Below are 112285 nucleotides of genomic sequence, written 5' to 3' on the forward strand. Positions count from 1 at the left end.
AGCATCATCTTCTCACGCATCGGTGAACTCCTGGGTTGGCAACAAAGAGAAATGTGTTTAACGCGTCAGGCGGCGCGCATCATCATCGTCGGGCCGTCGTTGACGGCGTCGAGCCGGTGGATCACCCGCAACAGGCTGCCGCCGCCGGCATCCGCCACGATCTGCAGGGTGACGACGCTTTCGAGAAACGGCGGCAGGTCGTCGCGCAGGCGATAGCTCACTGCTTCGCCCGGCGTGGTGGCCAACGGCTCGGCCTGCGCCAGATCCCCCGGCGGCAGCCACTGCTCGCGCAGTTCGGGAATACTGAGCGCCCGCCACACTTTTTCCGGCGGCGCCTCGAGCGCATACTCCAATACCAGCCGATCGCGCGGCGGCGGCTCAACCCGTTTATTCATTGATCCATATCCTTCAGCAAGGTTTGCAGCGCGTCGATGCGCGCCGGCCAATAGGCGCGGTACTTCGCCAGCCACTGGGCGATCTGCGCCAGCCCGTCCGGGTCGACCTGGTAATTAACGCAGCGCCCCTGCTTCGCCTCACGTATCAGCCCGGCATTGCGCAGCACCGCCAGGTGTTGCGACATCGCCGACTGGCTGATGGTCAGCCCTTCGCGCAGCGCGCTGGCGTTCATGCTGCCGGCGGCAAGTTTGTCGAAGATACCGCGGCGGGTCGGATCGGCCAACGCCTTGAAGATGTCATTTTCGTTCATACAAACACATTAGTATTCACTTATGTATTATGCAAACGCCGGGGCAGGAATTTTTTCCGTGAAACGAGACTCCGCGCCGGAACGCGGAGCCGATAGAAGAGAGATTACAGCGGCTTATTGCAAGCGGGCGTGGTCAACGTGGGTTGCCCGGCCGGCGCCCCTTCCTGCGCTTCCAGCGCGAGGCGCGCCAGCGGCATGTCTTCGTGGTAGCGCGCCTCGGCGTTCAGGGTCTTCGAGTAGCGATTGTACTTCCACCAGGCGTAGCCCAGAAACACCACCAACCCGCCGACATTATAGAACACGATGGTCATGATGCTGGCGCCGGTCGGGAACGTCGAGGCGAAGAAACCGACGGTGAAGATGGCGATCAGCACGCTGACGATGGCGATGCCCTGCAGGCGCGAGCCCATTTTGAAATCGCGCGCCACCCGGTCGTACTTCAGCCGCAGATTCAGGTAGGCCAGCATGATGAACAGCGGCGGCAACATCGAGGCGGCAGCGGTCATGTTGATCAGCGTGTTCATCAAGTCCTGCACGCTGCTGGAACCCAACGTCGGGATCAGCATCAGCGGGATAACGATGAAGAACTGGATCCAGGCCGCGCGCGTCGGCACGCCGTGCCGGTTCAGGCGAATGGTTTTCTCGCCGAAAATGCCCTTCGGGATTTCGGTGAAGAAAATCTTCACCGGCGCCGCCGTCCACATCAACAGCGAACCGAACATGGCGGTGAAGGAAACAATGCCGACAAAGCGGTTCATCAGCACCGTCGGCAGGCCGAAGTGCGCCGACAGGCCTTCGAACACCTGTACCGTACCGCCGGTAAAGTGCAGGTCGGTGCGGTGCACGAACACGTTGATCAGCAGCGAAGACACCGAGTACAGCACGCCGATGAACAGCCCGGAAACGATGATCACCTTAACAAAAGCGCGGCTGCCGCCTTTCACATCGTTCACGTACACCGCCACGGATTCCGCCCCGCCCGCCGCCTGGAAGATCCAGGCGGTAATGCCGAGGAACGCCCAGTTGAAGTTCGGGGTCATCGCCTGCACGTTGATCGGGTCGGCCGGCTCGATGCCGCCCAACACCGCCGCGCCCGCCAAGATGATGTAGGAAAACGTCAGCAGCAGCATCAGCGACGAGGTCACCGAGGTCATCGGCCCCAGCAGTTTTGCGCCGCTGTTAGAGATGTAGGTCGAGAAGGCGAACAGGAAGATGCTGATGATCGCCGTGGTCAGCGGCGTAAATACGTAGTCATAGCCTAAAAACGCGTAAGAGGCGTAGGCGATGACGCGCGGCAGCAGCGCGGTGAAAAAGAACAGGTTCACGAACCAATAGGTGTAGGCGGTGATAAACGCCCAGCGCCCGCCGAGCGCGCTTTTCACCCAGGCATAGACGCCGGCCTCGGAATTGCGGTTGAGCGAGACGAATTCGGCGATGATCAGGCAAAAGGGAATGAAGTAAATGATCGTCGCCACCAGGAACACCGGCGACGAGGCGACCCCGAGCTGAATATTGTTGTTAATCACGTTGTTGAAACTGAACACTGCCGCAAACGTCATCGACAGCAAGCCAAACTTGCCGATGGTGTTTCTGTTCGACGCAGCCATAGAGATTCTCCGAATGGTGTAGGGGACTTCGGTTTGTTGTTATTGTTCGGCGGGCGCGCTATTTATTGACGAAATAGCTGTCTTCCACCGTCACTTTTAAAATGACTTTTTTTATCTTGCCGCTTTCTGTGAAGCGGTGAGCCTGGTGGTTTTCGAAAATCACCACGTTGCCTTTACCGACCCGGCGCCGCTCGCCTTCGCCGCTGAAAAACTCGCGGTCGGTTTCGTCCTGATAGGGCGCCACCGTCGTCAGCGCCCGCTTGTCGGCGACCTCGACGGTCTCTTCCCCGTCGAGGTAATAGTGCACGTCGAAGTAACGGCGGTTGCCCTCCAGCCAGCCGTGCTGCCGGCCGGCGCCGACGCTGAGCCGATACGTCAGCGAGTCGCCGATCGAATGGCATACGTTCGGACTGATGCGATCGACATTGGCAATCGCCTCCATGCAGCGCAGCCACTTCTTGCCGCTGTGATAAATGCGCTGAAATTCCGCCAGGGATTCGAGAATGATCATGCGTTTTCCTCCGCAGACTGCGGGTGGTGATGAGCGGGCGTGAAGTCATAACCAGCGAGCGTGGCGCCCTGCGTTTGCCGACCGTCGAACGGCACCAGCGTGAAACCGTAGCTGAACGGCGCCAGATAAACCCGGTGGGTATCCAGCACTTCGGAGCCCCAGGAGTTGGAGCCAAGGCCGAGGATCTGGTCGTCCAGGTTCAGCGTCAGGCAGTCGCTCGGTTCCAGCTCGTTGATGTGTTGGGCCTGGTGCAGCCTCTCGGCGCTGTAAGGCCACAGGCTGAAATTAATCGGCCGCCGCGGCTGGATGAAGATCCCCTTACCCGCCGCATCCTGCAGGCTCAGCCAGCGCACGTCCTGCCGATTGCCGTTGTCCTGCGGGAACGGATAGTGTTCGAACAGCGCGTCGGCGCGCTGCCGGTAGTGACCGATAAGGTTGGTCCGGCAGCTGTCGCGGTAGTTCTCGCCCGGTCCACGGCCGTAGTATTCCACCTGCTCGAAGCGGCGGCTGATGCCGAAATCGAGACCGATTTTCGGGATAATCTGCCGGAAATCGCCGTAAGGCTCACCGGACAGATCCAGGCTGACGTAGCCCTGCGGTGAGATGCGCCAGCGATAGGTGCAGCGCATGCCGAAGTCGAACACCGGCGGCGCGATCAGGCTGTGCACCTCGAGCAGCAGATCTTCGCCCTGCCATTGCCGGCTGAGGCGGCGGAAGTGCTGCTGCATGATGGGGAAATGATGCGGTAGCCAAATTCCCTCATATTCCTGTTTATGGTTATCGATCACCGGTTTGAAGAAGGTGATGCGCGGCGCGCGCCCCACCACGTCTTCACCGTCTACCCGCCACGAAAGCAGTTCGCCGCTCAGCAGCGAGAACGCCAGCTGGAACCGGCCGCCGCTGACGATCAGCTGATGATTCTCCTCGCGGCATTGCAGCGCCGGCGCATCGGCCAACGGTGGAGCCGGCAGCCGCGTCGCCGTCTGGCGCAGATGCTGATAATGCCCCAGCCGCTGGCCGCTCTCGCTGTAACGGGTGGCGCTGTCCTTATACACCGCCACGTCGATCAGCGTTTCCCCTTGCCCCAGCGCCAACACCGGCAGGTGCATGTCTTCGCTCTCGCCCGGTTGCAGATTCGGCAGCTTGAATTCGTAACTTGCCACCTGGCGGCCGTCGGTCTTGACGCTGACCTTCAGCGTGATGTCCGCCAGCGAGCTGAACCAATAGCGGTTTCTCACCCGCAGCACGTCACCTGCCCCCTCATCCGCCGTCACCTCCACCGGGCACAGCACCTGCTGGTATTCACGCAGGCCGGGGCCGGGGCGCTGATCCGGGTAGATCAAGCCGTCCATGCAGAAGTTGTAGTTGTTCGGGTAGTCGCCGTAATCGCCGCCGTACTGGTAGCGCTCGCGTCCCTGCTCGTCGTGGCTCAGCAGGCCATGATCGCACCATTCCCAGATGTAGTGCCCCTGCAAACTGGCGTGGCGGTTGAACACCGACTGGTATTCGAACAGCCCGCCGGGGCCATTGCCCATGGCATGGGCGTATTCGCACAGGATGCGCGGTTTGGGGTGCGGGTATTCGCCGAAGGCGTTCATCATCGCTACACGGGAATACATGGTGCTGATCACGTCGGTCACTTCGGCGTCGCGATCTTCTTCATAGTGGATCAGGCGAGTCGGATCGAGCGCCTTGCAGCGCCGGGCCATGGCGCGAATGTTGCAGCCATAGCCCGACTCGTTGCCCAGCGACCAGATGATGATCGACGGGTGGTTTTTCTGTGCCGCCACGTGGCGCTCGATGCGCTCGACGTAGGCATGCTCCCAGCGCGGATCGTCAGTGATGCGGCTGAGATCGCCGACGTTAGCGAAGCCGTGGCTCTCCAGATCGGTCTCCGCCATCACGAACAGGCCATAGAGATCGCACAGCTCGTAAAAGCGCGGATCGTTGGGGTAATGGGCGGTGCGCACCGAGTTGATGTTGTGCTGCTTCATCAGCACGATATCGCGCTCCACTCGCGCCATATCGACGGCGCGCCCTTTAAGGTGATCGTGATCGTGGCGGTTGACGCCGTGCAGTTTGAAGTAGCGCCCGTTGACGTACATCAGCCCGTCGCGCACCGCGATCTCGCGGAAGCCCACCCGCTGAGGCACCACGCCCAACAGGTTGCCGGCGCCGTCATACAGGCTGAGCAGCAGTTGATACAGGTAGGGATTTTCCGCATTCCACTGCTGCGGGCGGCTGACCGGCAGTTCGAAACGGCAGCTTAGCGCTTGCTCGATGCGTAGATCGTCGCGCCACTGCTCCGCCACGCAGCGATCGCCGTCGAACAGCTGTGCCTGGAGGCGGCAGCCCTCGGCGGCCTGCGATCCGAGATGATGCAGTTCGGCATCGATCGCCAACTGCGCGTCGCAATAGCGCTCATCAAAGGTGGTGACCAACGTCAGGTCGTGAATGTGGGTGGCGCTCTGGCCAATCAGATAGACGTCGCGGAAGATGCCGGCCATCCACCACATGTCCTGATCTTCGATGTAGGTGGAATCGGCCCACTGCATCACCCGCACCGACAGCAAGTTCTCGCCCTGCCGTACATAGGGGCTGATATCGAACTCGGCGCACAGCCGGCTGCCCTTGCTGAAGCCGACATAATGGCCGTTGACGTACACCTCGAAGTAGGTTTCCACGCCGTCGAATTTGATCAGCACTTGCTGATCTTGCCAGCCGGCATCGAGCGTAAAGTGGCGCTGATAGGCGCCGGTGGGGTTATTGGTCGGCACGTAAGGCACGTCGATCGGGAACGGGAAGCCTTCGTCGGTGTACTGCAGGTGGCCATGCCCTTCCAGTTGCCACATGCCCGGCACCGCCATATCGCCCCAGTCACTCATCGGCTCGCGGTAAAACGCCGCCGGCACCTGCGCCGGATGCTCGAAGAAGCGAAAGCGCCAGCGGCCGCTCAGCAGCTGGAAGCGTCGGCTGGCGTTGCGATCAAAGCTCAGCGCCTGCCCGGCATCCGCATAGCTGAAGAAGCTCGCGCGCGGCGGCAACCGGTGCTCCGACTGTTTTTCAATGTTTTCCCAATTATTCACGTCACGTCTCCCGACACCTGTGCAATGCGGAAACGATAGTAAATATTTAGTAAAAACTACAGTTGATATTTACCAAATGACGACAGGATCACAATAAATCTCAAATATCTTTTTTTATCATGACGTTAATTTTGGGCGCCAACGCCCCCCGCCGAGGCGGGGACCGGTCAGGCGAGGGTGGTGTCGCGCAGCTGCAACGAGCTGGGAACGAAGATCGACAGCGGGACGGCGCGCTCATCGCGCAGCCGCTCCGCCAGCAGGTTGACGGCCTGTGCGCCCATGGTTTCCGAAGGGATGCGCACCGTGGACAAGGCGGGGAAAATAAAGCGGGCAGTGGGAATGTCGTTGACGCTGATGAGCGCGATCTGCCCCGGCACCTGAATGCCGTGTTCGTGCAACGCGCGCAGCACGCCGATCGCGATCGAATCGGTCGCCACCAGCAGCGCCGGCGGATAGCCATTCTTGCTCTGCAACATCGCTTTCGCGCACTGATAGCCCGACTGGCTGCTGAAATCGCCGTGGTAGATATCCTGCGCCCGTACCACATTTTGCTGCCGGCCATACTCGACGAACGCCTGCTCGCGCTGGTCGATGCCGGCCGGAGCGTCGCGCCCGCCGATAAAGCCGATGCGCTGATAGCCGCGGCCGATGAAGTAGTCGATCACCTTGCGGCTGATCTTGTACAGGTCGACATTGACGCAGTCGAAACGCTCGTCGTCCACCACGCCGTCGATGAACACCACCGGCGTTTCCTGCTGCCTGATCTGCTCATACAGCGCGGGCTGCGGCCGGCCGATCACCAGCAGGCCGTCGGCCGCCGGCAGCGCCTTGTCGCCGTTGAAGTCGTAACCGGCGCTCAGCGCCACGCCCAGCTTTTCGCACTGCGTTTCGATGCCGTAACGCATCGCCAGGTAATAGGGATCGTTGATCTCCACGCCCTGCGTATAGGTGAACAGCGCGGCGAATTGCAGGCGTTGCCCGCTCTGCCGTTTGGAAGGCGCAATCTTGTATTCGAGGCGCTCCGCCGCTTCCAGGATCTTCTGGCGGGTTTGCGCCTTCACGCTCAGGGTGGGATCGTCATTCAACACGCGCGAAACGGTGGCGACGGACACATTAGCAGCTTCAGCAATTTCCTTCAGTGTGGCCATAGAGTCCCAATGCACAGACGAAAAACGGTAGCTTAATCGGATAGCGCCGCGGCGTACAGCGCCGCCCGCGCCCTCTCCTTCCCAAATCGGGCCAGAGCACGCTCATGCCAGCCGTTGCCGGGCGCCTGCAGCGAAAGATACCCATTTCGTCCGCTGTGATCAAGTTAACGCTTTACTGATTAAAGCGTATTTTTTACTAAATATTTTACTAATATACCTGCCGTTTACCGCTCTCTACGATCGGACTTTTTCTCTTCTCCCAGGGATCCGGGAGCGACCTCGCGTGAGCCGCCGCTCGGCTGACGTTCCGTTCCATCCAACACCAGGCCTATGCCCCATGAAATCACTAAATCATCACGCCCTGTTGCCCTGGTTGCTGCTCGTTAGCGCGCCCGTCTGGGCGGAGCAAGAACCTGTCACCCCGGCGGAGCGCAATCAGCTGCCGCCGCCGTCGTTGCCCGAAACCGCCGCGACCGCCCTGCGCTTTTACGGCGAGCTCGGCATCGGCGGCAGCGTCTATTTGAACGGCGAACATCAGCATCAATACAGCGACGGCACCTATATCGAAGGCGGCCTGGAGATCAAACAGGGCCACTGGTTCGGCCTGATTTACGGCGAAGGCTGGACCGTGCAGGCGGACAGCCAGGGCCATGCCTGGACGCCGGGCCACGGCTGGGGCGGCTTCGAGGGTGGGTTAAACCGCTTTTACGGCGGTTACCGCACCGACGACGGCACCGAGATGATGCTTAGCGTACGCAACGACTCGTCGCTCGACGATCTGCAATGGTGGGGGGACTTCACGCCGGAGTACGGCTACGTGATCCCCAACACCCGCGATCTCAGCTACGCCGCCAAGCTGCAAAATCTGACCGGACGCTTCCGCTACAGTGTGACAGCGGCGCCGGAAAGTCGTATCGACGAGAGCAAGGCGCTGTTGCACTTCGGCAAATACGATCGCTATTCCGACAAGTACACCTACCGGGCGATGATCAACGGTTACACCCAATACGATCTGCAGGACAGTCTGACGTTGCTGAACGGCCTGGAAGTGACGGACGGCCTGGGGCAGCTGTTTTTGCTGGGGCTGCGCGGCAAACACCTGGCCGGCCGCGTCTGGCACCACACCGGCAAAGGCGACAGCGGTGGCCACCCCGGCAGCGAGTCGGGCCTGATGCTCAGCGCGATGACGGAAACCGCCAAAGGGCTGTATCTCTCCACCGCCTACAGCTACGCCCGCCACCGGTTTGATAACGCAGCGGATACCGCCACCTCATACGCCCAGTTTGGCGTCTGGTACGAATACGCCGGCGGCAAACTGGCCACCGCGCTGGACAGCAAGTTCTTTATGCGCAATGACAGCACCGGCGCCAGCAACTCGGTGTTTCTGATGCAATATTTCTATTGGTAACCGTTGAGGCTCCTACGATGAACATGACTCCCCTGACCCCGCTGGCCACTGCCCTCGTGCTGATGCTGACGGGCTGCGCGCCGAAAATGCCCGACGCCCCGCTGGCCGAGCGCTACCCAAACGTGATCGATCGCCACGGTGCGCCGCATTCTATGCTCGACTACGACTTCGACGATCACCAGCGCTTCAACCCATTCTTCGATCTCGGCGCCTGGCACGGCCACCTGTTGCCGAGCGGCCCTGAAGGCATGGGTGGCTTCCCCGGCCCGGCGCTGCTGACCGAAGAGTACATCAACTTTATGGCCAACAATTTCGATCGGCTCAGCGTCTATCGGGACGGTAAACCGGTGCATTTCACCATGACGGCCTACAGCCTGCCCGGCGCCCTGGTGCAGCGGCTCAGCGCGCCGGGCGTGACCGTCAACCTGACGCTGCGCTTCGCCGCCGCGCGCACCTCGTTGCTGGAAACCCAGATCCTGACCGACGCGCCGCTGGAGCTGGTGTGGGACGGCGAATTGCTGGAGCGCTACGCCGCCAAAGAGCAAAAACCGCAGCCGCCGGCGACCCTCGAGCAGGCATTCCCGAACTACACGCGCCGCATTGTGCCGACGGCGGACGGCCTGCGCGTCACCTTCGGCAAGGTGCGCGCGCCGTCGCAGCTGATGACCTCCGGGCAGTCCGAGTATCAGATCCACAAATCGCTGCCGCAGCGCACCACGGTCGACGGCCACCGCTTCCGCGCCACGGCGCGCATCGCCGGCTCCACCACGCTGTATACCACCTACTCGCACCTGCTTACCGCCGAAGAGACGCAGCGCGAACAGCGCACTATCGCCGACATCCTCGCTCACCCGCAGCGCTATATGGCCGCGTCGGCCCAGCGTTGGGAACGCTATCTCGCCACTGGGCTCAGCAACCCACACGCCACGGCGGAACAAACCCGCGTGGCGGTCAAAGCGATAGAAACGCTGAACGGCAACTGGCGCGGCGCAGCCGGGGCGATGAAGTTCGACTCGGTCACCCCGTCGGTCACCGGACGCTGGTTCTCCGGCAACCAGACCTGGCCGTGGGACACCTGGAAGCAGGCCTACGCCATGGCGCACTTCAACCCGGACGTGGCCAAGGACAACATTCGCGCGGTGTTCGCCTACCAGATCCGGCCGGGCGACGCCCTGCGCCCGTGGGATACCGGTTTTCTGCCCGACCTTGTCGCCTACAACCCCAGCCCGGAGCGCGGCGGCGACGGCGGCAACTGGAACGAGCGCAACACCAAACCGAGCCTGGCGGCCTGGGCAGTGATGGAGGTGTATCGCGTCACCGGCGATAAGGGCTGGCTGGCGGAGATGTACCCGAAGCTGATGGCCTACCATGACTGGTGGCTGCGCAACCGTGACCACAACGGCAACGGCGTGCCGGAGTATGGCGCCACCCGCGACAAAGCGCACAATACCCCCGACGGGCGCATGTTGTTCACCGTCAAGCGCGGGCAGCGCGAGCAAACGTTGGCCGGCCTCGACAATTACGATCGCATCGTGCGCGAGGGGCGGTACGACAGCATCGAGATCCCGGCGCAGACCGCCGCCTCCTGGGAATCGGGCCGCGACGACGCGGCGGTATTCGGCTTTATCGATCCGGATCAATTGGCGCGCTATGTAGCGCAGGGCGGCAAACGCGAAGACTGGCAGGTGAAATTCGCCGAAAACCGCGCGCCGGACGGCACGCTGCTTGGTTACTCACTGCTGCAGGAATCGGTGGATCAGGCCAGCTACATGTACAGCGACAACCGCTACCTGGCGGAGATGGCCGATATTCTGGGCCGAGGCGCCGAAGCCGCCGCCTTCCGCGCCAAAGCCGACCGGCTGGCGGCCTACATCAACACCTGCATGTTCGACAAGCAAAGCGGTTTCTTCTATGACATCCGCATCGAAGGCCGGGCGTTGGCCAATGGCTGCGCCGGCAAACCGATCGTCGAGCGCGGCAAAGGGCCGGAGGGCTGGTCGCCGCTGTTCAACGGCGCCGCCAGCCAGACGCACGCCGATGCGGTGGTCAGGGTGATGAAGGATCCGCGCGAGTTCAATACCTACGTGCCGCTCGGCACCGCGGCGCTGACCAACCCGGCGTTCGGCGCGGATATCTACTGGCGCGGCCGCGTGTGGGTCGATCAGCTGTATTTCGGTCTCAAGGGCATGGAACGCTACGGCTATCGCGATGACGCGGTGGCGATGGCGCAGGCCTTCTTTCGCCACGCCGACGGTCTGATCGCCGACGGGCCGATCCGCGAGAACTACAACCCGCTCACCGGCAAGCAGCAAGGCGCGCCGAACTTTTCCTGGAGCGCGGCGCACCTGTACATGCTGTATAACGACTTCTTCACGCAATAAGCCGCAGCGGCCACCGCCATCGTTGCCCGGCGGTGGCCCGCGTTTATGAGCGGATCGGGATCACCAGCACGTCGATATTCAGCTGGTTGATGGCGTTGCGGGTGGAAGAAAACAGATTGCTCCACAGATCGTGGTGATGGCCGAACACCAGCAGATCGATGTTCTTGTCCACGACTGCCGTGCGCAGTTCGTCAACGAAGCCGCCGCGCCCGATAATCACTTCCGCGATCGGGTAGTTGACGTTTTGCGTGGTAGGTTCCAGCTCTTTGCGGATCTTCTCTTCGAACGGCACGCCGTCATAGCTGCGCTCCGAAAAGCCGATCGCCGCGTGGTAGGTGTCGTAGTGAACGTCGACATAGATCAGCGAGAGTTTGGCCTGCAGCGCCTCCGCCAGCAGCGCCCCCTTTTCGACCAACCGTTTGCCGTCATCGCTCAGATCGGTGGCGATGACAATATGGTGGTAACACATAGCGCCTCCTGTCATGGACTCGGTAGAGCCGAGGCTCCGATATCACGTCAGGGTCATATCGTTATGGTTAATTTTAGTTCAGAAATGGCGCGTACGACGGGTGGCGATGCGGTGGGAAAGCCCCGTTGCCGGGGCTGAAGGCAAAAATTACTTCTCGCGCTGCGCCTCAAACCAGACGTTGCACAACGACAGGATCAGCGTGTTGGCGTCTTTCACCAGCACGTTATCGCCGGGCACCCCATCGGTGCCCTGATCGGTGATGCCTTTGATGGTAGTATCCGCATGCTGAATGACCACGCGTTCGACCGACGGCGTGCTGATGCCCAGCATCGGGAAATCGATGTAGGAGCTGCTGCCGGAATTGTCCTCGACAAACTCCTGCGCTTCTACGGTGCTGACGGTGGCCCCTTCGCTTTTCAGCGCCGTGCCGTTCCAGCTGAACGTATCCGCTTTGTAGCTGATTTTGCCGCCGATCAGGCTCTGCGCCTGCTGTTGATCCCAACAGCCGGTGGTCTGGGTCGGCACGATCTTGCTGACGCGCCAGTTGCCCAGCAGCTGTTTAGGGATCGGTCCGGTATCGCTCTCCGCCGCCCGAACCTGAGTCGCCGAGACGCAGGCCAACACCACCAGCGGCAGCAGCGCCTTGCTCCAAGTGTTCAATCGCATTGTCTTTTCCTTCGTTTCAGTACCCAGTCTGCCCTTGCGGGCCAACGGCTATCATAATAAGCCCGTCGATTCGCCGTCAAAGCAATCCGCACCGCGCCGGGCAGTGGCCGCTCATAGCTAATCGCTATGAGTCATAGTGAATCAGTATTTTGTTTTAGCCCAGCGATTACCTACAGTCACTGCCACTATTCTGCCCGCCAAAATTAGCAGGCAATGTTGACAAGGACCCTGGGAAAATGACATTTACGCTGAAAAACCTCACCCTGGCGCTGGCCGCCGCCGGCACGCTGCTGCTAACCGCCTGCGGCCCGACCGCACAGGACGATCACCACATCAAGGTCGGCATCAGCGCCGGCATCGATCAGTCGCTGTGGGCGGTGGTGCAGAAAGTGGCCAAGCAGAAATACGATCTGGACGTGGAGGTGGTGACCTTCAACGATTACGTGCTGCCGAACGAAGCGCTGAACAACGGCGATCTGGACGTCAACGCCTTTCAACACAAACCGTATCTGGACAAACAGATGCAGGAGCGCGGCTACAAGCTGGCGGCGGTAGGCAACACCTTCGTCTACCCGATCGCCGGCTATTCGAAGAAGATAACCGCACTCAGCCAACTGCCGGACGGCGCGCAGGTGGCGGTGCCGAACGATCCGACCAACCTGGGCCGCTCGCTGCTGCTGTTGCAAAAACAGGGGCTGATTACTCTGAAAGACGGCGTCGGCCTGCTGCCGACCGCGCTGGACATCGTCAGCAACCCGAAAAAGCTAAAGATCGTCGAGATTGAAGCGCCGCAGCTGCCGCGCGCGCTGGACGACCAACAGGTGACGCTGGCGATCATCAACACCAACTATTCCAGCCAGATTGGCCTGTCGCCTGCCAAGGACGGACTGTTTGTCGAGGACAAAAACTCGCCGTACGTCAACATCTTCGCCAGCCGCATCGACAACAAAGACAGCGAGAAAGTGAAGGATCTGGTCAAGGCCTATCAGACCGATGAAGTGGCGGCCAGCGCCACCGAAATCTACAAGGGCGACGCCGTCAAAGGCTGGTAATGCCTCGCGTAGGGCCCGTGGCGCCCGGCCACGGGCCCTGCCAACCTCAGCCGCGCTGGATGGAAACGCCGCCGTCCACCAGCATCGCGGTGCCGGTGACGAATGAGGAGGCGTCAGACGCCAGATACAGCGCCGCCTGCGCGATCTCCTCCGGCATCGCCAGCCGCTTCAGCGCGTGCAGTTCGGCCACCTGCGCCAGCGCTTCCGGGGTATTGCTCATCTGCCGCCCCATCGCCGTGTCGGTGCCCCCCGGCAGCAGCGCGTTCACCCGAATGCCGCGCCCGCCGAACTCCACCGCCAGCGCCTGCGTCAGGCCGATCAGCCCCGATTTGCTGGCCGCATAGGCCGCCGTACCGGGAAACGCCGCGGTGTGGCCGACGAACGTGGAGGTGAAGATCACCGAGCCTGCGCCGCGCGCCAGCATGGCGGGGATTTGATATTTGGCGCTGTAGTAAGCGCTGGATAGATTGGTTTCCAGCACGTCGCGCCATTCTGACGCGCTGAGCGCCAGCGACGGCCCCAGCGGCCCCAACGTGCCGGCGTTGTTGAAAGCGATATCCAGCCCGCCGAACTCATCGACGGCCGTCGCCGTCAACCGTTCGGCGAAGGCTTCGTCGCGCACGTCACCGGCTACCGCCAACGCCCGGCCGCCCTCGCGCCGAATGACCTCTACCAGCTCGGCCAACAGCGGCTCGCGCCGCGCGCCCAACACCAGCGCTGCGCCCTGCCGGGCAAACAGCAGCGCCGCCGCTTTGCCGATCCCCGAACTGGCGCCGCCGATCACCGCCACCTTGCCGTTTAATGCGTTCATCGCCCATCCTCTCGCGGTTTAAAGATCCTCAGTGTGAGGCAAGATTCGGCGCCGCGCTGGCCGCAAGCGGACATGTAACTGGCGCCAATAAGAAAGGCGCTGCAAGCAGCGCCCCGGCAACGCGAACCTGGCGGTTAACTTACGGCCTGGCCGCATATTTCCCCTGATTGGCCGGCGTCACCAGCTCGAACGGGATCCAGTAATACGGCTCGAGTTTTTCACCGTTGATCATGCGCTGCGCCACATCGACCGAGGCCTTGCCCTGGCCGACCGCGTCCTGGAACACCGTGACCTGCATCTTGCCGGAGGCCAGTGCCTTGAGGCCGTCCGGCGTGGCGTCGATGCCGCCGATCAGCACTTTCTTATCCGCCTTGCCCGCCTGCTGCAGCGCCATGATCGCACCAATCGCCATCTCGTCGTTGTTAGCGGCGACGATGTCGATCGCTTCGCCGTTGGTCAGCCAGTTCATCATCAGATCCATGCCTTCACTGCGTGAATAGTTGGCGCTTTGCTTCTGCACCACCTTCATTTTCGGGTACTTGGCCACCACCTGCTCCACGTCTTTGGTGCGCTGCAGCGCGCCGGCGTCGGTCAGGTTGCCGATCATCACCGCCACGTTGCCCTGATAGTTAGCCAACCGCGCCAGCTCTTCCATCTGCAGCGTGCCGGACTCCCGCTCGTCGGAGCCGACGAACACCACGCCCTGCGGCAGTTTGGCGTCGCCCGGCGTGCGGTTCACGTACACCAGCGGCACGCCGGCGGCCTGGACCATTTTGGTCATCACCGGGGTGCTGGCCGAGTTGACCGGATCGACGATAATCGCGTCCACCCCGGCGCTGATAAAGCTCTGCACCTGATCGGTCTGGCGGCCGACGTCGCCGCGCGCGTCTTCGAACTGTACGGTAATGCCGCGCGCTTTGGCCTCCTTGTCGATCGCCTGGCGGATGATGGTGAGGAAGTTCTGGTCAAAATAGGCCATCGATACGCCGATGGTTTGCGCCCATGCCGGAGTGGACGCACACAGCGCCACCACCAGCCACAGCCCTTTCAGGTAGTTCATGATGTGTCCCCCGGTAAAAAAAACGCCGCCGGCCCACCTTGGCGCCGGCGGCAATTCACGGCAATCAGTGTTTTTTGCGGTTGCGCCGCATGTCGATCGACACGGCGGCGACGATAATCACGCCTTTGATGATGTCCTGAATGTAAGAGTCGACGCCGATAAAGGTGAAGCCGCTTTTGATCAGGCCGAGGATCACCGCGCCGATCAGCGTGCCGGTAATGCGCCCGACGCCGCCCATCAAGCTGCTGCCGCCGATCACCGCCGCGGCGATGGCGTCCAGCTCGTACGACATCCCCATGCTCGACTGGCCGCTGCTGACGCGCGCCGCCAGCACCACGCCCGCCAACCCCGCCAGGCCGCCGGCGATGGTGTAAACCGTCACCAGGTACTTATTGACGTTGATGCCGGAGACCCGCGCCGAGGTCATGTTGCCGCCGATGGCGTAGATGTATTTGCCGTAGCGGGTGTGTTTGAGTGCGATATGGAAGATCACCGCAATCACCAGGAAGATGATCACCGGCATTGCGCCCTGGCCGATTGACGTGAAGCCGTCCGACAGGAAGCTGACCGGGTTGCCCTTGGTGTAGTACTGCGCCAGGCCGCGCGCCGATACCATCATCCCCAGCGTGGCGATGAACGGCGGAATGCCGGTGCGGGTGATCAGGAAGCCGTTGATAAAGCCGCAGACGATGCCCACCCCGATCCCGGCACCGATCGGGATCGCCGCCGGCAGATCGAGCAGCCCCGGATACATCGGCGAGATGCTGTCCGAGGTCTGCGCCAGGCTGGCCGCCACCACCGCGGTCAGCGCAATCAGCGAGCCGGAGGAGAGATCGATACCGGTGGTGATGATCACCTGGGTGACGCCCACCGCGATGATGCCGATGATCGCCACCTGCAGCACGATCAGCAGCAGGCGGTTCGGGTTCAGCAGGAACGACTGATCGCGCATGTACCAGCCGAGGATTTCGAAGATCAGCGCGATGCCGATCATCACGATGAAGATGCCGGTATCCTTCGGCATTTTGCCGCTCAGCCCGGAGAACAGCGTTCCCTTGCCCGTTGAATCGGCGGAGAGCGGCTTCTCAATCTTTACGTTACTCATGATGTTCACCCTTCGTTATTCTGAGGCCAGCGCCAGGATCTTCTCCTGGTCCGCGTCGTCTTTGTCCAAAATGCCGGTGATGCGGCCGCCGTGCATCACCATCACCCGGTCGCTCATGCCGAGGATCTCCGGCAGCTCGGAAGACACCAGAATGATGGCGACGCCGCGGTTGGCCAGCTCGCTGATCAGGCGGTAGATTTCCGCTTTCGCCCCCACGTCGATGCCGCGCGTCGGTTCGTCGAGGATCAGGATTTTCGGCTGCGCCAGCAGCCAGCGCGCGATCAGCACCTTCTGCTGGTTGCCGCCGCTGAGGTTATTGATGATCTGATCCATGGTCGGCGTTTTGATGTTGAGCTTTTTAATCTGATCCATGCAGTCTTTGGCCATCTGCACGTGGCTGACGAAACCGTTCTTGCCGATGTATTCCGACAGGTTGACGATGCTCATGTTCTCGACCACCGACAGCACCAGAAACAGGCCGGATTTCTTGCGGTCTTCGGTGAGAAACGCCAGCCCGCTCTCGATCGCCTTCGCCGGAGAATCCACCTTCACCGCCTGGCCTTCGATAAAGATCTCGCCGCCGTCCGCCGGGTGCATGCCGAACAGGCTTTCCATCACTTCGCTGCGCCCGGCGCCCACCAGCCCAGCGACGCCGAGGATCTCGCCGCGCTTGACGCTGAACGACACGTCGTGGAACCAGCCGCTGCGGCGCAACCCCGCCACCCGCAGCACTTCCTCGCCGATATTGTTGTTGAATTTGGGGAACATCTGCGTCAGTTCGCGCCCCACCATCATGGTGATCAGCGACTGTTTGGTCAGGTTTTCGGTTTTGTCGCAGGCGATGAAGGTGCCGTCGCGGAAGATGCTCACTTCGTCGGTGATGGCAAAGATCTCATCCATCTTGTGGCTGATATAGATGATGCCTTTGCCCTGCTCACGCAGTTCGCGGATGATGGCGAACAGGTGCACCACTTCGCCTTCGGTCAGCGCCGAGGTCGGTTCATCCATGATCAATACGTCGGCGTTGTAGGACACCGCCTTGGCGATCTCCACCATCTGCTGGTTGGCGATGCTCAGCTCGCCCACCAGCGTATCCGGCTGCAGTTTGATGTTCAGCCGCGCCAGCAGTTCGCGGGTCTGTTCATTCAGCTGCTCGTGGTTGACGAACCCCAGCCGCGCCGGCTCGCGCCCCAACCAGATGTTTTCCGCCACCGTCATGTCAGGCACCAGGTTTAGCTCCTGGTGGATCATGGAAATGCCCGAATGCAGCGCCTGCAGCGTATCGCTGAAGGTGACCGGCCGACCTTTGATTTTGATCGAGCCTTCGTCCGGGTGGTAGATGCCTATCAGGCATTTCATCAGCGTCGATTTGCCCGCGCCGTTTTCCCCCATCAGCGCGTGCACGCTGCCGGGTTTGATTTTAATCGAGACCTTATCCAGCGCTTTGACGCCGGGGAACTGCTTGCTGATGCCTTCGGCCTCAAGAACATAAGGGTACATACCGCTTACCTCCGCACTGACCCACGTTTTCCGCCGCGCTCGCCCCACACCGGCGCCCGCGGCGGGCTTCAAGGCTTATTTCTTGTTTTTATCGGCGAATTGCTGGTAATTGGCCTGGGTGATCAGCTGGTAAGGGATCAGCACGTTGCTCTCCACTTTCTCGCCTTTCACCAGCTGAACGGCGGTTTGCACCGCGCCCTCGCCCTGGCCTTTGGCGTCCTGGAACACGCTCAACGCCAGATCGCCCTTCTTGATGAACTCCAGCGCGTCCGGCGTGCCGTCAACGCCGGCCACCAACACGCCGGATTTCTTGGCTTGCTTCAGCGCCAAAATAGCGCCGATGGCCATTTCGTCGTTGTTGGAGGCGATGGCGTCAATCTGCTGGCCGGACAAAATCCAGTCGGTGGTGACGTCCACGGCCTCTTTACGGAAGAACTTGGCGGTTTGTTTGTCGACTATTTTGATGCCGGGGTAGTTGGCCGCCACCTCTTCCACGCCGCGAGTGCGGTCGCGCGTGGCTTCGCTCGACAGCTCGCCCATCAGGATCATCACGTTGCCCTTGCCGTTCATCAGCTTGGCCAGCTCTTCCATCTGGAGCTTGCCGGCCAGCTTGGAATCGGAGCCGACGTAGGCCATGCCGGCCGGCAGCGCCACTTCCGGCTTGCGGTTGACGAACACCAGCGGGATCTTGGCCTTCTCGGCCAGCTTGATCATCGGCTTGACGCCCTGGGTATCCACTGGGTTGAGGATGATGGCGTCGACGCCCTGGCTGACGAAGTTTTCGATTTGTTGAATTTGCTGCGCGATGTCGCCCTTGGCGTCTTCGAACTGGCCGCTGACGTTGCCGTCGGCCTTCATTTTGCTTTGCATCGACTGGCGCAGAATGGTGAGGAAGTTGTCATCGAAGTAAGCCATGGAAACGCCGATCTTGATGTCTTTCGCCAACACGCTGGCCGGCAGCATACACATCAGTACCGAGGCGGCGATCAGTTTCTTCAGCTTCATGTTCGTTACCCTTTAATCGTTAGAATGAAGAGGTCTGTTGGTTGACAGCTAATGAAAAATATTTTTTACATTCAAACAACAATACGGTCGGTGTTATCCCTTTGATACGGCGAAATTACCGCGTTATCGCCGTATTAAGGCCGTGAAAAAAATGGTGATCGATATCTCAAAACAGATTAAAAACAATCAATTGAAATAAACCCCTGGCACAGCAAACGGCGTCTTTATCGCGTTTTTAAATGTTTATTTCATAATTTAGATTATTGAAACTTTTTAACCCAAACAAGCGAAACATGCATTTTGGAATGGCTTATTAACAAAAACATGACACGGATCTAACAAATGAAATGAAAGCCACCGGCGAGCGTTCCCCTTTCGTGCGCCGGCAAAAACTGCGAGCGGCTACGCAGTTTGCGGTTTCCGCGTTTCCCGACCATTCTTACTCGGCAATAATGGACATATCCCTATCTCAGGAGGACCTGACATGCAGCTCAGCAGTAAGGTGCGGATGAACCGCCTGTTCAACAACGGCAAGTGCCTGGATGTGGCGATCGATCACGGCATCGCCAACGAACCGGATTTTTTAATCGGCCTGGAAGATATCGAACGGGTGATGGGCAACCTGATCGCCGCGCGCCCCGACGCCATTCAGGTCAACTACGGCCAAGCGGAGCTGCTGCAGCGCGCGCCGCAGCGCGAAAAGCCGGCGCTGGTGATGCGCACCGACGTCGGCAACGCCTATAACGCCGCGCGCCACCGTGAGATGTGGGCGGTGTTGCACAACCCGGAAGCGCCGATCCTCGCCGCGCTGCAAATGGACGCCGCCGCGGTGGTGGTCAATCTGTATATGATCCCGGATGAACCCGGCATTTTCCGCCAATGCGTGGAGAACATCGGCCGCCTGCGCCACGCCTGCGATCGCTACGCCATGCCGCTGATGATCGAACCGCTGGTAATGGCGCCAGCCGGCCAGGGCGCCGCCTACGGATCTCTGGGTGACGTGGAGAAGATCGTGCCGCTGGTGCGGCTGGCGCGCGAGCTGGGTGCCGACATCATCAAGGCCGATCCGACCGATCGGGTGGAGGATTTTCACCGCGTGGTGGAAGCGGCGCGCTGCCCGACGCTGGTGCGTGGCGGCGGCAAGGGGGAGCTGGGGCCGGTGCTGGAAAAATCCGCCGCGCTGATGGCCCAGGGCGCTTCCGGCATGGTCTATGGCCGCAACGTTTACCAACACAGCAATCCGTCGCAGGTGGTGCGCGCCCTGATGGCGATCATCCATCAAGGTGCCAGCGGCCAACAGGCGCTGGAGCTCTACCACCAGCAATGACCCGCTTTTGTAACTAAAATAACCCCTCCGCACCCCGGCAGCATGCTATAACCTGCTGCCGGTAACTGCAGCTTGCCTCATTCCTCGCTAGAATATGCCGTGAAATCGCCATTCGGAGAACCGCCATGCCAAAACAACGGGTGCCGCTCAAGCTGAGCACCTCCATCACGCTGATGGTGTCCGCCATCATCGCTTCGGTGCTGCTGGTGGTATTCGCGCTGTTTTTCGTGCAGATGAGCCGCGAAGGGCAAGATCAGCTGCAGCAAAAAGCCATCGCCGTCGCCAACACGCTGGCGCTCTCCAACACCGTGATCGACGGCTTGCAGCGGCGCGATCAAAGCGGCGCCATTCAGCACTTCGCCGAGCAGGTGCGCCATCAAAACGAGCTACTGTTCGTGGTGGTGGTGGATATGCAGGGCATCCGCTATTCGCACCCTAAACCCTGGCTGATCGGCAAGCATTTTATCGGCGACGATCTGGCGCCCGCGTTGCAAGGCAACGTCAACAGCGCCATCAACCGCGGCACGCTGGCCCCGGCGCTGCGGGTGTTCGTGCCGGTGTATGACGATCAGAAAAAACAAATCGGCGTGGTGGCGCTCGGCATCGCGCTGGACACCGTGCAGCGGGTGGTGGCGGAGAGCCGCTGGATCATCTATTGGACCATCGCCTTCGCCGCGCTGGTCGGCAGCCTGGGCACCTTTTTCCTGGTCTCCGCGCTCAAACGCATCATGCTGGGTTTCGAGCCTTACGAAATCTCCAACCTGTTCGAACAGCGCAACGCCATGCTGCAGTCGATTAAAGAAGGCGTGATCGCGGTCGATAATGAATCCCGCATCACCATCGTCAATGACGAAGCCAAGCGCCTGCTGCGCCAGAGCGGGCCGGTGGAAAACCTGCTGCTGGAAGCCGCCAGCAAGCATTGGCCGGCGCAGCTGCATCTGGCGGAGGTGCTGGCCAGCGGCGAACCGCTGCGCGATCGGCAGATCAGCTTCAACGGCAGCGAACTGCTGACCAATACCGTGCCGGTGATCGTCAACGGCCAGGTGACCGGCGCCATCGCCACCTTCCGCGACAAAACCGAGGTCAGCCGCTTGCTGCAGCGCCTGAGCGGCATGGCACACTACGCCGACGCCCTGCGGGTGCAGTCGCACGAATTTATGAACAAGCTGCATGTGATACTCGGCATGCTGCACATGAAGGCCTATCAGCAGTTGGAAAACTACATCATCAACACCGCCAGCAACTACCAGGAAGAGATCGGCGCGTTGCTGCGCAAGATCCATTCGCCGGAAGTGGCGGGCTTCTTCATCGGCAAGATCAGCCGCGCCCATGAGGCCGGCATCGAACTGACCATCGAGGAAACCAGCCTGCTGCCAGAAACCGACGATGCGGAGACCACCCATGTGCTGATCAGCGTGCTCGGCAACCTGATCGAAAACGCCATCGACGCCATCGACGGCGTTGAGGGACACGAGATCGGCCTGAGCTTCCATCACCACGACGATCAATTACACTGTATCGTCAGCGACGACGGCCCCGGCATCGATCCGGCGATCGCCGCGCGCATCTTCGAACACGGATTTTCCACCAAGGGAACGGGACGCGGCATCGGCCTAGCGCTGATCCGCAGCCATCTGGAGAAACTGGGCGGCAGCATCGATTTCGAATCCGAACCGGGCGAGCTGACCCAATTTTTCGTGCACCTTCCCTATCAGGCCAAGAGCAGAGCCCATGATTAACGTACTGATTGTCGACGACGACCCGATGGTGGCGGAGCTGAACAAATACTACCTGAGCCAGGTCGGCGGTTTTCACTGCCAAGCGACGGTCGCCACTCTGAGCCAGGCGCGCGCCCTGCTGGCCGATGCCAGCGTCAGCATCGATCTGGTGTTGTTGGATATCTACATGCAGCAGGAGAACGGGCTGGATCTGCTGCCCGGCCTGCGCGAACTCGGCGAGAAGACCGATGTGATCATCATCTCCTCCGCCAGCGACGTGAACACGGTGCAAAAAGCGCTGCACTACGGCGTGGTGGATTACCTGATCAAGCCGTTCCAGTTCAGCCGCTTCAAGGAGGCGCTGAGCCACTACCGGCAACAGTCGCAGCTTTTGGCGCAGCGCGAGTTTTCGCAGGCCGACGTCGACAGCCTGCTACGCCGCCAGCCCGGCGGCCAGGAGAGCAAGAAGCTGCCGAAAGGGCTAACCAGCATCACCCTGAGCACGGTGTGCGAGTGGATCGAACAGCAGCACGACAGCGAATTTTCCACCGACAACCTGGCCAACGCCATCGGCATTTCGCGGGTGTCCTGCCGCAAGTACCTCATCTATCTGGCGGAGAGCGGCATTCTCGGCACCCGTATTCTGTACGGCGCCACTGGCCGACCGGTCTATCTGTATCAGTTGAAACCTGATGCGATCGCCATGCTGAAAGAGCATTGCCGCCCGGCCTAAACGACGCCGGGCGCAGCAAGCGCCCGGACGTTAAAGGCTAGAAGTTGTGCATGTAACACTTCGCCTCGGGGTGAGGATCTTTCGAGTGTCTGCGCAGGCAACGCTGCTTTTTCTCCTGCTGTTCCAGGTTCCGCTGCTGCCGCTCGGCGGCCTCTGCTGCCTCGCGCTGCTGTTCCCGTGCAATCGCCTGCTCGTTGACCAGCGTCAGGTTATCGACATTCCACACCTTGTGACGCAATGCATCACGCTTTTTCTGGTATTCCTCGGTGATCTTACTGTCCTTCGGCGCCGCCGCATGGTATTCCAGATCCACCCGCGCCTGCGCGAAGCTGGCGCAACACAAGGCCACGCCGGTCAACACTATCATTTTCATCGATAAACTCCTGACAAGTCCCTGTTCTCATCTTTAGCAATTCAGCGGCCGACCATTCAGCCAGGCCCGGCAATATGCGCCGACAAACGGCCGATGCGGCCCCATCAGGGACGTCCGGCGCAGACGCAGCGACAGGCAGCGAACAATATCGGCTCCCTGTTCGCAGGCCGATCGGGCGCTCTGGTGCCCCTGCGCAGAACGTCTCGCCGTTTTCTGTGTTTGCAACCACATTTCCAACGCTTCCCGCTCCGCACGCAGCCGCGCCAGCTGCATGCGCTCCGCCTGAATCTGTTCAGCCAACCAAATATGCTGCAACAAGCCATCCAGCCGCGCCGGGCATCCCGCCGCAGAGGGACTTTCCGTCGAGGCGCCGGGCGAGGAATGGCGATCGATGAACGCCTGACTGCAAAATGAGGCCAGCAGCGCCAGCGCCGCAGTGATTAACGAGGGTATTTTCAATACACAAGCTCCATGAATAAGCCGACTGGGGCGCGCCACGAAAAATGACGCAGAGAACCGTTCAACAGCCATTGAGTGAAGACATATGAGGCTCTGCGGGATCGGGCGCATGTTGCCCTCCCGTCGCCGGCGTTTTCGCGTTTTCGCCATCGCATTCCGCCAGACGCGCCAAGGTTTCAGCCTCGTTCTCCGTGGGTGGTGTCGGCACCGCCATCTCTTGTCGCAGGCCATGCGCCAGCTCTTTCAATTTCTTCTGAAACAGCACGGGAGAAACTCCCTCGCATTGCCGATCGTAACGGGCCGCATTTGCTTGCAGACTCAACAACGACATTATCAACATGGCGACAATACGCTTTGCCATTGAAAACTCCTGTAATGATGTCTAGGTATGTCGATATAAATTCAACAAGCAGAGATTCATCGTTTAAAGATAAATAACGCATCGGGAAAACAGAGTAGCGAATTAATAATAAACCGCTCCATAATATCTCTGAGATAACGTCTGGCGCCACGCCGAATAAAGAGTGGCGATTAGCGCCCCCCTATTTTCGACCAGTCCAGCGTACCGCCGATACCGACCCGGCCTTCATTCAGCACGGAAGCGGCGGATTCGCCGGCGATAATACGCTGTTTTTGTTCTCGCGTTGCGGGCTGCGGTGCTCCCCAATTCCCCCAGTGAGTGGAGGAGGATGAGGATGAAACAGTGGGGTAAATGGCACTGCATCCGTTTAATACCAGACACAATGCCAGAAGATAATTACGCCATGTCATACTATTCCCCTTAAAATAACGCCATTGGCAGTGACGGTAAATGAAAAATGAGTTTATTTAGTTTAATAACGCTCGCCGCATGCCATCGCCTGCGACAAAAAGAATACGCCGGTGTTAATCACCCGTTATTTTAATTAACCTGAATAAAACAAATATCGCTCAATAAGATAACGCTAATCGCAGAAATGGGCCAGCAGGTTCAGCGCACTTCCGAGTGCGCTGGGATCTTACTCTTCGCCGTCCGGCTGCCAGGCCAACAGATCGCCAGGCTGGCAGTCGAGAATGCGGCAGATCTTGTCCAGCGTTTCCAGCCTGACTCCCTTGACCTTGCCGTTTTTCAACAGAGACAGGTTTTGCTCGGTGATCCCCACCTGCTCCGCCAGCTCCTTTGAACGCATCTTCCTTTTGGCCAACATGACATCAAGACTTACGATTATTGCCACTCTATTCTCACACGAAAGAAAGCTGTTCTTCATTCAGCCGCAACGCTTCCAGAAATACCCGGCTAAATACCAGGATTGCGCAGCCTACGATCAGCGAGCGCACCGACTCGCTATTGACGCCATAATAAAGGATAAACAGCATTTTTTCATCGGCGGTCAATACCATCACCTGCAGCAGACCGGCTAACGACGGGAACAACACATCGACGATCAGCAAGATGCCGATGATCTGCAATAGCACCATATTGTTGCGATGCCACACGTTGCCGCGGAAAAATTGATAAAACAGCCCGGCGCCGCACAGCAGCGCGCTGTAATAGGGCAAATAACCGAGCATGTCGATAAGCAGCGTGGCGAACAGCGCCCAGCGTTGCTGCGGGATCGCGTAGGCAAGCAGCTCCGGGTAATATTCCCGGTAAGAGGCGACGATATCGCGATAGGCTACGCCCTGCAGCCAATCCCGCACAATGATGAACATCTCAACGCCGGTGCTGACGATCAGCATCGCCATAATGAGCAAACACAGACAACGCACGTACAGCGGCAGATGGATCCTTGGCGCAGCGCCCATAATTTTCTATCCCTTAATCAACAGCAATAAATTATCGTAAAACGATAATTTATTGCTGTCAATGATCAAGTGGACTGATGAGTCAGACGGCGGGCGCCAATGCGCGGGCAATAAAAAAGGCCGGGCTAACCCGACCTTGTTTGACTGCTCGACGCGCTTAGACCAGTTCGATCACGTCGAAGTTGGCTTCGCCGCTCAGATCGGCATCGTAATCAACGCCCTGCAGACCGAAGCCGAACAGGCGCAGGAATTCCGCCTTGTAGCCCTGGTAATCGGTCAGTTCGTTGATGTTATTGTCGTTCAGCTGCTGCCAGATTTCACGGCAGGTTTCCTGCACGGCATCGCGCAGTTCCCAGTCATCCAGGCGCAGACGGTGTTTCTCGTCGGTGTCCGGCGCCGCACCGCTGTACAGCTTGGTCGCGAACAGACGCTGGATCTGCTCGATGCAGCCTTCGTGAATGCCCTGCTCCTTCATGATTTTGAACACGATGGAGATATACAGCGGCATCACCGGAATGGCGGAGGAGGCCTGAGTTACCACCGACTTGAGCACCGCAACGTAAGCCGCGCCGCCTTTGGCCTGCAGCTTCTGGTTGATGGCCTGCGCCGCGCGATCCAGATCTTCTTTCGCCTTGCCCAGCGTACCGTGCCAGTAGATTGGCCAGGTCAGATCGGTACCAATGTAGGAGTAAGCGACAGACTGCGCGTTATCCGCCAGCACGCCCGCTTCGTCCAGCGCGTCCATCCACAGCTGCCAGTCCTGGCCGCCCATCACCTTCACGGTGTCGGCGATTTCTTGCTCGTTGGCCGGCTCGACCACGGCTTCAACCAGCACGTCTTTGTTGGTGTCCAGCGCAACGGATTTGTACGGCTCGCCGATCGGCTTCAGTGCGGAACGCACCACTTCGCCGGTTTCCGGCATTTTACGCACCGGCGAAGCCAGCGAGTAAACCACCAGGTCAACCTGACCCAGGTCTTTTTTGATCAGATCGATAACGGTCTGACGGCACTCGTTGGAGAATGCGTCGCCGTTGATGCTTTTCGCGTACAGGCCTTCTTCTTTAGCTGCCTTGTCGAAACCGGCGGAGTTGTACCAACCGGCGGAACCGGTTTTGCCTTCGCTGCCAGGCTTCTCGAAAAATACGCCGATGGTGGCCGCACCGCTGCCGAAAGCGGCATTGATGCGCGAGGCCAGACCGTAACCGGTGGATGCACCAATGACCAGCACCTTTTTAGGCCCGTTTTTCAGTTCGCCGCGCGACTTAACGTAGGCGATTTGCTCACGGACGTTGGCTTCACAGCCTGCCGGGTGAGCGGTGGTGCAGATAAAACCACGAATTTTAGGTTTGATAATCATAGTAATTTTTTCTTGGTAGCTAAAAACCGAAGGACAATATACCTGATTTTCTCGATATACTTAAGAAAGTGCGAAAACAAGCGCAGTGAACAGACCAGTCGGGGCCGCCCCCTGCGCCAGTGAAGGAGCCGTACCGGGTGAATGCCATTCCCAAAATACATGCCGATGAGGCCGAAATCTCTCTCCCCCATGTCCGAGCTATGCTCGCCGAACAGTTCCCGGCCTGGGCGGCGTTACCCATCGAACTCGTCACCACCGGCGGTACCGACAACGTGATGCTGCGGCTCGGCGACGCGCTGTTCATTCGCCTGCCGCGTACCGCCTCGGCGGCCGAAGCGCTGGCGCGCGAGAACCGCTACCCCGCGTTGCTGGCCCCTCATCTGCCGGCACCGATTTCAGCGCCGTTAGCCCAGGGTAAGCCGGATGACGCCTATCCTTTCGCCTGGAGCATCGGCCGTTGGATCAGCGGTCGCACGCCCGCCTGCGGCGAATGCAGCCCGGCGCTGGCGACGCAGTTGGGCGAATTCGTACGCACGCTCCATACCATCCCGACCGCAGACTATGAGATCACCGCCTATCGCGGCGGCCCGATCAGCGCCAGAGATGCCCTCACGCGCGAGTCTATCGCCCAGTGCGCCCCTCACCTCGATGCCGCCGTCCTGCTGCGGACGTGGGACAATGTGAGCCAGGTGCGTGAAAACACCGCCGGCGCATGCTGGCTACATACGGACATTCAACCCGGCAATTTGCTGGTCGACAACGGTGAACTGGCGGCGGTGATCGACTGGGGCGGCATCGCCATCGGCGATCCGGCGGTCGATCTGATCGTCGCCTGGAACCTGATGGGGCCGGAAGCCCGCGAACATTTCCGCCGAGCGGTGAAGGTGGACGATGAGACCTGGCGTCGCGGTCGCGCCTGGGCGCTGTCGATTGGCGTTATCGCTTACGCCTACTATGTCGATAAGGAACCTTTGCTGACGCGCACGTCACGCTACCAGCTGAAGCAGGTCGCGGCGGAGATGGGATTGACGCTATAAAACAGCAGACCGGACGCACTTCGCCCGGTCGGCAATCATTACGCCTTGTTCTTTTCCAACTGCTCAATCAGCGTATAACGCAGCGACGAGGCATCGGCCGGCACGTTCTCCACCGGGGTAACAAGCACTTTCAGCCGATACTGATAACCCGGTTCGAAGGTGAAACCCTCGATGCCGGTATAGAACAACTCCCACGGCTGCTGCGCGGAGCGACGCACCTGCATGCACTTCATCGGGCCGACGCCCACGCAGTCCACCAGCGCGCTGTTCACCAGCAACACTTCCGTTTGGCCGCCTTTCTCATTTGCGGGCTGATTCATCGAGGTTCCCTCCTGGCTGCAGCCGGCCAATGCGGCCAACGCAACAAATAACAACGCTTTGATTTTCAATGTACTGCACCAATAGTCATGTAGGTCAGACGATCCTAACAAATTGACTGGATGAATTGAACCTTGCTCCGTATCACAGAGGCGACATTATTCGCTCGCGCTTATTCTCCAAACTCATGCGTTACAGGACAGAGGTCATGACGGTACGCTGTCGTTTTTATCATCGGTATCAATGAGAAAACCGGCATCACGAATCGCCGCCCTCACCTGCCTGGCGTCCATCACCGCCGTTTTCACATAGCCAAAGAATGCCACCCGCGCGCCGGGCAAACGGACTGGCGTCGCCAGTTGGGCACTGAGTTCGCGATTGCGCTGCGCCATCTGCTCGGCACGCGCCTGCCAAAATGCAGCCGGTTCGGAGGGAGTTTCAGTGGCGGTTTCGAACCGAGACGCCAATTCGCTTAGCGCCTCCCACTCCGCCAACAGGGCGGCAACCACTTCAGGATTAGCCACCTGCCCCCAGTCAGAGGGTAAAATCCCCTCACGCCACGCCTCAAGGTAGCCGGGCAACGCCCTCTTCAACCGACTCAGCCGATCGTTCAACGCAGGTTTCATTTTACAACGCCTAATGTCTTGATATTCCCCATAATGTCACTCTCGCTTAACCGGTGATGGGAGCAATGACCGGAGCTTATCAGCGCCATAGATGACATAATGACTTTTAGTGCGGCTAAATTAGCGATATGTGCGGGTGGGGATGGAGATCGGGTTGGTGGCTGTGATTCGAAAGAGGAGCGGGGATTGTTGCTGGAGGATCAAGAGGAATTTAATTATAAATTAATCACAAACAAAAACGAATACGATACCTATATGTACAAAAGAATGAACACATCTCTATAAAAATACAAAAAACCCCGGGTTCTCCGGGGTGAATTATTAAATCAATAGTAAATTAATAGGAGGGAAGGTTATTTTATGGATTCTTTTATCCCATACATGTTCCGATCGCTATCCATCGAAATCCCACCGGGGAACTGCTGAACAGCGTTGGGCCCAGACGTTGCCACATAGTCAGTATTTGAGGGGCTCCCCTCAAAGTACCTCTGGCTAGAGTCATTAGGAAATACAACAGCATTAATCATATTATGGCCTGCGTTATTCCCCCATTTGAGTTGTGCTATTTTATTGTTATGGAGTTGAAGATTGAGGTTATTAACACCAGAATAAGACTCATCATCACCTATTTGAACACCATAAGTTCTGTTGGCATAAAATGTTCCTTGTACGATAGAATCATTAGAACGCAGCAGCAAACCTACACCTTTATTGGCCTCACTTTCAATCCCATAAGCAAGAATATTTGCCCCTGACTCAGTCCTCATGCCATTACCGTTAGCATACAGATGGGTATTAGTAAGCATTAAACCTCCGCCGCTATAAAAGCCCTCCTTATGCAGAACATCAATCCCCCACCCTCCATTGTTAGCAGCAATCATCCCAGAAACAATCGAATCATGCGGTCCTCGCATCGTCCATCCATTACCTTTATTGCTAATTAATTTTACTCGAGTAAAGTAAGACTCCATTGCATCATTTTCATCTGGATGAACAGAACCGCTTGGAATAAATTGAGTAACTAATGCATCTCCAGAGAACCGCTCGATTGATACATCTTCTAGCCAGAACCATAAACCATATATTTCAACACCATTAACGCTGGCTTTTTTTCCATCACCACCATCAATAGTAATGTCTTTAATTTTTATGTATTTAACACCTGGAAGGCTTTTTCTATCACCATCTAATGGTGATGCAATTTTCAATGCATTTTTTTCGCTCAGGCTTGATAGTTTTTCATAGTCAGCACTTTGAATAATGGGCCCAGAAGAAGCCGAGGCTAATTTCAACTGAGTTCGATAGATTCCAGAGCCGATAACTTGGGATGCATTATCAATTACAATGCAAGGTGACGCACTGCAAGTCCACACGCCTGGCGAAAACTCAATTACTTGCCCAACACCAAGCTTTATTGTAGATTTAATCTCACCCGGTTCATTGACTTTGATAGTGATTTGCTTGCCATTGGCGGCAATTATCTCTTTGTTAATAATGTCGCCAACATCTGCCGTAGAAAATGCACATGCATAATTAGCCACCATAAATGGAATAATTGATAAAAAAGACACATACCCTTTTGTCATTGTTAGATATCCTTTTAACTTAAATTTGAGATTCAATAATTGAATGATAGATAACCAAATGTCAACTTCAAAATACTTCAAGCGTCACATTTATCGAGGTGTTAGCAACACATCACCATTACTAGCATGGCCTGTCTATCCGAAATTTGCTCGTCCCCAAATACACCATTACGAGAATTATTTCCTGGTGATGTGATGCTAAGGTTTCCTGTGCATCCGTGGTTACAGTTGACCGTCCCCATTGCTGTACTAGTTCTAATGCGGGTTCCCGATAACCATTGACCCTATCCCAAAATCAGTGTAGTGCTAAATCAGAGAGGAGATCAAAAGTAGGTATTGGCGTCCGCGATGTTCTTAGCAATTTTGCGCCCCCCTCAGCGCGATCTGCATCGTCAGATACTCCCACTGCTACTACTTTCGCCTCACGACTAAACTTAAACGCGGCATCAGTCGACTGAGCTGCGCTATCTGCAGACTAGCTACTCTTTGCTTCGTCTGTTGCTTGTTGCGTACTGCGGGCTCCCAGCACAATGTTTTTGCCAACGACGCCATCCACGGGCAATCCTTCAGATGACATAGATGGCCCCCCGAAATAATTCAGATTATGAACTGGTTGTTATAATTGGGGCGCGGACAAAAAAGCCCTGAATTACCAGGGCTTACATTGAAGTTATTATTTATTGCACTGCAAATTTAACCTCTGCCTTTCTTATGGTTTTTTTTCTTAATTTCTCTGATTGCCTTTCAACGGCTAGATACATTAAGATGCCAAATCCTATCACGAAAGCAAAAGCCATAAACAACTTAACCGGGGTTAAGTCGGTTCTGTCTAGCGCCCAGAAAATATAGTTATACAAATAAATAGAAAACGAGCACTTCCCTACAAATGCTACACTGCGCACAACGTGCGGCACACGCTTTCCTGAGAACCGATTAATAAGTGATACCATTAACAATGCAAAAACCGATGAAATCAACACTTCATATAGTTTAATCTTGTTATTAAAGCCATGCCCTTTGTAGAAAAGAAGCAATACAAATAACGCGATCAATATCCATTGAGCTTTCAATTTTCTTATAAATGAACCTATTCTGTTTTGATATATGGCGCAAAGCCACCCCAAAACGAAAAGTGAAAGGTAAGATGGAATGCCCCATGTTAACAATTGATTCTCACTGTAAACATTAATCAAAATACTAACAGCAAACACACTGACCAACAAAACAACTCTTCCCAAAACAGTGGTAAATAAAACAACCAGAGCAGGGAGAATTAAATAAAACTGCATCTCAACAGCCAGCGACCAATAAACCCCACTAATTGAGAAAAATGTCTTTTCTGAAAAATTGTGAATAAATAAAGCATGGGATATTACATCAAAGACCCCTGTAGGTTTTGTTGCAATGCCAAAACCTCGAATTAGAACAAACCAAACCGCGATTGATATGTAAAATGGAATAGCTATCCGCAAGTATCTTTTTAAAAAATAGATGCCATACTTCTTTGCTGAAAAGCCACTTGAAAATGCTTTTCCACTTGACCCAGCCATACAATAGCCTGAAATTACAAAAAACATTCCAACGCCGATCCACCCGTTACCAAAAAGCCCCATCACATCGAAGCCGAATGGTAGCGGTCGGCCTAAAGAACCGGACCATAGGAAAAGGTGAAAGGCGGTAACGAGCATAACCGCTACACCTCTAAAAAAGTCAATAATATCATTGCGCTGAGACATGTCATTTCCTTTAGTTATTGACGCAATGATAAGCCACCTACCAGCAGATTACCAACCTATCGGAACATAGGAGTAACTCAATCCATCCCAACGGGCTAACGAAAAAGTTTATCGCCGCGCGGAAAGCATCAGGTTTGGAATTTCAGGCAAGCCCGCCGACGTTCCACGAGATCCGAAACCTGTCCGGCCGCCTGTACGAAAAGCAGAACGACAAGGCATTTGCCCAAAAGCTGCTGGGGCATACAACGGAAATGAAGACGCTGAAATAGCTTAAAACGAGGGGGAAGGAGTACGTGATGCTCTAAAAGAGCCGAATATCAAAATTCGAGTAAATTTCGAGTAATTCCGATTTTTTCAAAAAAAGACTTATAAATCAATCACACAAAAAAAGACCGAATACGATTCCTATATTCGGTCTAGGGAAATGGCTCTTGGGAGAGAGCCGTGCGCTAAAAGTTGGCATTTAATGCAGGGCTTGTTCAGCCGTGCACTTTAAGAATAGCCTACCGCGCCAGTTTTGCCAGCCGCCCGGCGGCCGCGTGATAGTTTCGTGACGAAATAACTATGCGGCAAATGCGCATCAATCCGCGCACGTTGGGCAAGGCGTTGGCAAACAAGCGGTTAGTCAGCGCACAGCTTCTCGGCGCGTTCAATGAACGGCGCCAGGCTCATTTTTTTCCCTGGTTCGGCAGGGTCGTCCAGCAGGAGCACCTCCAGCGGCTGCGCACGCTGATGGCCCTTCTTCACCTGCTGCTCCGCTGCATCGTTGAGCGGGTATTGCATCAAGGTGCTGTTGTTGAGCACGAACAGCGCGCCGCCGCTGCGGCACTGCAGCGTCACCTCTTCCTTGGTGAACGCCCACTGTTTGCCGTACTCCAGTTTAGTGATGTTCACCAGTTTGTCTGCCGCCAGCGCGCCGGTCGCGGTTGCCAGCAGCGTAATGCCGAGTAATACCGATTTCATGTGTTGGCCTTAAGGTTGCTATTCGCGTCGATTTTCCCGCAGCTTGCCGGCCTGCGGCAAGCTGAAATGTCATACCGGCGCATAGGTTGCAAATAAACTGACCAGCAGCAGCACCGCCATCCCCAGCCCGACTTCGAGCCAGCAGGCCAGCACCACGCCGCGCTGCGCCAGCGCCGGCACGCGGCTCATTGCCGGCACGATAGCGTAGCGATTGGCCAGCGCCACCATCACCATCAGCGCCACCAGCGCGGTTTTAATCAGCAGCAGGCGCTGATAAGGCGAGCTGAGGTTAAGCGGCCAACCACCGAGAATGATCAGGCTGTTGACGATGCCGGTGACGATCACCGCCGCCACCGCCAGGTGCCCCCAGCGCGAGAAACGGATCAGCGTGGTGATGGCGTCGCTGCGCCACTGCGGCGGCTGCAGGTAGCGCAGGCAAACCAGCAGCGGCACCAGGCTGCCGAACCAGTAACCGGCGGCCAGCAGGTGTATCGCATGGTTGGCGCGGTGCAGCGCGCCCAACGTGCCTTCGTGCATCGCCGCGTGGCCGATAAACGCCAGGCTCACCAGCAGCAGCGCCGAACACAGCGCCAACGCCTGCGCGCGCGGCCGCTCCGGCAGCAGCAGGCTCAGGATCGCCAGCAGCGACAGGCCCAGATGCCAGCGCCACACTTCTCCGAAGGTGGTGCCGAGCACCGCCCACCAAACCTCCAGCCGCCAGGCGTCTTGCCAACCGTCGCCCATCTGCCCGGCCTGAATAGCCAGCAGCGCCACGGCGGAAAGCCCGGCAGCCCAGGTGCCGGCAAGCAGCAGCGGGCGCACATCGCGGGAGAGGATCGGGGAGAGGCGCTGCGGTGACAATAAGGCGGTGAACAGACTGATGCCGAACATCAGCATCACCGCCGCAAAGTGCACCAAGCGACACAGAACGAACAGGGTCGCCAGAGTCACGATCAGTTTACGGTGAAGCTGTACTGGCCTTTGGTTTTATGCCCGTCGACCGACACCACATGCCAGCTGACGTTGTATTTGCCCGCGCTCAGCTCGCCGTCGATCGGCACGTTGACCTGGGTGTTATTGTTCGGATCGAGCTGCAGCTTGCCGGTTTTCACCACGGCGTTGTCCGGGCCGGTGATTTTCACGCCGCTGAAGTTCGGCTCGATGCCTTCGGAGAAGCTGAGAGTCAGCGCCTTCGGCGCCGGGCTGACGCTGGCGTCGGCCTTCGGCGTTTCCACTTTCAGGTGAGCGTGCGCCAAGGCTTGCTGTGAAGAAAGGCCAACGAACAGGACGAAAACGGTGGAAAGCAGGCGACAGGAGGAACGAATTTTACCGATCACAGTGGTATCCCTTAACAGTAAAAGAGGGTCATAAGGGTTAAGGCCACAGCCAAGGCGATGTATCAGCGGCCCCAACCCACCGCAAGTGATTGCGCCACGGGTAAACAGAAAAACGGGTTATATCGGCTAACCCGCTGTTTTGACTCTACCATCCCTGTAGCGTATCGCGGTAAATCATAACGACCACGCCTCAGCAAGTCGAGCGCATCACTGGCATTTTGCGATCCGGCAGCACGTATCGCCGCATAACCGCGATAAACGCAGGGTAAAAAAAACCGCGCGTCAGGCTCGCCCGCGCGCGGTTTTTCGATGTTCTGGTGCAGATTAAGCCTGGCCGTTGCCGCCCTGGCCCATCGCGCCCATTTTCTTCAGATCTTTGTCGATGAAGAACAAGCCTTTGCCGCTGGTGCCCACCAGCGCCAGCTTATCCAGCACGGATTTGAACAGTTTCTCTTCTTCATGCTGCTCCGCCACGTACCACTGCAGGAAGTTGAAGGTGGAGTAATCGTGCGCGGTCATGGCGGCGTGCGCCAGTTCGTTGATCTGACGGGTGATCAGCTGTTCGTGTTCGTAGGTCTGCTGGAACACGTCCGCCAGCGATTCGAACGCCACCGGCGGCGCGGCGATGCTGCCCAGCAGCGGTAGAGAACCGGTGTCGCTCAGGTAGTCGAACAGGCGTTGCATATGCTGCATCTCTTCCTGAGAGTGCTCTTTAAGAAATGCGGCGGCGCCTTCAAAGCCTTTATCGCTGCACCATGCGCTCATCTGCAGGTACAGGTTGGCGGAGTAGAACTCCAGATTCAGTTGCTCATTCAGCTTTTGAGTCATTTCTTGCGTCAGCATAATGATTCCTTTTATTTTGCAGGTCATGAATTTAATTTCCGCGCATTATGCCCTGCTGCCGTAAAAATAAAAACACCTTATTTACACTCAAATCACATTAATTATAAAAACCATAAATATCAATAAATTAAAATATCACCAATACATTGAGAATTAACATGATAATTATTTTCATCTTTTATTTTAATCATAAAGCGAATCATTCTTATTTAAAAGAATAAATAGATTGCATTACTGCTGGATAAATATCGCCCGCGACGGCGGCGCAACGGGCTTGCCAAGCGCCGCCGGGTGGATTACCTTCTGCGCAGATTCAATGCGGCAAAGTAAGTAAGGAGCATAGCGTGGGTTACAATCTGGCCGAGTTGTCCAAAGAAGAGATGGACAGGGTGAACGTGGATCTCGCCGCCTCAGGCGTGGCGTACAAAGAGCGCTACAACATGCCGGTGATCCCGGAAGTGGTAGAGCGCGAGCAGCCGGAGCCGCTGCGCGACTATTTTCGCGAGCGCGTGGCGCACTACCGCGCGGAATCCCACCGATTTTCGCGCCTGCCGTACGAGCCGAAGGTCAAATAACAAAACCCGCCATTACGGCGGGTTTTTGCGTCACTTGCCGGCGAACCGGTCGGTGGCGATCATCAGCTGGTGCAAAATACCCGGCTCATCATACGAATGCCCCGCCCCTTCCACGATATGCAGCTCCGCCTCCGGCCAGGCCTTGGCCAGATCCCAGGCGTTCTGCACCTGGCAGGCCATGTCATAGCGGCCGTGGACAATCACCGCCGGAATATGGCGGATCAGCGGCACGTTACGCAGCAGCTGGTCGTCGCTCTCCAGGAAGCCCAGATGCGTGAAGTAGTGGTTTTCAATACGGGCGAACGCCAGCGCGAAATCATCCTCGCCAAACGAAGCAGATTCACGGCTCGGCAACAGCGTGACCGTCTCCCCTTCCCACACGCTCCACAGCTTGGCCGCTTCAAGCTGCACCTGCGGATCGGCCGAGGTCAGCCGCTGCCGGTAGGCGGCGATCACGTCTTGACGTTCTTCATCTGACAGAATGGACAGCACGCGCTCCCATTTGTCCGGGAAGAAGCGCGAAGCGCCGTCCTGGTAATACCAATGCAGCTCTTGCTTGCGCAGGGTGAAGATGCCGCGCAGCACCATTTCACTGACGTGCTCCGGGTGGGTTTGCGCATAGGCGAGCGCCAGCGTAGACCCCCAGGAGCCGCCGAACACCAGCCACTGCTCGACGCCGGCCATTTCGCGCAACCGCTCGATATCGGCCACCAAGTGCCAGGTAGTATTGTTGTCCAGGCTGGCGTGCGGGCGGGAACGGCCGCAACCGCGCTGATCGAACAGCAGCACCTTGTAGCGTTCGGGATCGAACAGTTGACGATGATGCGGGGAGATACCGCCACCCGGTCCACCGTGAATGAAGACCGCCGGTTTACCGTTCGGGTTACCGCTCAGCTCCCAGTAGATCCGGTGGCCATCCCCAGTGTCCAGCCAACCGCTGTCGTATGCCGCTAACGGCGGGTACAAACCTCGTAATTGTTCCATGGCGCTTTCCGTCTCTCTGTGAGTCATGCTTTCATCAAAGCGGAAGCCGCCCGGCAGGTCAACGGTAAAACCCGAAAACTCGAACGCGCGCCGAGAACTCGGCGCGCGTTTGCTCAAAATCACATCGACCTGCCTGCAAAACGCCCACAGGCCCGATCAGTTAAGGTGCGCGATCGCACTGATCTCCACCAATTGCTCGGGCGAAGCCAACCCGGTGACCCCGATCAGCGAACCGGCGGGCCGGTGATCGCCGACATAGCGCTTGAACAACGCAACGCACGGTTCAAAGTGCACCAGTACATCGGTCAGGTAGATCTCCACATACGCCAGGTTCGAACGTTCGGCACCGAATCCCGCCAATACCCGATCCAGATTGTCCAACGTCTGTTGGGTTTGCCGTTCGATATCGCCCGCACCGACAAACTCCCCCTGCATATCATGGGAAAACTGCCCAGAGATGTAGAGGGTATCCTTGACGCGATAGCCTTGGGACACGCCATTCTCCTCTTCCCAAATGACCCCGTGGTGGTAGTGCGTGATGCCATTTTTCATGCTGTTTCTCCAACCGCTTATCGTTTCAATGACGACTATAATCGTTTGATTGGCGAATGGATGTCGTCACTGAAACGACGTTGACAATGCATTTAATATATTGAATATGTTAAATTTATTGTCTTTTCACCGGTTCTCGGAGGGCAGCATGCTACGGGCGAATCTCAATGACATTCAGGTTTTCATGGCCGTCGTCGACGCCGGCAGTTTTGTCGCCGGCGGACAGACGATGGGGCTATCGCGTTCGGCGGCGGGCAAGGCCATCGCGCGTCTGGAGCAGCGGCTGAGCGTGCGGCTGTTGCATCGCACCACGCGTTCGCTTGGCCTGACCGACGAGGGACGAGAGTTTTATCGACGTGGCCTGCAGATCCTCGCTTCGGTCGACGATGCCGAGGCCAGCGTGGCCGGCGACAAGGGCACCGCACGCGGAGTGCTGCGGTTGACCGCCCCTTCCGCCTTCGGCAGACGGATCCTGTTGCCGCTGGTGCCGAAATTTCTCGTCGCCTGGCCTGAGGTGCAGGTGGAGATCAGTTTTTCCGATCGCCTGGCGGATGTCGTGGAAGAAGGATTTGATTTGGCAGTACGGATCGGCGTCACGGCGCCGGATACCCGGTTGGTATCCAGAACCCTCGCCAGGTATCGCGCCCTGCTGTGCGCCTCCCCCGCCTACCTCGCCGCCCGTGGCGAACCGCATACCGTCGAGTCGCTCGCCGGGCACGAGGCTCTGCTGTTCAGCAGCCGCAACCAAAAACAGCCCTGGCGGCTGCGTGACGAGCGCGGCGAATGGGTCAAGGCCCCAGTTCGCGGCCGCCTGCGGCTGGACAGCGGAGAAGCGCTGCACGATGCGGCCTTGGCCGGGTTGGGCATCGCGTATCTGCCGGAGTTTATGATTGCGGAGGATTTGGCCGCCGGTCGTCTGCAGCAGGTGCTGCGCGCCGTGGAGGGTGAAGAAGTCAGGATTGTGGCGCTCTATCCGAATAAGCGCCTGCTGGAACCCCGCGTCAGGCGCTTTCTCGATTTCTTGGTGGATACGCTCGGCGGCTGAAACCTTACCCGCCTTTACGCATATGCGGCTCGCGCATCTCCTGTGCGGTTTTCGCCTCGATGCTCAGTTCCGCCGTCGGGCGCAGCAACAGACGCGCCAAGCCGATGGGTTCGCCGGTTTCCCGGCAGTAGCCGTACTCGCCGTTCTGCAACCGCGCCAGCGCCGCATCGATTTTCGGCAGCAGGCGGCTTTCGCGATCCAACTGGCGGAACAACAGGCGCAGCTCTTCTTCGCGCGCCGCCTTGTCGGCTTCATCGCCCGTCGCTTCGCCGCTGTCGATCGCCTTCTTCAGCTCATCGATGTGCAGCAGCAGTTTTTGCCGCTCATCCTGCAGCAGCTGGCGGAAAAAAGCCCGTTGAACCGAGTTCATGTAATCAGAATCCGGCATGGCCAGCAGTTGCTGCGCATCCGGTAATGTCATCACTGTCATTGCGTTCTCCGAACCCTAAAAGTGTAATATTATAACATAATAATTATTTTAAGCACCCGGTCATCCAAAAACAAAATTTCACGTGCAAACAGCCAGTTACATACTACTGGCACTTTGTCGCTTGCATCCTGTCGGCTTTAGGCGGTTAATGGCTGAGCAAGCCACCCAATCATAGGTAACGAGAGGCCATCATGAGTAAGGGAATGGATAGCAAAAAAAATGCGAAGAAGAAGCCGTTGAAAACCCCAGCAGAGAAACGTGCGGAGAAACGCGCCAAAAAAGCGCATCCGTCTGGTGAGTAAGCGTCCTTCCATCCGTCATTAAACCCGCCAAGGCGGGTTTTTTATTGCCTCACTGGAGAGATGGCCAATGCCCTGCTTTACCCTCGCCGCAGCCCAATACCCCGCCGCTGCGGCCAATATCGCCTGCAACCTTGAACGTCACCTTGAATTTGTCGCGCAGGCAGCCGAACAGCAGGTGCAACTGCTGGTTTTTCCCGAACTGTCGCTAAGCGGCTATGAGCTGGCCGATGCTGCCGAACTGGCGCTGACGCTGGGCGATCCGCGTCTGCAACCGCTCGCTGCGGCGGCGCAATCGCATCAGATGACGATCATCGTCGGCGCGCCCTTGCGCAGCGGCCAGGCGCTGCATATCGCCGCCTTGATCTTTCACCCCAACGGCGCGGTGGTCGCCTATACCAAGCAACATCTGCACGGCGCGGAACAACAACGGTTCTTGCCCGGTAATGGCGGCACGCTGCTGGAAATACATCGGCAACGCATCGCACTGGCTATCTGCGCCGACACCTCGCAACCCGGCCACGCAAGTGCCGCCGCGCTGGCGGGTGCGCAGATTTATGCCGCCGGCGTGCTGGTATCTGAAGCCGGTTACGCGAAAGACAGCGCCACGCTGGCAGGCTATGCCCGGCGTTATGGCATGGTCACGCTGATGGCCAACCATGCAGCGCCAACCGGTGGCTGGATCCCGGCAGGCCGCAGCGCCATCTGGGATGAAACGGGAGCGCTTTTGGTTGCCGCACCGGATGACGCCCCTGGTCTTGTCATCGCCGACAAGACCCGCGACGGTTGGCACGGCCGCCTGTGCCGGTTAAGCTGAAGCCTGACGGCAACGCGGAGGAAAGCATGACGTTACGCGTAATAGATACCGAGACCTGCGGGCTGGACGGCGGCGTGGTGGAAGTGGCCTCCCTCGATCTGCTCGACGGCCAATTGACCAACCCGATGAGCGATCTGGTCAGCCCGGACCGCCCCATCAGCCTCGACGCGATGGCGATTCATCACATCACCGAACAGATGGTGGAAGACAAACCGCGCATTGCGGTGGCGATCGGCCGCTATCAGGGCAGCCCCTACTATGTGGCGCACAACGCCGCCTTTGATCGCGGGGTGTTGCCGGAGATGAACGGCGCCTGGATCTGCACCCTCAAGCTGGCGCGCACGTTGTATCCGGACATCAAGTACGGCAACCAGTATCTGCGCTACGCGCTGAATCTGGACGTGCAGCTGCCGGCAGACGCCACGCTGTACCCGCACCGCGCGCTATATGACTGCTACGTCACCGCCGCGCTGCTGCAACGCATCATCAAGGATTCGGGCTGGACGCCGGAGCAAATGGTGCAGATCACCGAACAGCCGGTGCTGCTGAAGAAGTTCAAGTTCGGCAAGTATCGCGGGCAGGAGATTGATCGCATCGCCCAGGAAGATCCTGGCTATCTGCGCTGGATGCTGAAATCCATCGACGATCTGAGCCCGGACATGAAGCACACGCTGAAATACTATCTGATCGGCTAACACGGCGGGCGGCGCAGGCCGCCCGCCGAATGCCGTTACTCCGCCAGCGCCAGAATGAAGGCGTACTCCAGTGCAATATCCTCATAGGCCTTGAAACGGCCGGATTTTCCGCCGTGGCCGGCATCCATGTCGGTATACAACAGCAGCTGCCGATCGTCGGTTTTCAACTCGCGAAGCTTGGCCACCCACTTGGCCGGCTCCCAATACTGCACCTGCGAATCGTGCAGACCGGTGGTCACCAGCAGATGCGGGTACTCCTGCGCCTTCACCTGATCGTACGGGCTGTACTGTTTGATGTAGTCGTAATAGGCCTGCTCGTTCGGGTTGCCCCACTCGTCGTATTCGCCGGTGGTCAGTGGGATGGACTCATCCAGCATGGTGGTCACCACGTCGACGAACGGCACCTGCGCCACCACGCCGTGGAACAACTGCGGCGCTTGGTTGATCACCGCGCCCATCAGCAGACCGCCGGCGCTGCCGCCCATCGCGAACACCCGCTTACCGTCGCCGTACCCCTGGGCGATCAGCGTTTCGGTCACGTCGATAAAATCGTTGAAGGTGTTCTGCTTGTTGAACAGTTTACCGTCTTCATACCACAGCTGCCCCAGCTCACCGCCGCCGCGAATGTGCGCCAGCGCGAACACGACACCGCGATCCAGCAGGCTCAGGCGGCTGGCGCTGAACGCCGGATCCATACTGCTGCCGTAAGATCCGTAGCCATACACCATCAGCGGGTTGGTGCCGCGCTGGAAGCTATCCTGGCGATACACCAGCGAAACCGGCACCTCGACGCCGTCGCGCGCCTTCACCCACACCCGCTCGCTGCGGTAGTTTTCCGGCGTGAAATTCTTCACTTCCTGCTGTTTGAGCATCGTCCGCTCGCCGCTGTCCATGTTCAGCTCGTACAGCGTGGTCGGGGTGGTCATCGACGAATAGCCGTATCGCAGCAGCGCGGTCTCCGGATCCGGGTTATACGCCAGCCAGGTGGTGTAGGTCGGATCGTCGAAGGCGATGCGCTTCTCTTCGCCGCTTTGCCAATGGATCTGGCGCAGCAGCGTCAGGCCGGCATTACGCTCTTCCACCACCAACCAATCACGGAACAGGCTGAAGCCCTCCAGCATGACGTCGCCGCGCGGGGCGATCAGCTTCTGCCACTGCGCTTCGTCCGCCTGTTCGCTCTGGTACAGGCCGAAGTTCTTACCGTCCTTATTAGAGCGAATATAGAAATGCTGGTGATAGTGATCGATGGCGTACTCGTGATCCTTGCGGCGCGGCACGAACAGCTGCGGCTTGGCGTCCGCACGATCGGCATCCAGCAACAGGATCTCCGAGGTGGTGGTGCTGCTCAGGTGGATCAGGATAAAGCGCTCGGAGGTGGTCTTCTCCAGCCCGACGTAAAAGGTATCGTCCCGCTCTTCGTAGATCAGCTCGTCCTGCTGCGGATCGCTGCCCACCACGTGGCGATAGACCTGATACGGCAGCAGCGTCTTGGCGTGCTTGCGCACGTAGTAGACCGTCGAGGAGTCGTTGGCCCACTCGAAGCTGCCGGAGGTGTTTTCCAGCACTTCGTCGGCCCAGCTGCCGTCGGCCAGGTTCTTGAAGCGAATGTCATACTGGCGGCGCGACAGGAAATCCTCCGCCACCCCCAGCCGCTGGTTGTCGGGGCTGACGTCCAGCCCGCCCAGGGTATAAAACTCGTGATTCTCGGCGCGCTGGTTGCCGTCAATAAGCACCTCCCAGTGCTCACTCTCGGCCTGAGGCTGGCGCACGGAAATCGCGTATTCGTTGCCCGGCTCGTAGCGCGTCTGATAGCGATAGCCGTGGCGCACGTAAGGCACCGAATGTTCCTGCTGCGGAATACGCGCCACCATCTCTTCGTACAGGGTTTCACGCAGCGCCTGCTGTGGCTTCAGCATCGCATCGGTATAGGCGTTCTCCGCCTGCAGGTAGTCCAGCACCTGGCGGTCTGCGCGCTCGTCGTCGCGCAGCCAGTAGTAGTCATCCACGCGCGTGTCGCCGTGGATAGTGATGGGATAAGGACGTTTTTCCGCTTTCGGTGGGGTCATCATTGCTAAATCATCCGCTTACATAGATTGCGGCAAGAGTGACACGATTCCCCCCGGCTTGCCAAGCGGCGCTACGCCAGCTCGCGCTTTTTCTCGTTGACGTCGCTCTCGATGCCCTGCTTGACGTCCGCCGGGATCTTCAGCGCCTGTGCCAACGCATCGAGATAGCCGCGCTCCATAAAATGATCGACGTCGATCACCAGACAGCTCAGGTAATAAACCTCCAGCGCCTCGTCTTCGTTTTGCACGCTGCGGGCGATCAATGCCGGGTTGAGCGGCTGATCGAGCGCTTCCTGTACCCAACCCTGCGCCTCTTCCCCCACCTGCAACTGCGCCAGGCTGTGATCGATGGCACGCTGCTCGTCGGCATCGATATGGCCGTCGCTCTTGGCGGCAAACACCAGCGCCTGCACCAGGCGTTTGGCGCGCAGATCCACCGGCGTGGTTTGCAAACCGAACTGCGGTTCGTCCTGATGGGTCTCTTTCACCCGCTGTTTGTACTTGTTCCACAGCACTGCGCCCACCGCCGCGCTGCCACCGATAATCAGCGCATTCTTGCCGAACTTGCCCACCAGCTTGCGCGAGGACTTGTTGGCCAACAGCACGCCGACCAGGCCGCCCAGCGCAGTGGGCGCCAGCAGCTTGCCGATGCCTTCCGCCCCGCCCATCGCGCCGGCCTTCTGCCCGATCAACGTTTGAATCTGCTGCATCCAGTTACTTTTCATCATCTACCCCTTGCGTGAAAAAACGCGGCGCGCGGGCGCGGCCGAACCGACGGTAAACCGCCAGATTAGGGGATCTTTTGTCAATTTACGTCTGGGGGATGCAAACCTGTGTTTAGCGGATCGGCGGGCCGGACGGCCCGCCGGGATAAGCTGCGGCGTTACGCGTCTTCGTCGCCCGCTTCGTCGTCCTGCTCGTACTCCGCCAGCTCGTCGCGCATCGCCTGGATGGCGTCACGAGTCATCAGCGCCAGCGTGCGGTAGAAACCGGTGGTGGCGTGCGCTTCCACTTTACCGAGGAAACGGCCGCACCACGGCAACAGGAACTCGTCGAACAGCGCGATCTGCGCCTGTGCTTCATCTTCCTGCGACTGATCTTCCAGCCAGGACGCCGCCAGCAACAGCTGGCCGAAATGGTCGGCCGGTGCCTCCGCCAGCGGCATGCCGCGCTGCTGCAAGAAGGTGCGCACTTCCGCTTCGCTGGCGCCTTCGACGTAGTCGGAGCGGAACGGCGACACGCTGCACTCGCTGCCGACGAACATCGCGTTGAAGTCGGTCGCCAGTTGGTTGACATCGCAGCCCTGCTGCAGGCGCTTCAGCAGGTCATCCTGCTCCAGCGGCCAGTGCTGCTGCAGCTTGCCCTCTTTGATCAGCGCAAACAGCGGCACCAGCAGCGGATCCTGCGGCTGGCGGTAGAACAGCGTACCCAGCACGCGGCAGACAATCGAAAACTCATTCATGATAAAGCCTTATTCAATACGGAAAATTTTGCCGGGACGATGTCACAAATCGGCCAATTCCGCAATCGCCGGCTTGCCGCGCCGTTCGAGAAAATCCAGCAGCCGGCGCGGGCTGACGTTGAGAATGCGCTCCTGCGGGAAGCCCACCTCGTCGATGATGCGCTCGCAGTGCTCAAAGTTGCCCAGCGAAAAGGCAACGTGCGAATCCGAACCCAGCGCCAACCAACCGCCGGCATCGCGCACGGGGGCGGCGATCGCCCGACAGTTGGCCTCGCTGCCCTTGCGGGAGTGGGTGAACGACGAGTTATTCAGCTCCAGCGCCACCTCGTATTTGGCCGCCGCCGCCGCGACGGCGGGAATGTCGATCGGATAACGTGGGTTGCCGGGGTGGCTGATGATATGCACGTCCCCCTGCGCCATCGCGGCGATCATCGCTTCAGTATTGGACGCTTTATCCTGCGGCGCAAACACCGGCTCGTGGAAACCGGCGATGATCACGTCGGTGGCGGTCAACATCGGGCCGGTGCAGTCGATGTCGCCCTGTAGGTTTTTGATGTTGGCTTCGATACCGCGCAAGATGCCCACGCCGTTCACCCGGCGCGGCCAGACGTGCATGTTCATAAAGTGCCAGTAGTGCGGCGCATCGGCCATGTCCGGGCCGTGATCGGTGATGGCGAACAGCTTGATGCCCTTCTGCTGGGCTTCGGCGATGTAATCGTGCAGCGTGCTGTAAGCGTGGGTGCTGGCGACGGTGTGCATGTGCAAATCAACGGGGTACATTGTTTCTCCTTCCAGAGGGCCCGCCCGCAAAGGTACGGGCAGGCGCGATGACGATAACAGCTTATCAGTTACCGAACGGCGGCTGAAGGATCAGTAACCCCGCTGCCTGTCGACCACGCCGGCCGGGGTGTGCCCCGCCTCCAGCGCGCGGATGTTGGCGGCGATCTGATCCATCGCCTGCTGCGGCAACGTGATGGCAGCAATATGCGGGGTTATGGTGACACGCGGATGACGCCAGAACGGGTGATCCTGCGGCAGCGGCTCGCGGGTGAACACGTCCAGCGTGGTGGCGGCCAGCTGCCCCTGCTCGAGCGCCGCCAGCAAATCGGCTTCCACCAGATGCGCGCCGCGCGCGATGTTGATGAGGTAGGCGCCCGTGCTCAACTGCGCGAACAGCTCGCGGTTGAGGATGCCGACGGTCTCCGGCGTATTGGGCAGCAGGTTGATCAGCAGTTTGACGCCGTCGAGGAAGGCCGCGCGCTGCGCCTCCCCGGCGAAACTTTGCACGCCGTCGATCTGTTTGGCGCTGCGGCTCCAGCAGCGCACGCGAAAGCCAAACTCGGTCAGCTTGCGCGCCACGCTCTGCCCCAGCACGCCGGCGCCGAGGATGCCGATGGTGAAATCATCCAGCGAGTGAGGATCGAGCGGCTGCCATTCCTGCCGCTGCTGCAGCGCCTGATACTCGTCGAAACGGCGGAAATAGCGCAGTACATAGCTCAGCGCATATTCCTGCATCTGCTGCGCCATGCCGGTATCCTCCAGCCGCAGCAGCGGCACGCCGGCGGGCAGCGTGCCGGGGTGTTTGCGCTCCTGATCAAGAATGGCATCGACGCCGGCGCCGAGGGCGAACACCGCTTTCAGATCGCGGCGGTTGGCCAGCATTTCGTGCGGCGGGCGCCACACCAGCGCATAATCGGCTGGCCGCTCGTCGCCGCGCTGCCACTCGCGGATCTCGGCCTGCGGTAGGCGTTGCTTGATGCCGGCCAGCCATTCCTGGGCGTTAAACAAGGGGTGGTAATAAATGATGTTCATACTGCGGGCTCCCGTTTGTTTTTATTGGTTTTCCTCCAGCCTTCCGCGATTCGCCGCCGGATGCAAGCGTTAAAGCCCAAAATAAAAACAGCCCCGACCAGTGGGGCTGTTGCGCATACTCGCCAATCAGGCGGCAGACGGGCCGTCGCGCCGGATAAGGCGCCGCAGCAGCGGAATGAGAATCAGCATCGCCACGCCGACGCCCGTCGCCCCCCAGCCCAGCGCGCTGAAGATTTCGCTGTAGCCGGGATTGGTTTGCAGCGGCGTGTTGCCGCTGTTTTCCGGCATCAGGCCGGAGACGTAGCCCGCCAACACCGAAGCGACGCCGGTCACCATCATCCAGCAGCCCATCATCACGCCCTGATAGCGCGGCGGCGCCAGCTTGCCGATCATCGCGTAACCGATCGGCGAGATCATCAATTCGCCAACGCTTTGCAGCACATAGCTGATGACGATCCATTTAAACGCCACCAGCCCGTCGCCGCCCGCCATGCTGATGCCCAGCGGCAGCACCAGCATGCCGAGCCCGATACAGAACAGCGATCCCGAGAACTGCAGCGGAATGTCGATGTTGCAACCGCGAGCGCGCAGGCGATTGAACCACCAGGCCAGCAGCGGGCCGCCCACCACGATCACCAGCGTGTTGATGTTCTGGATCCACTGCGGCGCCACCTGAATGCCGTAAACGTTCAGATTGATGTTGTGCTCGGAGAACAGCATCAGCCCCATCGGCGCCAGCTGGTACAGCGCCCAGAACACCAGCGAGCCCAGCGCCAGGATCAGATAAGCCGCCATTCTGCGGCGCTCATCGCGCGGATGGTGGCGCAGCGTCACGACGCACAGCATCAGGAAGATCAGCGCGCCGAGCACAATCACGAAATGGCCGCTGAACTCGGCGTGGGTCAGCATCACGCGGATGATCGGCACCAGCGCTACCAACACCGCCAGCCCGACCAGCATGCGCCAACGGTATTGGCTGCGGCTGGCGTCGTGCAGCGGCGTATTGAGATCGGCCAGAATGCGCCAACGGCAGACGGCGACGATAATCGCCGCCGCGTTGCCCAGCGTGGCAAACAGGAACAGCGCGCGGTAGTTTTCCGTCAGTTGGAAATAACCGGCGACGGTAAAGCCGACGAAGAACCCGAGGTTCATGCCGGCGTAGTTCCACAGGAAGGCCGATTCGCGCCGATCATCGTCCGGCTTGAAACGCTGAGTCAGCATCATATTAATGCAGGTCACGTTAAGGCCGCTGCCGGTCAGGAACATCGCCAGCCCCCAGTACAGCCCCCACACGCCCGCGACGGCAATCAGCGCGCAGCCGATCACCTGCAGCACCATGCCGAGCACGAACAGGTTGCGGTTGCTGAGGAAACGGCCGCCGAGATAGCCGCCGAACATGTGCAGGCCATAGTTGAAGGCGCCGAACACGCCCATCATGGCGTTGGCGCTGCTTTCGTTGAAGCCCAGCCGCTTGGTGGCGTACAGCACCAGCGTGGAATAGAGTACGGCGAAACCCAGCGTGGCGAAGATCTGGATGAAGAACAGCGCCCCCGCACCGGGGGGAATGGCATGGCGCGCTTGCGGCGCCGGCATGGCATCTGAAGGAGTCAAAACGAACCTCTACTGCATTATTATGTAATGAGTCTGTCCCTGTCTGCGATATCGCCGGCCTGTCACCCGGCAATCTGCGCGGCGTTGTGATGTTCCTTGCCAAAAACGCCGCGCCGACACAATTCCATTTAGCGACACATCTGACTAATAATCCAGTATTAATGCATATAACAGCAGACAACCTAACGTCAGTGGCGATATATTGAGCTACCTGTACAGAAAAAGGTCAAACAATCGTCTTTTATGGATTCCGACTGCGGTCTACCCTGCCCACGTGTGGCCACGAGTAGGAATATCGTTCGGTAAATCAGCAAATTGCTGCAAGTTTGGCTAAACAGTCATGAGAATGAAATAAGAGGGTTGACGCTGAGATCAGATTCTCCTACATTAGCGCCCGTCGACAGCGCAAAGCGTTATCGACAACAAAACGGTGAGGTGTCTGAGTGGCTGAAGGAGCACGCCTGGAAAGTGTGTATACGCGAAAGTGTATCGAGGGTTCGAACCCCTCTCTCACCGCCAAATTTAAAGAGAAAGCCTGGATTCGCGTCCAGGTTTTTTTTTTGCATGGCGCACCGCCGAGAGGGGTGAGAAGCCTCGACAGGGTTCGACAAAACGCCTGCGTTTTGGACCGCCAACGGCGGCCCGCAGGGTGAGCGCAGCGAATCAACCCCTCTCTCACCGCCAAATTTAAAGAGAAAGCCTGGATTCGCGTCCAGGCTTTTTTTCATGGCGCACCGCCGAGAGGGGTGTGCACAGCGCATCTCCCCCCCTCAGCAACCGTGATTCCCATTTCCGCCGGTTATCCACGAGCCTTACTTCTGATTTTCTCACCCTTTCATGACTTCTGCCCTACCGTTCGCCGCAGTTTTCAGCAAAGTGCACACGGCTTGAGCGGACGAACAAAAACACAGAAATTATTCTTGACCGGATCGGCCCCACTCCCTATAGTAGCGCCCCGTTGCAGCGATGATTTCGCAACAAAAAATATGGTGAGGTGTCCGAGTGGCTGAAGGAGCACGCCTGGAAAGTGTGTATACGCGAAAGTGTATCGAGGGTTCGAATCCCTCCCTCACCGCCATATTCTACGAAGAAGCCTGAACTCACGTTCAGGCTTTTTTGTTTGCATAGCGCACCGACCGGGAGGGTGAGAATCCTCGACAGGGTTCGACAAAACGCCTGCGTTTTGGACCGCCAACGGCGGCCCGCAGGGTGAGCGCAGCGAATCTATCCCTCCCTCACCGCCATATTCTACGAAGAAGCCTGAACTCGCGTTCAGGCTTTTTTGTATGCATAGCGCACCGGCCAGAGAGCGCCCCCTCGACAGCGGCATAAGCTGTCGACCATAATGCCCTCATAAAGGTAGGCCAATGCGTAATGCAAGGGAGAAACGTGGCGCGTAAGAAGAAAGGCAATGCCCCGCGGCCAAAGACAGGCCCCGTTAAAGAAAAATCGAATAACCGTTTGGCGAAAGTATCGGCATTTTTGGTAGGCTCAGGGATTCTCATGGCAATATTGGGCGCCACCTATCAGTACTTCGCCGGCTGCGTTTCATTAGCTTTCGTTCAACCTGTCGGAAGAGCGTATGAGTTCCAACTGACGAATGACATGCCTTCGGATCGTACCGTAGCCTCCTTTCGCATCATTCCCCCCGACGTCCAGCAAGTGATCTACAAAGTCACCGAGGATGTCTATGCCACCCGCGACGAAAAAGGGCAGATCACCTTGCCGGGCGGTAACCAGAGTTATGTTCCTGCCGCAGAATTTAAAGAGCTTGATGGCCAGCGCTTATCCGCGAACTCCTCATTCAAGTTTCGCGTGCCGCCGCTTTCCAATCGCACCTGGATGGCACCGGAGGCAGCCATCGTCGACATTCGCTATGAAATCGACTCGTCAAACCCTGTGCTTGCCGCTATTGAAAGCGTATTTAACGTCCTGGGTCTCCACACCCGCCAGCACACCGTTCGCTACCTGGTCATTGAGAACTACTGGACGCCTTCACGTTCAAACTCTCTCAACGAGGCGATTCGTATATTCTGCCGCGACAGCGACACGGTGGCAAAGTCAGGCAGTTGCGACAACTTTTGAATCCCCCACAGGTAAAGACAAAAAAGCCCGAACGCAAATTCAGGCTTTTTTATCCCCACTGCCCAATCGTTCAGTGGTGCGTGCATCTCACCGCCGTCGGCTGCGCCAACGCACGGCGCCAGTCACCCGGCGTTTGGCCGAACTGGCGCTTGAAGCTGCGGTTGAACGACTGCTGTGAGTCGAAGCCGAGCGAGATCGCCACGCTGACAATCGGTTCACCGCTGTTGGCCAAACGCTCCGCCGACACCTTCAATTTTTGCATACGGATATACTCCCCCAACGCGTAGCCGGTCTGGCGCTTGAACATGCGCTGCAGATGCCATTTGGAGTAGCCCGCGCGGTCCGCTACGGTGTTGATATCCAGTTTTTCTTCCAGATTGTTGTCGATCCACGTCTTCAAATCGGTAATGAAACCCGTCGTGTTCATGCTGATGCTCCCATCATTCGGCAGGGTCCCCCTCTGCCCGATGCACATACGTTGCAACAGTTTCGCTTTAAATGCAATTTTTATTATTGCATTTACCAGAAAGCCGCCTCTATACTCCACCCAATTAATGTAACCGATATTGATACATTAATGTGACACCAATATGTTTCAAAACCTAACGTTGGGCCATAACAAGGCACAACGCCCCTTCCGCCGAACGCAGGCATACATGAAGGGAAAGCCCGGAAAACAGGGCTGGGTATGGGGCCAGACAGCGCTTACTTATCGGAATAAAAATAATGGCAAATCAACCAAACTCATCGTTCAACGCCGGCGGCCGCACGCGCGCCTTCGCTCTGGGCCAGCGGCTCTCCGGGGTGGCGCTGCTGGCCGCCCTGCTCGCCGGGTGTGACAACAGCGTCGCGCACAACGCCCCGCCACCGCCGCCGGTGGTCAGCGCCGCCAGCGTGGTGGTCAAACCGATCAGCCAGTGGGATGCGTTCAATGGCCGGGTCGAAGCAGTGCAAAGCGTACAGCTGCGCCCGCGAGTTTCCGGCTACATCGAGCGGGTCAACTACACCGAAGGCGACGAGGTGAAGAAAGGCCAGGTGCTGTTCACCATTGACGATCGCACCTACCGCGCCGCGCGCGAACAGGCGCAGGCCGAGCTGGTGCGAGCGCGCAATCAGGCAACCCTGGCGCGCAGCGAATCTTCGCGCACCGAGAAGCTGATCGGCACCCAGGCCATCTCGCAAGAGGTGTGGGAACAGCGTCGTTCGTCCGCCGCACAGGCGCAAAGCAACGTGCTGGCGGCGCAGGCTCAGCTCGATATGGCGCAGCTTAATCTCGACTTTACTCGCGTCACCGCGCCGATCGATGGACGCGCCAGCCGCGCGATGATCACCGCCGGCAACCTGGTCACCGCTGGCGACAGCGCCAGCGTGCTGACGACGCTGGTGTCGCTCGATAAGGTTTACGTCTATTTCGACGTGGATGAAGCCACCTTCCTGCGCTATCAGCAGCAGGGCCGGCACGATGCCCGCCTGCCGGTGAAAGTTGGCCTGGTGGGTGAAGACGGCACCCCGCATCAGGGGCTGGTGGATTTCACCGATAACCAACTGAACGCCGGTACCGGCACCATCCGCATGCGCGCCCTGCTCGACAACCGCGATCGTCGCTTCACGCCGGGGCTGTTCGCCCGCGTGCAGATGCCCGGCAGCGCCGAGTTCAACGCCATGCTGATCGACGATAAAGCGGTGATGACCGACCAAAACCGCAAGTTCGTTTACATCGTCGATAAAGACGGTAAGGCACAGCGCCGCGACATCGACGTGGGCCGCATGGCCGAAGGATTGCGCATCGTGCAGAAAGGGTTGGCAAACGGCGATCGGGTGATCGTCGACGGCATGCAGAAAGTGTTTATGCCGGGCATGCCGGTCGACGCGAAAAGCGTCGCGATGACCACTACCGCTTCCGCACTTAACTAAGCTCCCAGCCGAGACTTCTGACCCATGGACTTTTCCCGTTTTTTCATCGACCGACCGATCTTTGCCGCGGTGCTGTCGATACTGATTTTTGTCGCCGGGGCGATCGCCATCCCGCTGCTGCCGATCAGCGAATACCCGGACGTGGTGCCGCCCAGCGTGCAGGTGCGCGCAGAATACCCGGGCGCCAACCCGAAAGAGATCGCTGAAACGGTGGCCACGCCGCTGGAAGAAGCGATCAACGGCGTCGAAAACATGATGTACATGAAATCGGTCGCCGGCTCCGACGGCGTGCTGGTGACCACCGTCACCTTCCGCCCCGGCACCGATCCCGATCAGGCGCAGGTGCAGGTGCAAAACCGCGTGGCGCAGGCCGAAGCGCGCCTGCCGGAAGACGTACGCCGCCAGGGCATCACCACTCAGAAACAGTCTCCGGCGCTGACGCTGGTGGTGCATCTGGTCTCGCCTTCCGGCAAGTACGATTCGCTCTACCTGCGCAACTACGCCACCCTGAAGGTCAAGGACGAGCTGGCCCGTCTGCCGGGCGTCGGCCAGGTGCAGATCTTCGGCGCCGGTGAATACGCGATGCGCATCTGGCTCGATCCGAACAAGGTTGCCGCGCGCGGGCTGACCGCCTCCGACGTGGTGAGCGCCATGCAGGAGCAGAACGTGCAGGTCTCCGCCGGCCAGCTGGGCGCGGAACCGATGCCGACGCGCAGCGACTATCTGCTGTCTATCAACGCCCAGGGCCGCCTGCAAACCGAAGAAGAGTTCGGCAACATCATCCTCAAAAGCGGCGACAACGGCGAGATTGTGCGACTGCGCGACGTGGCGCGCATCGAAATGGGTTCCGGCAGCTACGCGCTGCGCGCCCAGCTCAATAACAAGGATGCGGTTGGTATCGGCATCTTCCAGTCGCCGGGCGCCAACGCCATCGAGCTGTCGGACGCGGTGCGCGGCAAGATGGCCGAGCTGGCAACCCGCTTCCCGGACGGCATGAGCTGGAAAGCGCCATACGATCCGACGGTGTTCGTGCGCGATTCGATCCGCGCGGTGGTGGATACCCTGCTGGAAGCGGTGATCCTGGTAGTGCTGGTGGTCATTCTGTTCCTGCAGACCTGGCGCGCCTCGATCATTCCGCTGTTGGCGGTGCCGATCTCCGTGGTCGGCACCTTCGCCGCACTGTATCTGCTCGGCTTCTCGCTCAACACCCTCAGCCTGTTCGGGCTGGTGCTGGCGATCGGTATTGTGGTGGATGACGCCATCGTGGTGGTGGAGAACGTCGAGCGCAATATCGAAGAGGGGCTGTCGCCGCTGGCGGCGGCGCACCAGGCGATGCGCGAGGTCTCCGGCCCGATCATCGCCATCGCCGTGGTGCTGTGCGCGGTGTTCGTACCGATGGCGTTCCTTTCCGGCGTCACCGGCCAGTTCTACAAGCAGTTCGCCGTCACCATCGCCATCTCGACGGTGATCTCCGCCATCAACTCGCTGACCCTGTCGCCGGCGCTGGCGGCGCGCTTGCTGAAACCGCACGGCGCACCGAAAGATATGCCGTCGCGCCTGATCGACCGGCTGTTCGGCTGGCTGTTCCGGCCGTTCAACCGCTTCTTCGCCAGCGGTTCGCAGCGTTACCAGCACGGGGTGTCCCGCGTGCTGGGCCGACGCGGCGCGGTGTTCGTCGTTTACCTGCTGCTGCTGGCCGCCGCCGGGGTGATGTTTAAGACCGTGCCCGGCGGCTTTATCCCGACGCAGGACAAGCTGTATCTGATTGGCGGCGTGAAGATGCCGGAAGGCGCCTCGCTGGAGCGCACCGATGCGGTGATCCGCAAGATGAGCGCCATCGGTATGAGCGTGGACGGCGTCACCGATGCGGTGGCCTTCCCCGGCCTGAACGCGCTGCAGTTCACCAATACGCCGAATACCGGCACGGTATTCTTCGCGCTGGAGTCATTGAGCACCCGTACTCGCACCGCGGCGCAGATCAACGCCGAGATCAACGCGCGCATTTCGCAGATCCAGGAAGGTTTCGCCTTCTCGATCATGCCGCCGCCGATCCTCGGCATCGGCCAGGGTTCCGGCTATTCGCTGTACGTGCAAGATCGCGGCGGACTGGGTTACGGCGCGCTGCAGACGGCGATCAACACGATGTCCGGCGCCATTATGCAAACGCCGGGCATGGGGTTCCCGATCTCCTCCTATCAGGCTAACGTGCCGCAGCTGGACGCCAAAATCGATCGCGACAAGGCCAAGGCGCAGGGGGTGCCGCTCAATGCGCTGTTCAGCACGCTGCAAACCTACCTCGGTTCGTCTTACATCAATGACTTCAACCGCTATGGCCGCACCTGGAAGGTGATGGCGCAGGCCGACGGCCAGTTCCGCGACAGCGTGGAAGACATCGCCAACCTGCGTACCCGCAACGACAAGGGCGAAATGGTGCCGATCGGCAGCATGGTCAGCATCGGCACCACCTACGGCCCGGATCCGGTGATCCGTTATAACGGCTTCCCGGCGGCGGACCTGATCGGCGATGCCGACCCGCGCGTGCTCTCCTCTACCCAGGCGATGGGTGCGCTGACGCAGATGGCCGATAAGCTGTTGCCGAACGGCATGAACATTCAGTGGACCGATCTGAGCTATCAGCAATCGACCCAGGGCAACGCCGCGCTGGTGGTGTTCCCGGTAGCGGTGCTGCTGGCGTTCCTCGCGCTGGCGGCGCTGTATGAAAGCTGGACGCTGCCGCTGGCGGTGATCCTGATCGTGCCGATGACCATGCTGTCGGCGCTGTTCGGCGTATGGTTGACCGGCGGCGACAACAACGTGTTCGTGCAGGTCGGGTTGGTCGTTCTGATGGGGCTGGCCTGTAAGAACGCCATTCTTATCGTCGAGTTCGCCCGCGAGCTGGAAATGCAGGGCAAAGGCATCGTCGAAGCGGCGCTGGAAGCCTGTCGCCTGCGGTTGCGCCCGATCGTGATGACCTCCATCGCCTTCATCGCCGGCACCATCCCGCTGATCCTCGGCCACGGCGCCGGCGCCGAAGTGCGCGGCGTCACCGGCATCACGGTGTTCTCCGGCATGCTGGGGGTCACGCTGTTCGGGCTGTTCCTGACGCCGGTGTTCTACGTCACCCTGCGCCGCCTGGTGGCACGCAAGGCACAGCCGCAGACGGCGTAATCATCGTCTTAACATGCAAAAAGGTCGGGCATTGCCCGACCTTTTTTTATGCATGCGAACCGCGATTATTTATCGGCGGTTTCAGCCTCTTGCGCAGCGGCGTACTCCGCACAGGCGCGCTTGTCGCCCCGCTCCAGTTCGGCCAGCGAATCGGCCACGGTGTGGCGCGCCAGCACCGCAAGCGAAGCCTGTTCGGCCTCGTTTACCACCGACTTGAAATACCAGCAGGCGTTGGCGCTCACCAGGCAGCGAGCCGGCACTTCAGGACGGGAAGCCCAGATGCGCTTGTCGTCGATCACCGCCAGGTAGATGTCCCGCAGGGTGATCTCTTCCGCCGGGCGGCCGAGGTGGATAGAGCCGTTTCGGCCCAGGGTGGAAACGATGATGCCGTCTTTGGTCAGCGGGACCATCAGTTTGCGGATAAAGCTGGGGTTGGCTTCCAGAGCGGCGGCGAGGGTGGCGCTTGTCGAACGCATGCCCTGCTTCTCAGCTACGGCGACGCTAAGGACCATTTGCAACGCTGTCGGAAAGCGAAAATCTAACATGTCGTTATCTCTGCGAGACGAAATACTCGGGTTTGACCGGTGTGGCGATTGGCGCCGATAACACCGCTTAATTGCACAATAATATAACAAACGCGGGGGCTTTTTTGAAGTTTTGCCCAGTGATATCGCACGCAGACATTAGAACGATCGCAAATTCTTAGACAGGCAAAAAACAGAAACCCGCGTCAATGTTAACGCCGCTCGCTTAACCGGGTTAAACGATCAGAACTAACACTGCCCGCGGGTTTAATTTGAATGTGGCGATCAGGCTCTGTTCAGCACCAGCTGGCCGTTTTTGTCCAACGGGATTTGCGTGCCCGGATCGTGATCCATGCGGATCTTGCCCTGCTGATTGCCGATCTTGTAGGTCACGTCATAGCCCAGCATTTTCTGGGACTTGTCGTAGACCGTTTTGCAACGCTGCTGAACGCTGGTGCTGACGTCGTTGTTCTGCATCGCCCCTTGCACCTGGTTACCGGCATAGCCGCCACCCAGTGCGCCGACCACGGTCGCCACATCGCGTCCGCGACCACCGCCGAACTGGTGGCCAATCACGCCGCCCGCCACTGCGCCCAACACAGAACCGGCGATGCGGTTTTCATCCTGCACCGGTGCACGGTGCGTCACGGTGACGTTGCGGCATTCCTGACGCGGCGTTTTGATGGTTTCTTTAATCGGCGTTGCGGCGAGCACCTGCGCATATTGCGGACCGGCAGAAAAGACGTCGAGGCTGGCTACCGCGGCAATCCCCAGAGCGGCAGCGACACCAATTCCAACACCGGCTAACATTGACTTGTTCACAGGAAACCTCCTGAAAGTGTTACCACGCATTTTTTCCGGGGTCTGTTACCGGCATGGCACCGCGCTTATTATTTTGCGCATGGGCGGCTTGCGGTATCCCGGTTTACGGCGTGCGCGACGCGCCGTCTGTAAACGAGATAAAGTCTGCACAATGATCTGAGGACCCGCAATAAGACAAGGGGACCAAAAATGCGGGAAAACGGCTGTTTTCCCGTTGTTTAGGAGGAATCTTAAGAATTTTACCCATATCGGCGACAGCTTATGCTGAAGAATCAAACAACCGCCGCCGATCGCCTCGCGCTGCCATAAAAAAACCCGCGCGGGCGAACCGGCGCGGGTTGGTCGACAAAGGCGGGATCAGTGCATCTTCAGACGCGGACGGATCACCCGGTTAATGCCGCCCACCAGCATCATCAGGCCGGTTTTGATGTAGCCATGCAGCGCCACCTGGTGCATGCGGTACAGCGAGATGTAAACGAAGCGCGCGATGCGCCCTTCCACCATCATCGAGCCGCGCATCAGGTTGCCCATCAGGCTGCCGACGGTGCTGAAGCGCGACAGCGACACCAGCGAACCGTGGTCTTTGTACACGTAAGGCTTCAGCGTCTGGCCGTTCATCAGCGCCAGGATATTGGTGGCGCAGCGCGAGGCCATCTGGTGCGCCGACTGGGCGCGCGGCGGCACGAAACCGCCGCCCTCTTTCGGGCAGGAGGCGCAGTCGCCGATGGCGAAGATGTTCGGATCGCGCGTGGTCTGCAGCGTCGGCTCCACCACCAGTTGGTTGATGCGGTTGGTTTCCAGGCCGCCGATATCTTTCATGAAGTCCGGCGCCTTGATGCCGGCCGCCCACACCATCAGATCGGCGTCGATAAACTCGCCGCCCTTGGTGTTCAGGCCTTTGGCGTCCGCGCTGGTCACCATGGTGTTGGTCAGCACGCGCACGCCAAGTTTGATCAGTTCCTGGTGCGCAGCAGCGGAAATGCGCGGCGGCAGCGCCGGCAGAATGCGCTCGCCGGCTTCCACCAGCGTCACGTTGAGCGCGCTGTTGTCCAGGCCTTCGAAACCGTAGCTGTGCAGCTGCTTCACCGCGTTGTGCAGTTCGGCGGACAGCTCAACGCCGGTGGCGCCGCCGCCGACGATAGCGATGTTGACCCGCTCTTTTTGCCCCGGCTGCGCCGAGAACTTCAGGAACAGGTTGAGCATTTCGTTGTGGAAACGACGTGCCTGATGTGGGTTATCCAGGAAGATGCAGTGCTCTTTCACGCCCGGCGTACCGAAATCGTTCGAGGTGCTGCCCAGCGCCATCACCAGGATGTCGTACGGCAGTTCACGCGCCGGCACCAGCTCGCCGCCCTGCTCGTCGCAGATCTGCGCCAGCTGCAGCGTTTGCGTTTCGCGGTTGATGTTGGTCAACGACCCCAGCTGGAAGCTGAAATGGTGATTGCGCGCGTGCGCCAGGTAGCTGAGCGCATCCACGCCGTCATCGAGGGAACCGGTTGCCACTTCGTGCAACAGCGGTTTCCACAAATGGCTGTGGTTGCGATCCACCAGCGTGATCTCCGCTTTGTTCTTGCGGCCAAGTTTATGGCCCAGGCTGGTCGCCAGCTCCAGACCACCGGCGCCGCCGCCAACAATAACGATTTTCTTCTTTGGCGTTGTCAAAATAACCCCCTAAATGTGAACCATTTGTTATCCCAGGGTAAATAAATAATATCCTTAGAATACATAGGGTTCGCGTAAAATAAATCGGCTCTCTGAAGCCAGAATAGCATGTGAGGTTATTTGGTCATACCAAAATTGACGTACATCAATTTTTTTTGGTTAAAGGCTGGACGAGGGGATTTTTTGGGGATTGTGATTCAAATAGTTAGCGCTGAGTCACAGTTTTAAATTTTGCCGATTGCCACGCCAAATCTGGCTTTGTTGCACAAAAAAGCCGCACTTTCCGTCGGTGAAAAACGGGGAGAGCGGCTCGCGGCAGCGTTATGAAACTGTTAACCCAGCGCCTTGAACGCCTTGAGCCGCTGCAGATGCGGCGAGATGTTTTTGAACTTGTGCGTCTGCTGTTCATCCCAGACGATTTCGTAGTAGTGATGCAGCAATTCGGCACTGCGTCGGTTATCCAGCACCTCGTCGTGACGCGAAAGCACCACCAGACAGCGATCGCGATTTTTCTCGCGGAAATCCTCCACGCACTTGGTGGCGATATCGCGATACTCTTCCGGCCGGTCTATCTTGCCGTGCATGTGTTCTTCCGGGTACAGATTGGGATTGAACATCGCCTGGCGAATGCCGCACAGGAAGCCGATGCGCTCTGCCCAGAAACCGCCGAGGCCGACCCCGCAGATCAACGGATGCGCGTCGCCGCCCTGCTGCACCGCCTTGTCCACCTCTTTCAACAGATGCTGCATGTCGTGACGCGGATGCAGCGTGCTGTAGCTGATAAAGCGCACGTCCGGATCGATAAACTGCAGCTGTAACACCTTTTCATGATTGCCGGGGCTGGTGGAATCGAAGCCGTGCAAATAGATAATCATGTGGATCCTCGCAACAAGCCAAGGGCCGCGGGCGCGGCCCTCATCATTTCCGCTCTGCGCCGCGGTGCGGCACCTGGATTCACCCTTGCGAACGCTGCTTGTGCTCCTCCCAGCGTTCGCTCAGCGCGCTGAGCGCCTTGTGCGCCTGCTGCCAGCGCTCGGAGTCGCGCAGTTCCTGACGGGTGAACTGACCGCGATGATATAACCGCTTCACCTTCTCTGCTTTGACCGGGGACAGGTTATCCAACACGCTGACCGCGCCTTCGCGGTGGTTGCACACCAGGATCATGTCGCAACCGGCATCCAGCGCCGCCTGGCCGCGTTCGGCATAGCTGCCCATGATGGCGGCACCTTCCATCGACAGATCGTCGGAGAAAATCACGCCGTCGAAGCCCAGCTCCTGACGCAGGATCTGCTGCAGCCAGTAAGGCGAGCCGCTGGCCGGACGCGGGTCCGCTTCAGTATAGATGACGTGAGCCGGCATGACGGCGTCCAACAGCTGACGGTTGATCAGCTCGCGGAAGATCGCCATGTCGTGCTCGCGGATCTGCGCCAGCGGCCGCGGATCGCGCGGCGTTTCCTTGTGCGAATCGGCGCTGACGGCGCCGTGCCCCGGGAAGTGTTTACCGGTGGTTTTCATGCCGGCGCTGTGCATGCCGAGGATGAAGCGTTCCGCCATCGCCAACGCCTGCTGCGGATCGCTGTGGAACGAACGTTCGCCGATCGCCGCGCTGCCGTGGCCGATGTCCAGCACCGGCGCAAAGCTGATGTCGATATCCTGCGCGATCATTTCCGCCGCCATCAGCCAGCCGGCCTCCTGCGCCAGACGGCCGCCTTCCTGCGCATTGTGCAACGCGGCAAACGACTGCGCCGCCGGCAGACGGGTGAAGCCCTCGCGGAAGCGCTGCACGCGCCCGCCTTCCTGATCTACCGCCACCACCAGCCGATCGTGCGATTCGGCGCGGATCTGGCGCACCAGCTCACGCAGCTGCTCCGCATCGTGGAAGTTGCGGGTAAACAAGATCAATCCACCAACCAGCGGATGTTTCAAAATCTCGCGTTCTTCTGCATCCAGCTCGTAGCCGGCGACATCTAGCATTACTGGGCCCACGGGCACCTCACTTCATTATTGTTCGTTCAGAATTCGGATGATGATAAACAGAATCGCCGGCGCAGCGCCGCGCCCCAGCGCAAAAATTCGGCGTCGCCGCTCTGCTGCCAGCGCACTTCAAACCACAGCAGCATCAGATAATCCACCCACGGCAGCCAGCGCTGCACCTGCACCTGCAGCCGGGCGACGTCGTGATAGCCCTGACGCGCGTAATGCTGCAAAAAGCGCTGCTGCGCCTCCGCCGCCCAGCGGTTGCCGCGAAACAGCGCGGCGATATCCAACGCCACATCGCCGTCGGCGGCATACTCCCAGTCGATCAGCCGCAGCCCCTCGCCGGTCGCGAGCAAATTGCCCGGATGGATGTCCATGTGTAGCGGCGCCAGGCGTAATGGCCGCGGCGGCGCGCAGCGTAAGAAATGACGCTGCCAACTCAGCCAGGCGGGGGTTAAACGCCGCGTATCCAGCTGCTGCCAGTAGCGGCGGAACTGCCGCCGCAGATCCAACCGGTAACCGCTGAGCGGCCGCCGGTGCAGCGTCGCCGCCATCGCCGCCAGCTCGCCGCGCTGATTCAGCCTGTCAAACTCAGCTTCTGTGACGACGTCACCTTCGAGCCATTCGAGGACAAGCCACTGATTATTCTGCGCGAAAACCCGTGGCCCCAGCCCCGGCGCGCAGCGCCTCAGGACCTGCGCCTCCCGCCGCCTGCTCACGCCCAACGCGCGTTTCTCCGCGCTGTTTTGTCGCGCCAGCAGCGTGATGCCCAAACCGTCAATGCGCCAGCTCTCGCCGGTCAGCCCCTGCACCAGGCTGAAATGACAACCGGCGGTATTCACCGCCGGCAGTCTGGTTTCCATCAATCGTCGCAGCGCGGCCTCAGCGTTTAACGGCGCCATTGCCCGACCAGACGATCTCGCCGGTTTGCACCAGCATCAGCTGCATATCCAACGCCGGCGACTTCACGTCGCCGCTGACGTCGCTATACAGCACGTACTGCGCACCGACGATGCGCGCCAGGCCAATCGCCTTGCTGCGCGAGCCGAAGCTGTCATCCGCCGACAGGCCCAGCGTTTGTCTGGCGCTGGTCAGCTTCGCTTCCGGCACCACGCTGAAGGTGGAGTTCGACGCCAGCGCCTTATACAGCGCCGCGGTGGCTTTGCCCATCTGCAGCGAGCCGTTGGTGTTGTTCTTGACGCTGTCCAGCAGCAGCACGCTGCCGGCCGTGACGCCATCGGCCTTCAACATCTGATTCACCAGCGGCTGAACGCTGCCCAGCCAGTCGAGCTGCTGGATTTTCGGCGGCTGCGGCACCGGCTCGGTAGTTGGCGGCTGCGGCTGCTCGACCGGCGGCGTCGGCTGTTCTGGTTCGACGGTGACCGGCGGCAACGGCTGATCCGGCTCAGGCGGACGCGACAGACAGCCGCTCAGGGTGAATGCGGCCAGCGCCACTAAGACGTACTTTTTCATGCTTTTTCTCCAAACCTGGCAAGCGCTTACAGGTACAGATACAGACGCGCGCTTTTAGCTTCCAGATTACCGTTAATCGAGTAGATTTTGGCGTCCGAGTTAGGCGCCACGACGATCTCACGCGGTTTCTCGAAGGGGCGAATATCCAGCCCCTGCGCGTCGTACCAATAGAAACGATAATGCACGGTGACCGGCGTCGGTTGGCTGTTATTGAGCACCGAAGTCGCCATCACCCGGCCGGAAGCGTTCGAGACAGAGGGCGTATCGGCAAAAATGCCGGCGGTCAGCACCGAAGGATCCATCACCACCGTTTGCCCCCGGTTAACCGCGATGCCGGATGGCGAACTGCACCCCATCAGCAACGCGGCGGGCAGCGCCAACGCCATCAGACAACGCAGAGTTTTTTTACCGCGCATGATTTCCTCGCTTAACGTGACAGCAGCGGCCCCAGCGAGCGGCCACCGACCAGGTGCATATGAATATGATAGACCTCCTGACCGGCGTGGCGGTTACAGTTGACGATCAGGCGGTAGCCGTCCTCGGCGATGCCTTCCTGTTCGGCGATCTTCGCCGCGGCGGTGATCATGCGGCCCAGCGCAGCTTCGTGCTCGACGGTCACGTCGTTGACGGTTGGGATCAGCACGTTGGGAACGATCAGCACATGGGTAGGCGCCTGGGGGGAGATGTCACGGAAAGCGGTGACCAGTTCATCCTGGTAAACCACATCAGCAGGGATTTCGCGGCGGATAATTTTACTGAAAATCGTTTCTTCGGCCATCTGGCGTTCCTTGTTTTACACAATTAGCTGTACGCAGTATGAGTGACAAATTCTACTGCTTTCAACCTGATTGCGCACTTTCCACGTCGAGTGCTGCAGATTCGCGCAGGCCGTCGCCCCGCTTGTGCATCTTTTCACTTTGGTTATTCACTATTGTTGCTTTACTTGCCCCGCGCCGCCGCCAATAGTAACCCCATGATTAACAAAGGATAGAGGGCACTATGCCACTGAAGATTGCGGCGCTGTGCGCGCTGTTGCTGAGCGCTGCCGTGCAGGCGGCCACGACGGGCGGCATCGACCTGCAGGCTAACCGAGAGCCGATACGCACGGAGAAAAACCCGGCGGCTATCGCGCTGATCCCGGCGAACTTTCACTTCGCGGTCCCCGGCAAGCTGACGGTGGCGGTAGCATTCGAGAACTCCCCGCCGCTGGCGCTGTTCGCCGAAGACAATAAAACGCTGATCGGCAGCGATCCGGACATCGCCCGCCTGGTGGCCGACAGCCTCGGGCTGGAGCTGAATCTGGTGCCCACCTCCTGGGAAGATTGGCCCTTGGGCATCAGCGCGGGCAAATACGATGCGGCGATCTTCAACATCGCCGTCACCAAACAGCGTAAAACCAAATTCGACTTCGCCACTTACCGGGTGGACACGCTGGGCTTTTACGTCAAATCCACCAGCCACATCACCTCGATCAACCGCCCGCAGGACGTGGCCGGGCTGCGGATCATCGTCGGATCCGGCACCAATCAGGAAAACATTCTGCTGGGATGGGATAAGCAAAACCGCGCCGCCGGGCTGCCGCCGGTACAGCCGATCTACGTGACCGACGACGCCGCCACCAACCTCAGCATTCAGTCCGGGCGCGCCGATGCGTTCTTCGGCCCCCACTCCACCGGCGCCTACAAGGCGGCGCTGACCGGCAAAACCAAAATGGTCGGCATCGGCCCCAACGTGGCCTACGTCGCGGTCACCACCAAAAAAGGCAACGGGTTGGTGAACGCCGTCAACGCCGCGATCAATGGCGCGATCGTCAGCGGCGAATATGCGCAGGTGCTGGAACGCTGGGGCGAAGGCGACGAAAAGGTCGAGCGCTCAACCATCAACCCGCCGGGCATCGGCGACTAGCTACCGATCAGCTGCGGGGCATGTCGGCGCATCCACTCGGCCAGCGAGTCCAGCGTCGGCCGCAGCGATTTGCCGAGCGTGGTGACCTGGTACTCCACCCGCGGCGGCACTTCGGGATACACCTGCCGCGTCACAAGACCGCGCTGCTCGAACAGCCGTAGCTGGCGCGTCAGCTCTTTTTGCGCAATGGGCGCCACCGCCCGCTGCAGCTCGCTGAATCGCACCGGGCCATCGATCATAATCAGCCGATACAGGATGGGTATCGCCCATTTGCCCGACACCAGATTGACAAAGTCCACCATCGGGCAGGATTCGCCCGCCGTCGGCAACGCCGACAAATTATTTTTCGCCGCTAAGGGCGCGCGCGCCGTCATTTCATCCCACCTCGTCCTTTAGTATCCAAAAGGTGCCTACTATGCAAAAGGAACCATAGCGCAAATAATGCCGCAACAGACGCGAAAGAGGAATCGGTTATGTCACGACTGCAAGGCAAATACGCATTGATTACCGGCGGCACCAGCGGCATCGGGCTGGAAACTGCCCGCCAGTTCATCGCCGAGGGCGCGACGGTGGCGATCACCGGCCGCAGCCAACGCGCCCTGGACGCGGCGGGCCAGGCATTGGCGGGCAACGCGCTGTTGCTGCTGAGCGACGCCGGCGACATCCCACAGCAACGTGCGCTGGCGCAGCAGTTGGAGCAACGGTGGCCGCGGCTGGACGTGCTGTACGTTAACGCCGGCGACGTCACGCACCGCCCGCTGCAGGAGTGGGATGAGCAGAGCTACCAGCGGCTGATGGACATCAACCTGAAGGGGCCGTTCTTTCTGATCCAGGCGCTGCTACCGCTGCTGGCCACCCCTTCCTCGGTGATCCTGTGCGGTTCGGTCAGCGCCCATATCGGTCTGCCGCAAAGCAGCGCCTACGCCGCCAGCAAAGCCGGTTTGTTATCTCTGGCCAGAACGCTCTCCGGCGAGCTGCACGCGCGCGGCATTCGCGTCAACGGCCTCAGCCCCGGCCCGACCGAAACCCCGGCGCTGGGAAAATTGGGGCTGGCGGAAGCGGATGAACGGGCATTGCGCGACGATATCCGCGCGCTAGTGCCGATCGGCCGCATGGGCAGCGCACTGGAGCTGGCCAAAGCGGCGGTGTTTCTGGCGGCGGATGAGTCGGCGTTTATGGTCGGCGCGGAGCTGCAGATGGATGGCGGCGTGGGCAACCTGTAACCGCGCGCGACACCCTAAGAAGGCCGCTTGCGCGGCCTTTATCTGTTCCTCTCAGCTCACCCCTTGAATCGGGTTGGTATTAAAGGTGTAGACCACGATCTTCCATTGGCCCTGCTGTTTCTCCAATACAAATACTTCACGGTTTAAATCGATCAGGGTGGCACCGTCGCTTATTCGAGTAACCGTTGCGCCGCGATGATGGTGCGTGCGCACATAGGCCATATTACCGCTCACGCTGACGCTGTCATAAGCAAACTCGGTTTCAAATTTCTCGTTTTTAAATAAGTCATCATATTGTTGGCGGCGCTTTTCATTGCTGTCCGCCGTCGGTTTTTCGTTCCATTGCGAGTAACTTTCTGGCGCGAAAAGTGACAAAATCGTTTGCGTATCGCCGGCGTTAAGCGCTGTCTGGTAGCGGTTTATCAGCTCATACACCGCCTTCTGTTCGGCCGCGACGCCCGCCTCTGCGGAAACCCTGTAACTTTGCGATGCGGCCTCGCTGCTTGCGGCATAAGTTTGGCCGCACAAGCCCGCACCCGCCAATAACAATACGGCAGTTAATTTTTTCATATAAATATCCTCTTCGGCATTATTTCATTATGGCAATACAGGATGCGATTTCAGATAAATAAAAACGCTGAAAATAAATTATCCAATGCTGCGTCAAATTGACAGCCGGCATATTTAAAAATACTCTTTTAATAATTTAAATAATGGAAGCCGTTAACATGAATGAACTGCACGCGCTGCGCGTATTCTGCCAGGTGGTGGAAATGGAGGGGTTCAGCCAGGCGGCAACCAAAATGGGGCTCTCCCCGGCCAGCGTCACATACAGCATCAATCAGCTTGAAAAACAGTTCGGGCAACCCCTGTTCAAGCGTTCAACCCGGCGCTTCTCGCTGACCAGCGCCGGGGAGCGTTGCTATCACACCGCACAAGACATCCTGCAGCAGTTTGACCGGCTGAAAAACGACATGTCGGGCGATTTTGAACAACCGCGAGGACCGCTGCGGGTCGAGATAGCCACGATGCTCAGCAGCATGCATATCGCTCCGGCGCTCCCGGCTTTTTTGGCGCAATACCCGGAATTGCAGCTCAGCGTGTCGGTTAGCGATCGCCTGGTCAATCCGGCGGAAGATCGCGCCGACGTATTTATTCGCATCGGCGCCGGCCACATACCCGAGATGGTCAGCCGTCAATTGCTGCAACCACGCTATTTGTGCTGTGCGTCTCCCGATTATTTTGCGCGCCATGGCCGGCCGGAACACCCGGAACAGCTGCAACAGCATCAGCGGCTGGGATTTATCCGTTCAGGCGCGGCGGCGGCGGACGACTGGCAGTTCATTCGTGGTGACGAGCGCTACCGTCTGGCGCCCAGCCCGCTGCTGAGTTTCAACCATTCACAATCGCTGTGCGAGGTGGCCAGGAACCACCTCGGCCTGGTTTACTTGCTGGACTGCACGCTGGAAAACTATCTGAAGGCAGGCGAACTGGAACCGATACTGCAGGAGTGGGCGCCCACAGGGGCACCGATCAATATTCTCTATCCGCGCCTGCGGGATCGCAGCCATAAAATTCGGGTTTTCGTCGACTTCATCAGCGAACTGTTCGCCAACAAATTCGCCGGGCCCCGATCCCGCGTCTCACCCTAACCCAGGGATATCGACGCCGAAAGTCTGCAACAGCAACACCACGTTAAGCAGCACGATCACCACCGTGCCGACCACTGCCGCCAGGCTGGTCCAGCGGCCGTTGGCAAACTCGCCCATGATGTCACGGCGACGGGTGAACATTACCAGCGCGATCATCGGCGCCGGCAGCGCCAGGCTCAGCACCACCTGGCTGTAGACCAGCGCGTCGGTGGCGTTGACGCCCATCGCCACCACGATAAACGCTGGCACCATGGTGACCAGGCGGCGCACCCACACCGGAATGCGGAAACCGACGAAGCCCTGCATGATCATTTGCCCGGCCATGGTGCCCACCACCGAACTGGAAATGCCAGAGGCGATCAGCGACGCCAGGAAGATACCGGCGGCGGCCGCGCCGAACAGCGGCGTCAGCGTATGGTAGGCGGTGCCAATTTCGGCCACGTCGCTGTTACCGGCGTGGAAAGCGCTCGAGGCCATGATCACCATCGCGATATTCACCAGCCCTGCCAGCGCCAGCGCGATCACCACTTCAATATTGGAGAAACGCAGCAGCTTGCGCCGCTCGCCGTTGTCGCTGGCCGGGCTGCGGTGCTGGGTCAGCCCCGAGTGCAGGAAAATGGCGTGCGGCATCACGGTGGCGCCGATAATGCCGACGGCGATGGTCAGCGCCTGGGCATCCGGCAGTTGCGGCGTCACCATGCCGATCCCGGCCGCCTGCCAGTCCACCGGCACAATGAACATCTCCACCAGGTAGCACAGCGCGATGATGCCTACCAGGCCGCCGATCATCAGCTCGACCGGCCGGAAACCTTTCTTTTCCACCATCAACAGCGCATAGGTGATCACCGCCGTCACCCCCATCCCCGCCAGCAGCGGCATGTGGAACAGCAGCGCCAGCGCGATCGCCCCGCCGAGAAACTCCGCCAGATCGGTGGCCATCGCCGCCACTTCGCTAAGCAGCCACATGCCGATCACTACCGGCCGCGAAAACTGATCGCGGCACATCTCCGCCAGATTGCGGTTGGTGACGATGCCGAGCTTGGCCGACAGCGCCTGGAACAGCATGGCGATCAGGTTGGCCATCACCACCACCCACAGCAGGCTGTAGCCGTATTTCGCCCCGGCCTGGATGTTGGTGGCGAAGTTACCGGGGTCCATATAGGCAATAGAGGCAATCACCGCCGGGCCGGCGAACAGCAGCGGCGTAAAAGCGCCGCGCTTGCGCCCGGCAAGGGCGGCACCAATCGCAATGTTGGTCCGTTCGGTTAACGATGAGGGAGTTGCCGCGTCTCGCATGAAGTACCCTTAATCTTTTGCTGGTTATTTTTCCACCGATCATGCTGACAATGTAGCATCGGCTACACTTTATGCAACAGGCGAAATTAATGGGCTTTGTGTAGAGATATTTCTAACTACCACAATGCGTGGCATCGAATTGATAATGTGTGCTATTTGGACTAACTTAGGGCAACCCTCCCCGCATTGCCGGGAGATGCCATTTTTATGCTTACAGGACGCCCCACGCTATGGTTACCCGCGCGCCAGATAACGCCGACCGCCCCGCCCAGACCGACATGCCGGACGAGGCCGAGCACGCCCTGCGTTTTAGCCGCGCCCGCGAAGCGCAGTCCAATGCGCTGATCGAAGATTACGTTGAGCTGATCGCCGATTTGCTGCAAAGCACCCGTGAAGCCAGAACCACCGATATCGCGCGCCGCTTCGGCGTCTCTCACCCGACGGCGATCAAAAATATCGCGCGGTTGAAAAGCGCCGGGCTGGTGGAATCGCGCCCTTATCGCGGGGTGTTTTTAACCGAGGAAGGCGAGCAGCTGGCGCAGAAGGTGCGCCGCCGTCACCGCATTGTGGTTGATCTGCTGATGTGCCTCGGGGTGCCGAGCGAAACTGCCGAGCTGGACAGCGAAGGGATTGAACACCATATCTCGGACGAAACGCTGGCGGTGTTCGAGCATTACTTGCAGCAACACGTCAAACCCTGACTCCCGGGGCGCCGATGAGCTACGCCGTGCAGCACGTTCATGGCCTGCGCCTGGTGGTTTTCGCCGAAGCCGGGCCGCTGTTGAAAGACGAAAACGACGTCAGCCTGTTTATCGCGCCCGCTTTTGAACACGAGGCCGGGATGATTGCCCTCCCCGTCAACCGCCTCGACGCCGCCTTCTTCCAGCTAAGAAGCGGCGTGGCCGGCGCCGTATTGCAGAAATTCATCAACTACCGCCTGCGCGTGACGCTGCTGGGTGATATCACCCCCTGGCTGGCGCAAAGCTGCGCGCTGCAAGATTTTGTGCGTGAAGCCAATCGCGGCGAACAGATCTGGTTCCTTCCTTCTCTCGCCGAGCTCGAACAGCGGCTTGGGACCTGACGGCAGGCAATAAAAAAGGGAGGCTTTCGCCTCCCTTGATAACTCCCCTGCCTGAATCAATGATTACGGATGTATTCGTCCATATCGGTTTTCAGGTTGTCAGACTTGGTGCCGAAGATGGCCTGCACGCCGGAACCAGCGACGACTACGCCGGCTGCGCCCAGTTTCTTCAGGCCCGCCTGGTCAACTTTGGACACGTCGGCCACGCTGACGCGCAGACGGGTGATGCAAGCATCCAGGTTAGTGATGTTTTCTTTACCGCCGAATGCCTGAACCAGCGCCGCGGACATTTCGGAACCGCCCTGCGCAGTCTGCTCGGCAGCGGTGTCTTCACGGCCCGGGGTTTTCAGATCCAGCTTGGCAATCAGCACGCGGAAGATGGTGTAGTACACCAGACCGTAGACGATGCCGACGATTGGGAACAGCCAGATTTTGCTGCTGTTGCCGCTCAGTACGATAAAGTCGATCAGGCCGTGCGAGAAGCTGGTGCCGTCACGCATGCCCAACAGAATGCAGATTGGGAACGCCAGACCGGCCAGGATAGCGTGGATCACGTACAGGATCGGCGCGACGAACATGAAGGAGAACTCGATCGGCTCGGTGATACCGGTCAGGAACGAGGTCAGCGCGGCGGAGATCATGATGCCGCCGACTTTAGCGCGGTTTTCCGGCTTGGCCGAATGCCAGATGGCGATGGCCGCAGCAGGCAGACCGTACATTTTGAACAGGAAGCCGCCGGACAGTTTGCCCGCGGTTGGGTCGCCCGCCATGTAGCGAGGGATGTCGCCGTGGAACACCTGGCCCGCCGCATTGGTGAATTCACCAATTTGCATTTGGAACGGTACGTTCCAGATGTGGTGCAGACCGAACGGCACCAGAGCACGCTCAACCACGCCGTAAATGCCGAAGGCTACAACCGGGTTCTGATAAGCCGCCCACTGCGAGAAGGTCTGGATAGCCGTGCCGATCGGTGGCCAGATGAAGGACAGCACTACGCCCAGAACGATCGCCGCCAGACCGGAAATGATCGGCACGAAACGCTTACCGGCAAAGAAGCCCAGGTATTCCGGCAGTTGAATGCGGAAGAAGCGGTTGAACATATAGGCCGCGATGGCGCCGGAGATAATCCCCCCGAGCACACCGGTATCCGCCAGGTGTTTGGCCGCAATCTCTTCAGCCGGCAGGTGCAGCACCAGCGGCGCAACCACCGCCATGGTTTTCACCATGATGCCGTAAGCCACCACCGCCGCCAGCGCGGAAACGCCGTCGTTGTTGGTGAAGCCCAAGGCGACGCCGATGGCGAAAATCAGCGGCATGTTGGCGAAGACCGAACCGCCCGCTTCCGCCATCACGTGGGAGACTACCGCAGGTAGCCAGCTAAAGTTGGCGGAACCGACGCCCAGCAGGATACCTGCGATAGGCAACACGGACACCGGCAGCATGAGCGATTTACCTACTTTTTGCAGGTTTGCAAATGCGTTCTTGAACATAGTTGAGTGTGCTCCTGAGTAATAATGCTTTGCTACTTCTTGTCGCGATTGGTCGCGCTGCAAGGGGGGGAGAAAAACCCCTGCAATTCAGGGTGTCTGAGCACCCCTTGAATTTATTACGCAGAGTAAAATAAATAGCCTGCGCAATGTTTGATGACAATCACGTTTCGATGATCGAGCCGCGGCAACTTTGCATAAACCGGCCGTTTTTTGGCAAAACCGGGCAAAAAACACGCACCAATCCCCCTGAAACGGGAGGGAACCTTACCCGTTTCAGTGATTAATTACGAGCTTAAAAAAAATTACGCAGACAATGACCTACAGCTATAGCCTAGGTCAAAGATCACAGATCGAGGTGAAATAAGCGTGAAAAGTTGGCGGTGGTGGCTTCGGCCAGTTGTTCCAGGCTGACGCCCTTCAATACTGCCATGTATTCAGCCACATCACGCACATAGGCGGGTTGGTTTTCTTTGCCGCGATGCGGCACCGGCGCCAGATAAGGCGAATCGGTTTCCACCAGGATGCGATCCAGCGGCACGTAGCGTGCCACTTCGCGCAGCTGTTCGGCATTGCGGAAGGTGACGATGCCGGAGAAGGAGATGTAGAAGCCCAGATCCAGCAAAGCTTCGGCCGTGGTCAAATCTTCAGTGAAGCAGTGCAGCACGCCGCCGCAGTCCTGTGCGTTCTCTTCACGCAGGATCGCCAGCGTGTCCGCGCGCGCCTCGCGGGTGTGGACGATCACCGGCTTGTTCAGATCCCGGCCAATGCGGATATGTTCGCGGAAAGAGTCCTGCTGCAGCTCAAGATTGTCTTTCTGGTAGAAGTAATCGAGCCCGGTCTCTCCCAGCGCTACCACCTGCTCCGCCGCCGCCAGGCGACGCAGCTCGGCGTAATCATACCCCTCTTCCAGATTGAGCGGATGCACCCCGCAGGAGAAAGCCACATCGTTGCGCTCGCCGATCAGCTCGGTCATGGAACGGTAGCCCGGCAGCGTGGTGGCGACCGCCAGCACATAGCCGACGTCGCGCGCTTTGGCTTTGGCCAGCGCATCGTCCACATTCTGATGCAGCGTTTGATAATCCAGACTGTCAAGGTGGCAATGAGAATCGACTAACAACATAATTTTTAACTCTTTTACTTTACAGCGAATGAGGGTGGGAATAGCCGGCGGCGCCAAGCATCTGTTCCCAGCGAAGTAACTGTTCGGTCAGCAGCAGCTCGCGATTGACACCCACCACGCTGAGCAGCTGATGGCGGCAGGTCAGCCACTGCTGCACGATCTGCTGCAGCGAGGCGCTGCTCAGCACGCTGGCCAGCTGATGCACCAGTGGTTGCTGATCCTGATTCAATACATAGTGATGCGCACCCTGCTGCCACTTCATCGCGTCCACCAGCAGCGCGCACAACCAGTGCAGGCGCTCGGCGACATCTTCATGGTTCAGCACCGGCAACAGCGACAGCATATCGCGCTGCGGCAGCGCGGCGCTCAACGCGGTGCACAGGGCGCTGCGCTGTTGCCACTGCTGCGGCTGTAACAGCTGTTCGGCGGCCAGCGGCGCGCCGTCGTGCAGGCGCAGCGCCGTGAGGCGGTCTGTCTGAGAACCGGCCGCCTGCCGGCCCAGCCACTGCAGGCTGAGCTGCTCATCCGGGCTGGCCAAATGCCAATAAAGACAGCGGCTGCGCAGCGTCGCCATCAGCCGCGACGGCTCACGGCAACCCAGCAGAAAATAGGTTTTCTCCGGCGGCTCTTCCAGCGTTTTAAGCAGTGCGTTGGCCGCCGCCTCGGTCAACTGTTCCGCCTGCGGCAGCCAAATCACCTTGGCGCCGCCCTGCTGCGCGTGGGCGTACAGCGTTTCAATCACCTGGCGGATCGGTTCGATACCCAGGTTGCTCTTGCCCTTTTCCGGCGCCAGCACGTGATAATCCGGGTGATTCCCCGCCAGCATCAGCCGGCAGCTGTGGCACTCGCCGCAGCTTTTTTCGCCGTTGCGCTGTTGGCAGATCAACCAACGGCTCAGGCCGTAGGCCAGCGCATCGTCACCATTGCCCGCCGCCGCATGCAGCAGCAGCGCATGGTGGCCGCGACCGTCGGCGTACTGCCCAATCAGCTGGCGATAAGGGCCATTCAGCCACGGGTACCAGTTCATTATGCGCCTTCCTGCTGCCGCAGCCAGTGGCCGACGCAGTCGCGGATCGCCGCGGTCACCTGTTCCAGCGGCTGGGCGGCGTCAACGGTAACGATCGTTTCATCCTGCGCCGCCAGCTCAAGATAGCGAGCGCGGGTGCGTTCGAAGAACGGCAGCGCCTCCTGTTCGATGCGATCCAGCTGGCCGCGCGCCTGTGCGCGTTGCAAGCCGACCAGCGGAGGCAGATCGAGATAAACCGTCAAATCCGGGCGGAAATCCCCCAGTACGGTGTCGCGCAGCGAGCTCATCAGCTGTGGGTCCACACCGCGGCCGCCGCCCTGGTAAGCCTGTGAAGAGAGATCGTGGCGGTCGCCCACCACCCAGGCACCACGCGCGAGGGCGGGTTTGATCACGGTTTCCACCAGCTGCACGCGCGCAGCGTACAGCATCAAGACTTCGGCCTTGATGGTCGGCAATTCGCCGTCGATGCCGCGTTTGAACAGTTCGCGCAACTTTTCCGCCAGCGGTGTGCCGCCCGGTTCTCGGGTGAAAACGATGTCGTTGATACCATGTTCGCGCAGCACATTGACTACCGTGTCGCGCGCGGTGGTTTTGCCCGCGCCTTCCAGCCCTTCGATTACAACGAATTTACTTTTCATTCTTTTCCTTTAACGCCTGACGGTACACACGCACCGCCTGGTTATGGCTCGCCAGATTGGTGGTGAAGGTATGCCCACCCTTGCCGTCGGCGACAAAATAGAGATATGGCGTTTTGGCCGGATTGGCGGCCGCTTGCAGCGAGGCCTCGCCCGGCATGGCGATCGGCGTTGGCGGCAGGCCGGCGATCACATAGGTGTTGTAAGGCGTCGGCGTCTCCAGATCCTTGCGCGTGATGTTGCCATTATAGCTTTCGCCCATGCCGTAGATCACCGTCGGATCGGTCTGCAGGCGCATGCCGATGCGCAAACGGTTGACGAACACCGACGCCACCTTGCTACGCTCTTCCGGCACCGCGGTCTCTTTCTCGACGATCGAGGCCATAGTCAGCAGCTCTTCCGGCGTTTTATACGGCAGGCTGGTGTCGCGGCCGTCCCAGGCGGCCTGCAGCGCTTTGTTCATACGAACATGTGCGCGTTTGAGCAGCGCGATATCGCTCATGCCGGCGGTATACTGATAGGTATCCGGGTACAAATGCCCTTCCGGGGTTTCTCCCGCAGGAATGCCGAGCGCTGTAGCGATCTCCACTTCGCTCTTGCCCGCCAGGGTGTGTTTCAGGTATTTGGACTGCTGCAATACCTGCTGCCAGTCACGCAGGCGTGAGCCTTCGATAAAGCGTGCGGTGAACTGCGCCTCTTTGCCGCTGGCCAACAGTTTCAGCATCTGGCGCACCGTCATGCCCGGCGTGAACCGGTAGGTACCGGCTTTAAACTCCGCCAGCTCCGGCTCCAGTTTCAGCAGCCACTGGAACCAGCGGCCGCTGCGCACCAGTTTATCGCGCACCAGTAACCCTTCCAGCGCCACCCGGCCGGTGCCGGCAGGCAGTTTGAAGATGGTTTCTTGCTGGATAGCCAGCGGCGTATCGGCAAAGCGTTCGATCTTCTGGTAGCCCCAAAACAGCAGCGCCAATACCAGAACAACAATAACAGACAGGACCTTCAGCTTTCTTTTCTTCATCAATCAGCCATGGTTAACAGTGTGGACGCAAAAAATCATACAGCTGGCGCGAATGATAACGCCATGATTGAGCAACGTTTACCGGCAGCAGCGGCATCAGCGCGTTGCTCACCAGGACTTCGTCGGCATCGGCCAGCGTCTCCAGCGGTTCGCTGACGCAGTGCAGACGGTATTCCGAGCCCGCCAGCAGCGCGATCACCCGCCGCCGCATCAGGCCCGCGACGCCCGCCTGGCTCAGGTCCGGGGTAAACACCGCTTTTCCCTTACGCCAGAACAAATTAGCCGCACAGCATTCCACCAGCATACCGGCAGTGTCAAGCACCAGTGCCTCGTCGGCGGCCGTCTGGTCAAGATGCGCGCGGATCAGCACCTGCTCCAGGCGGTTCAAATGCTTCAACCCCGCCAGCAGCGGATTGCGCGCCAGCGCCACCGGGCTGAGCGCAAGCGTGATGCCCTGCTCGCGCCACTGCAAATAGTGCGCAGGGTAGCTGCTGCGGGCGACGATGCGCGTTGGATTTTCGCACCCCGTCGGGCTGTAGCCCCGCCCGCCGCTGCCGCGCGTCAGTATCGCTTTGACCACGCCGAGCGGAATTGATTCGGCCGCCTGAGCCATCTCGCGCTCGAAAGCGGCCCAATCGGTAGTGGGCAGCATCAGCCTCTGTGCCGTTTGCTGCAGCCGCTCCAGGTGCCAGGGCAGCAGCTCGATTTTGCCATCGACAACCCGGGCGGTAGTAAAGCAGCCATCGCCGAACTGCAGGCCACGATCGCTCGGCGCCAGCGCATCGTGGCGTTGTCCGTTAATCCAGTACATGCTTCCTCCTGTTGCCGGGTGATTTCATTACGCTCGCAGAATAGCAGGCGACGAGGCAATACGCAGCCCTGCTGACGGCCGGACGCCAGGCGTAAAAAAGCCCGGTTAAAAAACCGGGCTTTTCATCAGCGAACAACCGCGCGAGTTACACTCGGCGGAAGATCAGCGAGCCATTGGTGCCGCCGAAGCCGAAGGAGTTGCACAGGGTGAACTCCATATCGCTGACCTGGCGCGCTTCGTGAGGCACGAAGTCCAGATCGCAACCTTCATCCGGGTTATCCAGGTTGATGGTTGGCGGTACCGCCTGATCGCGCAGCGCCAGCACGGTAAAGATGGACTCGATCGCGCCCGCCGCACCCAACAGGTGGCCGGTCATCGATTTGGTCGAGCTCACCAGCACGCGCTGGGCATCAGCGCCGAAGACGGATTTCACCGCCTGCGCTTCCGCCTGGTCGCCCGCCGGCGTAGAGGTGCCGTGCGCGTTGATGTAACCGATTTGTGACGGGGTCACACCGGCGTCAAGCAGGGCATTTTCCATCGCCAGCGCAGCGCCTGCGCCGTTTTCCGGTGGTGACGTCATGTGATAAGCATCGCTGCTCATCCCAAAGCCAACCACTTCGGCATAGATTTTCGCGCCGCGTTTTTTCGCGTGTTCGTACTCTTCCAGCACCATCATGCCGGCGCCGTCGCCCAGCACGAAGCCGTCGCGGTCTTTATCCCACGGACGGCTCGCCGCCTGCGGGTTGTCATTACGGGTGGACAGGGCGCGCGCTGCGCCAAAGCCGCCGACGCCCAATGGGGTGCTGGCTTTCTCTGCCCCACCGGCCAGCATCACGTCAGCATCATTGTAAGCAATGATACGCGCTGCATGGCCGATGTTGTGCACACCTGAAGTACAGGCGGTGGCGATGGAAATGCTTGGGCCACGCATGCCGTACATGATTGTCAGGTGGCCTGCAATCATATTCACGATGGTGGAGGGCACGAAGAACGGACTGATTTTCCGTGGGCCACCGTTAACCAGTGAACTGTGGTTTTCTTCGATCAAACCCAGGCCGCCGATGCCGGAACCGATCGCGGCTCCAATACGGCTGGCGTTAGCCTCGGTGATGTCCAGACCTGCATCCTGCATGGCTTGCATGCCGGCAGCGATACCGTACTGGATAAAGGCATCCATCTTGCGCGCATCTTTGCGGGAGATGAAATCCTCAGAATTAAAATTCTTTACCAGGCCAGCAAACTTGGTCGCATAGGCAGTGGTATCGAAATGGTCGATCAGGCTGATGCCACTCTGACCGGCAAGAAGAGCGTTCCACGTGGACTCTACCGTATTGCCGACAGGAGACAACATGCCCAGTCCGGTCACAACTACTCGACGCTTAGACACGTTTGTCCTCCAGGGAGGGAAAAATATGACACTAGGGATAGAAAAAACTTAGGCGGTCGAACGACCGCCTAGATATGTTCTCTTACTGCTGGCTGGCGTTGATGAAATCAATAGCTGCCTGAACAGTAGTGATCTTCTCAGCTTCTTCGTCTGGAATCTCGGTGTCGAATTCTTCTTCCAGTGCCATTACCAGCTCAACGGTGTCAAGAGAATCAGCGCCCAGATCTTCAACGAAAGAAGCGTTGTTCAAAACTTCTTCCTGTTTAACACCCAGTTGCTCAACAATGATTTTCTTAACGCGTTCTTCGATAGTGCTCATACTCTTAAATTTCCTATCAAAACTCGCTTTCGCGATGGTTTTCGTAGTGTATAAAATGCTGAAAAAGATGCAACTAAATCCCGGCTGGTCAAACCACGATTTTACGCTATTTTGCGGTTTTTGCCTCAAATAACGCAAATGGTTTTCACATTTTTTAAATCATGTACATGCCGCCATTGACATGTAACGTTTCACCGGTGATGTAGCCGGCCTCATCAGAGGCCAAAAATGCAACAGCGCTGGCGATTTCTTTAGCATCGCCCAGCCGGTTGGCTGGAACTGATGACAAAATGCCTGCGCGTTGATCATCTGTCAACGCCCGTGTCATGTCCGTCTCAATAAAGCCAGGTGCCACGACGTTGACCGTAATGCCACGTGAAGCAACTTCACGTGCCAAAGATTTGCTAAAACCAATCAGGCCGGCTTTAGCCGCCGCGTAGTTCGCCTGCCCTGCGTTCCCCATGGTGCCGACTACAGAACCGATGGTGATGATACGGCCAAACCGCTTTTTCATCATAGCGCGCATTACCGCTTTTGACAGGCGGAATACGGAAGTCAGGTTGGTGTCGAGGATATCCTCCCACTCGTCATCCTTCATACGCATCAGCAGGTTATCACGCGTAATGCCGGCATTATTCACTAAAATGTCGATTTCGCCAAATTCGGCGCGAATCGATGCCAGCACGCTGTCGATAGATTGCGCATCAACAACGTTCAACATAAACCCTTTGCCGTTTGCGCCCAGGTAGCTGCTGATCGCTTCAGCGCCGCTCTCGCTGGTCGCGGTACCGATCACTTTGGCGCCGCGTGCCACAAACGTTTCTGCAATAGCTCGGCCAATACCGCGGCTTGCGCCGGTGACCAGAACGATTTTACCTTCGAAGCTCATCATTTTCCTCTTTATTGTTCAAGCGCCGCCGACAGGCTGGCGGTGTCGTTCACCGCCGCAGCCGTCAGGGTGTCAACAATACGTTTAGTCAGACCGGTCAGCACTTTGCCCGGCCCCACTTCCAGCAGCGACGTCACTCCCTGTGCTGCGATAAACTCTACGCTTTCGGTCCAACGCACCGGGCTGTACAGCTGACGCACCAGCGCGCTGCGGATCGCTTCCGGATCGTTTTCGGTGCGCACGTCGACGTTGTTCACCACCGGCACCTGCGGCGCGTTGAAGGTGATGTCCTGCAGCGCCACGGCCAGCTTGTCGGCGGCCGGCTTCATCAGCGCACAGTGCGAAGGCACGCTCACCGGCAGCGGCAGCGCACGTTTGGCGCCGGCAGCTTTACAGGCGGCGCCTGCGCGTTCAACCGCTTCTTTGTTGCCGGCGATGACCACCTGGCCCGGCGAGTTGAAGTTGACCGGAGAAACCACCTGCCCCTGCGCAGACTCTTCGCATGCCTTGGCGATCGCGTCGTTGTCCAGACCGATGATGGCGTACATCGCGCCGGTACCTTCCGGCACTGCTTCCTGCATCAGCTTGCCGCGCAGCTCGACCAGACGGATCGCCGCCTTGAAGTCCAGCACGCCGGCGCAGACCAGCGCCGAGTATTCGCCCAGGCTGTGACCCGCCATCAGCGCAGGCGCTTTACCGCCCTGCTGCTGCCAAACGCGGAAAATCGCCACCGAGGCAGCCAGCAGAGCCGGTTGGGTCTGCCAGGTTTTGTTCAGTTCTTCCGCCGGGCCTTGCTGCACCAGCTGCCACAGGTCGTAACCCAGGGCGGAGGAAGCCTCGCCGAAGGTTTCTTCGACGATCGGGAACTGTGCGGCCAACTCGGCCAGCATGCCAACGGTCTGCGACCCCTGGCCCGGGAAAACAAAAGCAAATTGCGTCATTTTTTCTTCCTGTCCAAATCAGAAACGAACCAGCGCCGAGCCCCAGGTAAAGCCGCCGCCAAAGGCTTCCAGCAGCACCAGTTGGCCACGCTGAATTCGCCCGTCACGCACCGCTTCGTCCAGTGCGGAAGGCACCGAGGCGGCAGACGTGTTGCCGTGACGATCGAGCGTCACCACCACTTTGTCCATCCCCATGCCCAGCTTTTTCGCCGTTGCGCTGATGATGCGCAGGTTGGCCTGGTGCGGCACCAGCCAATCCAGCTCGCTGCGGTCCATGTTGTTGGCCTGCAGCGTCTCGTCGACGATGCGCGCCAGTTCGGTAACCGCAACCTTGAAGACTTCGTTGCCCGCCATGGTGACATAGGCCGGCTTGTCCTGATTCTGACGATCCTTGTACGGCAGCGTCAGCAGGCTGCCGTAGCTGCCGTCGGCATGCAGATGGGTAGACAGAATGCCCGGCGCTTCAGACGCCCCCAGCACCACCGCACCCGCGCCATCGCCAAACAGAATGATGGTGCCGCGATCTTCAGGATCCAGCGTGCGCGACAAGACGTCCGCGCCGATAACCAGCGCATGTTTGACCGCGCCGTTTTTCACGTACTGATCGGCCACGCTGAGCGCATAAGTAAAGCCGGCGCAGGCCGCAGCCAGATCGAACGCCGCGCAGTCTTTGATGCCCAGCATTTGCTGCACCAGGCACGCCGCGCTCGGGAACGCGTGAGTCGTTGTGGTGGTCGCCACGACGATAAGCCCAATGTCTTCTTTAGCCACACCTGCCATTTCCAGCGCTTTCTCAGCGGCCTGGAAGCTCATCGTCGCGACGGTTTCATCCGCAGCAGCGATGCGACGTTCGCGGATACCGGTACGCGTGACGATCCACTCGTCAGAGGTATCCACCATTTTTTCCAAATCAGCATTGGTGCGCACTTGTACGGGCAAATAACTCCCCGTACCGAGAATCTTTGTATACATGTACGATCAGTCACTCTTAGGTAATACAGCCTCAAGGCGCGCAGCAATCCTTTCCGGGACTTGCCGCTGCACCGCCTGCACAGCCTGTTCGATTGCGACTGCAAACGCGTGAGGGTTCGCAGCGCCGTGGCTCTTGACTACGGTGCTGCGCAATCCTAACAGACATGCGCCATTATACTGGTCGGGGTTCAGGTGGCCGAACCGCTTAACCACCCGTTTTTGCAACCAACGGCCCAACAATTTCAGCCACCACGCTTGCTTGTTTCCGTCGCCGGACGATTTCAGCAGCGATAAGAATACCCTGACCACCCCTTCCATGGTTTTCAGGGTGACGTTGCCCACGAAGCCATCGCAGACCAACACGTCGGTCTTGCCGGTGAGCAGTTCGTTTCCTTCCAGGTAACCAATATAGTTGATTGCCGGAGTATTTTTTAGCACAGCGGCCGCTTCGCGGATATTATCCAGGCCTTTGGTCTCTTCTTCGCCAATATTCAGCAGCGCCACCCGCGGTTGCGCAATGCCGATCACCTCTTCCGCCATCACCGCGCCCATCACGGCAAACTGCACCAGCATGGTACTGTCACACTCGACGTTGGCGCCCAGATCCAGCACCACGGTTTTACTGCGTTGCTGATTCGGGATCGCCGTCATCAGCGCCGGGCGCTCAATGCCGTCCAGCGGCTTGACCAACAGCTTCGCCAACCCCATCAGTGCACCGGTATTGCCGGCGCTGACGCAGCCCTGCGCATTACCGCTGCTGAGCTGTTCGAGCGCAATGCGCATCGACGTGCCGCGGCTGGCGCGTATCGCTTGTGAAGGTTTGGCGTCGCCGGCGATCACAGACTCGGCGGGCACGACTTGCAGACGCTCCAGAAGAACCGGATCGGCGTGGGCAAGCAAAGGGGAGATGACGTCGGGATTGCCGACCAGCAGGAGATGAAGCTGTAAATTAGAGGCCAGTGCCTGCAACGAAGCAGGCACTGTGACGCAGGGACCGAAGTCCCCGCCCATTGCATCTAACGCCAGGGTTAGACGAGTCAAGGTATCGCTACTTAGCCGATAACCTTGCGACCGCGGTAGAAACCGTCGGCAGTGATGTGGTGACGACGGTGAGTTTCACCGGATACTTTGTCTACAGACAGAGTAGTCGTGGTCAGAGCATCGTGCGAACGACGCATGCCACGCTTGGAACGGGTTGGTTTATTCTGTTGTACGGCCATGGACCTTACTCCTCAATTACTTACGCTTTAAACTGGCTAATACGGCAAACGGATTCGGTTTCTCCGCCTCGGGAGGCAGTTGGCCAAATACCATGTCCGCTTCGGACACTTCACAGTGTTCAGATTCATGTACCGGAACGACAGGCAGTGAAAGAATAATTTCGTCTTCAATCATTGCCAACAGATCGACTTCGCCAAACTCGTCAACTTCGATCGGTTCGTACGCTTCCGGTAATGCCTCAGCCTGCTCATCATTGACGACCGGGCTAAAACAATATGTTGTGTGAACCTGATGTTCGAACGGGACTCCACAGCGTTGGCACATCAACGTTACCGTGACGTCCGCATGCCCTGTTATCACCGCGAGGCGCTGATTGTCGATATTAAACGACAACGACACCTCAACATCACTGTCCACACTGACCACGGAGTCGGCAACACGAGTAACCTGCTCAGGCGCATAGACACCAGCATAGTCCAGGCGTTTCTGAGCGGTACGTACCGCATCAATGGTCAAGGGTAATTTTACCTTTTGCATAGGGCGCGCATATTAACTTTGTAACGACATAGAGTCAAAGAAAAAGGCCGTAAAACGGCTCCTTTCACCAATATTCGCTTCCACAGCGGCCGACAGTTTAAAATGCCGTACCCATTTACGCTACGGTTTGCGAAAAAAATTATGCAGAGATTGCTTTTAGCCTCCACCTCCCCCTATCGAAAAATGCTGCTGGAGAAGCTGCAACTGCCGTTCGACTGCGCCGCGCCGCAGGTGGATGAAACCCCACTGCCGGGTGAAAGCGCCGAAGCGTTGGTGCTGCGCCTGGCGACAGCGAAGGCTCAGGCGCTGGCCCTCGCCTATCCCGAGCATCTGATCATCGGTTCCGATCAGGTCTGCGTGATCGATGGCAGCATCACCGGCAAGCCCCATACCGAGGTGAACGCCCGGGCGCAGCTGCGCCAGGCCAGCGGCCAGGCCGTGACCTTCTATACCGGCCTGGCGCTGTACAACAGCCGCAGCAAGCAGCTGCAGGCCCTGTGCGAGCCTTTCCACGTGCATTTTCGCGCGCTGAGCGAGGCGGAGATCGCCGCCTATGTGCGTCTAGAGCAACCGCTGAACTGCGCGGGCAGTTTCAAGAGCGAGGGATTGGGGATCGCGTTGTTCGACAGGCTGGAAGGCCGGGATCCGAACGCCCTGATCGGCCTGCCGTTGATCGCGCTGTTGGAGATGTTGCGGGCTGAAGGCATCAACCCGCTGGTCTGACGCGGATTATTTGGCGGCCTGCCGGCGCAGCACTTGCAGGCAGTGACGCAGTTCTTCATCCATCGGCGCTTCGATGCGCATCGTTTCGCCGGTGGACGGATGCTCGAAGCGCAGCGCCGCGGCGTGCAGGAACAGTCGCTTCAGGCCGGTACCCGCCAGTTGGCGATCGAACTCGCGGTCGCCATAGCGATCGTCAAAGGCGATCGGGTGCCCGGCATGCAGAGTGTGCACGCGGATCTGGTGAGTTCGCCCGGTGATCGGGCTGGCCTTCACCAAGGTGGCAAATTCGTAACGCTCTTCCACCTTGAAGCGGGTTTCCGAGGGCTTGCCTTCGCTGTTGACACGCACGATACGTTCGCCGCTTTGCAGAATATTTTTCAACAGCGGCGCCTGTACGGCCTTGCAGTGGGACTGCCATTGGCCGCGCACCAGCGCCAGATAATCTTTCTGCATGCCTTTCAGGCGCAGTTGCTCATGCAGCGAACGCAGCGCGGAACGTTTTTTGGCGACCAACAACACGCCGGAGGTGTCGCGATCCAGACGATGCACCAGTTCCAGGAAGCGGGCTTCCGGGCGCAGCGCGCGCAGCCCTTCAATCACGCCGAAGCTCAGGCCGCTGCCGCCGTGCACCGCGGTGCCGGAAGGTTTGTTAAGGATCAACAGATGATCGTCTTCATACAGGATGCAGTCTGCCAATGCGGCCACTTTATCCAGCTTCGCCGACACCGGCGCCTCTTCGCGCTCGGCTACGCGCACCGGTGGTACGCGCACCACGTCGCCGGCCGCCAATTTGTATTCGACCTTGATGCGCCCTTTATTAACCCGCACCTCGCCTTTACGCACGATGCGATAAATCATGCTCTTCGGCACGCCTTTCAGGCGAGCGAGCAGAAAGTTGTCGATTCTCTGACCGGCTTCGTCGTCGGAAATCGTGATGAATTGTACTGCTGGATTGTTCGTTTTCATGGTGCGGGATTCTAAATAGAGCGCGTGAATAGCGCCACATCTTTTTCTGTGCTTAACTGTCTCTCTGACGGCGGACGAAACCCCAGCGGACAATAAGGCAGCAAGCCGATTTGAACGTTTGCGATTTCTTCCGCAGTTAAGGAAAAGTCACCTTGCTATAACGGCATCAGCAGTGGAATAATGCAGTCACTTTCCGCGTTGATTCTCGTTAAACAGGGAAAACGGTGGAATTATAAAATTTGTCTGATCGCGCAAAAACGCAGCAATGGCGTAAGACGTAATGCGAAATCAAACAATTAGCGGGCTGCGGGTTGCAGCTTGGCCGGCAAATGGAATCAGATCTGTCGACGTAAATCAGAGGCTATTCCCCTAGTAAAAGTGCTGCCTTTCACAAAGAAAAGCAGGCTTACCGAGATAATGCGCCCCTATGCAGGCGACAACCGTGAGGTTGACGGCTTTGCGAGAAGACACGGGGCTTTCGGTTTAACTCCGGCCATGAGGTTATTTTGCCCGCAGCTTTGTCGATAATGTAAAAATAACGAGTAAGTTAAGATGAAAAGAATGTTGATTAACGCAACTCAGCAGGAAGAGTTGCGTGTTGCCCTCGTAGATGGACAGCGGCTGTATGATTTGGATATCGAAAGTCCGGGTCATGAGCAGAAAAAAGCGAATATTTACAAAGGCAAAATCACCCGCATTGAACCAAGTCTTGAAGCAGCGTTCGTGGACTACGGCGCAGAACGACATGGTTTCCTCCCTCTTAAAGAAATCGCCCGCGAATACTTCCCTAGCAATTACTCTTCCCATGGCCGCCCGAACATCAAAGATGTGCTGCGCGAAGGCCAGGAAGTCATCGTTCAGGTAGACAAAGAAGAACGTGGCAACAAAGGCGCCGCCTTGACCACCTTCATCAGCCTGGCGGGCAGCTATCTGGTGCTGATGCCGAACAACCCGCGCGCCGGCGGTATTTCTCGCCGCATCGAGGGTGACGATCGTACCGAGCTGAAAGAAGCGCTCTCTTCGCTGCAACTGCCAGACGGCATGGGCCTGATCGTTCGCACCGCGGGCGTAGGCAAATCCGCCGACGCGCTGCAGTGGGATCTCTCCTTCCGTCTGAAGCACTGGGAAGCGATTAAAAAAGCCGCCGAAGGCCGCCCTGCACCGTTCCTGATCCACCAGGAAAGCAACGTTATCGTGCGTGCCTTCCGCGATTATCTGCGCCCGGACATCGGCGAAATCCTGATCGACAACCCGAAAATTCTCGATCTGGCCAAAGAGCACATCGCTGCGCTGGGCCGCCCGGATTTCAGCAGCAAAATCAAACTGTACAGCGGTGAAATTCCTCTGTTCAGCCACTATCAGATCGAATCGCAGATCGAATCCGCCTTCCAGCGCGAAGTGCGCCTGCCGTCCGGCGGCTCGATCGTCATCGACAGCACCGAAGCGCTGACCGCCATCGACATCAACTCCGCACGCGCAACCCGCGGCGGCGACATCGAAGAGACGGCGTTCAACACCAACCTGGAAGCGGCGGACGAGATCGCTCGCCAGCTGCGCCTGCGCGACCTCGGCGGCCTGATCGTCATCGACTTCATCGACATGACGCCGGTACGCCACCAGCGCGAAGTGGAAAACCGCTTGCGCGACGCCGTGCGTCAAGACCGCGCGCGCATCCAAATCGGCCGCATCTCCCGCTTCGGCCTGCTGGAAATGTCACGCCAGCGCCTCAGCCCGTCGCTGGGTGAGTCCAGCCACCACGTGTGCCCACGCTGTAACGGCACCGGTACCATCCGCGACAACGAATCGCTGGCGCTGTCCATCCTGCGCCTGATCGAAGAAGAAGCGCTGAAGGAAAACACCAAAGAAGTTCACGCTATCGTGCCGGTTCAGGTCGCTTCGTACCTGCTGAACGAAAAGCGCGAATCCGTCAGCGCGATCGAAAAACGTCAGGGTGGCGTGAAAGCCGTCATCGTGCCGAACGATGAAATGCAAACCCCGCACTACTCGGTGCTGCGCGTGCGCAAGGGCGAGGAAACCTCTACCCTCAGCTACCTGCTGCCGAAACTGCACGAAGAAGACATGGAGCGTCCGCTGGAAGATGCGCCGATGGAACGCAAGCGTCCGGAGCAACCGGCCCTGGCTTCCTTCTCCCTGTCCGCCGATGTGCCGCCGCCGGCTGAAGAACCCGTCGCCGTTGCCAAACCTGTCGCTGCAGCCGCCAAGGCTAAAGCCGCAGCGCCGGCCGCCGCTAAACCGGGCTTCCTGAGCCGCCTGTTCGGTGGTCTGAAGAACTTGTTCGCCGGTGAAGAACAACCTGCCGTCGAAGAAGCCAAACCGGCCGAAACGCCGAAGGCGGAAGGCAACGGTGAGAACCGTCGTCAGGATCGTCGCGGTCAGCGCCGTCAAGGCACCGGCCGTAAAGAGCGCGGTGAGCGTAGCGACCGTGGCGATCGCCCGGAACGCGGCGAGCGTAAAGAGCGCGGTGAAGGCCGTGACAATCGCGAGCGCGATAACCGTGAACCGCGTGAGAACCGTGAAGGCCGTGAATCGCGTGAATCCCGCGATGAACAGCGCCGTAACCGCCGCAACCAGCAGCAGAACGCGCCGGTAGCGGAGGAAACCGCTTCGGAAGAAGGTGCTAAAGCGCCGCGCGAAGATCAGCAGCAACGTCGTGAGCAGCGTGCTGAACGCCAGCGTCGTCGTCAGGAAGAGAAACGTCAGGCTCAGCAGGAAGTGAAAGCGCTGGAAAGCGTTGACGCAGTCGAGAGTACCGACGAAGAGCAGGAAGAGCGCCAGCAGCAGAACATGCAGCGCCGTCAGCGCCGCCCTCTGTCGCAGAAAGTGCGTATCCTGTCTGCGGAAGAAGAGCTGCAGCGTGCAGCGGAAGAGCTGTTGGCGCCGAAAGCGCCGGTAGCGAAAGCCGAAGACGCGCAGCCGACCGCCGACGATAGCGTCAAGCTGTTGCCGGAAACCGTTGCCGCACAGCAGGAAGACGATGCCCAGGGCGAAAGCCGCGGCAACGGCGAAGGCATGCCGCGTCGTTCCCGTCGTTCACCGCGTCACCTGCGCGTCAGCGGCCAGCGTCGCCGTCGTTACCGCGATGAGCGTTACCCGCTGCAATCCCCAATGCCGTTGGCGGGCGCGTTCGCTTCGCCGGAAATGGCATCAGGCAAAGTATGGGTAAGCTACCCGGTCGCTCAGGTTGAAGAAGCCGAAGTGCAAACCGAAGCCGTAGAGCAGGCGCCGGTTGTCACCGCAGCGGTTGAACAGCACAGCGTTACCGTGGAAGACACTCAGACCGCGGCCAGCGTCAACGGACCGGCACCCGAAGCCGCCGTTGAAACTGCTAGCGTTACCGTAACGGAAGAAGCTGCAGTCGTAGCACCGGTTGTAGCCACTCCGGCCGAGGAAATCCCGGCGCCGGTGGAAACCGCCCCAGCAGCTGTTGCAGTTGAACAGCCGAAAGTGGAAGAGACTGCCCCTGCAGTGGAAGCCGAGCCGGTAGCTGAAACCGTAGCTGTAGAGCCAGTGGTTGAACCTGCGCCAACGGAAGACGAGCCTGTGGTCGAAGTTGTACCGGTGGTAGAAGCCACGCCAGCGGAAGAAACGCCAGTGGTAGAAGCCACGCCAGCGGAAGAAACGCCAGTGGTAGAAGCCGCACCTGCGGCAACCTCCGTGGAAGCTGCTCCGGTCGAAAAAGCCCCAGCGCCAATCGCCGCAGAACCTGCACCTGCAGTTGCGCAGCAGCCGGCGCCGGTGAAAGCCGTGCAGGACGCGCTGTACAAACACATCGCCACTGCGCCGATGACTAAAGCGCCTGCGCCAGCCTACGTGCCGGAAGAACGCAAGCACAGCAACTGGCAGCGCCCTTCCTTCAACTTTGAAGGCAAAGGTTCAGCCGGTGGTCACTCGGCAGTGAGCCAGGCCACCGCGCCTGCCACAAAGCCGCAGCCGGTTAACGAATAAGTTAATCTGCAACCCTAAAAAAACCCGCCATCGGCGGGTTTTTTCTTGCCTGTAAAAAGCTCAGGCGATCTTTTTCAGTTTCTTGATGTCCAGAACATCCAACTTGCCGTCAAGTCGACTGACGAACTGCTGAAAATGCGCCGTCTCATTATGCTTATCCAGCGCTTCGCTGCTGGCCCAACGCTCAAAGAACACGAAGGTGCCCGGCTTTTCCAGATCGCGATGCAAATCATATTGCAGGTTGCCCAGCTCCTGGCGGCTCGGCTCGAGAATGTCGTGCACCGCTTCACTGACTGCGGCCTCAAATCCCGCTTTCGCTTGCAGGGTGGCGATAACGCGTACTTCCATTGTTTTCTCCCTTTCCACTTGATGAAAGTCGACGGTATTGGCGTCGGCATCGTTGAAATCCTTGTCACTATGCGCCTGCTGCGCCGTTGATTTCAACTTGTCGCCAACAAACAGATGCATCTGCGGCACTTTCCGCTTATCCTTACACCCCGGCGTGAATAAACCCATTATTCGCTTTTCATTAGACGTATTTGACCGCCGGAGCCTAGCTAGATGACCGCACAACCTCAAGTTCTGAAAATCCGCCGCCCAGACGACTGGCATATCCACCTGCGTGACGATGAGATGCTGAAAACGGTGGTGCCCTATACCAGCCAGGTATTTGGCCGGGCGATCGTGATGCCGAACCTGGTTCCGCCCGTGACGACCGTGGCCGCCGCGCGCGCCTACCGCGATCGCATTCTGGCGGCGGTGCCGCAGGGTCACAACTTCACTCCGCTGATGACCTGTTACCTGACTAACTCTCTGGCGGCCAGTGAACTGGTCAGCGGTTTCGAGCAAGGGGTGTTTACCGCCGCCAAGCTGTATCCGGCCAACGCCACCACCAACTCCAGCCACGGCGTCAGCGATGTGACCGGCATTTATCCGCTGTTCGAACAGATGCAAAAAATCGGCATGCCTTTGCTTATCCACGGCGAAGTGACCGATCCTGCCGTGGATATCTTCGACCGCGAGGCGCGCTTTATCGAACAGGTGATGGAGCCTATCCGCCGTCACTTCCCGGAGCTGAAAATCGTCTTCGAGCACATCACCACCAAAGAAGCGGCACAGTACGTGCAGGCAGGCAACCGTTTCCTCGGCGCCACCATCACGCCGCAACACCTGATGTTCAACCGCAACCACATGCTGGTCGGCGGCATTCGCCCACACCTGTTCTGCCTACCGATCCTCAAGCGCAACGTCCATCAGGAAGCGCTGCGTCAGGCGGTTGCCAGCGGCTCGGACCGTTTCTTCCTCGGCACCGACTCCGCGCCGCACCTCAAGCATCGCAAAGAGTCCAGCTGCGGCTGTGCCGGCTGCTTCAATGCGCCGAATGCCATCCCGGCTTACGCAGCGGTCTTCGAACAGCTCGGCGCACTGGAGCACTTCGAGGCTTTCTGCTCGCTCAACGGCCCACGCTTCTATGGCCTGCCGCTCAACGAAGACTTCATCGAACTGCAGCGCGTGCCAACCACCCAACCGGAAGAGATTACCCTCGGCAATGAATCCGTGATCCCCTTCCTGGCGGGTGAAACCCTGAACTGGTCGCTGAAAGACTGATATTTTTGCATCGCCCTCTTGCCCTCGCACTCGGTTAACTGTATAAATAAACAGTAAATCGCTTCGGGGGCAATTATGCGTGTTGAAGTCACTCTAGATAAAACCCGGCCGCTACCGTCGGGCGCCATTGAGGCGCTGACCGGTGAACTGGGCAAACGGGTCAATCGCCAGTTTCCAGACGCCGTCGTTCATGTACGTTATGCCGGCGCCAACGGGCTCTCCGTGCTGGGGGGCGCCAAAACCGATCGGGATCTGATCGAGGAAATCCTTCAGGAAACCTGGGAAAGCGCGGACGAATGGTTTAGCGCAGAATAACACTGCAATGCTGTTTTTGCCGGGGGTCGCTCTCCGGCTTTTTTGTTTCTGGCGCCCTGCCCATTCATCGCTTACCCTTACTCTGAAACAAAATCTGCCTCAGCGCTGTATTTAACGCAAAGGAGTAAGCATGGCCCCGGACAAGGTGAAATCCGAAGACGCAATGACGTTTGGCGAACTGCTGGCGCTGATTGCCGATCAGAAAAGGCGCTTGAACGTACTGGAAGTAGCTTTCTCTTATCTGGCCTTCAGCCTGGATGACAAAGCCAACCAACGGCTGATCCACAGCCTGAAGCTGGAATCGCACAGCCAGAATCGTGATGCCGAAACGCAAAAGCATTTCGCCCATTTGGCCGAAGAGCTGGAAAAATGTCTGCATGGTGCATCGCCACCTGCCGACGCGGAATAACGCGCTGCACTTGACTCGTCCACTGCTGCACCTGCAAATTTGTAGAATAATTGTTCAAATAAATATTTATTTTGCAAATTTCGGTGACAACCCCCTCCACCGATGAAAGCGGATGCGTATACTGTAATTGCTCTCATGATGATGAGCCGCATTGATCCTCGTTAGTCACTCACGGTAGTTACTACTCAATAAGGGGTCTTTATGGACAGAAATGATGAAGTAATTCAGACGCACCCGCTTGTCGGTTGGGATATCAGTACTGTCGACGTTTACGACGCCATGATGATACGCCTTCATTACCTGTCTTCACTAGACCAAACGCCCGAAGAAGCCCAAGTAGACCGAACGCTTTGGCTGACTACAGATGTCGCCCGTCAATTAATCAATATCTTAGAAGCCGGCATCGCCAAGATTGAAGCTACGGATTACCAGGATCTTGATCGCAGAAAACATTGATTTATCGTCTCCTAACCTCTAAGGCGCCGTGACCATTCCCGGCGCCTTTTTCTTTGCCTTTCATCGTTCAATCAGTGCATTGCGCCCGCCAACCTTTTATCATGGGGCGATAAGAAATCGCTATCAGAGAGGGTGGGTTCGTGGAATATGATTTGATTGTGGTGGGCAGCGGTTCCGTCGGCGCAGCGGCAGGCTATTACGCCACGCGGGCCGGCTTGAAAGTGCTGATGATCGACAGCGCCATTCCCCCGCACCGCACCGGCAGCCATCACGGCGATACCCGCATCATCCGTCACGCTTACGGCGAAGGTGAAAAGTACGTGCCGCTGGTGCTGCGCGCCCAGGCGTTGTGGAATGCGCTGATTCAACAATCCGGCGAGGAACTGTTCCAGTCGTGCGGCGTCCTCAATTTGGGGCCGCAGCACTCCGACTTCATTCGCAATGCTCAGCAGAGCGCGCAAACATTCCGTCTGAACGCGCAAACCCTCAGCGCCGAACAGATCGCTCAACGCTGGCCGGAATTCCGGGCCCCGGAAGGTTATGTCGGCGTGTTCGAGCCCGACGCCGGCTTCCTGCATGCTGAGCTGGCGATAGCCACTCTGATCAAGCTGGCAAAAGAAGCCGGCTGCAGCCAGTTGTTCAACTGCCCGGTCAGCGCGGTGGAGCCTATCGAGGGCGGCGTTGAGGTCATCACCGGCGAAGGGCGTTTCACGGCGCGAAAAGCGGTGATCACCGCCGGTACCTGGGTCAAAGCGCTGTTGCCGCAGTTACCCGTCGCGCCACTGCGCAAAGTCTTCTCCTGGCATCAGGCAGATGGCCGCTACAGCGTGAACAATCGTTTCCCGGCCTTTACCGTCGAAGCGCAAGACGGCACGCACTATTACGGTTTCCCGGCGGATAACGACGGCCTGAAAGTAGGCAAGCACGACGGCGGCCAGCCGATGGATGCCCCCGAGCAGCGCAAACCCTTCGGCAGCTACGCCAGCGACGGCACGGAAGTTTTCTCCTTCCTGCGGCAATTTTTACCGGGTGTAGGCGTATGTTTACACGGCGAAGCCTGCAGTTATGATATGAGCCCCGACGAAGACTTTATTATCGATACGCTGCCGGATTGCGATCGCCTGATGGTCATCAGCGGATTGAGCGGCCACGGCTTCAAGTTCGCCAGCGCGTTGGGTGAGATTGCCGCGCTGTTCGCGCAGGACAAAGCGCCGCCGGTCGACGTCTCCAGCTTTGGTCTGAAACGATTTAGCTAAGCGAAGGATTTCTCTGTCCAGGTTGCCGTCGTGCCCTGGACAGAGAAATTTAGCGGTTACAATTTATTAACCTGCTAACTCTTTTAAATACCAAGTAAAAATCCTGATAACGGAAATTTCTTATATTCAGCATTTGAATTTCCGAATTGAACACTTGCAGTGTAAGTCCTATTTTACAGAAGATATGCTCCATCGGCTTTCAACAAGGACGTCACCATGAAACTACTTGTCGTGGACGAATGCTGCTTCACCCGGGTCGGTATAGCCAGCTACTTTGCTGATAGTGGGATTACGACGATCAAGTGCTGCCACAGCATTGAATACGCTACGCCGCTGTTGGCCAGCTTTCAGCCGAGCCACATTCTGGTGAACCTCAGCAACCAGTGCCGTTATAACGAAGCAGACGCGCAGCTGCTGGCGTTTATGGAAGCCAGCCAGTCTGCCTTGCTGTTTATCTATCTCGATACGCCTTACCCTTACAGCGAAACGCCAATGCGCATCGCCGATAACGCCTTTCTGTTCAATAAAAGCATTCTGCCACTCACTTTACGCACGCTGCGCGAAAATCCGCTGGCGCTGGCCGATGACGGCGAAGAGCGTTCCTTGTTCAGTCCGCAGGAACTGACGGTGATGAAATATTGGATGGCGGAGATGCCCAACTACCGCATCGCGAAAAAGCTGCAAATCAGCTCGCATACGGTGTACGTGCACAAGCGTCACATCACGGAGAAGATCAACGCGCGCAACCGGCTGGAGTTCTACTCGCTGTATAACGTGCTGCGCTATTTCTACCCGCCGAGCACGCCAACAAATTCGACGCCGCTGGCGCTGCTGGCCGTGTAACCTCAAGCCTGCGATAACGCAGGCTTTTTTATCGCCTCTCTTCCCGCACTCACGCGCGGCGCGCTGTAAAAGACGCCGAGAAAAGGACTATAATCAAAGGTCCCTTTCTTCAGGCAGCTGAAATGTTAAACCGAATACTGGCGGCTATCGTCAACAACGTGCGTGAGCACCTGGTGCTGTACCTGTGTCTGTGGCTAGTGCTGCTGGCGTTGGATGTCTATTTCTTCTTCGTCATGTAATCCATGCCGCCGTTATTTCCCCGATTGAGCTTCAACCGCTTCGGCGATCCCGCCCAGGTGCTAGAATTGCAGCAGATGAGCAGACCGCTGCTGCGCCCCGGACAGCGGTTATTGCAGATGCGCTATGCCCCGATCAACCCTTCCGATCTGATCCCGATCCACGGCCAATACGCGCACCGCATCGCCCTTCCTCAGGTGCCGGGATATGAAGGCGTGGGCGTCGTCGTCAACCCGCAGAATGGGCATTCAACGGGCCGCCGCGCGCTGGCGGTAGCGGGTAACGGCAGTTGGCAAACGTTCGTCACGCTGCCTGAAGATCGGGTGATCTGGGTGCCGGACGACATCGACGACGCCTGCGCAGCGCAAATCTATATCAACCCGCTCACCTGTTGGGTGCTGTTGACGCAATGGCTGCCGCTCAACGCCGGCGACTTACTGCTGCTCAACGGCGGCGGTTCCGCCGTTAGCCTGCTGTTGGCGCAGATGACGGCGCTGCGCGGCATTCGTCTGGCGGTCGTGGTGCGCAACACCGCTCATCGCCAGGCGTTACTGGCCGCCGGCGCCTGGCGCGTTATCGAAGCACCGCAGCTGGTGGAAATGACGAATTTTGGCGCCCGTGCGGCCATCGACTGCATCGGCGGCGAAGACGGATTGCAGTTGGCGCGGGCGGTCCGCACCGGCGGCGATTTTGTGGCGCTGGGCCTGCTTAGCGGCCGCCAGGTAGACTGGCGGCGCGTGGTGGACGAGTTAAAGCTGCGGGCTTCGCTGTTCCACTTGCGCAAATGGAACGCACAGGCGGCACCGGCGCAATGGCAGACGGCGTTTTATCAGTTATTCCAGCTGTTGCGACGCGGCCAGCTGGCGCTGCGCCCACCCGCCGCGATTTATCCTTTGCGTCAGTACGCAGCGGCGCTGTACCACGCCGCCCAGCCCGGCGTGAATGGCAAAATATTCCTCACTCCGGCGCCGCTGGAGGCTGGCGCGGCGGGCGACCGTCCCCCAGGATAACCGCCAGCCGATAGCCGCCTTCGGTAGTCTCCAGCGCGATGCGCGCCACGATCGTCAGCGGCACCGACAGCAGCATGCCTACCGGGCCGAGCAGCCAGCCCCAGAAGATCAGCGACAGGAACACCACCAGCGTCGACAGCCCCAGCCCGCGCCCCATCACGCGCGGCTCGAGGATATTGCCGATCACCATGTTGACAGCGATAAAGCCACCCGCCACCACCAGCGCATCACCCAATCCGTTGAACAACAGCGCCTGAATCAGCGGCGGAATGGCGGCCAATACCGAGCCAATGTTGGGTATGTAGTTAAGCAGAAACGCCAGCAGCGCCCAGATAAAGGCAAAACGCACGCCGACCGCCGCCAGGAAGATCCAGACGATCACCCCGGTGGCCAGGCTGATGATGGTTTTAATCACCAGATAACGTGTCACGCCGTCCAGCGCCCGCCGCACCGCGGCGAGCCCCTCGTTCGGCTTATCCAGCGCCTGCTGCAGCTTATACGGCAGCAGCTGCACTTCGAACAGCATAAACACCACGGTCATCAGCAGCAGGAAGACATTGGTCATGGCGCCAGACAGGTGCCCCAGCATGCGGGTGACCAGATTCATCGCCGCGCTGGGATCGACATACTGCAGCATCGCTTCGCTGGAGAGACTGATATTGAAGCGATCGGCGTAATGCTGCAGCTCGCGCAGCTTCTCGATCATCATGCCGCGGTACTGGGGCAGCGAGCGGGCGAACTCGTTCAGCGAAGCACCCAGCATGCCGATAAACAGCATCACGACCACGATCACCGCCGTCACCAGCAGCGTCACCCCGACGATACGCGGCACTCGTCGGCGTTCCAGCATCGCCACCAGCGGGTTCAGCACCATGGCGAGGAACACCGCCAGCAAAAACGGCACCACGATGTCGGCGGCGGCTTTCACCCCGGCCAAAATGATCACCAACATCGCCAGCAGGACGGCCAGACGCAGGCTACTGTCGGTCACACGGGTTCGGCCCATGACGTTTCCTTGTTATTTCACTGGGTTAACCGGCCACCAAGAGCCGACTCTTGGCGCTAATGGTAGCAAAGTCCACCGTCACGCCGCAGAGGATTTCGCCTAACCGTTCGAAAAAATTAATCTTTCCGCCCTGCTCTTTGCCGCAAGAAATAGGCATAACGTTTGCCAACAAATAATTCCACCGAGCAACTCATGGACGATTTACGTAAAATGACAAAAGCTGACATTAATAGATAATAAGCCTAATTTTCAACGACTAGCACAACCGCCCCATGAGGGAAATAATATCATCTTCAACGATTTATCTGATGAAGCCCGAACATCTCAAACAAATTCACTGACTAATATTTCTAAGAAGTAACATAGTTAAATTTATTATTGATTTTATGTTTCCTAAAGTTTAATTATTGCAGCCAGCCAATCGGTAATCGAAGGAAACAGGATGCTCTGGAAAAATACCGCCGATCGTTTCGGCCATGTGTCAGTGTTAATCCACTGGCTGGTGGCGCTGACGGTGTACGGCATGTTCGCACTCGGTCTGTGGATGGTTACGCTGGGCTATTACGACGTCTGGTACCATCAGGCGCCGGAGATCCACAAAAGCATTGGCACGCTGCTGTTCATCGTGATGGTGATCCGCGTGATCTGGCGCTTTGTCTCGCCGCCACCCAAGCCGCTGGCCAGCTATGGTCGCCTCACTCGCGTCAGCGCTATTCTCGCGCATCTGGCGCTGTATGCCGTGCTGTTCGGCATTCTGATCAGCGGCTATCTGATCTCGACCGCCGACGGCCAACCGATCAGCGTATTCGGCTGGTTCGACGTGCCGGCCACCGTCACCGGCATGGCGGAACAGGCCGACACCGCCGGCGCCATACACCTTTACCTGGCCTGGGCCGTGGTAGTGCTTTCGGTACTGCACGGGCTGGCCGCGCTTAAACATCACTTTATCGATCGTGATGTCACTTTGAAACGGATGCTGGGTAGCAGCGCCGATTAACCTTTGGATTTATGGAGATTGCTATGTTGAAAAAGACCGTATTGGGCCTGACCGCAGGCGCCCTGCTGCTGAGCGCCGGTTCCGCACTGGCGGCGGACTACAAGATCGACAAACAGGGCCAGCACGCCTTTATCGAGTTCCGCATCCAGCACCTGGGCTACAGCTGGCTGTATGGCAGCTTTAAAGACTTCGACGGCGGCTTCACCTTCGACGAGAAAGATCCGTCCAAGGACAAGGTCAACGTGACCATCAATACCGCCAGCGTCGACACCAACCACGCCGAGCGCGACAAGCACCTGCGCAGCGCCGAGTTCCTCAACGTGGAGAAGAACAAGCAAGCCAAGTTTGAATCCACCGAAGTGAAGAAAAGCGGCGACGGTTATGCGGTGGTCGGCAACCTGACGCTGAACGGCGTGACCAAGCCCGTTACGCTGGACGCCAAACTGATTGGCCAGGGCAACGATCCGTGGGGCGGCTACCGCGCCGGCTTTGAGGCCAACGGTAAGATCAAGCTGAAAGATTTCGGCATCACCACCGATCTGGGCCCGGCGTCGCAAGACGTTGAGCTGATCATCTCCGTAGAAGGCGTACGCGAGAAATAAATAAAAAAAAGCCCGGTTTGGCGGCCGGGCTTCTCATTTCCTCAGGCTCAGCGGGCTGGGCCTTCTTCTTCCGGTGCCGGAATGTGCATCGTAGTCTGCAACAAGCCTTTTGACTTATTGAAGATCTTGACGCCGTTTTCACGGCCGGCACGGCGCGCGCGTTGCTCTTCGCGCGGCAGCTTCAGCTCTTCGCGGCAAATCTCGCTACAGCACCCTTCAAATTTGGCGGCGCAGCTCGGGCACTGAATGAACAGCAGATGGCAACCGTCGTTCTTGCAGTTGGTATGGGTGTCGCACGGCGCTCCACACTGGTGGCAGTTGGCGATCACATCGTCGGAGATGCGCTCACCCATACGCTCATCGAACACGAAGTTTTTGCCGATAAACTTCAGCGGCAACCCCTGTTCTTTCGCTTTGCGGGTGTACTCGATAATCCCGCCTTCCACGTGGTAGATGTTTTTAAAGCCTTTGTGCAGCATATAGGCGCTGGCTTTTTCACAGCGAATGCCGCCGGTGCAATACATGACAATATTCTTGTCTTTACTGTCCTGCAGCATCTCCACCGCCATCGGCAGCTGATCGCGGAAGGTATCCGACGGCACCTCAATGGCGTTTTCGAAATGGCCGACTTCGTACTCATAGTGGTTGCGCATATCGACGAATACCGTATTCGGATCGTCTATCATCTGATTGACGCGATCGGCCTGCAGATACTCGCCGACGTTGCTTGGGTCGAAGCTCTCGTCATCGATGCCGTCGGCCACGATGCGCTCACGCACCTTGAGGCGTAGTACCCAGAAGGATTTGCCATCGTCTTCGAGCGCAATATTCAGGCGTACCTGATCCAGCGCCGGGTGCGAGGCGAACAGCGCGGCTTTGAACGCGTCGAAGTGATGCTGCGGCACGCTGATCTGCGCGTTGATGCCCTCTTTCGCCACGTAGATGCGGCCGAACACCTTCAGTTTTTCGAACTGAACGTACAGGCTGTCGCGAAACGCTTTGGGATCGTCGATGGAGAAGTATTTGTAAAAAGAAACTGTGGTGCGCGGCTCGGTTTCCGCCAGCATGCGCGCCTTCAGTTCCTCATTAGAAATTCGGTTATGTAACACTGGCATGGTGTACTTTCCTGTCTTTCGGGAGGTGACTGATTATCGCGCGCCGCCTGCCGGCCCGCGCGCGGCGCATATCATACCCGAAAAACCGCCGCCGCGCAGCCCTGGCGCCAGCGCCCCGTTCAGTGTCCGTCGCCTTCGGTAAACGCAGAAGCCACTATGCCGAGCGCCATCATCACGCCGGCGAGCGCCAATATCGCGTTCACCTGCAGATGCGCGCCAACGCTGCCGACCATCGCGCCCAAAACCAGCAGCCCCGCACTGATCCATGGTGCCAAAATATTTACCCTCTGAATAATTACCAGTAATAATATCGCCATTATCTTTGGCAGGAAAGATTGTGGAAAAATTCGGCATTCGATGCATATTTAACGCCCAAAGAGGGATTTTAATGCGTTGTGTTTTCCCGGATCGCCAGAAAAATGCCACAATAGTCGCAAACAAACGGCAGAAACGAACCTTGCCGCCGAGCTCACCCGGCTGCCAGACCATGCGATGACTCTGTCATTACACTTAAACAACCGTATTCAAACAGAGAACCCATGACTCAAGTTCCTACTTTCAATCGTTCCTTATTGCATCCGCGCTATTGGCTGACCTGGGTCGGCATCGGCTTGCTGTACCTGCTGGTGTTGCTGCCTTACCCCGTCATCTACTGGCTCGGCACCTCGATTGGGCGATTTTCCATGCGCTTTCTCAAGCGACGCGTCGCTATCGCCCAACGCAACCTCGAGCTCTGTTTTCCCGACATGCCGCAGGCCGAACGCGATGCGCTGGTGGTAAAGAATTTCGAATCGGTCGGCATGGGGCTGTTTGAAACCGGCATGGCGTGGTTCTGGCCCAACTGGCGCATCGAGCGCTGGTTCAAGGTCAGTGGCCTGGAGCACATCCAACAAGCGCGCGACAACCAGCAGGGCGTGTTGCTGATTGGCCTGCACTTTTTGACGCTGGAGCTGGGCGCGCGCATCTTCGGCATTCACAACCCGGGCATCGGCGTTTACCGCCCGCACGACAACAAGCTGATGGACTGGCTGCAAACCTGGGGCCGCATGCGTTCCAACAAATCGATGCTGGACCGCAAAGACATCAAAGGCATGATCCGCGCCCTGAAACAGGGTGATATCATCTGGTATGCGCCGGATCACGACTACGGCCCGCGCAGCAGCGTTTTCGTGCCGCTGTTCGCGGTGGACAAAGCCGCCACCACCACCGGCAGCTACGTGCTGGTGCGGATGGGTAAACCGGCGATCGTTCCGTTCACCCCGCGCCGCCTGCCGGACGGCAAAGGGTATGAGCTGATTATGCAACCGGCGGTGGAAAACTTCCCGCTGGATAACGAACTCGAGGCCGCCGCCTTCATGAATAAGGTGGTGGAGAAAGAGATCCTGATGGCGCCGGACCAATACATGTGGCTGCATCGCCGCTTCAAGACCCGCCCGGAAGGCGAGCCTTCGCTCTACTGATCAAGCCAACCCGCCACCGGCGGGTTTTTTATTGCGCGCCTCTTGAGAATCGACGGCGAGGGTGGGATGGTAAAGCCTTTGCCGCCCACCCTGGAGCCGTTATGTACATTGTCAGCCTGACCTACCATCGCCCAATCGCCGACGTAGACAGCCACCTTGAAGGCCACATCGCCTGGCTTAAAAAATATTTTCAGGACGGTACCTTCATCGCCTCCGGCCGTAAGAATCCCCGCACCGGCGGCGTGATCCTGGCCAAGGGCATTGACCGTGCGCAGTTAGACGCCATCCTGGCCGAAGATCCGTTCAACGCCGTAGCCCACTACGAGGTCACCGACTTTAGCGCCACCACCACCGCCGCCGGTTTCGAGGCGCTGACCGGACTATAAAACGCTGTAAATTCCGCGCGCTAAGCGCGGAATAAGGTTTAAACGTCATTTTTAAAACTTTATTTCATTTTTCGCCCAATCTTTGTCCCCTCGTTTGCCGTCGCCGCGCTTGCGGCGCATACTTACCAGGCTAACTTTCACGTTTTGCCCCTTCATCTTGCCGCTGGCAAAACGCGTCACCTTTCGGCAGTGGACATTTATGGCTTCGGCAGCAGAACCCGTTAACTGGAAACGCAACCTTTTCGTCGCCTGGCTGGGATGTTTTCTCACCGGCGCCGCCTTCAGCCTGGTGATGCCGTTTCTGCCGCTGTACGTAGAGACGCTGGGCGTTACCGGCCATCAGGCGCTCAACATGTGGTCCGGTCTGCTGTTCAGCATCACCTTCCTGTTTTCCGCTATCGCCGCGCCGTTCTGGGGCGCCCTGGCAGACCGACGCGGCCGCAAACTGATGCTGCTGCGTTCAGCGCTCGGTATGGCGATCGTCATGGCGCTGATGGGCATGGCGCAAACGGTCTGGGAGTTTCTCGCGCTGCGTGCGGTGCTGGGGCTGCTCGGCGGGTTCATTCCCAACGCCAACGCGCTGATCGCCACCCAGGTGCCGCGCAACCGCAGCGGCTGGGCGCTCGGCACCCTGTCCACCGGCGGCGTCGGCGGTGCGCTGATAGGCCCATTGATCGGCGGTTTGTTAGCCGATCTGTACGGCCTGCGCCCGGTGTTTTATATCACCGCCGCAGTGTTATTCGTCTGCTTCGTACTGACGCTGCTGTATGTCAAAGAACAATTTACCCCGGTGCAAAAACGCGACATGTTGCACGCAAAACAGGTGTTCGCCTCGCTGAAGAACCCGAAACTGGTGCTCAGCCTGTTTGTCACCACCATGATCATCCAGATCGCCACCGGCTCGATTGCGCCGATCCTGACGCTGTATGTGCGCGATCTGGCCGGCGCCACCCACAATCTGGCGTTTATCAGCGGGCTTATCGCCTCAGTGCCCGGCGTCGCGGCATTGATGAGCGCCCCGCGGCTGGGCAAGCTGGGCGATCGCATTGGCCCGGAACGCATTCTGGTCTTTATGCTGATCGTCTCGGTGCTATTACTGATCCCGATGGCGTTCGTGCAGACGCCGTGGCAGCTCGGGGTACTGCGTTTTCTGCTGGGGGCGGCCGACGGCGCGTTGCTGCCGGCGGTACAGACGTTGTTGATTTACAACTGCACCAATCAGGTGGCCGGCCGTATTTTCAGCTACAACCAGTCGTTCCGCGATGTTGGCAACGTCAGCGGCCCGCTGCTCGGCGCCGCAATCTCCGCCGGCTACGGTTTTCGCGCGGTCTTCGCGGTCACCGCGCTGGTGGTGCTGTTCAACGCCGGTTATTCCTGGTGGTGTCTGCGGCGACGGCCGGGCTATAGGCGGGAAGACACGCTGCAGGAAGAGTCATAGCTGCATTTATCGCCACTTTCCGCCGTTGGTCAGATCAACGGCGCGTTTCCCCTACTTTTAATAATGCTTCCTTCAGGCCTGTGAACTTTCGCCCCGCTCAGAACATTCTTATCTCAACATCTTGTTTATCAACAATTAATTAACTTTCAGCGCATAAAACCCGCTGTCAATCATATTCCTGTCATAACCAACAGAAAAACCAGAAAAGGAGATGCTTGTCGACTTTTCGTCTAAAAAATGGGATACAGGTACTAGACAAAACCAACGACCAGTTATCAAATGGTTAAATAATATCACGCCAGATGTGAAGCATCGGCCAAGTGAAGAAAAGGTCAGCACGCTTTCCACGGTTTATCAGCGTTGCAGCCGCGGTGTTTGTCGGGTAATCCGCATTGGGCGGATTGCCTTCATTAAATACACATACATACCACAGTACGGGCTGCAGCCTTGCAGCGCCTTTTATTGGGAAATCGTTATGCAATCCTCTGTCAATAAGTCAGAAAGCCGGACCTTCTTCGGCCATCCCTATCCACTGGGTTCTTTGTTCTTCACCGAAATGTGGGAGCGCTTCTCGTTCTACGGCATCCGTCCGCTGCTGATCCTGTTTATGGCTGCCACCGTGTACGACGGCGGCCTGGGCCTGGCGCGTGAGAACGCGTCGGCGATCGTCGGCATCTTCGCCGGCAGCATGTACCTGGCGGCGCTGCCGGGCGGCTGGCTGGCAGATAACTGGCTCGGCCAACGCAAGGCCGTCTGGTACGGTTCGATCCTGATCGCGCTCGGCCACCTGTCGATCGCCCTGTCCGCAGTGATGGGCACCAACCTGTTCTTCATCGGTCTGATGTTCATCGTGCTCGGTTCAGGCCTGTTCAAGACCTGTATCTCGGTGATGGTCGGCACGCTGTACAAGAAAGGCGATGCACGTCGCGACGGCGGCTTCTCGCTGTTCTACATGGGCATCAACATCGGTTCGTTCATCGCCCCGCTGATCTCCGGCTGGCTGATCAAGTCACACGGCTGGCATTGGGGCTTCGGCATCGGCGGTATCGGGATGCTGGTGGCGCTGGTGATCTTCCGGGTGTTCGCCGTCCCAGCAATGAAACGCTATGATCGCGAAGTGGGTCTGGACTCCACCTGGAACAGCCCGGTCGCGAAGAAAAAAGGCGTCGGTGCCTGGTTGCTGGCGTTGGCGGCCATCCTGGTGGCGGCCATCGTGCTGATCGCTCAGGGCACGATCGTTATCAACCCGGTCGAGGTGGCCAGCGTGCTAGTGTACGTCATCGCCGCCTCGGTCACCCTGTACTTCATCTATCTGTTCGCCTTTGCCGGCCTGAGCCGCAAAGAGCGCGCACGCCTGCTGGTGTGCTTCATCCTGCTGATCTCCGCCGCGTTCTTCTGGTCAGCGTTTGAACAGAAACCGACCTCGTTTAACCTGTTCGCCAACGATTACACCAATCGCATGATCGGCGACTTCGAGATCCCGGCGGTGTGGTTCCAGTCGATCAACGCCCTGTTCATCATCCTGCTGGCACCGGTCTTCAGCTGGGCCTGGCCTGCGCTGGCGCGCAATAACGTGCGTCCGAGCAGCATCACCAAGTTCGTGATCGGCATCCTGTGCGCCGCCGGTGGTTTTGGCCTGATGATGTTGGCCGCGCAGAATGTGCTGAGCAACGGCGGCGCCGGCGTATCGCCGATGTGGCTGGTAGGCAGTATCCTGATGCTGACGCTGGGTGAGCTGTGCCTGAGCCCGATCGGGCTGGCCACCATGACGCTGCTGGCGCCGGAGAGAATGCGCGGTCAGATGATGGGGCTGTGGTTCTGCGCCAGCGCGTTGGGCAACCTGGCGGCCGGTCTGATCGGCGGTCACGTCAAGGCCGACCAACTGGATATGCTGCCGAATCTGTTCGCTCGCTGCTCCATCGCGCTGCTGATCTGCGCCGCCGTGCTTATTGTGCTGATCGTGCCGATTCGCCGCATGCTGGAAAATACCCAGTCCAAGAGCGCGCAAAAACCGGCGACCAACGTCTGACGGATACCCCGTTTTATCTCGCAAACCGGCGCTCGATGCGCCGGTTTTTTTATGCCTGCCAAGCCTGATGTTGCAATACCACCCGATAGCCATCAGGATCTTCAAAGGTTTGCCCCGCCCGATCCCAATAGGGATTATAGGCGGCGACCGATAAAAACCCTGCCGCCTGCATCCGCTCACACGCAGCCCGCCATTCGTTCTCATCCTGCAGATAAAATACCAGCAGATGATCCTGCGTCGGCGCCTGCCCGACCCGCACCCCACGATGCTGCGTGAACTCCAGATGGTAGGCATGCTGCGGATGCCCAATCATCATGCCGTCAAACCCCTGATGATCGACAAACTCACCCAGCTTTTCGAAACCCAGCCCGCGGCAATACAGCGTAGCAATCTCTTGCAACCGATCGGTCGGGCGCGCGATGCGCAACACCGCTTTGGCTATCGACACGTACTCCTCCTCCTCATGATAACGTCATACAGCGCCATACCCGCCAGCATCGCCAGCAGGAACGGCCATACCCGGCTTATCTCCGCCCCGGCCAACACCCAGGCTGGACCGGGGCAAATACCCGCGATACCCCACCCGATGCCGAACAGTGCGCTGCCCGCCAGCAAACGACGATCCAGACGCCCGGCGGCCGGGATCTGCAGCGTTTCCCCCAACAGGCTACGCTCGCGTCGCCTCGCCCACAGGAAGGCCGGCGCCGCCACCGCGATCGCACCCGCCATCACCAACGCCAGCGAGGGATCCCACACGCCGGTAACGTCGAGAAACGCCAACACTTTGGCCGGATTGGCCATGCCGGCGACGATCAGCCCCAGACCGAAAATGATGCCGCTCAGCAGCGCCAACAGCGTTTTAAGCATTCTCAACCTCCCGCCAGGTAGCGCATCAACCACACGGTCATAAAGCCCAGCAGCATAAACACCGCCGTGGCGGCCAGCGAACGCGGCGCCAACCGTGCGACGCCGCATACGCCGTGCCCGCTGGTGCAACCGCTGCCCAATCGAGTACCCAATCCCACCAACAGCCCTGCGGCCGCCAGCCCGCCGTTGCCGACCGCGATCTCACCGGACGGCAAAGCCGCAGCGGCAGCATACAGCCAGGGCGAGAGCAGCAACCCGCCAATAAATGCGGCGCGCCAGCCCCGCTCCCAGCCAGCGGCACTCAAGACACCGCCGGTAATGCCGCTGATGCCAGCGATCCGGCCGTTGAACAGCAGCAGCAGCGCCACCGCGCCGCCGATAATGGCCCCACCCGCCAGCGCGGAATAAGGCGTGAAGTGTGGCCAGTCAATGGTCATCGCGGTTCTCCGGTTGCGGGCAATAAAGTTGATACAGGGTGTGGAGCAGCGCCAACGCTTTAGCATCGGCCACCGCATAGTAAATCTGCTTGCCGGCGCGCCGGGTGGACACCAACCCTTCCTCCCGCAGTACGCCAAGCTGCTGGGACAGCGTCGGCTGGCGGATATCCAGCGCCTGCGCCAGCTCGCTCACCGCCATCTCGCCCTGACTGAGCCGGCACAGCAGCAGCAGCCGATCTTCGTTGCCCAGAGTGCGCAGCATCGCGCCGGCCTGCGCCGCCGCCTTGCGCATCGCGTCAATATCCATTACCCCTCCATCAATATATAAAATTATATAATATCATTTTATAAACTATTTTGCCGTACCACGCCACAGACTGGTGTGAAACAGCGCCGCATGGCATCCTGTCATTTCCCCTTTTGCCGTGCGGAGACTGCTTACAATGCTGTTGTTTCACGACGTTCTGCCGCCCGATCAGCCCATCCGGCCGTTAGCCAGGGATTATCGCCACGGCGACAGCGAGCCGGAGCACTACCATAACTGCGCGCAGCTGATCCACAGCCTGAGCGGCGTGGTGCAGGTCACCACCCGGCTCGGCAGTTGGGTGGTGCCACCCGGCCGTGGCGTCTGGGTACCGGCGAAAGTGGTGCACAGCCTGCGCATCACCGGCCAGGTGGCGGCCAGGACGCTGTTTGTCGATCCGCTGGCGCGCGCCGATCTGCCGGCTCAGTGCCAGGTGGTGCAGGTGTCGCCGCTGCTGCGCGAGCTGATTATCAGCGCGATGGAGATTGCGCCCGGCTATCCCAGCGGCGGGCGCGATGAGCGCGTGATGGAACTGATCCTGGATGAGTTGCGAATGCTGCCGAGTCTGCCGCTGCACTTGCCCGAACCGCGTGAGGCCTCACTGCTTGCCCTGTGCCGCCATATTCAGACTACGCTGGTACAGCCCTGGACGCTGGAACAGGCGGCCGCTCAGCTCAGCGTCAGCGGACGCACCCTGTCGCGGCGCTTCCAGCGAGAAACCGGGCTGCATTTTAGTGATTGGGTGCGACGCGCCCGTTTGTTGGCGGCGTTGAACGCGCTGGCGACAGGCCGCTCGGTGTTGGAAGTGGCGCTGGATCTCGGCTATGACAGCCCCAGCGCGTTCAGCGCCATGTTCCGCCGAGTGCTGGGGGTCGCGCCCAGCGACTATTTCAGCCGGGCCGCGCCGACGTTGACACCAGATAGCGCCCGGCAACGTTGAACAGCGCCTGCAGCGAAGCACTGGCGGAGTCGACGTCGATGCCAACGCCGTAGCTCGCCTCACCGTGCGGCAGCGCACAGCGGATATAGGCCACCGCTCGACTGTCGCTCTGATGCCCCAACGTGTGCTCGTGGTAATCCTCGATCGCCAACGGCAAGCCGAAGCGTTGGCGCAGCGCATCCACCGCGCTGGAAAGCAGGCCGTTGCCGGCTCCCTGCAACCGCAGTGTCTCCCCCTGCCAGGCGACTCTCGCGTTGAAACTGTAGGCCTCTACCCCGTGACTTTCCGTCTGGTAGCTCAACAGCTGCAAGCACGGCTGCTCCACCAGCCCGTAAGTGTCGCGGAATAAGCGCCACAGCTGCGCGACGCTCATTTCCTTACCGCTGCCGTCGGTCGCCCGCTGGACCACCTGGCTGAAATCAATCTGCAAACCGCGCGGCAACGCCAGCCCATGGTTCTGCTCCAACAGCCAGGCGGCGCCGCTTTTACCGGACTGGCTGTTAACCCGGATCACCGCCTCATAGCTGCAGCCGACATCGGCGGGATCGAGCGGCAGGTAAGGCACCTGCCACCAGCCATCTTGTCGCTGGCGTTGCGCGGCGAAACCTTTCTTGATCGCATCCTGATGCGAACCGGAGAAGGCGGTAAACACCAATTCGCCGGCATAAGGATGGCGAGGATGCACCGGCAGCTGATTGCACTGTTCCACCACTTCCACCACCTGTTTCAGGCGGCTGAAGTCCAGGCCCGGCGCCACGCCCTGGGTATAAAGATTCAACGCCAGCGTAACCAGATCGACGTTGCCGGTACGCTCTCCGTTGCCGAACAGGCAGCCTTCGACCCGGTCGGCGCCGGCCAACAGCGCCAGCTCCGCGCAGGCCACGCCGGTACCGCGATCGTTATGCGGATGCACGCTGATCGCCACATCGGCGCGACGGCTGAAATGGCGGCAGAACCATTCAATCTGATCGGCATACACGTTGGGTGTACTCACTTCCACCGTCGCCGGCAGGTTGATAATCATCGGCCGCTGCGGCCCCGGTTGCCACACCTCCGCCACCGCTTCGCAGATCTCCAGCGCGAACTCTAATTCCGTAAAACAAAAGGTTTCCGGCGAATACTCGAAGCACCAGGCGGTATCGGGCTGAGCCTCACAATGCCGGCGAATGCGCCGCGCGCCGTTCACCGCCAGCGCCACGGTAGCGGCCTTATCCTGGCGGAACACGATGTCGCGAAACATCGGCGCCGTGGCGTTGTACAGATGCACGATAGCCCGTGGCGCCCCCTGCAGCGCCTCGAAGGTACGATCGATCAGATCGTCGCGCGACTGCGTCAGCACCTGAATCGTGACGTCATGCGGGATCAGTTGCTCGTCGATCAGGGCACGCACAAAATCGAAATCCGTTTGCGACGCCGAAGGGAAAGCCACCTCAATCTCTTTGAAACCGCACTGCAACAACAATTGATAGAATTCGCGCTTGCGCGCGTTATCCATCGGCTCCGCCAGCGCCTGGTTGCCGTCGCGCAGATCGCTGGAGCACCAGCGCGGCGCCTGCCGCAGCGTGCGCGCAGGCCACTGGCGATCCGGTAACGTAACCGGCGGGAACGGTCGGTATTTGCTTGAAGGGTCGATTAACATGGGCTTCTCCTGATGCCTGAGTGAACGATACCGTCATTATTTCCCGTCTCCGCGCCTGCTTCTCCCGCTTTGCGGACAACCGTCGTCGCAGAGCGGACAACAAAAAAATTTGCATCCTGCGCCAGTGAGACAACAATTAGTTTTGACGTTTTTCCCCACCGCGCCGGCAGCACGCCGGACGCTTTATTCTCATTGTCAACGGAGGCGAACATGAGCCTGTATGCAACCCTGGAAGAAGCCATCGAGGCCGCACGCGAAGAGTTTCTCGACACCGCCGAAGGCGGCAGCGGTGACGAACCGCCAGTGCCGCAGCAGTTCAATCTGCAAAAGTACGTGATGCAGGATGGCGACACGATGTGGCAGGCGGAGTTCTTCGAAGAAGAGGGTGAAGCGGTGGAATGCCTGACGCTGCGCAGCGGTGCGGCGGCACAGGCGATCTTCGACGGGGACTACGACGAGGTGGAAATTACCGCCGAGTGGATAGACGAAAATACCCTGTATGAATGGGAAGAAGGCGACTTCCAGCTCGAACCGCCGCTGGATACCGAAGAAGGCCAGGCCGCGGCCGATGAGTGGGATGAACGTTAACCCGCACCACATTTTTATCGCCAAGGAGGCAACATGATTATCCGCCGGGCCCGCTCTACCGACTACCCCGCCATTTTGCAGCTGCAGGGGGAAAACGTGCCGGAAGCGCTCGACGAGCGCCAAAAACGGCAGGGATTTATCGTATCGCGCATGAATGAGGCGCAGCTGACGGCGATCAACCGCGGCATCGGCATACTAGTGGCCGAACAGGAGAACCAACTGGCAGGGTTCGTTTGCCTGATGCCTGCCGACGTGCAACCGCGGCCACCGGTGGTGGATGCGATGCTGGCGACGCTCGCCACGCAGTCCTTCGCCGGGCGGGCGCTGAGTGAGCAGCGGGTGTTTCTCTACGGCCCGGTTTGCCTCGACGCCGCCTGGCGCGGCAAAGGCGTGCTGAAACGCCTCTACGCCGCCGTCAAAGCGCACACCAGTCATGACTACGACGTGGGCGCGCTGTTTATCGACGACGACAATCCGCATTCGTTGGCCGCTCACGTGCAAGGGTTGGGCATGACGGCGCTGGCACCTTTCCACTGTGGGCAGAAAGGCTATCAGCTGGTGGTGTTCGCCACCCGCTGAGCAGGTTTATTCATAGGGGCCGTGCTGCGCATCGAACGGCAGCATAAAGGTGTCCACCACCATCGACAACGGCACATCTATCACCGTGACGTAACGCCAGGGCGTATCGCGCAAATCCCACTGCACGCCGGGATAGTACTGGTGGCCATGCCCTGCGCCGGGCATGGTGCGGCTGATGATGCTGCCGCAACCGGTTAAGACCATCACGCCGGCCGCCACGCAGGCCAGCCGAAGGTAGGAAGAGAGCTTCACGACATTGACTCTGAGCAAAGGGTTGTTTCGCGAGTGAACAACGCATCGGCCGCAGTCTATCACAGTTCCCTTTCTCCACCGGCATCGGCGCGCGTAAGCAAAAGGTAAAAAAAAAACGGGGAACGCGCCATGCGCATTCCCCGTTTGAGCGTTGCCGTTCAGCGATTAACGCCGGCCCGTTGGGTGCGCCAGCGGGTTGTGCGGCAACTGCTGATAGTGCTCACGCCAGGCGGCGCCTTCCGGCAACAGCCAAACGCGCTGGTGCAAACGAGCCAACGTAACCGGATCGCTCAGCAGCTCCAGACGTTTGCCCTTCACCAGTTTCTCCGGCCCCAGCTGCAGCGCTTCGTTCACCCGCTCCTCGCGGTTGCGATCGAGCGTCGCACGCAGATGGTGACGCGCCGTCGCCAACGCCGTCGCCAGCGCGTTGAAGGATGGGTTGACCACCGCATGCATAAAGCCGTTGGTCAGCGCGCGGTTGCGGTTGAGATGCAGATATTCTTCCGTCGCCAGCAACTCGCGCGGCGGGTTGTACTCTTCCGGGATCAGGAACAGCTTGGCGCGTTTGCTCTTCATGCCCAGCGTTGCGCGGCTCGACAGCACCGACACGAACGGTGACAGGATCAGCGAGAACACGATCGGCGCTAACCACCACAGGAAGCGCAGATCCAGCCACGCCATGCCGCCGGCCCACACCAGGCCCAGCAACATCTGCGAGCCATGGCGGCGGAACGCTTCACCCCAAGGCGTATCGTCATCGTCACGCTGCGGAGAATTCCACACCACTTCCCAACCGAGGAAGGCGCTCACTACGAACACGGTATGGAACAGCATGCGCACCGGCGCCAGCAGCACCGAGAACAGCATTTCCATCAGCATCGAAATGAACAGGCGGAACGCCCCACCGTACTCTTTCGCGCCCTTGGCCCAGATCAGCACAATACTGAGCAACTTCGGCAGGAACAGCAGCACCAGCGTGGTGGAGAACAGTGCAATCGCCAGCTCGGGCCGCCACTGTGGCCAGACCGGGAACAGCTGCCGCGGCTGCAGGAAGTATTGCGGTTCCATCAGCGTATGCACCACCTGCAATGCGGTGGAGAGCGCCAGGAACATGAACCACAGCGGCGCCGACAGGTAAGACATCACGCCGGTCAGGAACACCGCACGGTGCACCGGGTGCATACCCTTCACCAGGAACAGGCGGAAGTTCATCAGGTTGCCGTGGCACCAGCGGCGGTCGCGTTTCAGCTCGTCCAGCAGGTTTGGTGGCAGCTCTTCGTAACTGCCCGGCAGATCGTAAGCGATCCACACGCCCCAGCCGGCGCGGCGCATCAGCGCCGCTTCAACGAAGTCGTGCGACAAGATTGAACCGGCGAAGGAGCCCTCGCCCGGCAACGGCGCCAGCGCACAGTGCTCGATAAACGGCTTCACGCGGATGATGGCGTTATGGCCCCAGTAGTGCGACTCGCCCAGCTGCCAAAAATGCAGGCCGGCGGTAAACAGCGGCCCGTAAACCCGGGTAGCGAACTGCTGCACGCGCGCATACAGGGTATCCATACCGGAGGCCTTCGGCGCGGACTGGATGATGCCGGCGTTCGGGTTGGCTTCCATCAAACGCACCAGCCCGGTGAGGCATTCGCCGCTCATCACACTGTCGGCGTCCAGGATCACCATGTAGCTGTACTCACCGCCCCAACGACGGCAGAAGTCGTCGATGTTGCCGCTCTTGCGTTTTACGCGACGGCGGCGGCGGCGATAGAAGATGCGGCCGTGGCCGTCGACATCGCGGCACAGCTCCATCCACGCCTTTTGCTCCGCCACGCAGATGTCCGGATCGTAGCTGTCGCTCAGCACGTAGATATCGAAGTGTTCCAGCTGACCGGTCGCGGCGACGGACTCATAGGTCGCACGCAGGCCGGCGAACACGCGTTCGACGTCTTCGTTGCAGATCGGCATGATCAGCGCGGTGCGGTGCGCCGGGTTGATCGGCTCATCGCCCTTGATGGTAGAGGAAATACTGTATTTGTCCTTGCCGATCAGCAACTGCAGGAAGCCCATCAGCGCGGTCCAGAAACCGGCCGAGACCCAGCAGAACAGCACGGCGAACAGGATCAGAATGCCGGTTTGCAGCACATACGGCAGCAGTTGCAGGACCGACTGCATCAGATCCTGATCCAACATGGCGATAGGATCGATCAGCGCCCAGCCCTGATAAGGCAAGATGGTTTTCATGTACCAGGTGGCGATGCCGGTCTGCACCAACATCAGCACCAGCAGCACATAGCGGCGCATGGAGCCGACGACACGCCAGCGGTTCTCGGCCGCGGCTTCCTCTTTGGTGGCGTGCCGATTGTGCGGCGAACGCCCCAGCAGAGAATCCCAGAAGCGCGCCACCGGGTTGGTGCGCCAGGCTTCCGGGAACATGGTGGTGCGTTTGATCGGCGGCGTCGCCTTCAGAATGGCACGCCCTTCGGCGTCGGTATCGAAGTCGTCATCGCTGACCGCATCCGGCCAGGCGTTTTCGATACGCGGTTTGACCGAGGCCAGCGCCACGTCATCCGCCGACAGGCTATTGACGTTGGCGTCGGCGGCGCCCATCTGCCGATGGAGCGCCTCCAGAGCCTGAGCGTCATCCGCCGTTTGAGGGTTGAGCGCCTCTGACCGCTCAGCGGTCAGAGGCAACGCCGCAAGATAATCCTGGGCGGGTTGAGTAGGCTTATTCATTGGCAGGTAGCTGATAGCTCCAGGTTTCCGACAGAGTCTTATCGCCATTGACCAGCGCCGCACGCATTTCTACCGGCTTCTTGTCGTCTTTCACTTTCAGACGCACCGTCAGGCGCCAGCCTTTGGTCACTGGGTTATAGCGGACGTTGTTTTCTACCATTTCACCATTGTCGCCGATGCTGATCTGAGAGGCGACCGGGGTATTGGCATCCAGTCCTTTCAGCACCGGGCCAACGAAGTCGACCAGGAAAGCCACGCTGCCGTCTGGCTCGCGAATCAGGTTGGACTGCTTCACGTCACCGGTCGAACGCATGGTCCGCGCCACATAGGCGATGTCTTGCGAATGCAGCTTGTCTTCATCGCGGGTGAAGTTCAGGCGGTAGCTCAGCGTCAGCGGCTTTTTGGCTTCCGGCAAGGTATCCGGCGTCCAGAACGCGACGATGTTGTCGTTGGTTTCATCCGCCGTCGGGATCTCCACCAGCTCGACCTTGCCTTTGCCCCAGTCGCCCTTCGGTTCGATCCAGGCGCTCGGACGCAGATCGTAACGATCGTCCAGATCTTCATATTCTTTGAAGTTGCGACCGCGCTGCAGCAGACCGAAGCCTTTCGGATTCTCAACGGTATAGGTGCTGACGGACAGGTGTTTAGGATTGTTCAGCGGACGCCAGATCCACTCGCCGTTGCCGGCATGGATAGACAGACCGTTGGAATCGTGCAACGCCGGGCGGTAGTTCAGCGTCGGTGACGGCTGGTTCGGCCCGAACAGGTACATGCTGGTCAGCGGCGCCAGGCCCAGTTTGCCCACCTTGTCGCGCAGGAACACTTTAGACTCGACGTCCACGGTGGTGTCGCGGCCCGGGATCACCGTGAAGCGGTAAGCGCCGGTGGCACGCGGGGAATCCAGCAGCGCGTAGATCACCAGGTGCTTGTCGCCCTGCTTCGGACGTTCAACCCAGAATTCGCGAAAACGCGGGAACTCTTCGCCGGACGGCAAAGCGGTGTCGATAGCCAGGCCGCGAGCGGAAAGCCCGTAAACCTGCCCTTTACCCACCACGCGGAAATAGCTCGCGCCCAGCAGGCTCATGATCTCATCGTTTTTATCGGCGCTGTTGATCGGATAAAGCACCTTGAAGCCGGCAAAACCGAGATTTTTCACCGATTCAGGGTCGTGTTTGACCGAACCGAAGTTGAAGTAATCTGGGCTGTACTTGATCTGTTTTACGCTGGTGGAGGTGACTTCGTTGATTTTCACCGGCGTATCGAAGTACATCCCCTGATGATAAAACTCAAGCTTGAAAGGGGTTTTCAGCTTGCTCCAATAGGCTTTATCGTGATTGAACTGAATCTGCTGATAGTCTGCGAACTTCATCTCGCGGAACTGAGAAGGAAGGTTGCTCTTCGGGGCTTCGAAACCTTTCGCCGCCAGATCCTGCGCCTGCTTGGCGACATCATCAATAGAAAAGGCCCATGCCGGCGAACTGAACAGCGTGAACAATACGGTAGCACCTAACCAACGAACGCTCGCGGCGCGTGGTTGTCCGGATAATATATTAACTAGCACATCCCCCCCTATTCGTGTGCTCAAATCATTTAAATCCATATTAATGGATTACTCAGCTTTCCGACAACATGATAAATGGATGGTTCATGTTTACGGCTCATTGTTTAAGCAGCTGATGGAACACCAGCGTAGCAAGCCGCGCAACAAGACGCTATGGAAAAATGCGGGGGGCTATAGTAGGGTTCCGGATAACAATTTAACGTTTGACGACTTATTAAGCGTGTTAATGAACTCTCGATTAAATCACCAGCGGTAATCTATGACTAAAGGCAGCAAACAGCGCGAGTTTTTCCTCGATTCGATCCGAGCCTATTTGATGTTGCTCGGCATTCCGTTTCACCTCTCCCTGATTTATTCCAGCCACGCCTGGGCGGTGAACAGCGCGTCGCCCTCCTTCTCGCTCACGGTGCTGAACGACTTCATCCACGCTTTCCGCATGCAGGTGTTCTTCGTGATCTCCGGCTACTTCTCCTACATGCTCTACGAGCGCTACGAGCGCCATCAGTGGTTGAAGGTCAGGCTGGAGCGGGTGGCGATCCCGCTGTTGAGCTCCATCCCGCTAATTACGGTGCCGCAATTTTTCATGCTGAAATATTTCACCGATAAATTAAACGGCTGGGACGAGTTTTCTCTCTATCAGAAAATAAATGTAACAGTTTGGGAATTGGTGTCTCATCTGTGGTTCTTATTGACCCTGTCATTGTTGACCTTCGCCTGCTTTTATCTGTTCCGCAAAATCAAGCGTCAAACCCGCGATCCTATTCCACCGTTAATAAACAGAATGCGTGGATTAGGAAATGTCTCACTGTGTTTCTTTATTTATGCGGTATGCTATTCGGCCGCGCACCGTATTATTTTAATTTTCGCGCCGCAGCTATTATCCAATGGCCTGTTCAATTTCGTGGTGATGGAGACGATGTTCTACCTGCCGTTCTTCATCCTCGGCGCCTATGCGTTTAAGTATGTGTGGCTTAAAGAGATTTTTCTGCGTCGTTCGCCGCTGGCGCTGCTCGGCTCGCTGCTGCTGTTTATCGCATATATGCTGAACCAGAAACTGTTGGCGCACAGCAGCTATATGTTCGAGCTGGAAGTGGTGATCAAAACCCTAATGGGGATCCTGATGACCAATGTGGTGTTCTCTTTCGGGCATAACCTGCTGAATTATCACTCACCGCGCATCACCTATCTGGTCAACGCCTCGCTGTTTATATATCTGGTGCACCACCCGTTGACCCTGATATATGGCGCTTTCGTGACGCCGTATATCGGCAATAACCTGTTGGGATTTTTGCTGGGCCTGCTGTTTGTGTTCTCGCTGGCCTTCGCGTTATATGAGCTGCACAAGCGCATTCCGGTGCTGCG

At 58.8% G+C, this 112285-nt stretch carries 117 protein-coding genes, 2 tRNA genes, 2 other RNA genes and 1 pseudogene (2 of these 122 cut by a window edge); 44 read left to right on the forward strand and 78 right to left on the reverse strand.

Features of this window, described 5'->3' with window-relative positions:
- The 7 genes from N6G83_RS08400 to ebgR form a co-directional block, all read right to left on the reverse strand.
- Positions 1-20, reverse strand: the 5' portion of a protein-coding gene (locus tag N6G83_RS08400) for an ATP-dependent Clp protease proteolytic subunit (protein WP_043141566.1). It extends 574 nt beyond the left edge of the window; the window shows 20 of its 594 coding nt (coding positions 1-20); its start codon is at positions 18-20; its stop codon lies beyond the left edge, outside the window.
- A 45-nt stretch (positions 21-65) separates the two neighbouring features.
- Entirely contained in the window at positions 66-395 is a 330-nt protein-coding gene (locus N6G83_RS08405) for an SRPBCC domain-containing protein (RefSeq protein ID WP_260515115.1), read from the reverse strand.
- A complete protein-coding gene (locus N6G83_RS08410; RefSeq protein WP_025302473.1) occupies positions 392-706 on the reverse strand; it encodes an ArsR/SmtB family transcription factor in 315 nt (104 codons plus the stop codon). Before N6G83_RS08410 ends, N6G83_RS08405 begins: the two co-directional genes overlap by 4 nt.
- Before the next feature lie 104 nt (positions 707-810).
- Positions 811-2313 carry an amino acid permease gene (locus N6G83_RS08415; RefSeq protein WP_049204167.1) on the reverse strand — a complete coding sequence of 501 codons (1503 nt, stop codon included), beginning with the start codon at positions 2311-2313 and terminating at the stop codon, positions 811-813.
- A gap of 58 nt (positions 2314-2371) precedes the next feature.
- A complete protein-coding gene (locus N6G83_RS08420; protein ID WP_197770041.1) occupies positions 2372-2824 on the reverse strand; it encodes a beta-galactosidase subunit beta in 453 nt (150 codons plus the stop codon).
- Positions 2821-5910: a beta-galactosidase subunit alpha gene (gene ebgA, locus N6G83_RS08425; protein ID WP_197770040.1), complete on the reverse strand. Its 3090-nt coding sequence runs from the start codon at positions 5908-5910 to the stop codon at positions 2821-2823. The genes N6G83_RS08420 and ebgA overlap by 4 nt, the downstream gene beginning before the upstream one ends.
- Positions 5911-6077: 167 nt before the next feature.
- Complete coding sequence (gene ebgR, locus N6G83_RS08430; RefSeq protein WP_089195774.1) at positions 6078-7058, reverse strand: transcriptional regulator EbgR; 981 nt, start codon at positions 7056-7058, stop codon at positions 6078-6080.
- 337 nt (positions 7059-7395) lie between these two features.
- On the opposite strand from ebgR, the gene ygjJ reads away from it, so the two are divergent.
- Both ygjJ and ygjK read left to right on the forward strand, forming a co-directional pair.
- On the forward strand, positions 7396-8466 hold the full coding sequence (ygjJ, locus tag N6G83_RS08435) for a protein YgjJ (RefSeq protein WP_127146187.1): 1071 nt from the start codon (positions 7396-7398) through the stop codon (positions 8464-8466).
- Positions 8467-8483: 17 nt separating this feature from the next.
- Positions 8484-10847: an alpha-glucosidase gene (gene ygjK, locus N6G83_RS08440; protein WP_197770039.1), complete on the forward strand. Its 2364-nt coding sequence runs from the start codon at positions 8484-8486 to the stop codon at positions 10845-10847.
- A gap of 43 nt (positions 10848-10890) precedes the next feature.
- Here the strand turns inward: ygjK and N6G83_RS08445 are convergent, their stop codons facing one another.
- Both N6G83_RS08445 and N6G83_RS08450 read right to left on the reverse strand, forming a co-directional pair.
- The gene (locus tag N6G83_RS08445) at positions 10891-11316 is read right to left on the reverse strand and encodes a universal stress protein (protein WP_015377548.1); all 426 of its coding nucleotides are present in this window, start codon (positions 11314-11316) and stop codon (positions 10891-10893) included.
- Positions 11317-11463: 147 nt separating this feature from the next.
- The gene (locus N6G83_RS08450) at positions 11464-11982 is read right to left on the reverse strand and encodes a hypothetical protein (RefSeq protein ID WP_197770038.1); all 519 of its coding nucleotides are present in this window, start codon (positions 11980-11982) and stop codon (positions 11464-11466) included.
- A 236-nt stretch (positions 11983-12218) separates the two neighbouring features.
- On the opposite strand from N6G83_RS08450, the gene metQ reads away from it, so the two are divergent.
- The gene (gene metQ / locus N6G83_RS08455) at positions 12219-13034 is read left to right on the forward strand and encodes a methionine ABC transporter substrate-binding lipoprotein MetQ (protein ID WP_043141591.1); all 816 of its coding nucleotides are present in this window, start codon (positions 12219-12221) and stop codon (positions 13032-13034) included.
- 46 nt (positions 13035-13080) lie between these two features.
- On the opposite strand, the gene N6G83_RS08460 is transcribed toward metQ, so the two are convergent.
- The 5 genes from N6G83_RS08460 to N6G83_RS08480 form a co-directional block, all read right to left on the reverse strand.
- Complete coding sequence (locus N6G83_RS08460; protein ID WP_197770036.1) at positions 13081-13845, reverse strand: SDR family oxidoreductase; 765 nt, start codon at positions 13843-13845, stop codon at positions 13081-13083.
- 139 nt (positions 13846-13984) lie between these two features.
- Positions 13985-14905: a sugar ABC transporter substrate-binding protein gene (locus tag N6G83_RS08465; RefSeq protein WP_197770034.1), complete on the reverse strand. Its 921-nt coding sequence runs from the start codon at positions 14903-14905 to the stop codon at positions 13985-13987.
- 64 nt (positions 14906-14969) lie between these two features.
- Positions 14970-16010 (reverse strand): ABC transporter permease, encoded by a 1041-nt coding sequence (locus N6G83_RS08470; protein WP_025160279.1) that lies wholly within the window; start codon positions 16008-16010, stop codon positions 14970-14972.
- Between the two features lie 15 nt (positions 16011-16025).
- Entirely contained in the window at positions 16026-17510 is a 1485-nt protein-coding gene (locus N6G83_RS08475; protein WP_025302466.1) for a sugar ABC transporter ATP-binding protein, read from the reverse strand.
- Positions 17511-17585: 75 nt separating this feature from the next.
- Positions 17586-18515: a sugar ABC transporter substrate-binding protein gene (locus tag N6G83_RS08480; RefSeq protein WP_025302465.1), complete on the reverse strand. Its 930-nt coding sequence runs from the start codon at positions 18513-18515 to the stop codon at positions 17586-17588.
- A 484-nt stretch (positions 18516-18999) separates the two neighbouring features.
- Between N6G83_RS08480 and N6G83_RS08485 the strand changes: the two genes are divergently transcribed.
- From N6G83_RS08485 to dcuR, 3 genes are all read left to right on the forward strand, one after another.
- Positions 19000-19842 (forward strand): class I fructose-bisphosphate aldolase, encoded by an 843-nt coding sequence (locus N6G83_RS08485; protein WP_049209431.1) that lies wholly within the window; start codon positions 19000-19002, stop codon positions 19840-19842.
- A 125-nt stretch (positions 19843-19967) separates the two neighbouring features.
- Positions 19968-21581, forward strand: coding sequence for a sensor histidine kinase (locus N6G83_RS08490; protein WP_089195769.1), 1614 nt, complete (start codon positions 19968-19970; stop codon positions 21579-21581).
- Positions 21574-22293 (forward strand): two-component system response regulator DcuR, encoded by a 720-nt coding sequence (gene dcuR, locus N6G83_RS08495; RefSeq protein ID WP_004940959.1) that lies wholly within the window; start codon positions 21574-21576, stop codon positions 22291-22293. Before N6G83_RS08490 ends, dcuR begins: the two co-directional genes overlap by 8 nt.
- Before the next feature lie 37 nt (positions 22294-22330).
- Here dcuR and N6G83_RS08500 read toward each other — a convergent pair whose 3' ends face one another.
- The 7 genes from N6G83_RS08500 to fabV all read right to left on the reverse strand — a co-directional run bounded on the left by N6G83_RS08500 (position 22331) and on the right by fabV (position 26267).
- Positions 22331-22666, reverse strand: coding sequence for a hypothetical protein (locus N6G83_RS08500; protein ID WP_025302462.1), 336 nt, complete (start codon positions 22664-22666; stop codon positions 22331-22333).
- A 33-nt stretch (positions 22667-22699) separates the two neighbouring features.
- Complete coding sequence (locus N6G83_RS08505) at positions 22700-23125, reverse strand: hypothetical protein (RefSeq protein WP_151428428.1); 426 nt, start codon at positions 23123-23125, stop codon at positions 22700-22702.
- A gap of 61 nt (positions 23126-23186) precedes the next feature.
- Complete coding sequence (locus tag N6G83_RS08510; RefSeq protein WP_049204177.1) at positions 23187-23486, reverse strand: hypothetical protein; 300 nt, start codon at positions 23484-23486, stop codon at positions 23187-23189.
- Between the two features lie 170 nt (positions 23487-23656).
- Positions 23657-23896, reverse strand: a complete 240-nt coding sequence (locus N6G83_RS08515) for a hypothetical protein (protein WP_197770032.1) — start codon at positions 23894-23896, stop codon at positions 23657-23659.
- 227 nt (positions 23897-24123) lie between these two features.
- A complete protein-coding gene (locus N6G83_RS08520; protein WP_025302459.1) occupies positions 24124-24339 on the reverse strand; it encodes a helix-turn-helix domain-containing protein in 216 nt (71 codons plus the stop codon).
- A gap of 7 nt (positions 24340-24346) precedes the next feature.
- Positions 24347-24910 carry a DUF2975 domain-containing protein gene (locus N6G83_RS08525; RefSeq protein ID WP_025302458.1) on the reverse strand — a complete coding sequence of 188 codons (564 nt, stop codon included), beginning with the start codon at positions 24908-24910 and terminating at the stop codon, positions 24347-24349.
- A gap of 157 nt (positions 24911-25067) precedes the next feature.
- Positions 25068-26267 (reverse strand): enoyl-ACP reductase FabV, encoded by a 1200-nt coding sequence (gene fabV / locus N6G83_RS08530; protein WP_025302456.1) that lies wholly within the window; start codon positions 26265-26267, stop codon positions 25068-25070.
- 137 nt (positions 26268-26404) lie between these two features.
- On the opposite strand from fabV, the gene N6G83_RS08535 reads away from it, so the two are divergent.
- The gene (locus N6G83_RS08535; RefSeq protein ID WP_260523930.1) at positions 26405-27304 is read left to right on the forward strand and encodes an aminoglycoside phosphotransferase family protein; all 900 of its coding nucleotides are present in this window, start codon (positions 26405-26407) and stop codon (positions 27302-27304) included.
- A 38-nt stretch (positions 27305-27342) separates the two neighbouring features.
- Here the strand turns inward: N6G83_RS08535 and N6G83_RS08540 are convergent, their stop codons facing one another.
- The 4 genes from N6G83_RS08540 to N6G83_RS08555 all read right to left on the reverse strand — a co-directional run bounded on the left by N6G83_RS08540 (position 27343) and on the right by N6G83_RS08555 (position 31570).
- A complete protein-coding gene (locus N6G83_RS08540; protein WP_025302454.1) occupies positions 27343-27693 on the reverse strand; it encodes a DUF4377 domain-containing protein in 351 nt (116 codons plus the stop codon).
- A gap of 135 nt (positions 27694-27828) precedes the next feature.
- The gene (locus N6G83_RS08545) at positions 27829-28248 is read right to left on the reverse strand and encodes a hypothetical protein (protein WP_230201378.1); all 420 of its coding nucleotides are present in this window, start codon (positions 28246-28248) and stop codon (positions 27829-27831) included.
- 353 nt (positions 28249-28601) lie between these two features.
- Complete coding sequence (locus N6G83_RS08550) at positions 28602-29834, reverse strand: hypothetical protein (protein WP_164067610.1); 1233 nt, start codon at positions 29832-29834, stop codon at positions 28602-28604.
- 677 nt (positions 29835-30511) lie between these two features.
- Positions 30512-31570 carry an acyltransferase family protein gene (locus N6G83_RS08555; RefSeq protein WP_049204179.1) on the reverse strand — a complete coding sequence of 353 codons (1059 nt, stop codon included), beginning with the start codon at positions 31568-31570 and terminating at the stop codon, positions 30512-30514.
- Between the two features lie 77 nt (positions 31571-31647).
- Here N6G83_RS08555 and N6G83_RS08560 point away from each other — a divergent pair.
- A pseudogene (locus N6G83_RS08560) lies at positions 31648-31839 on the forward strand (tyrosine-type recombinase/integrase); the annotation flags it as partial.
- 352 nt (positions 31840-32191) lie between these two features.
- On the opposite strand, the gene N6G83_RS08565 reads toward N6G83_RS08560, so the two are convergent.
- From N6G83_RS08565 to ftnA, 4 genes are all read right to left on the reverse strand, one after another.
- Complete coding sequence (locus tag N6G83_RS08565; protein ID WP_025302452.1) at positions 32192-32533, reverse strand: YebY family protein; 342 nt, start codon at positions 32531-32533, stop codon at positions 32192-32194.
- Between the two features lie 69 nt (positions 32534-32602).
- Entirely contained in the window at positions 32603-33484 is an 882-nt protein-coding gene (copD, locus tag N6G83_RS08570) for a copper homeostasis membrane protein CopD (RefSeq protein ID WP_043141616.1), read from the reverse strand.
- A 2-nt stretch (positions 33485-33486) separates the two neighbouring features.
- A complete protein-coding gene (gene yobA / locus N6G83_RS08575) occupies positions 33487-33870 on the reverse strand; it encodes a CopC domain-containing protein YobA (RefSeq protein ID WP_025302450.1) in 384 nt (127 codons plus the stop codon).
- Positions 33871-34194: 324 nt separating this feature from the next.
- Complete coding sequence (ftnA, locus tag N6G83_RS08580; RefSeq protein WP_025302449.1) at positions 34195-34713, reverse strand: non-heme ferritin; 519 nt, start codon at positions 34711-34713, stop codon at positions 34195-34197.
- A 344-nt stretch (positions 34714-35057) separates the two neighbouring features.
- Here ftnA and N6G83_RS08585 point away from each other — a divergent pair, with 344 nt between their 5' ends.
- A complete protein-coding gene (locus tag N6G83_RS08585; protein WP_043141621.1) occupies positions 35058-35288 on the forward strand; it encodes a DNA polymerase III subunit theta in 231 nt (76 codons plus the stop codon).
- 30 nt (positions 35289-35318) lie between these two features.
- On the opposite strand, the gene pip is transcribed toward N6G83_RS08585, so the two are convergent.
- Positions 35319-36272, reverse strand: coding sequence for a prolyl aminopeptidase (gene pip / locus N6G83_RS08590; protein WP_049209433.1), 954 nt, complete (start codon positions 36270-36272; stop codon positions 35319-35321).
- Positions 36273-36428: 156 nt separating this feature from the next.
- Positions 36429-36824 carry a RidA family protein gene (locus N6G83_RS08595; RefSeq protein WP_089195768.1) on the reverse strand — a complete coding sequence of 132 codons (396 nt, stop codon included), beginning with the start codon at positions 36822-36824 and terminating at the stop codon, positions 36429-36431.
- 148 nt (positions 36825-36972) lie between these two features.
- On the opposite strand from N6G83_RS08595, the gene N6G83_RS08600 reads away from it, so the two are divergent.
- Positions 36973-37869 (forward strand): LysR family transcriptional regulator, encoded by an 897-nt coding sequence (locus N6G83_RS08600; protein ID WP_197770795.1) that lies wholly within the window; start codon positions 36973-36975, stop codon positions 37867-37869.
- Between the two features lie 4 nt (positions 37870-37873).
- On the opposite strand, the gene dksA is transcribed toward N6G83_RS08600, so the two are convergent.
- On the reverse strand, positions 37874-38299 hold the full coding sequence (gene dksA / locus N6G83_RS08605) for an RNA polymerase-binding protein DksA (protein WP_043141630.1): 426 nt from the start codon (positions 38297-38299) through the stop codon (positions 37874-37876).
- Positions 38300-38668: 369 nt separating this feature from the next.
- On the opposite strand from dksA, the gene N6G83_RS08610 reads away from it, so the two are divergent.
- Together N6G83_RS08610 and exoX are read left to right on the forward strand one after the other, a co-directional pair.
- Entirely contained in the window at positions 38669-39415 is a 747-nt protein-coding gene (locus N6G83_RS08610) for a carbon-nitrogen hydrolase family protein (protein WP_197770796.1), read from the forward strand.
- A gap of 26 nt (positions 39416-39441) precedes the next feature.
- On the forward strand, positions 39442-40110 hold the full coding sequence (gene exoX / locus N6G83_RS08615) for an exodeoxyribonuclease X (RefSeq protein WP_025302442.1): 669 nt from the start codon (positions 39442-39444) through the stop codon (positions 40108-40110).
- A 35-nt stretch (positions 40111-40145) separates the two neighbouring features.
- Here exoX and N6G83_RS08620 read toward each other — a convergent pair whose 3' ends face one another.
- From N6G83_RS08620 to N6G83_RS08645, 6 genes are all read right to left on the reverse strand, one after another.
- Complete coding sequence (locus N6G83_RS08620; RefSeq protein WP_025302441.1) at positions 40146-42179, reverse strand: S9 family peptidase; 2034 nt, start codon at positions 42177-42179, stop codon at positions 40146-40148.
- 68 nt (positions 42180-42247) lie between these two features.
- Entirely contained in the window at positions 42248-42901 is a 654-nt protein-coding gene (locus N6G83_RS08625; RefSeq protein WP_033642711.1) for a tellurite resistance TerB family protein, read from the reverse strand.
- 158 nt (positions 42902-43059) lie between these two features.
- The gene (locus tag N6G83_RS08630; protein WP_015377474.1) at positions 43060-43638 is read right to left on the reverse strand and encodes a molecular chaperone; all 579 of its coding nucleotides are present in this window, start codon (positions 43636-43638) and stop codon (positions 43060-43062) included.
- Positions 43639-43680: 42 nt separating this feature from the next.
- Positions 43681-44418: a phosphatase gene (locus N6G83_RS08635; RefSeq protein WP_260515128.1), complete on the reverse strand. Its 738-nt coding sequence runs from the start codon at positions 44416-44418 to the stop codon at positions 43681-43683.
- Positions 44419-44508: 90 nt separating this feature from the next.
- Positions 44509-45450 carry a glyoxylate/hydroxypyruvate reductase GhrA gene (ghrA, locus tag N6G83_RS08640; protein WP_127146233.1) on the reverse strand — a complete coding sequence of 314 codons (942 nt, stop codon included), beginning with the start codon at positions 45448-45450 and terminating at the stop codon, positions 44509-44511.
- 126 nt (positions 45451-45576) lie between these two features.
- Positions 45577-47043, reverse strand: a complete 1467-nt coding sequence (locus N6G83_RS08645; protein ID WP_049203463.1) for a peptide MFS transporter — start codon at positions 47041-47043, stop codon at positions 45577-45579.
- 447 nt (positions 47044-47490) lie between these two features.
- Between N6G83_RS08645 and N6G83_RS08650 the strand changes: the two genes are divergently transcribed.
- From N6G83_RS08650 to N6G83_RS08670, 5 genes are all read left to right on the forward strand, one after another.
- Positions 47491-47580, forward strand: a tRNA-Ser gene (locus N6G83_RS08650).
- Between the two features lie 44 nt (positions 47581-47624).
- Positions 47625-47745, forward strand: a non-coding RNA gene (locus N6G83_RS08655) — RtT sRNA.
- Positions 47746-48049: 304 nt separating this feature from the next.
- Positions 48050-48139: transfer RNA gene (locus N6G83_RS08660), tRNA-Ser, on the forward strand.
- A 46-nt stretch (positions 48140-48185) separates the two neighbouring features.
- Positions 48186-48305: non-coding RNA, RtT sRNA (locus N6G83_RS08665), on the forward strand.
- Between the two features lie 145 nt (positions 48306-48450).
- On the forward strand, positions 48451-49146 hold the full coding sequence (locus N6G83_RS08670) for a hypothetical protein (protein WP_197770797.1): 696 nt from the start codon (positions 48451-48453) through the stop codon (positions 49144-49146).
- A gap of 70 nt (positions 49147-49216) precedes the next feature.
- Here N6G83_RS08670 and N6G83_RS08675 read toward each other — a convergent pair whose 3' ends face one another.
- Positions 49217-49573: a helix-turn-helix domain-containing protein gene (locus N6G83_RS08675; protein ID WP_033642706.1), complete on the reverse strand. Its 357-nt coding sequence runs from the start codon at positions 49571-49573 to the stop codon at positions 49217-49219.
- Between the two features lie 299 nt (positions 49574-49872).
- Between N6G83_RS08675 and sdeA the strand changes: the two genes are divergently transcribed.
- On the forward strand, positions 49873-51060 hold the full coding sequence (gene sdeA / locus N6G83_RS08680; RefSeq protein ID WP_043141656.1) for a multidrug efflux RND transporter periplasmic adaptor subunit SdeA: 1188 nt from the start codon (positions 49873-49875) through the stop codon (positions 51058-51060).
- Between the two features lie 24 nt (positions 51061-51084).
- The gene (gene sdeB / locus N6G83_RS08685) at positions 51085-54228 is read left to right on the forward strand and encodes a multidrug efflux RND transporter permease subunit SdeB (protein ID WP_043141659.1); all 3144 of its coding nucleotides are present in this window, start codon (positions 51085-51087) and stop codon (positions 54226-54228) included.
- Positions 54229-54293: 65 nt separating this feature from the next.
- On the opposite strand, the gene N6G83_RS08690 is transcribed toward sdeB, so the two are convergent.
- The 9 genes from N6G83_RS08690 to hinT form a co-directional block, all read right to left on the reverse strand.
- Positions 54294-54773, reverse strand: a complete 480-nt coding sequence (locus N6G83_RS08690) for an RrF2 family transcriptional regulator (protein ID WP_025302433.1) — start codon at positions 54771-54773, stop codon at positions 54294-54296.
- Positions 54774-55037: 264 nt separating this feature from the next.
- Entirely contained in the window at positions 55038-55574 is a 537-nt protein-coding gene (locus tag N6G83_RS08695) for a glycine zipper 2TM domain-containing protein (RefSeq protein ID WP_167325016.1), read from the reverse strand.
- A gap of 357 nt (positions 55575-55931) precedes the next feature.
- Positions 55932-57236 carry an NAD(P)/FAD-dependent oxidoreductase gene (locus N6G83_RS08700; protein WP_004928794.1) on the reverse strand — a complete coding sequence of 435 codons (1305 nt, stop codon included), beginning with the start codon at positions 57234-57236 and terminating at the stop codon, positions 55932-55934.
- Between the two features lie 332 nt (positions 57237-57568).
- A complete protein-coding gene (ycfP, locus tag N6G83_RS08705; RefSeq protein WP_015377468.1) occupies positions 57569-58111 on the reverse strand; it encodes an alpha/beta hydrolase YcfP in 543 nt (180 codons plus the stop codon).
- A 79-nt stretch (positions 58112-58190) separates the two neighbouring features.
- Positions 58191-59210, reverse strand: coding sequence for a beta-N-acetylhexosaminidase (gene nagZ, locus N6G83_RS08710; protein WP_043141667.1), 1020 nt, complete (start codon positions 59208-59210; stop codon positions 58191-58193).
- A gap of 38 nt (positions 59211-59248) precedes the next feature.
- Positions 59249-60115 carry a phosphotransferase gene (locus N6G83_RS08715; protein ID WP_260515130.1) on the reverse strand — a complete coding sequence of 289 codons (867 nt, stop codon included), beginning with the start codon at positions 60113-60115 and terminating at the stop codon, positions 59249-59251.
- Complete coding sequence (lpoB, locus tag N6G83_RS08720; protein WP_025302429.1) at positions 60096-60686, reverse strand: penicillin-binding protein activator LpoB; 591 nt, start codon at positions 60684-60686, stop codon at positions 60096-60098. The genes N6G83_RS08715 and lpoB overlap by 20 nt, the downstream gene beginning before the upstream one ends.
- 26 nt (positions 60687-60712) lie before the next feature.
- On the reverse strand, positions 60713-61102 hold the full coding sequence (locus N6G83_RS08725) for a YcfL family protein (protein WP_025302428.1): 390 nt from the start codon (positions 61100-61102) through the stop codon (positions 60713-60715).
- 11 nt (positions 61103-61113) lie between these two features.
- Positions 61114-61464 carry a purine nucleoside phosphoramidase gene (gene hinT, locus N6G83_RS08730; protein ID WP_004928776.1) on the reverse strand — a complete coding sequence of 117 codons (351 nt, stop codon included), beginning with the start codon at positions 61462-61464 and terminating at the stop codon, positions 61114-61116.
- Positions 61465-61685: 221 nt separating this feature from the next.
- Between hinT and N6G83_RS08735 the strand changes: the two genes are divergently transcribed.
- Positions 61686-62591, forward strand: coding sequence for a transporter substrate-binding domain-containing protein (locus N6G83_RS08735; protein ID WP_025302427.1), 906 nt, complete (start codon positions 61686-61688; stop codon positions 62589-62591).
- On the opposite strand, the gene N6G83_RS08740 is transcribed toward N6G83_RS08735, so the two are convergent.
- A complete protein-coding gene (locus tag N6G83_RS08740) occupies positions 62588-62965 on the reverse strand; it encodes a winged helix-turn-helix transcriptional regulator (protein WP_072271517.1) in 378 nt (125 codons plus the stop codon). The genes N6G83_RS08735 and N6G83_RS08740 overlap by 4 nt on opposite strands.
- 99 nt (positions 62966-63064) lie before the next feature.
- Between N6G83_RS08740 and N6G83_RS08745 the strand changes: the two genes are divergently transcribed.
- A complete protein-coding gene (locus N6G83_RS08745; RefSeq protein WP_043141680.1) occupies positions 63065-63814 on the forward strand; it encodes an SDR family oxidoreductase in 750 nt (249 codons plus the stop codon).
- Between the two features lie 51 nt (positions 63815-63865).
- On the opposite strand, the gene N6G83_RS08750 is transcribed toward N6G83_RS08745, so the two are convergent.
- Entirely contained in the window at positions 63866-64384 is a 519-nt protein-coding gene (locus tag N6G83_RS08750) for a YybH family protein (RefSeq protein WP_151428369.1), read from the reverse strand.
- A gap of 158 nt (positions 64385-64542) precedes the next feature.
- Here N6G83_RS08750 and N6G83_RS08755 point away from each other — a divergent pair, with 158 nt between their 5' ends.
- Positions 64543-65466 (forward strand): LysR family transcriptional regulator, encoded by a 924-nt coding sequence (locus tag N6G83_RS08755; protein ID WP_197770801.1) that lies wholly within the window; start codon positions 64543-64545, stop codon positions 65464-65466.
- On the opposite strand, the gene N6G83_RS08760 is transcribed toward N6G83_RS08755, so the two are convergent.
- Positions 65458-66762, reverse strand: coding sequence for an Nramp family divalent metal transporter (locus N6G83_RS08760; protein WP_033642695.1), 1305 nt, complete (start codon positions 66760-66762; stop codon positions 65458-65460). The two genes, N6G83_RS08755 and N6G83_RS08760, sit on opposite strands and share 9 nt — an antisense overlap.
- 230 nt (positions 66763-66992) lie before the next feature.
- On the opposite strand from N6G83_RS08760, the gene mntR reads away from it, so the two are divergent.
- Both mntR and N6G83_RS08770 read left to right on the forward strand, forming a co-directional pair.
- Complete coding sequence (gene mntR, locus N6G83_RS08765) at positions 66993-67463, forward strand: manganese-binding transcriptional regulator MntR (RefSeq protein WP_025302421.1); 471 nt, start codon at positions 66993-66995, stop codon at positions 67461-67463.
- A 14-nt stretch (positions 67464-67477) separates the two neighbouring features.
- Positions 67478-67843 carry a DUF4180 domain-containing protein gene (locus N6G83_RS08770; RefSeq protein ID WP_089180771.1) on the forward strand — a complete coding sequence of 122 codons (366 nt, stop codon included), beginning with the start codon at positions 67478-67480 and terminating at the stop codon, positions 67841-67843.
- A gap of 56 nt (positions 67844-67899) precedes the next feature.
- On the opposite strand, the gene ptsG is transcribed toward N6G83_RS08770, so the two are convergent.
- The 14 genes from ptsG to yceD form a co-directional block, all read right to left on the reverse strand.
- A complete protein-coding gene (gene ptsG, locus N6G83_RS08775) occupies positions 67900-69333 on the reverse strand; it encodes a PTS glucose transporter subunit IIBC (protein ID WP_016928184.1) in 1434 nt (477 codons plus the stop codon).
- Positions 69334-69676: 343 nt separating this feature from the next.
- Positions 69677-70453 carry a metal-dependent hydrolase gene (locus N6G83_RS08780; protein ID WP_043141693.1) on the reverse strand — a complete coding sequence of 259 codons (777 nt, stop codon included), beginning with the start codon at positions 70451-70453 and terminating at the stop codon, positions 69677-69679.
- A 19-nt stretch (positions 70454-70472) separates the two neighbouring features.
- Positions 70473-71480 carry a DNA polymerase III subunit delta' gene (holB, locus tag N6G83_RS08785; protein ID WP_025302416.1) on the reverse strand — a complete coding sequence of 336 codons (1008 nt, stop codon included), beginning with the start codon at positions 71478-71480 and terminating at the stop codon, positions 70473-70475.
- A complete protein-coding gene (gene tmk, locus N6G83_RS08790; protein WP_025302415.1) occupies positions 71480-72118 on the reverse strand; it encodes a dTMP kinase in 639 nt (212 codons plus the stop codon). The genes holB and tmk overlap by 1 nt, the downstream gene beginning before the upstream one ends.
- Positions 72108-73133 (reverse strand): endolytic transglycosylase MltG, encoded by a 1026-nt coding sequence (gene mltG, locus N6G83_RS08795; RefSeq protein ID WP_060432869.1) that lies wholly within the window; start codon positions 73131-73133, stop codon positions 72108-72110. Before mltG ends, tmk begins: the two co-directional genes overlap by 11 nt.
- Before the next feature lie 13 nt (positions 73134-73146).
- Positions 73147-73944 (reverse strand): aminodeoxychorismate lyase, encoded by a 798-nt coding sequence (pabC, locus tag N6G83_RS08800; protein ID WP_049208453.1) that lies wholly within the window; start codon positions 73942-73944, stop codon positions 73147-73149.
- 145 nt (positions 73945-74089) lie between these two features.
- Positions 74090-75331, reverse strand: coding sequence for a beta-ketoacyl-ACP synthase II (gene fabF / locus N6G83_RS08805; RefSeq protein WP_025302412.1), 1242 nt, complete (start codon positions 75329-75331; stop codon positions 74090-74092).
- 82 nt (positions 75332-75413) lie between these two features.
- Positions 75414-75650 (reverse strand): acyl carrier protein, encoded by a 237-nt coding sequence (gene acpP, locus N6G83_RS08810; RefSeq protein WP_004719003.1) that lies wholly within the window; start codon positions 75648-75650, stop codon positions 75414-75416.
- A gap of 154 nt (positions 75651-75804) precedes the next feature.
- Positions 75805-76539: a 3-oxoacyl-ACP reductase FabG gene (gene fabG / locus N6G83_RS08815; protein WP_016928193.1), complete on the reverse strand. Its 735-nt coding sequence runs from the start codon at positions 76537-76539 to the stop codon at positions 75805-75807.
- An 11-nt stretch (positions 76540-76550) separates the two neighbouring features.
- Positions 76551-77480: an ACP S-malonyltransferase gene (gene fabD / locus N6G83_RS08820; RefSeq protein ID WP_015377451.1), complete on the reverse strand. Its 930-nt coding sequence runs from the start codon at positions 77478-77480 to the stop codon at positions 76551-76553.
- Positions 77481-77498: 18 nt separating this feature from the next.
- The gene (locus N6G83_RS08825; RefSeq protein ID WP_043141705.1) at positions 77499-78452 is read right to left on the reverse strand and encodes a beta-ketoacyl-ACP synthase III; all 954 of its coding nucleotides are present in this window, start codon (positions 78450-78452) and stop codon (positions 77499-77501) included.
- Positions 78453-78458: 6 nt separating this feature from the next.
- Positions 78459-79493, reverse strand: coding sequence for a phosphate acyltransferase PlsX (plsX, locus tag N6G83_RS08830; RefSeq protein WP_025302410.1), 1035 nt, complete (start codon positions 79491-79493; stop codon positions 78459-78461).
- A gap of 11 nt (positions 79494-79504) precedes the next feature.
- Positions 79505-79672 (reverse strand): 50S ribosomal protein L32, encoded by a 168-nt coding sequence (rpmF, locus tag N6G83_RS08835; RefSeq protein WP_004927778.1) that lies wholly within the window; start codon positions 79670-79672, stop codon positions 79505-79507.
- A gap of 16 nt (positions 79673-79688) precedes the next feature.
- Positions 79689-80210 (reverse strand): 23S rRNA accumulation protein YceD, encoded by a 522-nt coding sequence (gene yceD, locus N6G83_RS08840; protein WP_004927780.1) that lies wholly within the window; start codon positions 80208-80210, stop codon positions 79689-79691.
- Between the two features lie 141 nt (positions 80211-80351).
- On the opposite strand from yceD, the gene N6G83_RS08845 reads away from it, so the two are divergent.
- On the forward strand, positions 80352-80933 hold the full coding sequence (locus N6G83_RS08845; RefSeq protein ID WP_062826731.1) for a Maf family protein: 582 nt from the start codon (positions 80352-80354) through the stop codon (positions 80931-80933).
- 6 nt (positions 80934-80939) lie between these two features.
- Here the strand turns inward: N6G83_RS08845 and rluC are convergent, their stop codons facing one another.
- Positions 80940-81899, reverse strand: coding sequence for a 23S rRNA pseudouridine(955/2504/2580) synthase RluC (gene rluC / locus N6G83_RS08850; protein WP_025302408.1), 960 nt, complete (start codon positions 81897-81899; stop codon positions 80940-80942).
- 552 nt (positions 81900-82451) lie between these two features.
- Between rluC and rne the strand changes: the two genes are divergently transcribed.
- Entirely contained in the window at positions 82452-85865 is a 3414-nt protein-coding gene (rne, locus tag N6G83_RS08855) for a ribonuclease E (protein WP_197770802.1), read from the forward strand.
- Between the two features lie 60 nt (positions 85866-85925).
- Here rne and N6G83_RS08860 read toward each other — a convergent pair whose 3' ends face one another.
- Positions 85926-86213 (reverse strand): putative quinol monooxygenase, encoded by a 288-nt coding sequence (locus tag N6G83_RS08860; protein WP_025302406.1) that lies wholly within the window; start codon positions 86211-86213, stop codon positions 85926-85928.
- A gap of 213 nt (positions 86214-86426) precedes the next feature.
- On the opposite strand from N6G83_RS08860, the gene pyrC reads away from it, so the two are divergent.
- The 8 genes from pyrC to N6G83_RS08900 all read left to right on the forward strand — a co-directional run bounded on the left by pyrC (position 86427) and on the right by N6G83_RS08900 (position 91999).
- Complete coding sequence (gene pyrC, locus N6G83_RS08865; RefSeq protein WP_043141719.1) at positions 86427-87473, forward strand: dihydroorotase; 1047 nt, start codon at positions 86427-86429, stop codon at positions 87471-87473.
- A gap of 75 nt (positions 87474-87548) precedes the next feature.
- Complete coding sequence (gene dinI, locus N6G83_RS08870; protein WP_043141722.1) at positions 87549-87788, forward strand: DNA damage-inducible protein I; 240 nt, start codon at positions 87549-87551, stop codon at positions 87786-87788.
- Between the two features lie 130 nt (positions 87789-87918).
- A complete protein-coding gene (locus N6G83_RS08875) occupies positions 87919-88197 on the forward strand; it encodes a hypothetical protein (protein ID WP_004927809.1) in 279 nt (92 codons plus the stop codon).
- Between the two features lie 201 nt (positions 88198-88398).
- Positions 88399-88653 (forward strand): biofilm formation regulator BssS, encoded by a 255-nt coding sequence (gene bssS / locus N6G83_RS08880; RefSeq protein ID WP_004927812.1) that lies wholly within the window; start codon positions 88399-88401, stop codon positions 88651-88653.
- A 140-nt stretch (positions 88654-88793) separates the two neighbouring features.
- Positions 88794-89909: an N-methyl-L-tryptophan oxidase gene (gene solA, locus N6G83_RS08885; RefSeq protein ID WP_049208444.1), complete on the forward strand. Its 1116-nt coding sequence runs from the start codon at positions 88794-88796 to the stop codon at positions 89907-89909.
- A gap of 216 nt (positions 89910-90125) precedes the next feature.
- On the forward strand, positions 90126-90752 hold the full coding sequence (locus N6G83_RS08890) for a LuxR C-terminal-related transcriptional regulator (RefSeq protein WP_025302402.1): 627 nt from the start codon (positions 90126-90128) through the stop codon (positions 90750-90752).
- A 122-nt stretch (positions 90753-90874) separates the two neighbouring features.
- Entirely contained in the window at positions 90875-90991 is a 117-nt protein-coding gene (locus N6G83_RS08895; RefSeq protein WP_004927822.1) for a DUF2770 family protein, read from the forward strand.
- A gap of 3 nt (positions 90992-90994) precedes the next feature.
- Positions 90995-91999, forward strand: coding sequence for a zinc-dependent alcohol dehydrogenase family protein (locus tag N6G83_RS08900; protein WP_197758960.1), 1005 nt, complete (start codon positions 90995-90997; stop codon positions 91997-91999).
- On the opposite strand, the gene N6G83_RS08905 is transcribed toward N6G83_RS08900, so the two are convergent.
- Positions 91947-93005: an AI-2E family transporter gene (locus tag N6G83_RS08905; RefSeq protein WP_197758958.1), complete on the reverse strand. Its 1059-nt coding sequence runs from the start codon at positions 93003-93005 to the stop codon at positions 91947-91949. The two genes, N6G83_RS08900 and N6G83_RS08905, sit on opposite strands and share 53 nt — an antisense overlap.
- A gap of 442 nt (positions 93006-93447) precedes the next feature.
- On the opposite strand from N6G83_RS08905, the gene N6G83_RS08910 reads away from it, so the two are divergent.
- The gene (locus N6G83_RS08910) at positions 93448-94002 is read left to right on the forward strand and encodes a cytochrome b (RefSeq protein WP_004927830.1); all 555 of its coding nucleotides are present in this window, start codon (positions 93448-93450) and stop codon (positions 94000-94002) included.
- 23 nt (positions 94003-94025) lie between these two features.
- A complete protein-coding gene (locus N6G83_RS08915) occupies positions 94026-94604 on the forward strand; it encodes a YceI family protein (protein WP_016928208.1) in 579 nt (192 codons plus the stop codon).
- 47 nt (positions 94605-94651) lie between these two features.
- Here the strand turns inward: N6G83_RS08915 and N6G83_RS08920 are convergent, their stop codons facing one another.
- Positions 94652-95719 carry a rhodanese-related sulfurtransferase gene (locus N6G83_RS08920; protein ID WP_025302399.1) on the reverse strand — a complete coding sequence of 356 codons (1068 nt, stop codon included), beginning with the start codon at positions 95717-95719 and terminating at the stop codon, positions 94652-94654.
- Positions 95720-95838: 119 nt separating this feature from the next.
- The gene (locus N6G83_RS08925) at positions 95839-95994 is read right to left on the reverse strand and encodes a histidine kinase (RefSeq protein WP_236689676.1); all 156 of its coding nucleotides are present in this window, start codon (positions 95992-95994) and stop codon (positions 95839-95841) included.
- A 264-nt stretch (positions 95995-96258) separates the two neighbouring features.
- Between N6G83_RS08925 and N6G83_RS08930 the strand changes: the two genes are divergently transcribed.
- The 4 genes from N6G83_RS08930 to N6G83_RS08945 all read left to right on the forward strand — a co-directional run bounded on the left by N6G83_RS08930 (position 96259) and on the right by N6G83_RS08945 (position 101032).
- Positions 96259-97179 (forward strand): Kdo(2)-lipid IV(A) acyltransferase, encoded by a 921-nt coding sequence (locus N6G83_RS08930; protein ID WP_025302397.1) that lies wholly within the window; start codon positions 96259-96261, stop codon positions 97177-97179.
- Positions 97180-97280: 101 nt separating this feature from the next.
- Positions 97281-97565: a YciI family protein gene (locus N6G83_RS08935; RefSeq protein WP_025302396.1), complete on the forward strand. Its 285-nt coding sequence runs from the start codon at positions 97281-97283 to the stop codon at positions 97563-97565.
- A 199-nt stretch (positions 97566-97764) separates the two neighbouring features.
- Positions 97765-99003: a multidrug efflux MFS transporter MdtG gene (gene mdtG / locus N6G83_RS08940; RefSeq protein WP_025302395.1), complete on the forward strand. Its 1239-nt coding sequence runs from the start codon at positions 97765-97767 to the stop codon at positions 99001-99003.
- 475 nt (positions 99004-99478) lie between these two features.
- A complete protein-coding gene (locus N6G83_RS08945; RefSeq protein ID WP_043141745.1) occupies positions 99479-101032 on the forward strand; it encodes a peptide MFS transporter in 1554 nt (517 codons plus the stop codon).
- A gap of 49 nt (positions 101033-101081) precedes the next feature.
- On the opposite strand, the gene N6G83_RS08950 is transcribed toward N6G83_RS08945, so the two are convergent.
- Genes N6G83_RS08950 through N6G83_RS08965 form a run of 4 tightly spaced genes read right to left on the reverse strand, consistent with a single transcriptional unit; the run spans position 101082 to position 102643 of the window.
- Positions 101082-101480, reverse strand: coding sequence for a VOC family protein (locus tag N6G83_RS08950; RefSeq protein ID WP_197770803.1), 399 nt, complete (start codon positions 101478-101480; stop codon positions 101082-101084).
- Positions 101471-101899 (reverse strand): YeeE/YedE family protein, encoded by a 429-nt coding sequence (locus tag N6G83_RS08955; RefSeq protein ID WP_043141748.1) that lies wholly within the window; start codon positions 101897-101899, stop codon positions 101471-101473. The genes N6G83_RS08950 and N6G83_RS08955 overlap by 10 nt, the downstream gene beginning before the upstream one ends.
- Positions 101900-101901: 2 nt before the next feature.
- The gene (locus N6G83_RS08960; RefSeq protein WP_043141752.1) at positions 101902-102336 is read right to left on the reverse strand and encodes a YeeE/YedE family protein; all 435 of its coding nucleotides are present in this window, start codon (positions 102334-102336) and stop codon (positions 101902-101904) included.
- The gene (locus N6G83_RS08965) at positions 102326-102643 is read right to left on the reverse strand and encodes an ArsR/SmtB family transcription factor (protein ID WP_033638023.1); all 318 of its coding nucleotides are present in this window, start codon (positions 102641-102643) and stop codon (positions 102326-102328) included. Before N6G83_RS08965 ends, N6G83_RS08960 begins: the two co-directional genes overlap by 11 nt.
- A gap of 136 nt (positions 102644-102779) precedes the next feature.
- On the opposite strand from N6G83_RS08965, the gene N6G83_RS08970 reads away from it, so the two are divergent.
- Positions 102780-103580 carry an AraC family transcriptional regulator gene (locus N6G83_RS08970; protein WP_167325007.1) on the forward strand — a complete coding sequence of 267 codons (801 nt, stop codon included), beginning with the start codon at positions 102780-102782 and terminating at the stop codon, positions 103578-103580.
- Here N6G83_RS08970 and leuA read toward each other — a convergent pair.
- Positions 103531-105219 (reverse strand): 2-isopropylmalate synthase, encoded by a 1689-nt coding sequence (gene leuA / locus N6G83_RS08975; RefSeq protein WP_197770804.1) that lies wholly within the window; start codon positions 105217-105219, stop codon positions 103531-103533. The genes N6G83_RS08970 and leuA overlap by 50 nt on opposite strands.
- 210 nt (positions 105220-105429) lie before the next feature.
- Between leuA and N6G83_RS08980 the strand changes: the two genes are divergently transcribed.
- Together N6G83_RS08980 and N6G83_RS08985 are read left to right on the forward strand one after the other, a co-directional pair.
- Complete coding sequence (locus N6G83_RS08980; RefSeq protein ID WP_043141761.1) at positions 105430-105807, forward strand: MysB family protein; 378 nt, start codon at positions 105430-105432, stop codon at positions 105805-105807.
- Between the two features lie 33 nt (positions 105808-105840).
- Positions 105841-106386 (forward strand): GNAT family N-acetyltransferase, encoded by a 546-nt coding sequence (locus N6G83_RS08985; protein ID WP_025302387.1) that lies wholly within the window; start codon positions 105841-105843, stop codon positions 106384-106386.
- A 6-nt stretch (positions 106387-106392) separates the two neighbouring features.
- Here N6G83_RS08985 and N6G83_RS08990 read toward each other — a convergent pair whose 3' ends face one another.
- The 3 genes from N6G83_RS08990 to mdoG form a co-directional block, all read right to left on the reverse strand.
- The gene (locus N6G83_RS08990) at positions 106393-106590 is read right to left on the reverse strand and encodes a YceK/YidQ family lipoprotein (protein WP_049205154.1); all 198 of its coding nucleotides are present in this window, start codon (positions 106588-106590) and stop codon (positions 106393-106395) included.
- 213 nt (positions 106591-106803) lie between these two features.
- Positions 106804-109362, reverse strand: coding sequence for a glucans biosynthesis glucosyltransferase MdoH (gene mdoH, locus N6G83_RS08995; RefSeq protein ID WP_025302385.1), 2559 nt, complete (start codon positions 109360-109362; stop codon positions 106804-106806).
- On the reverse strand, positions 109355-110923 hold the full coding sequence (gene mdoG / locus N6G83_RS09000) for a glucans biosynthesis protein MdoG (protein WP_025302384.1): 1569 nt from the start codon (positions 110921-110923) through the stop codon (positions 109355-109357). The genes mdoH and mdoG overlap by 8 nt, the downstream gene beginning before the upstream one ends.
- A gap of 259 nt (positions 110924-111182) precedes the next feature.
- Between mdoG and mdoC the strand changes: the two genes are divergently transcribed.
- Positions 111183-112285, forward strand: the 5' portion of a protein-coding gene (mdoC, locus tag N6G83_RS09005; RefSeq protein WP_043141764.1) for a glucans biosynthesis protein MdoC. It continues 28 nt past the right edge of the window; 1103 of the gene's 1131 nt are visible here — the first part of the coding sequence; its start codon is at positions 111183-111185; its stop codon lies beyond the right edge, outside the window.

The sequence above is a fragment of the Serratia sp. PL7 genome (assembly GCF_945957435.1).

What these genes read in the sequence shown, in the direction of transcription:
- N6G83_RS08405 (WP_260515115.1), bottom strand. Translation starts at nt 395, where the DNA reads ATGAATAAACGGGTTGAGCCGCCGCCGCGCGATCGGCTGGTATTGGAG.
- N6G83_RS08410 (WP_025302473.1), bottom strand. Translation starts at nt 706, where the DNA reads ATGAACGAAAATGACATCTTCAAGGCGTTGGCCGATCCGACCCGCCGC.
- N6G83_RS08415 (WP_049204167.1), bottom strand. Translation starts at nt 2,313, where the DNA reads ATGGCTGCGTCGAACAGAAACACCATCGGCAAGTTTGGCTTGCTGTCG.
- N6G83_RS08420 (WP_197770041.1), bottom strand. Translation starts at nt 2,824, where the DNA reads ATGATCATTCTCGAATCCCTGGCGGAATTTCAGCGCATTTATCACAGC.
- ebgR (WP_089195774.1), bottom strand. Translation starts at nt 7,058, where the DNA reads ATGGCCACACTGAAGGAAATTGCTGAAGCTGCTAATGTGTCCGTCGCC.
- ygjJ (WP_127146187.1), top strand. Translation starts at nt 7,396, where the DNA reads ATGAAATCACTAAATCATCACGCCCTGTTGCCCTGGTTGCTGCTCGTT.
- ygjK (WP_197770039.1), top strand. Translation starts at nt 8,484, where the DNA reads ATGAACATGACTCCCCTGACCCCGCTGGCCACTGCCCTCGTGCTGATG.
- N6G83_RS08445 (WP_015377548.1), bottom strand. Translation starts at nt 11,316, where the DNA reads ATGTGTTACCACCATATTGTCATCGCCACCGATCTGAGCGATGACGGC.
- N6G83_RS08450 (WP_197770038.1), bottom strand. Translation starts at nt 11,982, where the DNA reads ATGCGATTGAACACTTGGAGCAAGGCGCTGCTGCCGCTGGTGGTGTTG.
- metQ (WP_043141591.1), top strand. Translation starts at nt 12,219, where the DNA reads ATGACATTTACGCTGAAAAACCTCACCCTGGCGCTGGCCGCCGCCGGC.
- N6G83_RS08460 (WP_197770036.1), bottom strand. Translation starts at nt 13,845, where the DNA reads ATGAACGCATTAAACGGCAAGGTGGCGGTGATCGGCGGCGCCAGTTCG.
- N6G83_RS08465 (WP_197770034.1), bottom strand. Translation starts at nt 14,905, where the DNA reads ATGAACTACCTGAAAGGGCTGTGGCTGGTGGTGGCGCTGTGTGCGTCC.
- N6G83_RS08470 (WP_025160279.1), bottom strand. Translation starts at nt 16,010, where the DNA reads ATGAGTAACGTAAAGATTGAGAAGCCGCTCTCCGCCGATTCAACGGGC.
- N6G83_RS08475 (WP_025302466.1), bottom strand. Translation starts at nt 17,510, where the DNA reads ATGTACCCTTATGTTCTTGAGGCCGAAGGCATCAGCAAGCAGTTCCCC.
- N6G83_RS08480 (WP_025302465.1), bottom strand. Translation starts at nt 18,515, where the DNA reads ATGAAGCTGAAGAAACTGATCGCCGCCTCGGTACTGATGTGTATGCTG.
- N6G83_RS08485 (WP_049209431.1), top strand. Translation starts at nt 19,000, where the DNA reads ATGCAGCTCAGCAGTAAGGTGCGGATGAACCGCCTGTTCAACAACGGC.
- N6G83_RS08490 (WP_089195769.1), top strand. Translation starts at nt 19,968, where the DNA reads ATGCCAAAACAACGGGTGCCGCTCAAGCTGAGCACCTCCATCACGCTG.
- dcuR (WP_004940959.1), top strand. Translation starts at nt 21,574, where the DNA reads ATGATTAACGTACTGATTGTCGACGACGACCCGATGGTGGCGGAGCTG.
- N6G83_RS08500 (WP_025302462.1), bottom strand. Translation starts at nt 22,666, where the DNA reads ATGAAAATGATAGTGTTGACCGGCGTGGCCTTGTGTTGCGCCAGCTTC.
- N6G83_RS08510 (WP_049204177.1), bottom strand. Translation starts at nt 23,486, where the DNA reads ATGGCAAAGCGTATTGTCGCCATGTTGATAATGTCGTTGTTGAGTCTG.
- N6G83_RS08515 (WP_197770032.1), bottom strand. Translation starts at nt 23,896, where the DNA reads ATGACATGGCGTAATTATCTTCTGGCATTGTGTCTGGTATTAAACGGA.
- N6G83_RS08525 (WP_025302458.1), bottom strand. Translation starts at nt 24,910, where the DNA reads ATGGGCGCTGCGCCAAGGATCCATCTGCCGCTGTACGTGCGTTGTCTG.
- fabV (WP_025302456.1), bottom strand. Translation starts at nt 26,267, where the DNA reads ATGATTATCAAACCTAAAATTCGTGGTTTTATCTGCACCACCGCTCAC.
- N6G83_RS08545 (WP_230201378.1), bottom strand. Translation starts at nt 28,248, where the DNA reads ATGAAACCTGCGTTGAACGATCGGCTGAGTCGGTTGAAGAGGGCGTTG.
- N6G83_RS08550 (WP_164067610.1), bottom strand. Translation starts at nt 29,834, where the DNA reads ATGACAAAAGGGTATGTGTCTTTTTTATCAATTATTCCATTTATGGTG.
- N6G83_RS08555 (WP_049204179.1), bottom strand. Translation starts at nt 31,570, where the DNA reads ATGTCTCAGCGCAATGATATTATTGACTTTTTTAGAGGTGTAGCGGTT.
- N6G83_RS08565 (WP_025302452.1), bottom strand. Translation starts at nt 32,533, where the DNA reads ATGAAATCGGTATTACTCGGCATTACGCTGCTGGCAACCGCGACCGGC.
- ftnA (WP_025302449.1), bottom strand. Translation starts at nt 34,713, where the DNA reads ATGCTGACGCAAGAAATGACTCAAAAGCTGAATGAGCAACTGAATCTG.
- pip (WP_049209433.1), bottom strand. Translation starts at nt 36,272, where the DNA reads ATGGAACAATTACGAGGTTTGTACCCGCCGTTAGCGGCATACGACAGC.
- N6G83_RS08595 (WP_089195768.1), bottom strand. Translation starts at nt 36,824, where the DNA reads ATGAAAAATGGCATCACGCACTACCACCACGGGGTCATTTGGGAAGAG.
- N6G83_RS08600 (WP_197770795.1), top strand. Translation starts at nt 36,973, where the DNA reads ATGCTACGGGCGAATCTCAATGACATTCAGGTTTTCATGGCCGTCGTC.
- dksA (WP_043141630.1), bottom strand. Translation starts at nt 38,299, where the DNA reads ATGACAGTGATGACATTACCGGATGCGCAGCAACTGCTGGCCATGCCG.
- N6G83_RS08610 (WP_197770796.1), top strand. Translation starts at nt 38,669, where the DNA reads ATGCCCTGCTTTACCCTCGCCGCAGCCCAATACCCCGCCGCTGCGGCC.
- exoX (WP_025302442.1), top strand. Translation starts at nt 39,442, where the DNA reads ATGACGTTACGCGTAATAGATACCGAGACCTGCGGGCTGGACGGCGGC.
- N6G83_RS08620 (WP_025302441.1), bottom strand. Translation starts at nt 42,179, where the DNA reads ATGATGACCCCACCGAAAGCGGAAAAACGTCCTTATCCCATCACTATC.
- N6G83_RS08625 (WP_033642711.1), bottom strand. Translation starts at nt 42,901, where the DNA reads ATGAAAAGTAACTGGATGCAGCAGATTCAAACGTTGATCGGGCAGAAG.
- N6G83_RS08630 (WP_015377474.1), bottom strand. Translation starts at nt 43,638, where the DNA reads ATGAATGAGTTTTCGATTGTCTGCCGCGTGCTGGGTACGCTGTTCTAC.
- N6G83_RS08635 (WP_260515128.1), bottom strand. Translation starts at nt 44,418, where the DNA reads ATGTACCCCGTTGATTTGCACATGCACACCGTCGCCAGCACCCACGCT.
- ghrA (WP_127146233.1), bottom strand. Translation starts at nt 45,450, where the DNA reads ATGAACATCATTTATTACCACCCCTTGTTTAACGCCCAGGAATGGCTG.
- N6G83_RS08645 (WP_049203463.1), bottom strand. Translation starts at nt 47,043, where the DNA reads ATGCCGGCGCCGCAAGCGCGCCATGCCATTCCCCCCGGTGCGGGGGCG.
- N6G83_RS08675 (WP_033642706.1), bottom strand. Translation starts at nt 49,573, where the DNA reads ATGAACACGACGGGTTTCATTACCGATTTGAAGACGTGGATCGACAAC.
- sdeA (WP_043141656.1), top strand. Translation starts at nt 49,873, where the DNA reads ATGGCAAATCAACCAAACTCATCGTTCAACGCCGGCGGCCGCACGCGC.
- sdeB (WP_043141659.1), top strand. Translation starts at nt 51,085, where the DNA reads ATGGACTTTTCCCGTTTTTTCATCGACCGACCGATCTTTGCCGCGGTG.
- N6G83_RS08690 (WP_025302433.1), bottom strand. Translation starts at nt 54,773, where the DNA reads ATGTTAGATTTTCGCTTTCCGACAGCGTTGCAAATGGTCCTTAGCGTC.
- ycfP (WP_015377468.1), bottom strand. Translation starts at nt 58,111, where the DNA reads ATGATTATCTATTTGCACGGCTTCGATTCCACCAGCCCCGGCAATCAT.
- nagZ (WP_043141667.1), bottom strand. Translation starts at nt 59,210, where the DNA reads ATGCTAGATGTCGCCGGCTACGAGCTGGATGCAGAAGAACGCGAGATT.
- N6G83_RS08715 (WP_260515130.1), bottom strand. Translation starts at nt 60,115, where the DNA reads ATGGCGCCGTTAAACGCTGAGGCCGCGCTGCGACGATTGATGGAAACC.
- lpoB (WP_025302429.1), bottom strand. Translation starts at nt 60,686, where the DNA reads ATGAAAAAGTACGTCTTAGTGGCGCTGGCCGCATTCACCCTGAGCGGC.
- N6G83_RS08725 (WP_025302428.1), bottom strand. Translation starts at nt 61,102, where the DNA reads ATGCGCGGTAAAAAAACTCTGCGTTGTCTGATGGCGTTGGCGCTGCCC.
- hinT (WP_004928776.1), bottom strand. Translation starts at nt 61,464, where the DNA reads ATGGCCGAAGAAACGATTTTCAGTAAAATTATCCGCCGCGAAATCCCT.
- N6G83_RS08735 (WP_025302427.1), top strand. Translation starts at nt 61,686, where the DNA reads ATGCCACTGAAGATTGCGGCGCTGTGCGCGCTGTTGCTGAGCGCTGCC.
- N6G83_RS08740 (WP_072271517.1), bottom strand. Translation starts at nt 62,965, where the DNA reads ATGACGGCGCGCGCGCCCTTAGCGGCGAAAAATAATTTGTCGGCGTTG.
- N6G83_RS08745 (WP_043141680.1), top strand. Translation starts at nt 63,065, where the DNA reads ATGTCACGACTGCAAGGCAAATACGCATTGATTACCGGCGGCACCAGC.
- N6G83_RS08750 (WP_151428369.1), bottom strand. Translation starts at nt 64,384, where the DNA reads ATGAAAAAATTAACTGCCGTATTGTTATTGGCGGGTGCGGGCTTGTGC.
- N6G83_RS08755 (WP_197770801.1), top strand. Translation starts at nt 64,543, where the DNA reads ATGAATGAACTGCACGCGCTGCGCGTATTCTGCCAGGTGGTGGAAATG.
- N6G83_RS08760 (WP_033642695.1), bottom strand. Translation starts at nt 66,762, where the DNA reads ATGCGAGACGCGGCAACTCCCTCATCGTTAACCGAACGGACCAACATT.
- mntR (WP_025302421.1), top strand. Translation starts at nt 66,993, where the DNA reads ATGGTTACCCGCGCGCCAGATAACGCCGACCGCCCCGCCCAGACCGAC.
- N6G83_RS08770 (WP_089180771.1), top strand. Translation starts at nt 67,478, where the DNA reads ATGAGCTACGCCGTGCAGCACGTTCATGGCCTGCGCCTGGTGGTTTTC.
- ptsG (WP_016928184.1), bottom strand. Translation starts at nt 69,333, where the DNA reads ATGTTCAAGAACGCATTTGCAAACCTGCAAAAAGTAGGTAAATCGCTC.
- N6G83_RS08780 (WP_043141693.1), bottom strand. Translation starts at nt 70,453, where the DNA reads ATGTTGTTAGTCGATTCTCATTGCCACCTTGACAGTCTGGATTATCAA.
- holB (WP_025302416.1), bottom strand. Translation starts at nt 71,480, where the DNA reads ATGAACTGGTACCCGTGGCTGAATGGCCCTTATCGCCAGCTGATTGGG.
- tmk (WP_025302415.1), bottom strand. Translation starts at nt 72,118, where the DNA reads ATGAAAAGTAAATTCGTTGTAATCGAAGGGCTGGAAGGCGCGGGCAAA.
- mltG (WP_060432869.1), bottom strand. Translation starts at nt 73,133, where the DNA reads ATGAAGAAAAGAAAGCTGAAGGTCCTGTCTGTTATTGTTGTTCTGGTA.
- pabC (WP_049208453.1), bottom strand. Translation starts at nt 73,944, where the DNA reads ATGTACTGGATTAACGGACAACGCCACGATGCGCTGGCGCCGAGCGAT.
- acpP (WP_004719003.1), bottom strand. Translation starts at nt 75,650, where the DNA reads ATGAGCACTATCGAAGAACGCGTTAAGAAAATCATTGTTGAGCAACTG.
- fabG (WP_016928193.1), bottom strand. Translation starts at nt 76,539, where the DNA reads ATGAGCTTCGAAGGTAAAATCGTTCTGGTCACCGGCGCAAGCCGCGGT.
- fabD (WP_015377451.1), bottom strand. Translation starts at nt 77,480, where the DNA reads ATGACGCAATTTGCTTTTGTTTTCCCGGGCCAGGGGTCGCAGACCGTT.
- N6G83_RS08825 (WP_043141705.1), bottom strand. Translation starts at nt 78,452, where the DNA reads ATGTATACAAAGATTCTCGGTACGGGGAGTTATTTGCCCGTACAAGTG.
- rpmF (WP_004927778.1), bottom strand. Translation starts at nt 79,672, where the DNA reads ATGGCCGTACAACAGAATAAACCAACCCGTTCCAAGCGTGGCATGCGT.
- yceD (WP_004927780.1), bottom strand. Translation starts at nt 80,210, where the DNA reads ATGCAAAAGGTAAAATTACCCTTGACCATTGATGCGGTACGTACCGCT.
- N6G83_RS08845 (WP_062826731.1), top strand. Translation starts at nt 80,352, where the DNA reads ATGCAGAGATTGCTTTTAGCCTCCACCTCCCCCTATCGAAAAATGCTG.
- rluC (WP_025302408.1), bottom strand. Translation starts at nt 81,899, where the DNA reads ATGAAAACGAACAATCCAGCAGTACAATTCATCACGATTTCCGACGAC.
- rne (WP_197770802.1), top strand. Translation starts at nt 82,452, where the DNA reads ATGAAAAGAATGTTGATTAACGCAACTCAGCAGGAAGAGTTGCGTGTT.
- N6G83_RS08860 (WP_025302406.1), bottom strand. Translation starts at nt 86,213, where the DNA reads ATGGAAGTACGCGTTATCGCCACCCTGCAAGCGAAAGCGGGATTTGAG.
- pyrC (WP_043141719.1), top strand. Translation starts at nt 86,427, where the DNA reads ATGACCGCACAACCTCAAGTTCTGAAAATCCGCCGCCCAGACGACTGG.
- dinI (WP_043141722.1), top strand. Translation starts at nt 87,549, where the DNA reads ATGCGTGTTGAAGTCACTCTAGATAAAACCCGGCCGCTACCGTCGGGC.
- N6G83_RS08875 (WP_004927809.1), top strand. Translation starts at nt 87,919, where the DNA reads ATGGCCCCGGACAAGGTGAAATCCGAAGACGCAATGACGTTTGGCGAA.
- bssS (WP_004927812.1), top strand. Translation starts at nt 88,399, where the DNA reads ATGGACAGAAATGATGAAGTAATTCAGACGCACCCGCTTGTCGGTTGG.
- N6G83_RS08890 (WP_025302402.1), top strand. Translation starts at nt 90,126, where the DNA reads ATGAAACTACTTGTCGTGGACGAATGCTGCTTCACCCGGGTCGGTATA.
- N6G83_RS08895 (WP_004927822.1), top strand. Translation starts at nt 90,875, where the DNA reads ATGTTAAACCGAATACTGGCGGCTATCGTCAACAACGTGCGTGAGCAC.
- N6G83_RS08900 (WP_197758960.1), top strand. Translation starts at nt 90,995, where the DNA reads ATGCCGCCGTTATTTCCCCGATTGAGCTTCAACCGCTTCGGCGATCCC.
- N6G83_RS08905 (WP_197758958.1), bottom strand. Translation starts at nt 93,005, where the DNA reads ATGGGCCGAACCCGTGTGACCGACAGTAGCCTGCGTCTGGCCGTCCTG.
- N6G83_RS08910 (WP_004927830.1), top strand. Translation starts at nt 93,448, where the DNA reads ATGCTCTGGAAAAATACCGCCGATCGTTTCGGCCATGTGTCAGTGTTA.
- N6G83_RS08915 (WP_016928208.1), top strand. Translation starts at nt 94,026, where the DNA reads ATGTTGAAAAAGACCGTATTGGGCCTGACCGCAGGCGCCCTGCTGCTG.
- N6G83_RS08920 (WP_025302399.1), bottom strand. Translation starts at nt 95,719, where the DNA reads ATGCCAGTGTTACATAACCGAATTTCTAATGAGGAACTGAAGGCGCGC.
- N6G83_RS08930 (WP_025302397.1), top strand. Translation starts at nt 96,259, where the DNA reads ATGACTCAAGTTCCTACTTTCAATCGTTCCTTATTGCATCCGCGCTAT.
- N6G83_RS08935 (WP_025302396.1), top strand. Translation starts at nt 97,281, where the DNA reads ATGTACATTGTCAGCCTGACCTACCATCGCCCAATCGCCGACGTAGAC.
- mdtG (WP_025302395.1), top strand. Translation starts at nt 97,765, where the DNA reads ATGGCTTCGGCAGCAGAACCCGTTAACTGGAAACGCAACCTTTTCGTC.
- N6G83_RS08945 (WP_043141745.1), top strand. Translation starts at nt 99,479, where the DNA reads ATGCAATCCTCTGTCAATAAGTCAGAAAGCCGGACCTTCTTCGGCCAT.
- N6G83_RS08955 (WP_043141748.1), bottom strand. Translation starts at nt 101,899, where the DNA reads ATGCTTAAAACGCTGTTGGCGCTGCTGAGCGGCATCATTTTCGGTCTG.
- N6G83_RS08960 (WP_043141752.1), bottom strand. Translation starts at nt 102,336, where the DNA reads ATGACCATTGACTGGCCACACTTCACGCCTTATTCCGCGCTGGCGGGT.
- N6G83_RS08965 (WP_033638023.1), bottom strand. Translation starts at nt 102,643, where the DNA reads ATGGATATTGACGCGATGCGCAAGGCGGCGGCGCAGGCCGGCGCGATG.
- N6G83_RS08970 (WP_167325007.1), top strand. Translation starts at nt 102,780, where the DNA reads ATGCTGTTGTTTCACGACGTTCTGCCGCCCGATCAGCCCATCCGGCCG.
- leuA (WP_197770804.1), bottom strand. Translation starts at nt 105,219, where the DNA reads ATGTTAATCGACCCTTCAAGCAAATACCGACCGTTCCCGCCGGTTACG.
- N6G83_RS08980 (WP_043141761.1), top strand. Translation starts at nt 105,430, where the DNA reads ATGAGCCTGTATGCAACCCTGGAAGAAGCCATCGAGGCCGCACGCGAA.
- N6G83_RS08985 (WP_025302387.1), top strand. Translation starts at nt 105,841, where the DNA reads ATGATTATCCGCCGGGCCCGCTCTACCGACTACCCCGCCATTTTGCAG.
- N6G83_RS08990 (WP_049205154.1), bottom strand. Translation starts at nt 106,590, where the DNA reads ATGGTCTTAACCGGTTGCGGCAGCATCATCAGCCGCACCATGCCCGGC.
- mdoH (WP_025302385.1), bottom strand. Translation starts at nt 109,362, where the DNA reads ATGAATAAGCCTACTCAACCCGCCCAGGATTATCTTGCGGCGTTGCCT.